At 27.0% G+C, this 115,343-nt stretch carries 102 protein-coding genes, 1 pseudogene, 1 riboswitch and 1 other annotated feature (2 of these 105 running past the window's edge); of the genes and pseudogenes, 13 read left to right on the top strand and 90 right to left on the bottom strand.

Features of this window, described 5'->3' with window-relative positions; translation table 11 throughout:
• Positions 1-591 carry the 3' portion of a sporulation protein gene (locus NWE74_RS01395; RefSeq protein WP_258241457.1) on the top strand. It extends 183 nt beyond the left edge of the window, so only the last 591 of its 774 coding nucleotides appear in the window; its start codon lies off the left edge, out of view; its stop codon occupies positions 589-591.
• Between the two features lie 48 nt (positions 592-639).
• Here NWE74_RS01395 and NWE74_RS01390 read toward each other — a convergent pair whose 3' ends face one another.
• From NWE74_RS01390 to NWE74_RS01260, 27 genes are all read right to left on the bottom strand, one after another.
• A complete protein-coding gene (locus tag NWE74_RS01390; RefSeq protein ID WP_258241456.1) occupies positions 640-834 on the bottom strand; it encodes a (2Fe-2S)-binding protein in 195 nt (64 codons plus the stop codon).
• A gap of 172 nt (positions 835-1,006) precedes the next feature.
• Positions 1,007-1,573: a hypothetical protein gene (locus tag NWE74_RS01385; RefSeq protein WP_258241455.1), complete on the bottom strand. Its 567-nt coding sequence runs from the start codon at positions 1,571-1,573 to the stop codon at positions 1,007-1,009.
• Between the two features lie 86 nt (positions 1,574-1,659).
• The gene (locus NWE74_RS19240) at positions 1,660-2,325 is read right to left on the bottom strand and encodes a protein kinase domain-containing protein (protein ID WP_258244402.1); all 666 of its coding nucleotides are present in this window, start codon (positions 2,323-2,325) and stop codon (positions 1,660-1,662) included.
• 59 nt (positions 2,326-2,384) lie between these two features.
• Positions 2,385-2,534 carry a hypothetical protein gene (locus tag NWE74_RS01375; protein WP_258241454.1) on the bottom strand — a complete coding sequence of 50 codons (150 nt, stop codon included), beginning with the start codon at positions 2,532-2,534 and terminating at the stop codon, positions 2,385-2,387.
• A gap of 147 nt (positions 2,535-2,681) precedes the next feature.
• Positions 2,682-3,281, bottom strand: a complete 600-nt coding sequence (locus NWE74_RS01370; protein ID WP_258241453.1) for a hypothetical protein — start codon at positions 3,279-3,281, stop codon at positions 2,682-2,684.
• Between the two features lie 98 nt (positions 3,282-3,379).
• On the bottom strand, positions 3,380-4,312 hold the full coding sequence (locus NWE74_RS01365; RefSeq protein WP_258241452.1) for a hypothetical protein: 933 nt from the start codon (positions 4,310-4,312) through the stop codon (positions 3,380-3,382).
• Between the two features lie 382 nt (positions 4,313-4,694).
• Positions 4,695-6,179: a Na+/H+ antiporter NhaC family protein gene (locus NWE74_RS01360; RefSeq protein ID WP_258241451.1), complete on the bottom strand. Its 1,485-nt coding sequence runs from the start codon at positions 6,177-6,179 to the stop codon at positions 4,695-4,697.
• Between the two features lie 230 nt (positions 6,180-6,409).
• Positions 6,410-7,195 carry an OAM dimerization domain-containing protein gene (locus NWE74_RS01355; protein ID WP_258241450.1) on the bottom strand — a complete coding sequence of 262 codons (786 nt, stop codon included), beginning with the start codon at positions 7,193-7,195 and terminating at the stop codon, positions 6,410-6,412.
• Positions 7,195-8,772 carry a lysine 5,6-aminomutase subunit alpha gene (locus tag NWE74_RS01350; RefSeq protein ID WP_258241449.1) on the bottom strand — a complete coding sequence of 526 codons (1,578 nt, stop codon included), beginning with the start codon at positions 8,770-8,772 and terminating at the stop codon, positions 7,195-7,197. The genes NWE74_RS01355 and NWE74_RS01350 overlap by 1 nt, the downstream gene beginning before the upstream one ends.
• Positions 8,773-8,790: 18 nt before the next feature.
• Positions 8,791-10,131 carry a MutS-related protein gene (locus NWE74_RS01345; RefSeq protein ID WP_258241448.1) on the bottom strand — a complete coding sequence of 447 codons (1,341 nt, stop codon included), beginning with the start codon at positions 10,129-10,131 and terminating at the stop codon, positions 8,791-8,793.
• A gap of 132 nt (positions 10,132-10,263) precedes the next feature.
• A complete protein-coding gene (locus NWE74_RS01340; RefSeq protein WP_258241447.1) occupies positions 10,264-11,283 on the bottom strand; it encodes a hypothetical protein in 1,020 nt (339 codons plus the stop codon).
• A 110-nt stretch (positions 11,284-11,393) separates the two neighbouring features.
• Complete coding sequence (gene ablA / locus NWE74_RS01335) at positions 11,394-12,644, bottom strand: lysine 2,3-aminomutase (protein WP_258241446.1); 1,251 nt, start codon at positions 12,642-12,644, stop codon at positions 11,394-11,396.
• Between the two features lie 17 nt (positions 12,645-12,661).
• Positions 12,662-13,693, bottom strand: a complete 1,032-nt coding sequence (locus tag NWE74_RS01330) for an L-erythro-3,5-diaminohexanoate dehydrogenase (protein ID WP_258241445.1) — start codon at positions 13,691-13,693, stop codon at positions 12,662-12,664.
• A 16-nt stretch (positions 13,694-13,709) separates the two neighbouring features.
• Complete coding sequence (locus NWE74_RS01325) at positions 13,710-14,369, bottom strand: 3-oxoacid CoA-transferase subunit B (protein ID WP_258241444.1); 660 nt, start codon at positions 14,367-14,369, stop codon at positions 13,710-13,712.
• Positions 14,370-15,023: a 3-oxoacid CoA-transferase subunit A gene (locus tag NWE74_RS01320; protein WP_258241443.1), complete on the bottom strand. Its 654-nt coding sequence runs from the start codon at positions 15,021-15,023 to the stop codon at positions 14,370-14,372.
• A 21-nt stretch (positions 15,024-15,044) separates the two neighbouring features.
• The gene (locus tag NWE74_RS01315) at positions 15,045-15,890 is read right to left on the bottom strand and encodes a 3-keto-5-aminohexanoate cleavage protein (protein ID WP_258241442.1); all 846 of its coding nucleotides are present in this window, start codon (positions 15,888-15,890) and stop codon (positions 15,045-15,047) included.
• 24 nt (positions 15,891-15,914) lie between these two features.
• On the bottom strand, positions 15,915-16,295 hold the full coding sequence (locus tag NWE74_RS01310; protein ID WP_258241441.1) for a hotdog domain-containing protein: 381 nt from the start codon (positions 16,293-16,295) through the stop codon (positions 15,915-15,917).
• An 80-nt stretch (positions 16,296-16,375) separates the two neighbouring features.
• On the bottom strand, positions 16,376-17,350 hold the full coding sequence (locus NWE74_RS01305; RefSeq protein ID WP_258241440.1) for an electron transfer flavoprotein subunit alpha/FixB family protein: 975 nt from the start codon (positions 17,348-17,350) through the stop codon (positions 16,376-16,378).
• 57 nt (positions 17,351-17,407) lie between these two features.
• The gene (locus tag NWE74_RS01300) at positions 17,408-18,205 is read right to left on the bottom strand and encodes an electron transfer flavoprotein subunit beta/FixA family protein (protein WP_258241439.1); all 798 of its coding nucleotides are present in this window, start codon (positions 18,203-18,205) and stop codon (positions 17,408-17,410) included.
• Positions 18,206-18,233: 28 nt separating this feature from the next.
• Positions 18,234-19,358, bottom strand: coding sequence for an acyl-CoA dehydrogenase (locus tag NWE74_RS01295; protein WP_258241438.1), 1,125 nt, complete (start codon positions 19,356-19,358; stop codon positions 18,234-18,236).
• A 114-nt stretch (positions 19,359-19,472) separates the two neighbouring features.
• A complete protein-coding gene (locus NWE74_RS01290) occupies positions 19,473-20,315 on the bottom strand; it encodes a 3-hydroxybutyryl-CoA dehydrogenase (protein ID WP_330666262.1) in 843 nt (280 codons plus the stop codon).
• Between the two features lie 50 nt (positions 20,316-20,365).
• A complete protein-coding gene (locus tag NWE74_RS01285; RefSeq protein ID WP_258241437.1) occupies positions 20,366-21,178 on the bottom strand; it encodes an enoyl-CoA hydratase-related protein in 813 nt (270 codons plus the stop codon).
• A 192-nt stretch (positions 21,179-21,370) separates the two neighbouring features.
• The gene (locus NWE74_RS01280) at positions 21,371-22,576 is read right to left on the bottom strand and encodes an acetyl-CoA C-acetyltransferase (protein WP_258241436.1); all 1,206 of its coding nucleotides are present in this window, start codon (positions 22,574-22,576) and stop codon (positions 21,371-21,373) included.
• 217 nt (positions 22,577-22,793) lie between these two features.
• Complete coding sequence (locus tag NWE74_RS01275; protein WP_258241435.1) at positions 22,794-23,720, bottom strand: LysR family transcriptional regulator; 927 nt, start codon at positions 23,718-23,720, stop codon at positions 22,794-22,796.
• A 543-nt stretch (positions 23,721-24,263) separates the two neighbouring features.
• Entirely contained in the window at positions 24,264-25,817 is a 1,554-nt protein-coding gene (locus tag NWE74_RS01270) for a hypothetical protein (protein ID WP_258241434.1), read from the bottom strand.
• A 113-nt stretch (positions 25,818-25,930) separates the two neighbouring features.
• The gene (locus NWE74_RS01265; RefSeq protein WP_330666261.1) at positions 25,931-26,293 is read right to left on the bottom strand and encodes an HIT family protein; all 363 of its coding nucleotides are present in this window, start codon (positions 26,291-26,293) and stop codon (positions 25,931-25,933) included.
• Between the two features lie 81 nt (positions 26,294-26,374).
• On the bottom strand, positions 26,375-28,903 hold the full coding sequence (locus tag NWE74_RS01260; protein WP_258241433.1) for a DEAD/DEAH box helicase family protein: 2,529 nt from the start codon (positions 28,901-28,903) through the stop codon (positions 26,375-26,377).
• 132 nt (positions 28,904-29,035) lie between these two features.
• Here NWE74_RS01260 and NWE74_RS01255 point away from each other — a divergent pair, with 132 nt between their 5' ends.
• Entirely contained in the window at positions 29,036-29,344 is a 309-nt protein-coding gene (locus tag NWE74_RS01255) for a nucleoside triphosphate pyrophosphohydrolase (protein WP_258241432.1), read from the top strand.
• Between the two features lie 51 nt (positions 29,345-29,395).
• On the opposite strand, the gene NWE74_RS01250 is transcribed toward NWE74_RS01255, so the two are convergent.
• Positions 29,396-30,397, bottom strand: a complete 1,002-nt coding sequence (locus NWE74_RS01250) for a hypothetical protein (protein WP_258241431.1) — start codon at positions 30,395-30,397, stop codon at positions 29,396-29,398.
• A 133-nt stretch (positions 30,398-30,530) separates the two neighbouring features.
• Between NWE74_RS01250 and NWE74_RS01245 the strand changes: the two genes are divergently transcribed.
• Positions 30,531-30,683, top strand: coding sequence for a ribbon-helix-helix domain-containing protein (locus tag NWE74_RS01245; protein WP_258241430.1), 153 nt, complete (start codon positions 30,531-30,533; stop codon positions 30,681-30,683).
• Between the two features lie 244 nt (positions 30,684-30,927).
• On the opposite strand, the gene NWE74_RS01240 is transcribed toward NWE74_RS01245, so the two are convergent.
• From NWE74_RS01240 to NWE74_RS01175, 14 genes are all read right to left on the bottom strand, one after another.
• On the bottom strand, positions 30,928-33,741 hold the full coding sequence (locus NWE74_RS01240; RefSeq protein WP_258241429.1) for a hypothetical protein: 2,814 nt from the start codon (positions 33,739-33,741) through the stop codon (positions 30,928-30,930).
• A gap of 18 nt (positions 33,742-33,759) precedes the next feature.
• The gene (locus tag NWE74_RS01235) at positions 33,760-35,391 is read right to left on the bottom strand and encodes a 3'-5' exonuclease (RefSeq protein ID WP_258241428.1); all 1,632 of its coding nucleotides are present in this window, start codon (positions 35,389-35,391) and stop codon (positions 33,760-33,762) included.
• On the bottom strand, positions 35,375-37,927 hold the full coding sequence (locus NWE74_RS01230) for a hypothetical protein (RefSeq protein WP_258241427.1): 2,553 nt from the start codon (positions 37,925-37,927) through the stop codon (positions 35,375-35,377). The genes NWE74_RS01235 and NWE74_RS01230 overlap by 17 nt, the downstream gene beginning before the upstream one ends.
• On the bottom strand, positions 37,920-40,340 hold the full coding sequence (locus NWE74_RS01225) for a UvrD-helicase domain-containing protein (RefSeq protein ID WP_258241426.1): 2,421 nt from the start codon (positions 40,338-40,340) through the stop codon (positions 37,920-37,922). The genes NWE74_RS01230 and NWE74_RS01225 overlap by 8 nt, the downstream gene beginning before the upstream one ends.
• Positions 40,341-40,739: 399 nt before the next feature.
• Positions 40,740-41,762, bottom strand: a complete 1,023-nt coding sequence (mcrC, locus tag NWE74_RS01220; RefSeq protein ID WP_258241425.1) for a 5-methylcytosine-specific restriction endonuclease system specificity protein McrC — start codon at positions 41,760-41,762, stop codon at positions 40,740-40,742.
• Entirely contained in the window at positions 41,752-43,782 is a 2,031-nt protein-coding gene (locus tag NWE74_RS01215) for an AAA family ATPase (RefSeq protein WP_258241424.1), read from the bottom strand. The genes mcrC and NWE74_RS01215 overlap by 11 nt, the downstream gene beginning before the upstream one ends.
• Positions 43,783-43,850: 68 nt before the next feature.
• Entirely contained in the window at positions 43,851-44,012 is a 162-nt protein-coding gene (locus tag NWE74_RS01210) for a hypothetical protein (protein WP_258241423.1), read from the bottom strand.
• 106 nt (positions 44,013-44,118) lie between these two features.
• On the bottom strand, positions 44,119-44,259 hold the full coding sequence (locus NWE74_RS01205; protein ID WP_258241422.1) for a hypothetical protein: 141 nt from the start codon (positions 44,257-44,259) through the stop codon (positions 44,119-44,121).
• A gap of 99 nt (positions 44,260-44,358) precedes the next feature.
• Positions 44,359-45,681, bottom strand: coding sequence for a Sau3AI family type II restriction endonuclease (locus tag NWE74_RS01200; protein ID WP_258241421.1), 1,323 nt, complete (start codon positions 45,679-45,681; stop codon positions 44,359-44,361).
• Positions 45,682-45,811: 130 nt separating this feature from the next.
• Complete coding sequence (locus NWE74_RS01195) at positions 45,812-48,874, bottom strand: hypothetical protein (RefSeq protein WP_258241420.1); 3,063 nt, start codon at positions 48,872-48,874, stop codon at positions 45,812-45,814.
• Complete coding sequence (locus NWE74_RS01190) at positions 48,858-51,569, bottom strand: UvrD-helicase domain-containing protein (RefSeq protein WP_258241419.1); 2,712 nt, start codon at positions 51,567-51,569, stop codon at positions 48,858-48,860. The genes NWE74_RS01195 and NWE74_RS01190 overlap by 17 nt, the downstream gene beginning before the upstream one ends.
• A complete protein-coding gene (locus NWE74_RS01185; RefSeq protein ID WP_258241418.1) occupies positions 51,562-52,452 on the bottom strand; it encodes a phospholipase D-like domain-containing protein in 891 nt (296 codons plus the stop codon). Before NWE74_RS01185 ends, NWE74_RS01190 begins: the two co-directional genes overlap by 8 nt.
• Positions 52,453-52,638: 186 nt before the next feature.
• Complete coding sequence (gene dcm, locus NWE74_RS01180) at positions 52,639-53,925, bottom strand: DNA (cytosine-5-)-methyltransferase (RefSeq protein WP_258241417.1); 1,287 nt, start codon at positions 53,923-53,925, stop codon at positions 52,639-52,641.
• 788 nt (positions 53,926-54,713) lie between these two features.
• Positions 54,714-55,523 (bottom strand): hypothetical protein, encoded by an 810-nt coding sequence (locus tag NWE74_RS01175; protein WP_258241416.1) that lies wholly within the window; start codon positions 55,521-55,523, stop codon positions 54,714-54,716.
• A gap of 198 nt (positions 55,524-55,721) precedes the next feature.
• On the opposite strand from NWE74_RS01175, the gene NWE74_RS01170 reads away from it, so the two are divergent.
• Positions 55,722-56,090, top strand: coding sequence for a helix-turn-helix domain-containing protein (locus NWE74_RS01170; RefSeq protein ID WP_258241415.1), 369 nt, complete (start codon positions 55,722-55,724; stop codon positions 56,088-56,090).
• Between the two features lie 66 nt (positions 56,091-56,156).
• On the opposite strand, the gene NWE74_RS01165 is transcribed toward NWE74_RS01170, so the two are convergent.
• From NWE74_RS01165 to NWE74_RS01150, 4 genes are all read right to left on the bottom strand, one after another.
• On the bottom strand, positions 56,157-57,101 hold the full coding sequence (locus NWE74_RS01165) for a DMT family transporter (protein ID WP_258241414.1): 945 nt from the start codon (positions 57,099-57,101) through the stop codon (positions 56,157-56,159).
• 285 nt (positions 57,102-57,386) lie between these two features.
• Positions 57,387-57,773, bottom strand: a complete 387-nt coding sequence (locus NWE74_RS01160; protein ID WP_258241413.1) for a hypothetical protein — start codon at positions 57,771-57,773, stop codon at positions 57,387-57,389.
• Between the two features lie 341 nt (positions 57,774-58,114).
• On the bottom strand, positions 58,115-59,635 hold the full coding sequence (gene yjeM, locus NWE74_RS01155) for a glutamate/gamma-aminobutyrate family transporter YjeM (RefSeq protein WP_258241412.1): 1,521 nt from the start codon (positions 59,633-59,635) through the stop codon (positions 58,115-58,117).
• Positions 59,636-60,005: 370 nt separating this feature from the next.
• Positions 60,006-60,608, bottom strand: a complete 603-nt coding sequence (locus NWE74_RS01150) for a hypothetical protein (protein ID WP_258241411.1) — start codon at positions 60,606-60,608, stop codon at positions 60,006-60,008.
• A gap of 332 nt (positions 60,609-60,940) precedes the next feature.
• On the opposite strand from NWE74_RS01150, the gene NWE74_RS01145 reads away from it, so the two are divergent.
• Positions 60,941-61,303, top strand: a complete 363-nt coding sequence (locus NWE74_RS01145; RefSeq protein ID WP_258241410.1) for a DUF3796 domain-containing protein — start codon at positions 60,941-60,943, stop codon at positions 61,301-61,303.
• Between the two features lie 5 nt (positions 61,304-61,308).
• Entirely contained in the window at positions 61,309-61,512 is a 204-nt protein-coding gene (locus NWE74_RS01140; protein WP_258241409.1) for a helix-turn-helix transcriptional regulator, read from the top strand.
• A gap of 39 nt (positions 61,513-61,551) precedes the next feature.
• On the opposite strand, the gene NWE74_RS01135 is transcribed toward NWE74_RS01140, so the two are convergent.
• From NWE74_RS01135 to NWE74_RS01105, 7 genes are all read right to left on the bottom strand, one after another.
• The gene (locus tag NWE74_RS01135) at positions 61,552-61,719 is read right to left on the bottom strand and encodes a hypothetical protein (protein WP_258241408.1); all 168 of its coding nucleotides are present in this window, start codon (positions 61,717-61,719) and stop codon (positions 61,552-61,554) included.
• Positions 61,707-61,907 carry an IS200/IS605 family accessory protein TnpB-related protein gene (locus NWE74_RS01130; protein WP_258241407.1) on the bottom strand — a complete coding sequence of 67 codons (201 nt, stop codon included), beginning with the start codon at positions 61,905-61,907 and terminating at the stop codon, positions 61,707-61,709. Before NWE74_RS01130 ends, NWE74_RS01135 begins: the two co-directional genes overlap by 13 nt.
• Before the next feature lie 161 nt (positions 61,908-62,068).
• The gene (locus NWE74_RS01125) at positions 62,069-62,350 is read right to left on the bottom strand and encodes a hypothetical protein (protein WP_258241406.1); all 282 of its coding nucleotides are present in this window, start codon (positions 62,348-62,350) and stop codon (positions 62,069-62,071) included.
• Between the two features lie 152 nt (positions 62,351-62,502).
• A complete protein-coding gene (locus NWE74_RS01120; RefSeq protein WP_258241405.1) occupies positions 62,503-63,564 on the bottom strand; it encodes a helix-turn-helix domain-containing protein in 1,062 nt (353 codons plus the stop codon).
• Between the two features lie 257 nt (positions 63,565-63,821).
• On the bottom strand, positions 63,822-64,682 hold the full coding sequence (locus tag NWE74_RS01115) for an SDR family oxidoreductase (RefSeq protein ID WP_258241404.1): 861 nt from the start codon (positions 64,680-64,682) through the stop codon (positions 63,822-63,824).
• A gap of 82 nt (positions 64,683-64,764) precedes the next feature.
• On the bottom strand, positions 64,765-65,085 hold the full coding sequence (locus tag NWE74_RS01110) for a hypothetical protein (protein WP_258241403.1): 321 nt from the start codon (positions 65,083-65,085) through the stop codon (positions 64,765-64,767).
• A gap of 14 nt (positions 65,086-65,099) precedes the next feature.
• Entirely contained in the window at positions 65,100-65,507 is a 408-nt protein-coding gene (locus NWE74_RS01105) for a helix-turn-helix domain-containing protein (protein WP_258241402.1), read from the bottom strand.
• A gap of 270 nt (positions 65,508-65,777) precedes the next feature.
• Between NWE74_RS01105 and NWE74_RS01100 the strand changes: the two genes are divergently transcribed.
• Positions 65,778-67,184 carry a metallophosphoesterase gene (locus NWE74_RS01100; RefSeq protein ID WP_258241401.1) on the top strand — a complete coding sequence of 469 codons (1,407 nt, stop codon included), beginning with the start codon at positions 65,778-65,780 and terminating at the stop codon, positions 67,182-67,184.
• A 184-nt stretch (positions 67,185-67,368) separates the two neighbouring features.
• On the opposite strand, the gene NWE74_RS01095 is transcribed toward NWE74_RS01100, so the two are convergent.
• From NWE74_RS01095 to NWE74_RS01070, 6 genes are all read right to left on the bottom strand, one after another.
• Positions 67,369-68,019: a YidC/Oxa1 family membrane protein insertase gene (locus tag NWE74_RS01095; RefSeq protein ID WP_258241400.1), complete on the bottom strand. Its 651-nt coding sequence runs from the start codon at positions 68,017-68,019 to the stop codon at positions 67,369-67,371.
• Between the two features lie 761 nt (positions 68,020-68,780).
• Positions 68,781-69,383, bottom strand: coding sequence for a hypothetical protein (locus tag NWE74_RS01090; RefSeq protein WP_258241399.1), 603 nt, complete (start codon positions 69,381-69,383; stop codon positions 68,781-68,783).
• A gap of 127 nt (positions 69,384-69,510) precedes the next feature.
• Positions 69,511-70,116, bottom strand: a complete 606-nt coding sequence (gene lexA, locus NWE74_RS01085) for a transcriptional repressor LexA (protein ID WP_258241398.1) — start codon at positions 70,114-70,116, stop codon at positions 69,511-69,513.
• A 327-nt stretch (positions 70,117-70,443) separates the two neighbouring features.
• Positions 70,444-71,790: an MATE family efflux transporter gene (locus NWE74_RS01080; protein WP_258241397.1), complete on the bottom strand. Its 1,347-nt coding sequence runs from the start codon at positions 71,788-71,790 to the stop codon at positions 70,444-70,446.
• A gap of 171 nt (positions 71,791-71,961) precedes the next feature.
• A complete protein-coding gene (locus tag NWE74_RS01075) occupies positions 71,962-72,510 on the bottom strand; it encodes a DUF4878 domain-containing protein (protein WP_258241396.1) in 549 nt (182 codons plus the stop codon).
• A gap of 311 nt (positions 72,511-72,821) precedes the next feature.
• Positions 72,822-73,202, bottom strand: coding sequence for a CGGC domain-containing protein (locus NWE74_RS01070; RefSeq protein WP_258241395.1), 381 nt, complete (start codon positions 73,200-73,202; stop codon positions 72,822-72,824).
• 182 nt (positions 73,203-73,384) lie between these two features.
• Between NWE74_RS01070 and NWE74_RS01065 the strand changes: the two genes are divergently transcribed.
• Positions 73,385-73,954: a hypothetical protein gene (locus NWE74_RS01065; protein ID WP_258241394.1), complete on the top strand. Its 570-nt coding sequence runs from the start codon at positions 73,385-73,387 to the stop codon at positions 73,952-73,954.
• A 53-nt stretch (positions 73,955-74,007) separates the two neighbouring features.
• Here the strand turns inward: NWE74_RS01065 and NWE74_RS01060 are convergent, their stop codons facing one another.
• From NWE74_RS01060 to tpx, 5 genes are all read right to left on the bottom strand, one after another.
• Positions 74,008-74,844 (bottom strand): class I SAM-dependent methyltransferase, encoded by an 837-nt coding sequence (locus NWE74_RS01060; protein WP_258241393.1) that lies wholly within the window; start codon positions 74,842-74,844, stop codon positions 74,008-74,010.
• 252 nt (positions 74,845-75,096) lie between these two features.
• Complete coding sequence (locus tag NWE74_RS01055; RefSeq protein ID WP_258241392.1) at positions 75,097-75,870, bottom strand: EFR1 family ferrodoxin; 774 nt, start codon at positions 75,868-75,870, stop codon at positions 75,097-75,099.
• Between the two features lie 78 nt (positions 75,871-75,948).
• Complete coding sequence (locus NWE74_RS01050) at positions 75,949-77,199, bottom strand: ABC transporter permease (protein ID WP_258241391.1); 1,251 nt, start codon at positions 77,197-77,199, stop codon at positions 75,949-75,951.
• Positions 77,199-78,113 (bottom strand): ABC transporter ATP-binding protein, encoded by a 915-nt coding sequence (locus tag NWE74_RS01045; protein WP_258241390.1) that lies wholly within the window; start codon positions 78,111-78,113, stop codon positions 77,199-77,201. Before NWE74_RS01045 ends, NWE74_RS01050 begins: the two co-directional genes overlap by 1 nt.
• 278 nt (positions 78,114-78,391) lie before the next feature.
• Positions 78,392-78,877, bottom strand: coding sequence for a thiol peroxidase (tpx, locus tag NWE74_RS01040; protein WP_258241389.1), 486 nt, complete (start codon positions 78,875-78,877; stop codon positions 78,392-78,394).
• 251 nt (positions 78,878-79,128) lie between these two features.
• On the opposite strand from tpx, the gene NWE74_RS01035 reads away from it, so the two are divergent.
• A complete protein-coding gene (locus NWE74_RS01035) occupies positions 79,129-80,505 on the top strand; it encodes a GntP family permease (RefSeq protein ID WP_258241388.1) in 1,377 nt (458 codons plus the stop codon).
• A 65-nt stretch (positions 80,506-80,570) separates the two neighbouring features.
• Here the strand turns inward: NWE74_RS01035 and NWE74_RS01030 are convergent, their stop codons facing one another.
• Positions 80,571-81,248 (bottom strand): YczE/YyaS/YitT family protein, encoded by a 678-nt coding sequence (locus NWE74_RS01030; RefSeq protein ID WP_258241387.1) that lies wholly within the window; start codon positions 81,246-81,248, stop codon positions 80,571-80,573.
• 679 nt (positions 81,249-81,927) lie between these two features.
• Between NWE74_RS01030 and NWE74_RS01025 the strand changes: the two genes are divergently transcribed.
• Together NWE74_RS01025 and brnQ are read left to right on the top strand one after the other, a co-directional pair.
• On the top strand, positions 81,928-82,461 hold the full coding sequence (locus NWE74_RS01025) for an ECF transporter S component (protein ID WP_258241386.1): 534 nt from the start codon (positions 81,928-81,930) through the stop codon (positions 82,459-82,461).
• 103 nt (positions 82,462-82,564) lie between these two features.
• Positions 82,565-82,823: a binding site (T-box leader), on the top strand.
• Positions 82,824-82,931: 108 nt separating this feature from the next.
• A complete protein-coding gene (gene brnQ / locus NWE74_RS01020) occupies positions 82,932-84,278 on the top strand; it encodes a branched-chain amino acid transport system II carrier protein (RefSeq protein WP_258241385.1) in 1,347 nt (448 codons plus the stop codon).
• 73 nt (positions 84,279-84,351) lie between these two features.
• Here the strand turns inward: brnQ and NWE74_RS01015 are convergent, their stop codons facing one another.
• The 11 genes and pseudogenes from NWE74_RS01015 to NWE74_RS00965 all read right to left on the bottom strand — a co-directional run bounded on the left by NWE74_RS01015 (position 84,352) and on the right by NWE74_RS00965 (position 94,669).
• Entirely contained in the window at positions 84,352-85,713 is a 1,362-nt protein-coding gene (locus NWE74_RS01015; protein WP_258241384.1) for a short-chain fatty acid transporter, read from the bottom strand.
• A 99-nt stretch (positions 85,714-85,812) separates the two neighbouring features.
• Positions 85,813-86,286: pseudogene (locus NWE74_RS01010) on the bottom strand (CoA-transferase); the annotation flags it as partial.
• A 52-nt stretch (positions 86,287-86,338) separates the two neighbouring features.
• Positions 86,339-87,532, bottom strand: a complete 1,194-nt coding sequence (locus NWE74_RS01005) for an acetyl-CoA C-acetyltransferase (RefSeq protein ID WP_258241383.1) — start codon at positions 87,530-87,532, stop codon at positions 86,339-86,341.
• A gap of 251 nt (positions 87,533-87,783) precedes the next feature.
• Entirely contained in the window at positions 87,784-88,347 is a 564-nt protein-coding gene (locus NWE74_RS01000) for a carbonic anhydrase (RefSeq protein ID WP_334304163.1), read from the bottom strand.
• A 319-nt stretch (positions 88,348-88,666) separates the two neighbouring features.
• Complete coding sequence (locus tag NWE74_RS00995; protein WP_258241381.1) at positions 88,667-89,644, bottom strand: SPFH domain-containing protein; 978 nt, start codon at positions 89,642-89,644, stop codon at positions 88,667-88,669.
• 203 nt (positions 89,645-89,847) lie between these two features.
• Positions 89,848-90,330: a deoxycytidylate deaminase gene (locus NWE74_RS00990; protein ID WP_258241380.1), complete on the bottom strand. Its 483-nt coding sequence runs from the start codon at positions 90,328-90,330 to the stop codon at positions 89,848-89,850.
• A gap of 175 nt (positions 90,331-90,505) precedes the next feature.
• Positions 90,506-91,264 carry a 5'/3'-nucleotidase SurE gene (surE, locus tag NWE74_RS00985; RefSeq protein ID WP_258241379.1) on the bottom strand — a complete coding sequence of 253 codons (759 nt, stop codon included), beginning with the start codon at positions 91,262-91,264 and terminating at the stop codon, positions 90,506-90,508.
• A gap of 165 nt (positions 91,265-91,429) precedes the next feature.
• Positions 91,430-92,038: a DedA family protein gene (locus NWE74_RS00980; RefSeq protein WP_258241378.1), complete on the bottom strand. Its 609-nt coding sequence runs from the start codon at positions 92,036-92,038 to the stop codon at positions 91,430-91,432.
• A 125-nt stretch (positions 92,039-92,163) separates the two neighbouring features.
• Positions 92,164-93,525 carry a sensor histidine kinase gene (locus tag NWE74_RS00975; RefSeq protein WP_258241377.1) on the bottom strand — a complete coding sequence of 454 codons (1,362 nt, stop codon included), beginning with the start codon at positions 93,523-93,525 and terminating at the stop codon, positions 92,164-92,166.
• A 2-nt stretch (positions 93,526-93,527) separates the two neighbouring features.
• A complete protein-coding gene (locus NWE74_RS00970) occupies positions 93,528-94,199 on the bottom strand; it encodes a response regulator transcription factor (protein WP_258241376.1) in 672 nt (223 codons plus the stop codon).
• Between the two features lie 83 nt (positions 94,200-94,282).
• Positions 94,283-94,669 (bottom strand): PepSY domain-containing protein, encoded by a 387-nt coding sequence (locus NWE74_RS00965; protein WP_258241375.1) that lies wholly within the window; start codon positions 94,667-94,669, stop codon positions 94,283-94,285.
• 346 nt (positions 94,670-95,015) lie between these two features.
• Between NWE74_RS00965 and NWE74_RS00960 the strand changes: the two genes are divergently transcribed.
• Positions 95,016-96,176 carry a site-2 protease family protein gene (locus NWE74_RS00960; protein ID WP_258241374.1) on the top strand — a complete coding sequence of 387 codons (1,161 nt, stop codon included), beginning with the start codon at positions 95,016-95,018 and terminating at the stop codon, positions 96,174-96,176.
• A gap of 77 nt (positions 96,177-96,253) precedes the next feature.
• Here NWE74_RS00960 and iadA read toward each other — a convergent pair whose 3' ends face one another.
• From iadA to NWE74_RS00920, 8 genes are all read right to left on the bottom strand, one after another.
• Positions 96,254-97,396 carry a beta-aspartyl-peptidase gene (gene iadA, locus NWE74_RS00955; protein ID WP_258241373.1) on the bottom strand — a complete coding sequence of 381 codons (1,143 nt, stop codon included), beginning with the start codon at positions 97,394-97,396 and terminating at the stop codon, positions 96,254-96,256.
• A gap of 22 nt (positions 97,397-97,418) precedes the next feature.
• A complete protein-coding gene (gene nhaC, locus NWE74_RS00950) occupies positions 97,419-98,861 on the bottom strand; it encodes a Na+/H+ antiporter NhaC (protein ID WP_258241372.1) in 1,443 nt (480 codons plus the stop codon).
• A 311-nt stretch (positions 98,862-99,172) separates the two neighbouring features.
• Complete coding sequence (locus NWE74_RS00945; RefSeq protein WP_258241371.1) at positions 99,173-101,257, bottom strand: sigma-54 interaction domain-containing protein; 2,085 nt, start codon at positions 101,255-101,257, stop codon at positions 99,173-99,175.
• 94 nt (positions 101,258-101,351) lie between these two features.
• A complete protein-coding gene (locus NWE74_RS00940; RefSeq protein ID WP_258241370.1) occupies positions 101,352-101,939 on the bottom strand; it encodes a TerD family protein in 588 nt (195 codons plus the stop codon).
• Positions 101,940-101,951: 12 nt separating this feature from the next.
• Complete coding sequence (locus NWE74_RS00935) at positions 101,952-102,533, bottom strand: TerD family protein (protein WP_258241369.1); 582 nt, start codon at positions 102,531-102,533, stop codon at positions 101,952-101,954.
• Between the two features lie 28 nt (positions 102,534-102,561).
• On the bottom strand, positions 102,562-103,161 hold the full coding sequence (locus NWE74_RS00930; RefSeq protein WP_258241368.1) for a TerD family protein: 600 nt from the start codon (positions 103,159-103,161) through the stop codon (positions 102,562-102,564).
• 29 nt (positions 103,162-103,190) lie between these two features.
• Entirely contained in the window at positions 103,191-104,273 is a 1,083-nt protein-coding gene (locus tag NWE74_RS00925; RefSeq protein WP_258241367.1) for a toxic anion resistance protein, read from the bottom strand.
• Between the two features lie 23 nt (positions 104,274-104,296).
• Positions 104,297-105,820 carry a YceG family protein gene (locus tag NWE74_RS00920; RefSeq protein WP_258241366.1) on the bottom strand — a complete coding sequence of 508 codons (1,524 nt, stop codon included), beginning with the start codon at positions 105,818-105,820 and terminating at the stop codon, positions 104,297-104,299.
• 271 nt (positions 105,821-106,091) lie between these two features.
• On the opposite strand from NWE74_RS00920, the gene NWE74_RS00915 reads away from it, so the two are divergent.
• Positions 106,092-107,048, top strand: coding sequence for a calcium/sodium antiporter (locus tag NWE74_RS00915; RefSeq protein WP_258241365.1), 957 nt, complete (start codon positions 106,092-106,094; stop codon positions 107,046-107,048).
• Between the two features lie 48 nt (positions 107,049-107,096).
• On the opposite strand, the gene NWE74_RS00910 is transcribed toward NWE74_RS00915, so the two are convergent.
• The 6 genes from NWE74_RS00910 to NWE74_RS00880 form a co-directional block, all read right to left on the bottom strand.
• Positions 107,097-108,077 carry a TDT family transporter gene (locus NWE74_RS00910; RefSeq protein ID WP_258241364.1) on the bottom strand — a complete coding sequence of 327 codons (981 nt, stop codon included), beginning with the start codon at positions 108,075-108,077 and terminating at the stop codon, positions 107,097-107,099.
• A gap of 22 nt (positions 108,078-108,099) precedes the next feature.
• Entirely contained in the window at positions 108,100-108,576 is a 477-nt protein-coding gene (locus NWE74_RS00905) for a C-GCAxxG-C-C family protein (protein ID WP_258241363.1), read from the bottom strand.
• A 184-nt stretch (positions 108,577-108,760) separates the two neighbouring features.
• Positions 108,761-110,218, bottom strand: a complete 1,458-nt coding sequence (gene gcvPB / locus NWE74_RS00900) for an aminomethyl-transferring glycine dehydrogenase subunit GcvPB (protein WP_258241362.1) — start codon at positions 110,216-110,218, stop codon at positions 108,761-108,763.
• Position 110,219: 1 nt separating this feature from the next.
• Positions 110,220-112,745 carry an aminomethyl-transferring glycine dehydrogenase subunit GcvPA gene (gcvPA, locus tag NWE74_RS19180; RefSeq protein WP_330666260.1) on the bottom strand — a complete coding sequence of 842 codons (2,526 nt, stop codon included), beginning with the start codon at positions 112,743-112,745 and terminating at the stop codon, positions 110,220-110,222.
• Positions 112,746-112,926: 181 nt separating this feature from the next.
• Positions 112,927-113,031, bottom strand: a riboswitch (glycine riboswitch).
• Between the two features lie 302 nt (positions 113,032-113,333).
• Entirely contained in the window at positions 113,334-113,594 is a 261-nt protein-coding gene (locus NWE74_RS00885; protein ID WP_258241361.1) for a hypothetical protein, read from the bottom strand.
• A gap of 91 nt (positions 113,595-113,685) precedes the next feature.
• Positions 113,686-115,343 carry the 3' portion of a sensor histidine kinase gene (locus NWE74_RS00880; protein ID WP_258241360.1) on the bottom strand. Its footprint extends 316 nt past the window's final position, so the window shows 1,658 of its 1,974 coding nt (coding positions 317-1,974); its start codon lies beyond the right edge, outside the window — the gene reads right to left on this strand; its stop codon occupies positions 113,686-113,688.

Raw genomic sequence — 115,343 nt, 5'->3', positions numbered from 1 at the left:
AAAGAATCTGACGATAAAGAGTTTAACGTAGATTATACTATCCAAAAATTTAATATTAATGTAAATAAAGAATTTCAACCTGGCGAAGAAGCTAAGATACCATTTAGCTTTAACTTAGATTTAAATTGCCCTATTACTAAAGGCCACTCTACTATATGGCTATCTACTAGATTAGATATTGAAAATGCAGTTGATAATTTAGATGGTGACAAATTATTAGTTTTACCTAATGCAAGTATAAAAAATATTCTTGAAGCAGTTGATAAATTAGGTTTTAGAATGAGAGAAGTTGAAAATGTTTATGATAAATATGGATTTAGTAATCACAAATTTGTACAGGAATTTGAGTATTATCCAAGCCCAAGTTTTAGATCAAAACTTGATGAACTAGAAGTTGTCCTTGTTTCTGATTTAAATGGTATAAATGTATTTTTACAAATTGATAGAAGAGCTAGAAACTTAGGAAGTAGCATATTAGAAAAGTTAAGCTTAGATGAATCTAATGTAAGAATTCATTTTAACCATAATGAGTTAAATAATGTTGATTATATCTATGATGAAATTTTAAATACTTTAAAAAAGTATTCTTAATATAGATCACCCCCTACCTAACATTTTAATAGGCATTGGGGGTGTTTGTTATTTTATATAAAGTCTATTTAATATTACCTTTAATGCAGTTAGCTCAGCTTTATCTTTACATCTTTTACAAGATGTTGCCATCTTAGTTTCTTTTATCATATCTTCAACACTATTACATCCATTTTCTTTAGCTTTTATTAAATCTTTAACTGTTACGTTAAAGCAACCACATACTCTTTCATTAACGTCCATAAGATACCTCCAAATTTAAGATATATATTATTTATACCCAAAAGGTTCTTATATACACTTTTATCTTAGAATATTGGAATTGTGTAATTCTCCTAAAAAAATACAAAACATCAAATTTGTATTATAGATTATACAGATTTAATATTTTGTATTTTTTTAATTTAATATTTCACTATTTAAATTGATTATATATGTCTTGAACGAATTTCTCAAAATTTTCTCTTTGTGTGTGTTTATTACCTTCATAAATTTCTAAGGAAGATATTGATTCATTTAGCTTATTGCTATCTAAATTTTTCATCTTGTTGTATTTTCCATTTTCATATAAATATTTTAAAGTTTCACCTATATCCAAAAGAAAATCATAATGCTTTGTATTAGAAAATCCAGGATTTTTAGATTTATCACCTAATTCTCCAAAAAATACTGATTTACAAAGCCAACCTTTTATGGCAGTTCCATCTAATGTAGTATTAGATAAAATATAGTTTATATAATCTGTAAACTCATTAAACTCTCCTTCTTTTAACTTTATACCTACAATAGGATACCAAAGCCCCTTAACTTTACCATCATTAGTTCCTGATGATCTATAATAAGCTAGAGTTACATTTTCTATACCATAATTAAATTTCATTTTAACATTTATTAATCCTATCGCTCTAAAAGGCCTTTTAGAATATTGATTTACTCTAAAGCTATCTTTATCCATTTCTAATATTTGGTTTACATTTGCCACAATACACATCTCCAGTTAAAATTTAATTAAATTTCAAAAATAAAACATATAGCCTTAACTTTATCGTATAGCCATATGCTTTATTTTTAATTTATAACATCTTTAAAGTTTTTCTTTATTTCATCTATACTTTTATAGAACCCTTCAATACCCATTAATTTTTTTAAAAATAAACACTCTTTTTCATTTAAATCAAGTTCTTCAAACCAAGGTCTTTCACCTAAATTACTTTCTTTATAGCATGATGAATAATATAGATGTACTAAAAAATCTGCAATATACCAATAATCTATTTCTTTTACATATTTTTTATCATCTATATACCTTGCTAGTCCAAAATCAATTAATTTTAATTTATTATTTTTATCTAAGATTATATTTGGAGTTCTTAAATCTCTGTGAATTATGTTATTCTTTTGAAGTATTTCAACTATATCTATTAATTGAATAGCTATATTATATATTTCTTCTTTGCTAAATTCATACTCATCTTCATTTAATATATCTTCAAAATCTTTTCCTTCTATATACTCTAATACATATATTAAATTACTTTCGTGATCAAACTTTTCAATAAATTTTGGAAATCTATTATCCTTTAATTTTTTTAATATTTCTTCTTCATAAAATAGCTTTTTTCTTGTAGCTTCTAGTATTTCATTTTTTAGTTGTTTTAGTACATATTTTTTTAAGTCTATACCTTGAGCTAAATATGCTATTCCATATTTACCTTCCCCTATTATTTTTAGTATATTGTATTTATCAATATTGTCGTTAGGATTATAACGCTTATCTATGACTTCACCTCCAATTATGCACTATATGGCTTGCTATTTGATACATTTGACTTAGATCCATTTTTAGATGCACTTGATTGAGAACCACTTTTAGATGCTTTTGATTTTCCTAGTCTTTTATAATGGCTAGATCCTTGATATGATTGTTCTTTTAAAGACTGCACAGACTTCACCTCTTATATTATTTTTATATCTTATTAGATTATATGAGGTGTTGTTATTGTGTGTTACATTTTAATTTATATTGTATGATTTTGTTTTTGTTTATGTGCAAAAATCCCCTAAAGTTTTTACACTTTAGGGGATTAGATTTATACTACTTGTTTTAAGTATGTTATACCTACAACATTATTTTTATCGTATGTTATACCATCTTCTCCAAATCCATATGCAAGATTTACAATAAAATCACCCTGACTTGAAGTATAACGTATGATTCCTGTACCAACATCTTCTTTGCCTATATAATCAGTTTCACTTTCTTTTTTTATATCATCAGGTAATACTTTTTTTACAAGTTCTATTGCCTCATCATAAGTTACCCTTATGGGATTTACTTCAGATGCAAATGAAAAAGCTTGTAATACTTCCTTATATTTTTTATCATTTAGTGGTTCTTCAGTTTGCATAGGATTCATTTGAGCTATGCCTTTTTTAAACTCAAATAAGTATGTTGACATATTTTCATCATACTTATAGTTTAAATCTTTTTTATTTATAGTTTCATAACTTTTTAATACTTCATCATTTGATTTTACTTCTTCTCCGTATTCATCATATGGTCTTTTATTTTCATCAAATACCATTTCTTCTTTTACTTGTTTCGGCTGTTTTTGTTGTATTTCCTCTTTTTTTGTACATCCTACCATTAAAATGATTGTTGTTAATAATATTGCCAATTTTAATTTCATCTATCTTACTCTCCTATATATGTTTATATATAACTTACCCTGTAGTTAATTATTTATCCATTAGCATTGTATACAAAGTAAAATCTTAAGTAAGTTGTTTATATATTTTTTACAAACTCATCATATTCATTCTTTTTAGATTCAATTATATCATTTAAATCATTTCTATTATTTTTTAATCTTTTTAAAATGTTCTCAACCTTCACCTCTAAAATACATATATTGTCATAAGAATCCGTTATATGCTTATCTACTGATAAGTCAGTAAATATATTATCAAAGAAAATATCAAAAGTCTTTGTTGAGCTAGAAAAATTAATTCCACTAATATTTACATCTTTTAATTCCTTATTAAAAGATTTTATTAAATTTGAAATTTTAGATAAGTGCCATTGCACATCATCAATTTTACTATGTTTAGCCATATAACTTAGTAAATCACCACCAAATATATCAAAAGTACTCCAAGCCTTTGCTGATGCTAATAACTTTTTGGCAACTCTCACTTCATCTAATAATTCATTTCCAACATAAATAGATTCATCAACTTCTTTCATCTCTTTTATATACATATCAATATTTTTTTCAATATATATAATTTTATTTTTTGTACTCTCATCGCCATAAACATTTATTAACTCAATTTTTTTCTTTAATAAATTAGCATATATAGCCTCATACTTTGATAAATCGTTTAATCTACTTGTTATATTACTAATATTAGATTTTATTAAATTTACATTAGATTGACACTTATCATATTGAAGCTTTGCCATTACATATTCCTTTTCTTCTTTTTCCATCTTATCTGCTTTGTTTCCTGCTACTGTATATATTAAATTTGATAAAGATAGTTTTTTTAAATTATCTACGTCCTTTTTTTCTTTCCTAAGATTGTTTTCTAAATTAGTTAGCTCTTCTTCAGCTGTTTTAAGTTCTAATTTTAAGCCATTTAATTTATTTTCTAATACGTACTTTTTCGCTACTTCATTTTTTGCATTATTTATTTGTATATTTATTTGGTCTAACATATTTTCCCCCTATTAAATCCTATTTTTATTATAATTATATAAAATTTACATTATATGTAATTATTAAATTTGATTATATTCTAACATGATATACTCTTATATTCCAATTACAAAGTGGTTTCATTTAATTACATCCTTAGAACAAGCTCTGCTAAAAATAAAAAAGCCTTGGAATACTCCACGGCTTTTTTATTTGCTATTCATTAATTTAATTGACTTAGCATTTAAAATTTTCAGATTATTTAATCTAATTTTTTATAACTATTTAATATACCTATATTATATATTATATAGAAATATTAAATAATAGTTGAATTTAATTTTATAATAAATTATTAAACTAATTAGGTATATTAGCTATTTTCTATAATTATAATATTGACTACACTGCATTATTTCTTTCTTGATGTTTTTCTTTTTTCTTTAGCTTAACTTGTGGTTCACTTGGTAATCCAAACTTTGGTATAAATCTATCAAGCCCTGTTAATGTTAATAGAAGTATTGATCCAACTGTAACAAATGCCATAATATTATACTTTATAATATCAGTTGCTACGAATTGATGAAGTGGATATACTGCACTTAATATACCTACATAGAATCCTATATAAACATGCCATGGTATTAATTGAGAACCAAATACTCCTAGAGAACTTGAAAATGTTGCATTTCTTAATCGTAATTGGTATAAATCTTCTTCACTACCATCTACATTCTTTTCAACTAACTCTTTAATTATAGGCCCTACTGTAACAATTTGAGCCATTTCATCAGCAAGTGCAGCATTTCCTGCTAAGCATAATAAACCATTCATAGCCATTAATTGTTTTACACTTCTAGCAAGATACATAACTAAATTTGATAATGGTTCGAAAGCTTTCATTTTAGACATTATTCCACCAAATGCTCCTACCCACATCATCATAACTATGACCCAAGAACCTGCTTCTTTAAATCCTCCCATCATTAATTTTAAAAATTCATTTAAAGACCCTACAGTTCCTGCAAAACTACCAAGCAAGAATGATGATGCTATACCAACAGACAGACAAACTAATGTAGGTAATCCCTTAATTGCTACCACTAATACTAGTATAAGTGGTATCGCCATATAATACGGTACCCCTTCTTTTACTTGATTTAATAATTCTACTGCCGATGGTCTTGCAGCTTCTAAATCAATCATTACTTGAGGTGGTATCTGATTTATAGCAGCTGAAGCATTTGTAGCTTCAGTAGGCAATCCCATAGTTACACTTAGTACAAATATAGCAACAACTGTTATTGCTAAACAGATTAGAGACCAAGGTCCTTGAGATTTAATTCTATCTATTACCTCAACATCCTGTATCCCAGAACTTACAACTGTTGTATCTGAAATAAGTCCAATATTATCTCCAAAACAAGCACCTCCAGCAATTGATGCAGTTGTTAATAATATATTCCCACCAACCATATGGTTTAGCCATAAAAATATTGGAGCACATGCTGCAAAAGTCCCCCATGATGTTCCAGTAGCTACTGAAAGTACAGCAGTAACTAAAAATGAAACAACTGCAACAGTTCTTCCTGTTACACCTAAAGAAAGCGCTATATTTACTAAAGAAGCGCCTACTCCTGTAGACATAAATGCTTCAGCCATTGCATATGCAAGCATTAGTATGAAGAAAACTAAATTTAACTCTTTTACATTATCAACTGCACAATCAACTAAATCATTAAACTTAAACTTATCTGTTATTGATGCTACAATAAATGCATATATTGTAGCTATTGGTGCTGCTATTAAGCAGTCTACTTTAAACATCATTAAACCTGCCAGTACAAATACTGGTGAAAACTTAAATAGTCCAACCCAAAACCCCATAAGGTGAGCCTCCTTGATATTTTTGTATAATTTTGATAGTTTTTTTATTTACACTATTCCTTATACTATCAATTATTTTATAGACTTATGTACTAATGTATTCTACATAGTACATAAGTCTTTTAATTATAACTTTAAGATACCATTTTATTGATATTTAAAGAATAATTTAACATATTGTTAGTAAATATTATAGTTTTGGTAATTGCTAATATACTAGTTTAAATTTATTATATTAAATCTCTATTAACTAATTCTTCTACAAAGAAACTTCCAACATCTTGTGCAAACTTACCTGGTCCAAATCCTGCATCATATCCTAGTTCTTTTGCAAGTTCATGATTTATTCTAGGTCCTCCACAAAGAAGTACAACTTTATCACGAAGACCTTCTGCTTCTAATAATTCTACTAAGTTAGTTAAGTTTTCTATATGGATATTCTTTTGAGTTACAGTCTGAGAAACTAATAGTACATCTGCTTTAAGCTCTACTGCTTTTTTTATAAATTCTTCATTTGGAACTTGGCTGCCTAAGTTGTATGCTTCTATTCCTTCATATCTTTCTAATCCATAGTTTCCTGCATAACCCTTCATGTTCATTATTGCATCTATACCAACAGTATGTGCATCTGTACCAGTACTAGCTCCAACTACTACTACATCTCTTTTTATATTTTCTTTTATATAATTTTCTATTTCATATTTATCCATTGTATTTTCTTGTGCTACTTCTACATGTATATCTTCATAGTTTACACCTTTTTCTAAACTTCCATATGCTACATAGAATGTAAATTCACTATCTAGTGCTTTATGATGAGCAACATTTATCTCAGAAAGCCCCATATTTTTAGCTGTAAGTTTTGCAGCTTCTATACCTTTTTCATCATCCTTTACAGGCAATGTAAAACTCACTTGCACCTTAGCATCATTTAAAGTATCTCCATATGGTTTTACATTTTTTAAATCAAGGTTCTTATCGTATTCCTTATTTTCCATTGAATATAATCCGCTCATTAACAGCTACCCCCTAACACTAAATCTTTTTCTAACATTAACTCTACGAATGGATTGAAGTATACATTTTCTTTTATAACAACTCCATCTAGTCCTTTTCCACCATCAACTGGTCTCTTTATTCCAGCAAACTTTCCTTGTTCTAATGTTTTAAATAATCCTTCTTTTTCTATTTCAGCTATTAAATCATATGCATTATGTAAAACTTCATTAACTCTAGTGCACATAATACCATCTTTCTTAAACTCTATTTCACTACCTAAGTCTTTCATAGTATTAAATATATATTGAGCATTGTCTATAGATAGAGCTCTATCTGATATAAATGGTGTATGTATAGCCTCTGTAAGCATTCCTAATAAATGAAGCTTTTGACCTGTCATTATTGTTACCATATTAAATAAGGCATCTTGAACTTGACCTTTAAATATATCTCCAGTCATAAATTTAGTAGGCGGCATATATTTAAGTGGAGCTTTAGGGAATATTTCTCTAGCCATTTGAGCTTGAGCTAATTCATATAAGAATCCATTTTCAACATCTGGACTTATTTCAAATGCATGGCCTAGACCCATTTGCTCCTCTGGAAGTCCTGCTATTAAAGCAAACTGCTCATTTATAAATTGTGATGCAAGTACAGTATGTGCTTCTTCTACTGCATCTGCTGTTGTTAAGTAGTTATCCTCTCCAGTATTGATTATAACTCCAGCATATCCATTTATTATTCTTGAGAAGTATTGATCTATCATAGTTCTCTTCATATTTATATCTCTAAATAATATTCCATATAATGCATCATTAAGCATAACATCTAATCTATTTTGAGCTCCTAATGCTGCTATTTCTGGCATACATAATCCTGAACAGTAGTTACAAAGTCTTATATACCTTCCTAATTCTTTTCCAACATTGTCTAGCGCTTCTCTCATTAATCTAAAGTTTTCACCTGTTGCAAAAGTTCCTCCAAATCCTTCAGTAGTAGCACCATATGGTACAAAGTCAAGTAAACTTTGTCCTGTTGTTCTGATAACTGCTATTATATCTGCTCCTTGCTTAGCAGCAGCTACTGCTTGAGTAATGTCTTCGTATATATTACCTGTTGCAACTATTAGATATAAATATGGACCAGTTTTATCTCCATACTCATTTAAAAACGCTTCTCTCTTATTTCTATTTTCTTTTATTTGATTTACACTTTTTTTAGCTATTTCATTTATTTTAAGCTTAACTTCAAATACATCATTTTCCTTAAGTGAAGTTAAGTCTAATTCCCCTTTAGATACTTTTTCTGCTATTTCTTGTGGATTAAGCCCTGTGTTTATCATAGCATTACCTATGTAATAAGCAACACCCATTCCTAAAGATCCATTATTAGAATTTTTTATACTATCTACAACTATATTTGGAAGCGGTACACCAAATTCATCTACACCGTCTATTCCAAGTAATCTTAGTATACTTCTTTCAACAGTTACTGTAGTGTGCTTGTTTATAAATTCTTGTGTATCTAATGCTATGTTTTGTGCTGATTTACGAGCTTTCTCAACTATACTGAAATCTAAATTTAACTTACTCATATTATCCCCCTTGGCTTCCTATTTACTTAATTTATTTGCTATATTAATTATTTCATTATCAAGACCCAATAATTTACATATATTTATAGCATCTTTTGGAACTTTAGTTTCTTTGCTTACTTTTTCCATTCTATAGTCCATATACTCTTGAAGTATTTTTACTCCATTTGAACTTTTATCTCTACCTATCTTTAAATCTATTTGACGTTTTAATCCTTCAAAGTTTACATTTTTTAATCCTATTACCTGGTAATAGTCAACATCACTAATATCTATATCATCCAAGTGAGTAGATATTAAGCTTATGGAATTATACTTTTTAAAGTATTCACATATTGATTTTAAAAGTAATCTACCTTCTACTGGATTAGTTCCTCTCGCAAATTCATCTAATGCTATGAACCCATCTCTTATTTTAATAAGCTTTGTTATTTCTTTTAATTTTATTATCTCTGCTCCAAAGGTACTTAAACCTTTGTTTATATCTTGCATATCGTCACTTACTAAATATATAAAGTCTAATATGCATAAATCAGCTTCCTTAGCAAATACAAAAAATCCACATTGGAATAAGTATAAATTAAGCGCTATGGTTTTCATACTTACACTTTTTCCACCCATATTAGCTCCACTTATTATAGTTATTTTCTTGTCAATTTCTATACTTATTGGTATGTATTGCTTTCCTTGTGAATCTAAAAGTTTTTGAAGATTTGGATTTACTAGATCTTTAAAATAAATTTTATTTTCTTCATTTATATTTGGCTTTATAGCATTGTACTTTATTGCTAAATCAGCTTTTGCAATAAGTAGATCTAATTTCCCTATATTTTTTATATTTCCTTTTATATCTATTAAATAATTGTATAGTTCTTCAGTTAAAGCTTTCCTTATTTTTAGGACTTCTTGATCTTCTTGAATAACTATCTCAAGTCTTTTCTTTTTTAATATTTCTATAGTTTCTATATCTGTTGAGCTAAATATTTCTTTTTCTACGTTAAGCTTATTTTGCCTTATACGCAATAATCGTTTACTATAAGCACCATATATTTGAAAAGTTGTTAGCTTCAAATCATCTGGATCTAATAGCTTTGCAATCTTATCTAAGCTCTTAAAGTTTATATAATCTACATTTATATTCAACTGTAAATAATATTGCATTATTTTATTAACATTTATAGCAAAGTTTTTAATTTCAAATAACTCTAATTCATCCAATACATTTTTATTTTCTAATCTTATAATTGTATTTTTAATATTTTTGACTTTGCAAAATTCATATTGTATATTATCATACACCACTTTGTTTTTATTTAAGCTACTAATCATACTTTCAACATAGCTCAGTTCTTTTATCAATTTAAACTTATTTTCTTTTTTATATATCTTAATATTACCTTTTTCTATTTCTCCATATGGTGTAATCGTATTTACTTCGTGTGTTATAAATGACTTAATATGATCACCTTCTTGTTCCTAAAAGCTTATTTTCTAAAAATTCATTACATTAAATACTTTTATATCAGTCTTACTTTGTATAGTATCTATAAAATATTTTTCATCAAAGCTATAACCTTCTATTGAAGTTGGATTTATACTTATGCCTATTAGATTTACTTTGTTTATTGCTCTAATTTTACCTTTAAGCTTTATAAATTTTTCAAATACGTCTTTTTCTAAAAATATCTTTGTACTATCCTCAACTAATATAGTGATATTTTTGTAATCTTTCCCACTTTTTAGCATTGTATTTATAAAGTCATCAGTAACTATTCCATTAAAAACTATATATTTAGTATTATCATCTATACTATCTATAATTTCTTTTGAAGAGCTTAAAGTTGTATTAATATCTAAGCTTTTATACGTATAATCATTATTTACTACGCTAACCTTTTTAGAATTTATATTTTCATAAACTTCATAAAATTTATTATCATTAACTTTATCAAGGTTTAAAATATTAGCTTCATATACAATTTTTTCTATAGCCTTATTAATATCTTTATTTATTACAGCTCCACTACAAAATATAGTTGATTCTGTTATTGATGGTGATCCTAATGTTTTTCTAGATAAAGCTCCATCCACTATACTCAAATCTGCTCCATAATACTTTAGTCTATCACATATATATTTTATCTGAGTATTTATAGATGGACCTGCAAGTTCTATATATCCATCGCTTAATGATTTAAATATAACTATATTTCCCAGGGGCGTTGTTATGTTTGTTAGTTCTAGAATTTCTTTTGTTATATCACTTCCTAAAACTAAACTACTGGCTGTGGCTATTATTGTATTTTTGTTTACATATATTCTAGGTTTATAAGTATTAGTAACTGCATCTACACCTTCTCCATCTACTCCAATTGAAGTAAGGCCTAGTATTATGTTTTTACTTATACACTCTTTAAGTATGTAATTTAAGGTAGTAGTTTTTCCAACATTCTTATAATTGCCTATAATCGACATACTTTTATATTTTAGTATTTCTCTTAATTTATTCATATCTTATTCCTTATAAATTTAATATCATTTCAATAAGCGATGTATACTTTTATTAGTAAAAGATACTATAGAGTTAATTCTATAATATCTTTTACTTTTTAGTTTTTATATTAACCTAATTGAGCAGATAACTCTCTTTTCTTTCTATCTAATTCAGTTGGTTCAAGTGTCATTCTTTCATTATTTAAAAGTCCAGCTACACCTACCTTATGAACTTCTTTTTCTCCTCTACAAACTTCACATTGACATGTGTGGCTGTAATTGTGTGGCTCTGTATATGTTGTTATAACACCTTCAAAGTTTCTAAGTATTACTTTATCATGACTTTGAGATATTACATAGTTTGGCATAACTGGTGTTTTACCACCACCACCTGGTGCATCTACAACAAATGTTGGTACACAGTATCCTGATGTATGACCTCTTAATCCTTCTATTATTTCTATACCTTTAGAAACAGGAGTTCTAAAGTGCTCTATACCGTTAGATAAGTCACATTGATAAATGTAGTATGGTCTAACTCTTATTTTTACTAAATCGTTAACTAATTTTTTCATAACGTGCATACAGTCATTTACTCCACGTAATAAAACACTTTGGTTTCCTAGAGGTATACCTGCGTTTGCCATTTTTTCACAAGCTTCTCTAGATTCTTTTGTTATTTCATTTGGATGGTTGAAGTGAGTATTTAACCATATTGGATGGTATTTCTTAAGCATATTCACTAAACCATCAGTTATTCTTTGAGGCATAACTACTGGAGCTCTACTTCCTATTCTTATTATTTCAACGTGTGGTATTTCTCTTAATTTACTTATTATGTATTCTAATCTTTCATCACTCATTAAAAGTGCATCTCCACCTGATAATAATACGTCTCTTATAACTGGTGTATTTCTTATATATTCTATAGCTTTATCTATTCTATCTACTGGTTGAGCTCCATCATTTTGCCCAGCAAATCTTCTTCTTGTACAGTGTCTACAATACATTGCACATTGGTCAGTTATTAATAATAATGCTCTATCTGGGTATCTATGAGTAAGTCCTGGTACTGGTGAATCTCCATCTTCATGAAGTGGATCATCTAAGTCAGCTTGAGAAACTTTAAGTTCTGATGATACTGGTATTGCTTGCTTTCTTATTGGATCATTTGGGTTTGAAGGATCAATTAATGATAAGTAGTATGGAGTTATACTCATTCTTAAAGTTTTAAGACATTCGTGAACTCCTTGTTCTTCACTTTCTGTAAGTGGTATATACTTTTTAAGTTCTTCAACAGTTGTTATTCTGTTTTTAACTTGCCAATTCCAGTCATTCCATAATTCATTGCTAACATCTGTAAATATTTTTCTTTCCATGATTATTTCCCCCCTAATTATACGTATAATTTTTTAAATATATTTCTTAAAGTTTCACTTTCTCTTAATGCTGTTAATGTAACATCTGCATGCCCTTTAGTGTATCCATTCCCTATTATCATATCTACATCTTTACCAACACCTTCAGCTCCAAGTGCTGCTTTTGTAAATGCAGTTGCCATTGAGAAGAAGTATACTATTCCTCCATCTCTAACTGGTAATATTGTACTCATTTCTGTGTTAGAAACGTTTACACAGTTTATAGATAAATCTACTTCTTTACCCTCGTTTACTTCTAATACTTTATTTAAAACTGCATTAGGATTTTGAGCATCTACTATTATTGCTTCATCAACAAGATCATTTTCTTTTATAAAATCTGCTTGTTCCTTATTTATTACAAGCCCTATTACCTTACCTGTTTTACCTGCTTTTTTTCTAGCTTCATAACAGCAAAGCATTCCTGACTTACCTGCAGCCCCTAGTATTAAAACACTTTGACCTTCTTTAACTAACTTTTGAGTTTGAGCAGGTGCTCCTGCTACATCTAAAGCAGCTAGTGCTAATGTTTCTTCCATATCTGTTGGTAATTTTGCGTATATCCCACTTTCAAATAAAACCGCTTTCCCTTTGATTTCAACTCTATCTATATCTGATTTTATATCTATTATTTCTTCTATCTTTAATGGTGTTAATGATAAAGAAACAAGTGTAGCTATCTTATCCCCTACTTTTAGATCTATCTTTCCTTCTAAATCAGAACCTATTTTTTCTATAGTTCCTATTAACATTCCTCCAGAACCCGTTACTGGATTTTGCATTTTACCTTTTTCTTCTACTATTTCTAATATTTTTGCTTTTATTTTTTCTACATCATGATTACACTCTTCTTCTATTTGAGTGAAACTTGCTGAATCTATGTTTAAAGCTTGAACATCTATTAATATTTCATTATCATATATATTCATATCATTGCTTATTTTTTTAGCCGGTTGAGGTAAAACGTTCTCCTTTATTACTCTATGTGTCCCATACTTGCATCCTCTCATCTTTATATCCCCCTTGTTATATTGTTTGTACTTCTCTACATACTAAATCTTCTGATATGATTAAGTCTGCCTCAGTCATTTCTATTAACTCTTTAACAGTTACCCCTTCACTAATTTCTGTTACAAGTAATCCCTTTTCAGTTACTTTCATAACAGCAAGTTCAGTTACTATCATATCAACTACATTCTTTGCAGTCAATGGAAGGGTACAGTTTTTAAGTATTTTAGATTTTCCTTTAGCAGTATGTAACATTGCAACTATTACTTTCTTAGCTCCAACTACTAAATCCATAGCTCCTCCCATACCAGGAACCATTTTCCCAGGAACTATCCAGTTAGCTAAGTTTCCATTTTGATCTACTTCTAAAGCTCCTAATACTGTTACATCAACGTGTCCTCCTCTGATTAATCCAAAAGACGTTGCTGTATCAAAGAAAGCTCCATCATCATTTATAGTTACACATTGTCCACCTGCATTTGTTATATCTAAATCTATTTCATCTGTATCTGCAACTTTTCCCATTCCAACCATTCCATTTTCTGATTGGAAAGTTACATTTATTCCATCTTCAATATAATTTGTAGTTAAAGTTGGAAGTCCTATTCCTAGGTTTATTAATTGACCATCTTTAAATTCTTGGGCAACCCTTCTTGCTATAGTTTCTTTAGGATTCATTTAATTAGCCTCCTTTACAATGTAATCTACTACTACACCTGGAGTCATAATCATTTCTTTATTAATTTCACCAGTATTTACAAATTCTTCTGCTTCAACAATTACAATATCACTTGCCATTGCTATCATTGGATTAAAGTTTTTAGTAGTTCCTTTGTACACTGTGTTACCAAATTCATCTACTATACTACCCTTAACAAGTGCTATATCTGCTCTTAATGGCTCTTCTAATAAATACTCTTTATTATTAACACTTACTTTTTGTTTATTTTCTTCTACTAATGTTCCTACCCCAGTTGGAGTTAATATTCCACCTAAGCCAAATCCTCCTGCTCTTACTCTTTCTATAAGAGTTCCTTGTGGAGATAATTCTACTTCAAGCTTCCCTTCATTCATTAACTGACCAGTCTGTGCATTAGTTCCAATGTGTGACGCTATAACTTTCTTTACTTGATTATTTACTATTAATCTTCCTATACCTCTATCCACAAAAGAAGTATCATTTCCTATTATAGTTAAATTCTTAGCATCTGATTGTATAAGTGCATCTATAAGTTTCTCACCAGTACCACATCCTAAAAATCCACCTATCATAATAGTCATATCGTCTTTAAAAATATCTTTTAATTTTTCTAAAGATATAACCTTATTCATGTTTTTTCCCCCTAATATATTTTAAGCTTCTTGTGCTGTTAATTCCTTAACTTCTAAACCTAATATCTCACGAGCTTCTTTTGGTGTAGCTACTTGTCTTCCTAATGCTTTAACAATATTTGCAGCTTTTTGAACTAATTCTCCATTAGATTTAGCTTTTACACCTTTTTCCATATAAACATTATCCTCAAATCCTACTCGGACATGCCCTCCCATTAACACACTTAGTGCTATCATGTCAAACTGACATCTTCCTACACCACTTACAGTGAAAGTAGCATTACTTGGTATGCTTTGTCTCATAAACATTAAATCTCTATATGTTCCACTTATACCACCATTAACTCCCATTACAAAGTTAAAGTGCATATTATCATTTATAAATCCTTTTTTGTTAAGTCTTAAGGCCATGTCTACCATACCTTTATCAAATACTTCTATTTCTGGCTTAACATTTAATTCTATCATCTTTTTACCAAATTCTTTTATAGTATTTTCAGTGTTAACAAATATATCATCTCCACCAAAGTTACAAGTACCACAATCTAATGTTGCCATTTCTGGATGTAAGTTTACAGGCTGTACTCTTTCTTCATTGCTCATTCCAACTGCCCCTCCAGTTGAAGGTTGAACTATCGCATCTTTACAAACCTCTTTTATTGCATCTATACATTCTTTAAATCTATTTATATCTTGAGTTGGAGTACCATCATCATGTCTTACATGAAGATGTATTATACTAGCTCCAGCATCATAAGCAGATTTTGCTTCTCTTACTACTTCTTCTACAGTATATGGTACATTTTCATTATGTTCTTTTGTTACTTCTGCACCACTTATAGCTGCTGTAATTATTACTTTTTCCATATTAAGCGGCTCCCCCTTTTTTAACTAATATCTTTGCTTGTCTTTAGGTACTACACAAGTTCCACTTGCCTTACAAACTACTATTGGTTCTTCTAAAACATCTGCTGCTGAATCACTTATATCAAATCTTGGTACTATAACTTTTCTAGCTTCAAATACCATTTTTCTTGAACTATTTCCTACCTTAACTATTTCTCCAACAGCTTCTATATAATCTCCAGCATATACTGGTGCTAAAAATTCAACACTATCGTATGCTTTGAATAATCCTTCATCCCCATCATTTTGAATAAGTAACTCAGTAGCTACATCTCCAAATAATTGAAGCATTTTAGCTCCATCTACTAAATTTCCGCCATAATGTGCATCATGACTTCCCATTCTAAGTCTTATCATTGCTTTCATATTAAGTTCCCCCTAATGAATATATATATTAGCTAATTGGTATAGATTTTTACCTATACCAATTAGTTAAAATCTTTTTTCTATGCTAACTCTTGTATTAAGTTTTTAATTACTTTGTTAACATCTCCTACTAAAGAAAGGTCTGCTACTTCAAATATTGCTGCATCGCTATTGTTATTTATAGCAATTATATATTCAGACTCTTCCATACCAGCTAAATGTTGTATTGCTCCTGATATACCACAAGCAATATATACATCTGGTCTTACGGTCTTACCTGTTTGACCTACTTGACGAGATTTATCAACCCATCCTGCATCAACTACAGCACGAGAAGCACTTACTTCAGCTCCTAATATATCTGCTAATTCATATACAGCATCCATATTTTCTTTAGAACCAATTCCTCTACCTGCTGATATAAGAACCTTTGCATCTTCTATGTTAACCTTTTTTACATTTTCCTTAACATATTTTAATACTTCTACATTCTTATCACATTCTGAGAAATCAACGTCTATCTTTTCTATATTACCTGTTCTAGCTATATCTCTTTCTAGCTTTTTCATAACTCCAGGTCTTACAGTACTCATTTGTGGTCTATGATTTGGACATATTATTGTAGCCATTATATTCCCACCAAATGCTGGTCTAGTCATTAATAATCCTTGGTTTTCTTCATCTATTTCAAGTGATGTACAGTCTGCTGTAAGCCCTGTCCCTATAGTAGCACTTACTCTTGGAGCTAAGTCTCTACCTATTGTAGTTGCTCCTACTAAAACTATATCTGGATCTTTTTTGTTAATTACTTCTGTAAGGGCTTTAGTATATGTACTAGTTAAGTATACATCTAAATTTTCATCTTCAACACAAACTACTTCATCTGCTCCATATTGTATAAGCTCTTCACTTAAATTTTCTATATTATGGCCTAATAGTACAGCACTTAATTTATTATTTATTTTATCAGCTAACTCTCTACCTTTTCCTAATAATTCCAAAGAAACATTTTGTAGTTCTCCGCTTCTTTGTTCAACAAAAACCATTACACTCATCGTTTTTCCTCCTATTAATTACTATCTTTTTTAGTAATTTTTTTGTCAAATCATTTTTTAAGCTTTTGCTTCAGTTAGTATAAACTTTTCTTTTAAAGAATTTATAATTAATGATGCTGCTTCTTGTTCTCCTACATCATGAAGTGTACCTTTAGCCTTAACTCCTTTAGTAAAAGACTTTTTAACTTTAGTTGGCGAACCTTTTAATCCTATTTCTTCTAAGTTAACTTCTATATCCTTTAATCCCCAAATTTCTATCTTATCTTCTGACATACAATCGTATATTCTAGATATTTTCATGTATCTTGGACTATTCATTTCTTTTAAAGTAGTTACAAGTACTGGCATCTTAGCCTTTATAACTTGATATCCATCTTCAAACGCTCTGTTTACTGTTATAGTGTCTCCTTCAACTTCCATTTTTTCAACATATGTTATTGATGGTATACCAAGATGATTTGCAATTTGAGGACCAACTTGTGCAGTATCTCCATCTATCGCTTGTCTTCCTGCTATTATTAAATCATGCTCTATATTTTTTATAGCACCTGCTATTGTTTTTGAAGTTGCAAGTGTATCAGCTCCAGCAAATGCTCTGTCTGTAAGAAGTATAGCTCTATCAGCACCCATTGCTAAAGCTTCTTTTAGTGCATTTTTAGCTTGAGGAGGTCCCATTGTTAATACAGTTATAGTAGCTCCCGTTTGCTCTTTTATGCTTATTGCTTCTTCTATCCCTGCTTTATCATCAGGATTTATTATACTTGGAATTCCATCTCTTATTAATGTACCAGTTTTAGGATCTAACTTTACTTCTGTTGTATCTGGCACTTGTTTTATACAAACTAATATATTCATGTTTTTCCCTCCCAAATTTCTCTCAAGACTATTTAAGTAAGTTTGCACTTATTACCATTTTTTGAACTTCACTTGTTCCTTCATATATCTCAGTTATTTTTGCATCTCTCATCATTCTTTCAACTTCATATTCACGTGTATATCCATATCCACCATGAAGTTGAACTGCTTTAGTAGTAACTTCCATTGCAACTTCTGCAGCGTAAAGTTTTGCCATTGCTGCTTCTACACCGTATGATTTACCTGAATCTTTTTTAGTTGCAGCATCATATACTAAATGTCTTGCAGCTTCAACCTTAGTTTTCATATCAGCTAATTCAAATTGAGTATTTTGGAATGCAGCTATACTTCTACCAAATTGCTTTCTTTCTTTAACATAGTTAACAGTAACATCTAATGCTCCTTGAGCTATCCCAAGAGCTTGTGCTGCTATTCCTATACGACCACCGTCTAGTGTCTTCATAGCTATCTTAAAGCCTTGACCTTCTTTTCCTAACATATTTTCTTTAGGTATTCTACAATTTTCAAATATCAACTCACAAGTTGCAGACCCTCTTATTCCTAATTTCTTTTCTTTTTTACCTACAGAGAAACCTTCAGTTCCTTTTTCAACTATGAAAGCTGATATTCCACGAGTTCCTTTAGATTTATCAGTCATAGCCATTACTACGTATGTATCGGCTGGTCCTGCATTAGTTATAAATACCTTTGAACCATTTAATACATATTCATCTCCATCTAATACAGCTATAGTTTGTTGACCTGATGCATCTGTACCTGCATTAGGCTCAGTTAAACCAAATGCACCTAGCTTTTCACCTTTAGCTAGAGGAACTAAGAATTTTTCTTTTTGTTCTTTTGTACCAAACTCAAATATAGGACTTCCACATAATGAAGTATGAGCTGAAACTATTACCCCTGTAGTTGCACATGCTTTAGATAATTCTTCAACAGCCATTGAGTAACCTAAATAGTCTCCACCTTCTCCACCATACTCTTTAGGGAAAGGTATTCCTAAAAATCCATATTTGCTCAATTTTTCAACAGTTTCATATGGAAACTTTTCTTCCTCATCTATTTCATGAGCTATAGGAGCTACCTCATTTTGTGTAAACTCACTATACATTTGTTTTAATAATTCATATTTTTCCATTAAAAATTTCCCCTCTTTTCTGAAAATGATTAGCTTTTTTATGATTAAACTAGTTCCTCAACATCCATCTATATATAGTGTAGGAGCTCTAGATTAACTTCTTTTTTAAATAAATTAGTTATAATCGTAAAATCCTTTTTTAGTTTTTCTTCCTAGTATTCCACCTCTAACCATCTTTTTAAGAAGTGGATGTGGTCTATATTTTGAATCTCCAAATTCAGTATAAAGTACTTCCATTATATTTAGACATACATCTAAACCTATAAGGTCTCCTAATGCTAAAGGCCCTATTGGATGATTAGCTCCTAACTTCATAGCATCATCTATATCTTTTGCACTAGCAATATTTTCTGCAAATATTCCTATTGCCTCATTTATCATAGGTACTAATATTCTATTAACTACAAATCCTGGTGATTCTTTTACGCTTACTGGTGTTTTTTCTAATTGTGTGGATAATTCTAATATTGTCTGATGTGTTTGCTCTGATGTTAGCATGCCGTCTATTACTTCAATCAATTTCATAACTGGTGCTGGATTGAAGAAGTGCATTCCTATAACTTTATCTGGTCTGTTTGTGCTTACTGATAAATCTGTTATTGATAAAGATGATGTATTTGTTGCTAATATAGTTTCTTTCTTACATATAGCATCTAAATCTTTAAACAATTGCTTTTTAATTTGTATATTTTCAACTATAGCTTCTATTACTAAATCACAGTCTTTTGCTTTTTCAAGGTCTATAGTTTTTTCAAGTCTACTTAATATTTGAATTTTATCTTCTTCTTTTATTTTTTCTTTTAATACTTTTCTATCTAAATTTTTTGTTATTAATTTAACACCTTTATCTACAATATCTTCACTTATATCTCTAAGAATTACTTCATGCCCATTTGATATAAATACTTCAGCAATACCACTTCCCATAGTACCGCTTCCTATTACCATTACTTTCATGATGTGTTCCCCCTAAATATAAAATGTATATATTTCAATGTATAAAATATTTACACATTACCTTCTAATGAACTATTTACTTTTTTAATAGTGTTTATGAATTTTGCTTCTCTCTTTTCTAAGAAAGCACTCATACCTTCTTCTTGATCTTCACTTGCAAAGCATAATCCAAATAAATTACTTTCTAAGTTTATGCCTTTATCTATATCCATTTCATAACCATTATTTATAGCGTTTTTAGCATATCTAAGTGCTATTTGCCCTTTAGTTGCTATTAAATTGGCCATTTCTAAACATTCATCTAATAATGCTTCTTTTGTTGTTACTTTATTTACTAAACCTATATTTTCAGCTTCTTCTGCTTTTATTATTTGTGCTGTATATACAAGTTCTTTAGCTTTTGCTATACCAACTATCCTAGGTAGTCTTTGAGTTCCACCAAAACCTGGAATTATTCCAAGATTCGCTTCTACTTGTCCAAACTTAGCATTTTGGCTTGCTATTCTAATATCACAACTCATAGCAAGTTCTAAGCCCCCACCTAAGCAAAATCCATTTATAGCTGCAATTATTGGTTTCTCACAGTTTTCTATTTTTTTAAATATGGAATTTCCATACTCAGAAAATTTTACCCCTTCGTTGAAACTCATTTCCTTCATTGCTCCTATATCAGCTCCCGCAACAAATGTTTTCCCAATACCTGTTATTATTCCTACATAAATATCTTCATCATTAGAAATAATATCAATAGCTCTATCTAAGTCCTGTAAAACCTCTTCATTCAATGAATTTAAATATTTTTCTCTAGTAATCTTAATTGTATAAACATTCCCTGATTTAGTACAATTTAAATTTTTAAACACTTTCCCACCCTCTTATACTATTAACTTAAGTACATTTTTTCAAAATTCGTTTTTGTTTGTGGTTATATATTATATTTCTACATGTTCGTTGTAGAACCCTTTTATATATATATGTATATTTTTTAATATTCACATACTAATATTTTCATAATAGATGTTTCATTTAATCAATTTGATTTTAAGGTTAAGTATTTATATTGATTTAACTATTACACAAGTTCCCATTCCTCCACCTATGCAAAGAGATGCTAACCCATGTTTTAATTCTCTCTTTTTCATTTCATATAAAAGTGTTGTTATTATTCTAGCTCCAGATGCACCTAACGGATGTCCTATTGCTATTGCTCCACCATTTACATTAGTTCTTTCTTCAAACCAAGCATCATCAACACCATAATAATCTTTCAACTCTTTTATTACACCTAATGATTGAGATGCAAAAGCTTCATTTAACTCTATCAACTCCATATCAGCTAAGTTCATGCTAGCTTTGTTTAATGCATCTTTTATAGCAGGTACAGGTCCAAGTCCCATTACTGAAGGATCTACTCCTCCTTGCCCTACTGATACTAACTCAGCTATTGGCTTTAATCCATGTTCCTTAACTGCCTTTTCAGATGCTACAAGCACTATACTAGCTCCATCATTTATACCAGATGCATTTCCTGCTGTTACAGTTCCGTCTTTTTTAAATGCTGGTCTTAATTTTGAAAGTTTTTCTAAATCTGTATTTCTATTTGGATATTCGTCAGTATCTACTATTACTGAACCTTTTCTTGTTTTCACCTCTATTGGAACTATTTCATCTACAAATCTTTTGCTATCTATTGCATTGATTGCTTTTTGTTGAGATTTGAAAGCAAATTCATCTTGCATAGCTCTTGTTATATTATATTTTTCAGATACGTTTTCAGCAGTTATTCCCATGTGGTAATTATTAAATGCATCAGTTAAACCATCTAATACTAAACTATCTTTAAGATTCATACCACCCATTTTACTACCAGTTCTTATTGAAGTTTCTGTTACATATGGAACTTGAGACATTACTTCTACCCCACCTGCTACTATTAAATCTCCCATTCCTGCTTTTATTTGTGAATATGCAGTCATAACTGTTTTCATACCACTTCCACATATTATATTTACTCCATAAGCTGGAACTTCATATGGTATGTCGGCATTTAATGCTGCTTGCCTTGCTATACCTTGACCTTGACCTGCTGGTAATACATTCCCTAATATTACTTCATCTATTTTACTTACATCTACCTTATTAGTTTCTATTACTGATTTAATTACTTGACCAGCAAGTTCTGCTGGTTCTACTGTAGATAATCCCCCTAAAAACTTACCGATTGGACTTCTTTTTGCATCTACTATATATACTTTAGACATTCTCTTTTCCCCCTACTTCTTAAATCTTCGAAATTTGTCTCTATTCCAAATTTTATATCTTTTTTTGAAGTTTCTCTCTTTAACATAAGTATATATAGGTAGAGCTTCTTTGTAAAATTCCAAAAAACTATACGCTCATAACTTTTAGTTATAAGTTTAACAAATTGTATTTATACAAAAAATACTTTTAATTATTTCATAAAAAGTATTAACTACTTTATTTTATTTTTGATTGATTATCTTCTTTCTTACTTTCATGTTCTTTTCTGATATGATTTGTTGCATACTCTACAAATAGCTTTAGTGTTTTAGACATATATTTATCCTTTTTAACTATAAAACCAATATTCCAATTTATTCCAGGATTAGAGATAGATATCATACTTACTCCATTCATTTTGTATCTCTGAACTATTGGTTTTGGCATTATTGCTATTCCGTAATTTAGGGCTACCATCTCTAAGATAAAATCCCATTGTGAAATCTTCATTACTATATTCGGCTCAAATCCCGATTTTTTGCAAGCATTTATTGTTTTATCGTACATCATAAAATTTTCATTAAATACAATAAATCTTTCATCTTTTAGTTCTTTCATATCAACACTTTTTCTATTAGCCAAAGGATGATCTTTACTTATAGCTAGCATTACATCTCCACTTACTATCTGTGATGCTATTATACTGTCTTCTTCTACCGGAAATATTACTGCTCCAAGTTCTATACTTTCATCTACTACTTTATATTTTATATTATTTGCTCCTTCTTCTATTATCTTGATATCTATGTCTGGGTATTCTTGTTTAAATTTAGCTACAGCAGATGTGAAATACACACTACCTATAACTGGCGGTATCCCCAATGTTAATTTTTTCCTGCAATTTGTTATGCTATCTTGAAGTTTAAATATCTCTGTGTTTATAATATCAATAGATTTTTTTGCATTTTCATAAAATATTTCACCTTCATATGTTAAGTTAAATTTTTTTGTATTTCTTTCGATTAATTGCGTTTGTACTTCTTGTTCTAAATTTTTTATTGCTTTGCTAAGAGCTGGTTGGGATATATATAAATTATTCGCAGCTTTAGTAAAACTAGTTTCTTTTACTACTTCCAAGAAGTATATTATCTCTTTTATATTCATATTCTTATTCCCTCTATCCTTTTATTTTGTATATACCTGTCAGTATATAGTTTTATATGTATTTAGTTTAAATTCTTACTTCCCTTAACTCCATATTAACATTCTTAACTTCATATTAACATTCTTATAAAATACTAGCAACATAGGTAATTTATATATAAAAAATAGCATGAGTCTGATTCTATATCGAACTCATGCCATTTTTTATGATTTGTATGAACTTTTAAAATATATATAAATACTTTTTTTAAGCCCCTATTACTAATGTTGATGCATATTTTTTAAAATCCATATCTAACTCTTTCTTTCTTATAATTTAACTTATTTTAAATACAGCTCTTATAGTCAGTAATTTTCATTTGTCTTTTTTCTTACATGCATATAGACGTTTAATCTGTGCTTAAAAGTTTTATTATTTTATGTTAATTATTATTAACATGTTTTATGGTGTTGAGTATATATTCAAAAAGCCTTGGAATAATCCAAGGCTTTAATACTTTTTAATTTATTTTAATTTTTTATTCCAATACAGTCCTATTTATATCATTGAAATTTAACTATATCTTCTTGTTTTTTATAAAATTGATCATAACCGCTGAAATTTATTTTAGAATCCTCTTTAACTAAATTTACAACTACCTCGCAATTACTATCTACTACATTTAAAGGATAAAAATTATTATTAGTATAATCTAAATACTCAAAAAGAATTGTCTCCGATAAAGTATACTCCAAAGTAACAACTAGCTCCTTAACAGACTTTTTATTATGTTTTTGTAAAATATCCATCTCTAAATTGTACTTCACACCAGGAAGCAATATATTTGAATTTTGTCCTTTATCACTTCTAATAAAAGTATTATAATCTAAGTTTAAAACCATTCCTTTGTCAGTATTATTTGTAACACTAAAAAGTAACTTCGATCTTTTATTACCTAAATACAATTTATCTAATTCAATATCAACACCTTCATAATTTTTTTCACTAGAAATATCTATAGCTTTATACTTTCCTAATTTATCTAAAGGTATAGGATCTCCCTTATGTTCTATAATTGTAGCATCCTGATATTGCTCATGTTGTATCGGTTCAACAGGTTCATTTTTTATATTAAATCCCCCAAATAATAATAATGGTATCAAGAAAATAGCGAAACTCCCTGCATTGCCTTCCTTTTGTTTAATATTGTTAATAGAAATACATTGTTTAGAAAAAACTCCATGAACTACACTTATATTGTCCATTGAATCTATACAATAAGTTTCATTTAACTTTAAACAGATTTCTTTTTTGTTTTTGTAATCTGTAACAACAACCATATAAAAAACAGAATTTTTTTTACGCTCTTCATATACTCCAGTACAAACACCATCTATAGTCGTAAATAATGAAAATACATTTTCTAATAACTTTATTATGTTTTTTATAAAAAAATACCCTACTACAAACGTAGTTAATATAAGACCAAAATTTATAAAAAATAATACACACATCAATATTGCTACAATATTCATCGTTATATTTGATGCTCTATCTTCAATATTTATCTTAACTTTGTTGTCAAACCAAAATTTACGTCTCCAATTCTTAGTATCTATATCTTTTTCATCATACTTTTCATTTGTTATTTTTTCTAGCCAAATTCTTTTTCTATCAAATAAACATGCTTTTAAATACATTTCCTTAGCAAAGTGTAGGAGCATACTCGCAGCTATTAATAAGATACTTGGTAAAAACAACTCTTTATCTTTAGTTAATACTAAAAGTATTATAGCTCCAGTAATATTAAGGGCTATAAATATTTTATATGAATATAGCTCTTTGTTTAATATTTTTATCTTTCCTTTGTCTTCACATTCTGATATATTTTTTGATTCTGTGCTTATTGCTATAAATATAAAAAATAAAAACATGATTTGAAAAATAAAGTACCATATTTTATCTCCAATATCTATATTGTATATTATTTGAAATAGTTTTATATCAGTACTTATGATACCACTGTTTATTAAGCTTTGAATTGGCTGTATTAGAAATATTATGTATAGTATATATACCATATTGCATAAGCCCCCAACTTTATGCTTAGCCTCCATATTTGCTCCCCCTGTTATATTGTGTAGTTGTATCCATTATAACATATATTGATATTTGAAAAGCCTTGGAATAATCCAAGGCTTTATCATAAATAATATATTTACTAACTGATTTAATATTTCATTTTGTCAGGTATTACCCCTCTAACTCCACCTTTAGGACATGATGTATCTCCAATATACCTTGGTATTAGATGCACATGAACATGCATAACAGTTTGTCCTGATACTTCTCCGCAATTTACACCTACATTATATCCATCTGGAGAGTATTTTTCATCAAGTAGTTTTTTTCCTTCATCTACTAATTCAAATATAGATTCTCTCTCATTTCTTGTTAAATCAAAAAAATCTTTTACATGTCTCTTAGGTATAAAAAGCATGTGTCCTTCATTTACTGGAAATTTATCAAATATAGCATATGCTACTTCATTTTCTAATATGTAATTATTCATTTCACAAAATATACAACTCATAATTATTCTCCTATCTTTAATACTATTATCCTGAATTTAATCCTACGTCAGAAATCCCTACATGGATTAAATACATTTGGATTACTTATTTTCAAATCTATTTTTATAGTATTCCTTAGTTCTAAACTCTATAGCATCAAATACATGTTTTACAAACTCTTTGTTATCAAAGTAATTTTTTAATTCTTCATTTAAACAAACATCTTCTCCATCTAAATAGAAAAATTCACTACTAGTTTTACATAAAAAATGTACTGGATTTTTTCTAGCCAAACTTATATATTGTTTTCTACCCCAAGTTGTGAAGTTAGATGTTGCTTTGTCCTTATACATATCCACAGCATTTGATCCTTTACTATAAAATTCTGTAAAAGATTTATATAAATCATCATCATTTATTTTTAATTTAATATTACCATTATTGTAAAATGATAACAATACAGGTAACTTATATGTTTTACTCATACTTGTAGTTTCTATAAATTTTATAAAATCATGTCCAAGTGTATTTATAAATAATTTTTCACCTTCATTAAGTTCATTTATATCATCTAAAAATTTTATGTAATCTCTAAATGCATTTAACTTTGACTTTTTCTTAATGTTATTATATAAATTATCATCCATATACGTAAATAAATCTACCCTAGATGGTATTTTATTTAAGTCTATCTTTATATTAAAATATTCTTCTTTTATCATATCCTCTATCTTTTGATTTGCTTTTCTCATTTTTTCAAATATATCTACAAGTCTAAAATCAAAGTCTACAAAACAGTCCTCTGGATAATCTTCTTCTTTAGGTATTATATCTGTACATCGTTCTCTTATTTTGCTATCTCCTGTAAGTAAATATGGAACTAAGTTTGCCTTATTATAATTACCTATAAAATCTAATACATTTAGATATTTTTTATCTTTATCCAATCTTAAGCCTCTACCTAATTGTTGTAAAAATACAGTTGGTGATTCAGTAGGCCTTAAAAACATTACCATATCAACTGATTTTACATCCAACCCTTCATTAAACATATCAACAGAAAATATTACTTTTACATCTTCATCTATAAGTTTTTTTAAAGCGACACTTCTTTCTTCATTGTACTGACCATAATTGCCACTATACACAGCGCATGAAGGTACACCACTTTCATTAAAATATTTAGCCATAAACTCTGCATGAGCTTTACTTGTACAAAATCCTAGCGCTCTTTTAGATTTGTATTTTTTATAATGTTTTAAAATTACATTAGCTCTATTATTTATACTTAATGCTTTTTCTAATTCTTTTTCGTTGTATTTACCATTTTTAAATTCTACATCGTCATAATCTATACTATCATCATAAATTCCATAATACCTAAATGGCACTAACCATCCTTTATCTATTGCAGTTTTTAAACTAGCTTCATAGACTGTATTATAATTACAAACACTAAATACATCTTTATTATCTAGTCTATCTGGTGTAGCTGTTATACCTAACATAAACTTTGGCTCAAAGTAGTTTATAATATTTTGATAGTTATTTGAAACAGCATGGTGAAATTCATCTACCACTATGTAGTCAAAATAGTCTTTAGGAAAGTAATTTTCATTTAAATACTCTTCTTTTCCTAAACTTTGAACAGATGCAAATATAATATCTCTATTAGTATCTTTTATAGAATTCATAAAAAATCCCATATTATATCCTTCTTCATTATAATTATCACTATTGTATAAATTATTTTCTAAATTACTTTCTGCTACTTTGTCATAAGCTTCTGTACTATAATTTTTATATTTATCATTTCTTATATTTTTAAAGCTTTCATAAGCCTGTTTTAATATTTCTTCTCTATGAGCTACAAACAAAACCCTTTTAAACTCCTTGCTATCAAATGCAGCTAGGTATGTTTTACCTATACCAGTAGCAGCTACTACTAACCCCTTGTCAAATCCATCTAATCTAGTCTTTTTAAGTTCATATAGTGCTTCTATTTGAGCCCCCCTAGGTTCAAACATACTACTTACATTTTGTGATGTGTTATCATCATAAACATAATTTATATCTTCTTTTTGATGATTTACATTTGCATAGATTTTGGGTCTTTTCCATGTTTTTGAGTATTGTTCTAATTCATAATCATTCACTATTATAGATTCATTATTAAATAAATCTTCAAATACATCTTTGAAAAACTTAAAATCATCATAGTTTGCTTTTTTATCTATTCTATAATTCCATTCTATACCACTGGTCCATGCACTTCTTGAAAGGTTAGAAGATCCTATAAATATTTCGCCTTCTTCATTTTTTTCAAATATATATGCCTTTGCGTGAAAACTCCTTTTCGTGTCATTATAAAATCTTAAATCAACCTTATCTCCTAGTATATCTTTTATAAGATATAGTGCTGATGGTTGCGTTATATTTAAATAATTTCCTGTAAGTATTCTTATTGGAATATTTTTGTCTTTTATCGCTTCTAAGTCTTGTTGAATTAATTTTACTCCACTTTCCATTAAGAATGATACTATTATATCTATTGATGTTGCCGTATGTATGCTTTGTTGAATCCTTTTATATAAATGATCATCATGACCGGTTATACAATTTAAGTTCATATTTTCTACCTTTCTGGTCTTATTTTATTTAGTTATTATTTCCAATTTATACTTATTATATTTTATCATCTTTTGACAAAGGTTTATGTTAGTTTTATAATTTTTATATTATTATTTTTTGGAGGTGCTTTTATGAAAGTTTATGATAAGTTAGTTAGGGATAATATTCCTGAAATCATAGAGTCTAGTGGTAATAAGTGTGATATTGTTAAGGTTTCTGATGATGTAGCTCTAGAGTATCTTTACAAAAAGCTTAATGAGGAAGTTGGTGAGCTTTTAGAAGATAAAAATCTTGATGAGATTGCTGATGTTATGGAGGTTCTTTTTGCTATTGGTAAAAAGTATGGTTATAGTGAGAATGAGATCCTTGATAGAAGAAATCAGAAAAAGAATTCTAGAGGTGGCTTTGAAAAAAATATTATTTTAAAGAAAACATATTAAAAAATTACTGGGTTTATTAATCCAGTAATTTTTTTATAGTATTATATGAAATTAATATGTTAGATACAGAATTTTTCCTAAATAATCTTCTACCCTAATGCCTAATCTATTGGCTCTAATTCTGTAATTAGTATATGCTTTATAAGGCAAGTCACACATTTCCCATAGATCATCCCAGTAATAGATTTCTAATGTATGATTTTTTCTAAAAAGCTCAACACTGTGTTTTTGATTATTAATATCTATTACTTCATATGGTATTCCCTTAATTTCAATATATTTATCTTCCTTAACTAAGTAAAAATCAGGTGTATATCGTTTTGCATTTTTTAGTTTAAAAATTTCTGGCTCATACTCAAATTCAATATTATTCATTATCAAATGATTTGCATATATAACCTCATAGCCAGATCTACAATAAATAATTTCCCCATGTTTTTTGAAGTACCAACTTTTATTTCTACTACTTTTAAAATGACTTAAAATATTTTCACTCATCCTTATACTACTCATTTCTCTTGCATGACACCCACAAGATGGTGTATTATACTGATGTAAACTTCCATAGGATCTTTTTGTTATATTACCACATTCACATTTGCATACCATCTTGTAATATTTTTTAGTATTTGCTATTTCTACATCTATAATAGTTAGCATACCATGTTTTTCTCCAACCCTTTTTAAAGCTTCTTTATAGTTTTTTTCTTGATATTTACTAAAATTTTTTTCAAAACACCCACAACTTCTGGTGTCTCCATTGTTTAGATATTTTGCTTTAGTTTGTATAATATTTCCACAGTCACATTTACATTTATATACTTTACGACCTTCTTTAGTGTTTTCTACTCTTTTTATAGCTATTAGTTTTCCAAACCTTTTTCCAATTATTTGATCTGGCTTTGGCTTTGTGGATAAATCATATTCTCTCATTAATCTTGTCATTGTAGTTCCAGATATATTTAGTATTTCTGACATTTCTCTTTGATTGTATCTTTTCTCTATTAGATTCATTATTTTTTCTTTTGGGATCATTTTTCGTGGTGCTGGCATAAATACTACCTCCGTATCATAGTGATGCATATTTAGTGCTACTATTAGGTTTTACTAAAATCACTGTGTTATGAACGGAATTTTTTGGATATAATACGGATGAGGTGATGTTATGATTAATAAAGATGTTAATATGAGGACTTCTTTGACTATTCCTAAAGAACTTAAATGTAAGTTGGAGATTCTTGCTAAGCATGAAAAGAGAAGTGTTAATAATTTGATTGTTTATGCTTTGGATAAATATGTTGAAGGTGAGTTGAATTGTACATACAGCAATAAAAAGTAAAATACTACCACTTTTTATTATATGTTTCAGATATTTTTATTTAACTCTATATCATTAGCTTTTTTGTATACTCACTTATTATAATTTCTAGTAAACTTAAATGTCTAGTACAATTGTCTATGATAACTTAGTCACTACTAACTATCCTAAATAGTTTACTTAGGTTAATTACCAATTTATACTTACATATTAAAGGAATCAATACAAATAGGGCTATGATTTTAATCATAGCCAGAGTAAAAATTTATATTTCAATTTTGTAGTTTACAATCTTTAAAACTTCATCACGGATAAAATTATACTTACCCATCTTGCTTTCATCTAAGTTATTTATATAAAACTTCCCTGGAACTTGTTGAATATCTCTTACCTCTACATCAAACAAATCACTTAAAAAGCTACTTGCATCATATTTAAATTCAACAATTTTAACTATATCCTGTTTACATTCTTTATTCATTAAACTTTCTATAAACGTTATCTCTTCATGTGTACTTGATTTAGACTTATTTTCTATAACAAGTAACGCACCATAAACATCACTGTATGAGCACTTTTTTATGTTATAATACTTAATATTTAGTTCATTTTTTATTCTTGTAAACACATTGCTAAAGTAACTTTCACTATAATTTGAACTACCAATTATACTTATAGTTCTACTGGTTGCTGAATCTTTTACTTTTGGCTCAATTATATTTAAAGTTTTATATGCTGTTAATGCTTCAATTACTTCTTTCTTAGACTTTACTAATTCGTACTCTTCTTTTTCACAATTAATATTACATACGCTTATTTTCCTATTTATGTTTATTTCCTTCAATTTAATTTTTGTTATATTTCTTATTTGCTGTACTACGTCTTTACTGTATTGATAAATATTTACTATTTCATTGTGTAGTTTGTCTTCTACTTTTATTTTTATATCTAATAATTGCTTTTCTATATCTACTATATTGATATCTCCAATATTAGCTGATGCAACATATTCTTTTTCATTAGGTAGTTTCTTAGCTGTTTTAAATGTAATGTGCTTATATCCCAAATTATTTCTAACTTCTTTTAGACATGCTTTCACAAAGTCAACATCATCTCTAGAAAGTATAACTCTAACACTACCATCTTCCTTCTTACTTAGATTATTAATACGTGCTTCTATATAGTCGCCTACTTTATAAGTATGTAATATATCCTTGTTAAAATATTTAATTATTGATTCTGCATCATATCCAATATCCACTTGAATTTTTTTAGATGAAATACTAGTTATCTTGCCACTTATTATATTTCCTTTTTCCTTCAAAATATTCGTATAGATTTCACTATTTGTATATTCAGGTGTAACTATATCTGTAGTTTTTACATCTATATTTACTTCATTGTTTATTTTAATATTTTGAGTGCTTATTGATGGTTTATTCTTAATTTCTATTTCGTACTCATATATATTTTTCATGTTAGATTCTTGCTTTTCTAATAAATCTCTAATTCTAAATTCATCTGCTTTGTCTACTACGGCAATACATTTTCTACTTACCTTGTCTATCTTTATATCAAGTTCATCGATACCTAATATGTTTGATGCAAATTTTTCTACACTTTTATCGTATATAAATATACCTACATGTTCACCATTTAAATATTTTTTCATTTCTCTAGAAATATTGTCTATCTCTTCCTCATAATCTTTACCATCAAATACAACTATTACTATACACGTACTCTTTCCTTTTATTCTTTTGTATTTTTGTATTGTACATTTGTTAAGTCCATATTTTTCTCTTAACTTATTAAACAATAACCTGGGCATATTTTCTGATTCATTTGAAATGGTTACTTCTATACAATTGTCTTTCATTTCTACTTCCGAAATATGACCATATAGTATATCATCTGGTTTATATCTATTTATAAAGTGTTTCTTCATCTTTATAGAAACATGTTTATTTCTTTCTTCATTATTTGGTGTCATATAAATATGTTCATTATCGACATCTATAACTTTGCCTTCTATGAGTAATCCCTTATCCCATATATATTTATCATATAATTCTTCTAAATTAGTTTTATCATCTAACTCTTTTGCAGCTTCTTTGATAATATTTGCAATATCATCCTTTGATTTTTTTTCTAGTTCTATTTCAAGATTTAAACCTTCTTTTATAATTTTGTAATATTTAGTTATTACATGATAAGATACATACTCATAAGCTTCTGCTAATAAATCTTTGCAGTTGTTGATATGGCCTACTAAATCAACAAATTCATTTTGAGTATCAATGTTAATATCCATTTCTAATAATTCATCTTCATCAACTATTTTATGTTTGTTAATAATCTCTTGTACAATATCTATTTCTTCTAGCCATGTTGGAATATATTTGATTATATTTAAAAATTCTATATAATCATTTAAAGTCTTTATTTGTATTGTTTCTGAATATTCTAAAATTTTTGATAATAATTCACTATACTTTTTAAACTCAATAAATGTAAGGCCAATTTGTTCTAAATCCTCTACTAATATGTTTTCATCTAAAAATACTAACTCACTATCTATATAATTCATTATCTTTTCTTTAAAATCATCTATTAATGTAAGTTGATCTGGTAATGTATCATTATCAATTCTAATATCTTCTAGAGGATTAACTTCAATTTCTACTTCTTTAATTTTCTCAATTTCTTTGACAACTTCTACCTCTTTTATTACTTCTATTTCCTTTATATCCTCTTGTGTACTTTTCTTATTTATATTACCTCCAAGCAAACTATTATAAGCTATATCTTTAAAACACTCTATATCTTTATTAGTATATATTGTGTTAGCTTTAATGTTTCCATAGCATATTACCTCTCCTAATGCATTTAAAAAGTTACACTCTATATCACCAAGTATTATAGTCTTTCTTGTAATTACAATATCTTGAGTTGTTTTTATATTTTCTATAAATATATATTCTTCGTCTAACATTAAGGTTTCATTTGTATCTATATTATCAATGCATATCAAAGTACTATTCTCTTTTCGTATGCATCTAGTTTTATCAAGTTTCAACGTTCCTCCCCCTTGCTACTAATATGTTATTATATTGTAATCTTGCTTATCAAAATCATTTGCAAACTCTGATATATTGTCACTGTATGTTATATACAGATTCTTTTTAGCTCTAGTCATTGCAACATATAGTAGTTTTTTCTCTATATTTTTTATTTCATCTATATCATCCTTTATCATAGACTCATCAATATCTTCATTTTTTAATAGTTCTTGAATCCTTGATTTTTTAGGATAGTTTTCATCATCAAACTGTATTAAGAAAGTATGGTCAAATTCCAAACCTTTTATGTCATATGCTGAAGCATAAAAAATTTGCTTTTTACTATTAGGGTCAAACTTAGCTCCATAGTTTTTAGTATCTGCAACATACATAAAATGCCTTTTTAGTTTATTTAAGTTTTCTGAACACTTAATAGAAAGCCCACTTTCTTCTCTATGAATTATAGCTACCGTTTCATTAGGATTATTTAAATGAATTTCCTTTATTTTTTGTATTACATATTCTATTTCGGATTCTGAATTTTTGCAACTCACTATAATTGGTTTGTCTCCATCTCTTACAAAGTTTCTCTTGTCTAGCTTGTGATCTCCATTATCAAAGTTTAAAGAATTGGCAAGCCTCATTATTTGTGCGCTACATCTATAGTTTTTATTTAATGTTCTACTTCTACCTTTTTCATTTATGTTTATTCCTAACTTTTCATATGAATATGGACTTCTTCTATGAATTGTTTGCCTCGGATCCCCAGATATTATTAAAGATTTTTTAGTTAACATTACCAATGACTTAATTTGCATAGGTTGTAAATCTTGCACCTCATCTACAAAAACATAATCATATTTATAATTATTATCTATCCATCTATTATTATTTAATAGCTCAAGCGCATAATCTTCTAAGTCCATATGATTATAGAACTGTTCTTTAAGCATTCTAGTGTATTCTACAAATATCTTGAATATAGTATTTCTTTGTTTCTTAGTAAGACGAATACTTCTTGAGCGCCCCTTTCTTTCTACTTCTAAATACTCCTCTTTAGTAATAAATCCATTTTCTTTCATCCACTTTATTTCGTCCCTTACAAAATACTCATTGTGAGTAGAATATAATTTTTCGTCTTTAGGTACACTATCAAATTCTTTATTTCCTTCAGTTTTATATTTATTCAATACCGAACCTATTCTAACTAAGGCTAAAGATTCATTTCTTATTATTTCATCTTGGGTTAATTTAGAGTTCTTCTTTTTATCTATTACACCTAAATCTTTTAATAGTTTATATGCCATTTCATGATAAGTAGTAACATCTACATAGTGCCTTTGTTTATTTACTCTATACGCTTCACTTCCCTGTAATTTTTTTCTAGTATCAGCTATAAGGGTATGATTATATGAAATATATAAAACCCTCTTAGGCTCTCCTTCTCTTATTATTGTATTTATAAACTTATACAATAGCGTAATACTTTTTCCTGTTCCTGCATATCCATTGATTAACATTTGGTCTTCATCATGGTCTATTATTTTAATTTGGTCAGGAGAAAGTTCTATATCTTCGAAGAAATTATAATCAATATAATGCTGCCAACTTTTAGCTACATTAGAAAAAAAATTTATAAAATCATTTCTATTAATTAGTTCGCTCAACTACATACTCCCCCTTCTGGCAAATTAAAATATGTGGACACATAGTACAGTGTCTACCTTGATGAGATAATTCTTCGTTACTTAAATATTTTATAACAAATTCATCAAATAATTTTTCTGTATCCAGTTTATTATCTTCATATCTATTTTTCACTTTATATTTTTCTGTAACTAAATACTTACTTCTAAGGATTTGTAATCTATCAATATTTTTAGGATAGTTTATATTTTCATATAAATAATAATCCTTTAAAGAGAAATTCATAGTATTTGTTATTATCATATTTTCCTTAGTAGTATCATTCCACTGAGGGAAAATAGGAAATATAAAGTTCTTTAGGTTTTCTTCATAGTTAGGAATATCCCTTTTTAGCAGTGATATCAAGGTTGAAAACACTAGTCTATGATGAAAATCTGTTTCATATACTACATTTGATTCTAATATATTGGAATAAATAAACTTCATATAACAAAAGTCTAAATCTCTAAATCCTACAGGAGATATAAGTTTGTTTTTGTTACTTATATCATTAGTAATTATATAAGGCTCCTTTTTTATATCTTCAATTTCTACATCATCTAGATAATCTAATAAATTATTTTCACTAGTCTCTTCTTTTTTATATAAGTTTTTTAATATTCTAAGCAAAATACTTTCACTATCACCATCTCTTAGATTTTTTATAAAACTAAGTACAATAGTACCTTTATAATTTACTATTAAGTTTGCTATATCAAAGCTAAAAAACTGTTCTATATTATTTACTGATAATTTTGATATTTGTAAACTTCTTCTTAGTTCATAATGTTCTTTATAAAAATCTGTATCTAAGATTTTTTCTATAAACTTGTGATTTATATACTTACCTATTATTTTCTTGGATTCTAAGTATTTTTGATAAGCTTTAAAAGATAAATCAGTTATATGAATTTGATCATATACATTTCTTTGCCAATCTCCATCTAAAGTATCAATAGGTAGTATTTGATTATTTTTATTTTTATTGCCATTATGCATAAGTATATATATTAGCTCTTTTATATCTTCCTTATATATAAATTCAATATCATGAGAGTAATTTAATACGGTGTATATTTTCTTTATAGTATCTTTATAATTATCATCCTCTTTTAGATTGTTAATAAACTCATTTCTCTTCATTATTCCTTTTATGAATTCACAGTTTTTATTATAATCTTGAAATTCATCTTCTCTTTTTAAAGTATTTTTTAGTATATACCTTAATCTTTCTACTAATGTTTTGAACTGAATTAATGTAATATCATAATTTTCAATATTTACATATGAAATACATCTAAAAGGATTTGATAAAAACATTTTTACCCTATCTTTACCAATTTTTTGTTTAACTTCATTTTCTATAGTATCACTAGCAAGTTTTAGGTATCTAAGCTCTTCAATTCTATTAATTATATCATCTATAGTATTTACACCTTCAAAGTAGCTTTCTAGATTTTTCATAAAATCTAAATAATCAATGCCATTTATAATCCTATTACCTTCTTTTATCTCTATCCACCCTGAAGTAATAAGCTCTGTTAGCAATCCATAGTTAATGTATATATCTCCATTTTTATTTTTACAGTTATACATATTTACCATAAACCTAACTAATGGCATATTATACTCTTTATCTTCATCTATATCAAACACTTGATTTATTAATATTGTATCTAGTGCATAGTATGATACATCCTTATTTTTATCATTATGTAATTCATTTTTAAATTCAAAGCTACCTAAAAACTCTTTGAATATAATTTTTCTCTCATCATTTTTTATTTCTTTTCCTTCAATATAATTAATATAAGAACTTTCTTTTATATGATTATGTCTTTTATAGGTACTATCATCCCATTTGAATAACTTTTTTGTATATAAGTTCTTCCATGGTTCATCAATTGCACCAATATTAAACTGTGGTATTCTAAAAACTACCTCATAACCTAAATACTTTAATCTATTAAAAAATACCATTCTTGATAAATGTAAATTGTTAAAGTTATATAAATATATTTTTTGTATATTAGCATTGTTATTATTTATATACTTATCCTTTAAATTAGTAGCTGAAGATAGCTCCTTTATTATACTTTGTGCACTTTTATTTTGTACAAATCGATTAAATACTTTTATGATAGTTTCTTGTTCATCATTAATACCATTTATACTTGGTATAACTCTTATACCACTTTCAATTAAGAACTTAAAATCACTAAATAATATACTTAAATTCTCTTCTTGCATTAAGTTTTGGTCTACATCATTATTTATTAAAATATTTCTTAATTCAATTTTTAGTCTATTAACATTTATAGAATCATATAGCTTAGGATAAATATCACCTAATAAATGTTCTATACTTTTTATTTTCCATTTATTTATATCATCATTTTTTAACTCTAAAAATAACTTTTCTAATGATAAATTTGATGTTATATGCATGGCATTTTCATTTAAATCTATACTCGAAAAATATTCATAAGAGTTGTCATGTTTCTCCACCCTAAACATTATATTCTTCCTCCGGAATTAGTGTCATCCATGAGTTAACATAGGATGACGTTATACTCTTTTTATGAACATAAAGTTCTTTTTTAGCCCTAGTCAAAGCAACATAAAATAATCTAGTTTCTTCCCCTATTATTTCTTGCTTCTCATCATAATTTAAGTCTTTAAATAAGTTGTTGCTTACTGTTTTTATATCATTTCCTAATACTAATTTATACGCAATATTTATATTTTCAAATTCATCTCTATTTACTATTACCTCTATATCCCTTTTATTAGATATAAATTCGTGTGTTGTTTCTGGTACTATAACATAGTCAAACTCTAGACCTTTCGCCTTGTGTATAGTCATACACTTTACGAAGCTTTTCTTAAATGAGTCACTTATCTTTTTCATACTTTCTACATCATTAGTTTGTATATTTATTCTTAAATAGTTTTCTATACTGTTTAATGTGGCTATATTTCCACTAAAGTTTTTTCTTATTAAAAATATACAATGATCTAAGTTCATTTTATATTCAGTTGCCATTACCTTTGCATCTTCTTTAGTAAACTTACCTAGTTGCTTTTTAAAGTACTGAACTTCTGGTTTTACTTCTTTTATAATTTCTTCTATTAAACTAATAGGTGATTCTACTATTGATTTATCAATGTATTTATTCCATCCAATTTTCTGCATATATTCTTTTAGATAATTACTCATAGTATAGTCATCAAAAGATATATTTTTCAGTAAATTGATTTTATCAATACTCTCCTTACAATAAGAAGTATTAAGTAATGAATATATAACTCTATTGTCATTTTTATTTATCAAAGATTTTATCATTATATACAGATTTCTTACAGGCTCGCTTCTAAAGAAATCTCCTGTAGATGTTACTTCGCAAGGTACTCTATTTTCATCACACAGTTGCTTTATTTCATCTACATCACTATTACGTCTGACTAGTATACATAACTCTTCATCTTGTTTTTTATTTAACAAAACCTCTTTTATTAAATCAATTCTACTTTGTGATATCTCCAAGTTCTTAATTTCAATTTCATTCTCTAGGTCATTGTTTTTTAAAGAGTATATTCTATCAATTTCATTATAATTAAATCTATCTACCTTATTACCTATATTTACAAACCATTCATCAATGTTGCTTAATAAACTCCTATTTGTTCTATAGTTTCTTACTAGACTAAATTCATTTAGTTCTTCTACTGATATTTCTTTAAATTTTTCCTTTAGTTGTTCAAATGCAGTATAATCAGCTCCCCTAAATCTATATATACTTTGCTTTTCATCGCCAACTACAAATATTCTAGAGTTTGAATGTTCGATTATCCAAGATATAAAATCTACTTGAGTCTTATCTGTATCTTGGAACTCATCTACCATTAGAATTTTAAAATCTAGATTATGCCCGCTCTTAAATTCTAAGTTTGGTAATTTTTTTATTAAATCATTAATTTCCCATGAGTTAGTTTCTTTTTTTATTTCTTCTAGTTCATTTGTCACATTTTTAATTATATATTCAAGCATTTTGCTAAATCCTAAATCATCTAGCCCAAAGTTTACGTTATAGTTTATAGAGTTTGTATCAACTGCAAAGTTATCAAGTTTCTCTATTACTGCTACTATCTTTTTTATAAGTTCATACTGAGGTATTGTTTCAAATGTACAGTATATCTTGCCATCTTGAGAGTTCTTAAATTCTTCTATATATTTTTCTATTAGTCTATATCTTTTGTACTTAAATGTTGTTATTTTAAAGTTATCATAAAATCCTAGATGCTCTCCATGCCTTTCTAGCACGTCTCTAGCAAATGAGTGTATCGTTTGTATTCTCATGTTTGCTACTTCATCTAACCATTTTAGGTACATGTTATTTTTAGTAAGATTATAATAATCTTCTATTCTTTTTATTAGCCTTTCACGCATTTGTATAGTTGCTTCATTTGTAAATGTTATTAGTACTACTTCGTTTAGTTTGAAGTATTTGTTTATATGTTTTAGAAATAGTATACGGTTTATCATTGCTGTAGTTTTACCTGTCCCTGCTCCAGCTCTGATAAGTATATTTGCATCTACTTTTGAATGAACTATGCCAAATTGCTGGTTGTTGAATTCATTTTCTTTATCTTGACATATCTTGTTATAGAATTCGGTGTCAATTATTTTGTAGTCTAGTGTTTTTATTCCTTCTTCAAATAAAGTGTTGTTTATTTGGATAATTACTAGGAAATAATTATTTATGGCACTTTGTAGTTCTTGTATTAGGTTTTGCTTGTTTATTGTTTCTTTTATGAATAAAAATACTGTGATTCCATTTTTTAGGTATTGTAATATTTTTTGTGTTGTTTCTATATCTAGTTTGTTTTTGTATATTGATATAGAGTATTTTGCTGTATTTCCCCCCAATTGAAACACCTCCTACTTTAGTATTTATACTTTTATTTTAACAGTTTTATATATATATATAAATATTTTTATAAACTTACATAAATTTCCTAATTATAAACATTAGTTAACTCTATAATTACCGTATAGTCTTACATTTCAGTATCACGCACTAAAACATTTTAGTATAATTAAATCCCCCAAAGATTGAGTGTATAAAAAAATCTGTATTTTTATAATTTTTCTATACTGTAAAGTTTTTTATAAAAACAGTTTTCTGTAATAATTTGATTCTTTATACGCTAGATGAGTATGTTGATAACAATTTAAATTCTATAAATAATAAAATGGAGTCGGTTTTATTTTCTCCTCCATTTTTTATATTAACTTACGGTTGCTCTTATACAATATTCTTAGCATTTAATTTACTATTTCTAGCAATCTATTATGTATATTTATCCATTCATCATTTAAATTAATTGTGCATATTTTTAATATATGTCCTTGTATTTCATAGATATTGTTTAAATCTTTATCTACTTTAGGATATAAAAGTATCCCTGTTGAATTTAAGTATTTTTCACCTTTAGCTTCAGCATTTTTCAAATATGAAAATATTTGATACATATTGCTGCTATGATATTTCTCTGATTTCATGTTACTAGCTAAAGTATTTTTGTAGTATTTAGTATCCATAATAATTACTTTACTTGGAGTTTTTATAGTAATATCAGTTTGCATTTTGGGTAAAAATGAATCATCAATTTTTACATCCCATTTTATATCCTCCCTATATACTTTACTGTCACTTAAGTGAATATTATAAAAACTTCTTACAAAATCTTCAAATATATAAGATATCTTTTCTTCTTCTTTATAATTAAATGAAATACTACCATCATTTTCATCTGCAATAATATCATTGTATATTAGTTTACAAATGTCTAATGGTAACTTGTAATATCTGTTGTTTCTATGTATTTTCGCCTTTTCAAAATGGTGTCTACTAATATTAATATTAGTAATATTAGAAAAATAATGATAAATCCTCATTACATCCTCTTTTAGGTTTTTATCTATATTTTTTGATTTAAGAATTATATATAGAGTTGCTTTAATTATTTGATTATGTTCTATATCATCACTGAAATCATCAAATTCACAAATGGCTCTACCATTGTTGAAACTATTTCTTTTTAAGCTATCACTAAAGTTTATTTTTCCTTTTAACGAATATGTTTCTTCATTGTGATTTGTATACTCTTTATAAATACCTTTTTTTATTATCTTTGAAATAGACTTACATAAAACTAAGGTAAGTAAATCATATATATTATTACCTTTTACTCCGTTTAAATCTATGTTATCTTTTTCTATACCTCTATTCCATGCATAACAAAGCATATAATAAATATTCTGTATTGGTATATTTCTAGTCTTCAAGTAGATCATCTACTTTCTGTTTTAGTTCGTATTCACTTTTATCAAACCAATACTCCCTTATTAATGGTTCTATCTCCATTTTTATTATTCTTTTATACCAACTTTCAACATCTTTTATTTCTTCTGTAGGTGTAAAATAACTATGCCCTATCCTATAACCCTTTCCTAAGTCTAGATTATCTTTTTCTATTACTTTATTTAATGATGTTATTTTGTTTATTATTTTACTAGACATATCATTTCCTAAATATTGAACAAAGTAATCTTTTAATACAGGGTTATTAAATGCTGGTTCTATATCAATAAATGCAAATCTTCTTCTAAGTGCATAGTCTACCATAGCAATGGATCTATCTGCTGTATTCATGGTACCTATAATATATAGATTTTCTGGTATATAAAACTTTTCATCTTCTTCTTGATATGTAAGTGATACTTGATAATCTTGTCCTCGTTTATCTTTTTCTATTAGCATCATTAGTTCTCCAAATATTTTACTTAAGTTACCTCTATTTATTTCATCTATTATAAAGTAATAGTTATTATCTGGATCATTAATTGCTTTTTGAGTAAATTTATAAAATACTCCGTCTTTAAGCACAAATCCATCTACTTTATTTGGTCTGTATCCTCTTATAAAATCTTCATAAGAATAAGATTGATGGAATTGTACCATTTCAATTTGATCATTACATTTTCTACCTTGATGCAAGTAACATAGTTTTTTTGCTACAAAGGTTTTTCCTACGCCTGGTGGTCCTTGTAGTATTATGTTTTTCTTGTAGTCTAGATTAAATAGTATTAAGTCTAGTTTTTCTTCGCTAATAAATACCTCTTTTAAAATATGATTTTTAGAAATTCCATGTTCTTTATATTCTACTTGATTTGCTACATTATCATTTTTATCATCGTTATATTCAAATTCATATAAATCCATATCTAATAAATCACCTATCGTCATTTCAAAATAGGGTTTCAATATTTCTTCTTCAAATAGTTTCAGTTCTGTACTAGATACATCTCCTAAAGTCGAATTATAACTAGGTGACCATTTCCTCTTTATTCCTTTATATTTTCTAGTTGAAGTACTTTCTTTTATTACTTTATATTTTCTAGTTATCCATCCATCTTTATTTGGAGTTGAAGCTTCTGAGATTACCTCCCCTAGTAACTTAATTCCTCCACCATAGCAAAGATAAAATAGGTGACCTACTTTTACTTTATCTATAAAGTTCTTAGCCTGATTCTTAGCAGTATCTTTATGTATTACTATTTCATTCTTAGATAAATACATAGCTTTTTCTTCATCTGTAAATGGATCCTTTGAACCATGTGATACTTTCCATATTATTTTATCTATTTTCCATAGTTTGTTTACTTCGTTTGAGTAAAGTATACGCCCTAATAAATATCCTCTATTCAATTCATTTTTAACATTAATTGATAGATATTTAAACTCATTGTATATCTTTTCATTAAAATCACATTCTACATCGTCAAACAATCTCATCATAATTTGATTTTTCATATTTTCTGATACTATAGCTATTTTTTTACTCGGGTCAAGTAAGAATTCTATAGCATTTGATATTGATGGACTTAGATTGTTTAGATCATTTGTATTTTTATACCTTAAAAGATTTGTCACCCATGCGTCTTGATATACACCTGACTTAGCTAATACCCTTTTATCTTTATATTCATTAAATTCATTCTTATTTGTAGCATTCATATCTAAATATGATACTAGTTGTCCAATTGTCATTAACGTATGGTATTCATCGGATTTACTATCATATTGATCTATTAACCTAATAAAATCAAATGTATTTGATTTTCTCAGTTCTTTTACTTCTTCTATAATTCTATTTGTTATTTCTTCATCTAATTTATTTATTTTCATGAATTCATAATATTTATCTACTGCTTTTTGCAAATAAAATTCTTCACTATTTATTAGTTTTTTTATATTCTCATTTTCTAGTGATTTATTTATAGCTTCTATCAATTCTATTTTCATATTTTACTCCCTCTAAGTTATACTATAAACAAGTTTTCAATACTGTTCTAGTTATCTTGCTTAAATCATCAAATGAATAACTCCATTACTTGACATTCATCTTTTATTATAATCTTATCAGATACAATTATCTCCTTGTTTCCAATCTTAAAACCTTCAAAAGATGTTACACCTTTACCTATACTATTATTGCTAATTTTTTCATTCTTGCTTACTATCCTTCTTAGCACTTTCCAAACTCTAAGCTATTTCCATTGTTGCCTTTGCACTTTAAAAATGGTATATTTTTGCTTGGTAAAAAACTATTTTGTCTAGTTCTAGAATTTCCAAATTCATCTATATCAGCTCTATTTCTTTCATTTGATATATTTTCTCTTTTTTTGCTAACTCTTTGGTTCCAATATTTACACTACAATTGTTAAATATCTCTTCTAACTTTTCATATGTACAATTGTGCCCTTCTACTAAATACTTCATTCTATAATAAGTCACCGCATTTTCAGATAAATTATTTATTATACTTACATTATAGTAAATAATTTATTTATCTGCTCTTGCCATTTTTCTCTCTCCATTTTAATTAATTTTAGAACTAACAAAATCTTTATCCATCATAAAACAAGTCTTATTTCCCTTAAAAAAATTGTTATATGCATCGTCTCCTTTTACACCTTTAGGTGCAATTTCTAATATTTGATTTTCATAGGATTTAGGATATGGTAATTTAGATATATCCTTAGATTTTATAGCTTCTCTAACCATATTATATGACTTTCCAAATAGATCTATATCTTCCTGGGTAAATGATATATTCTTTACATCCTTTAAAACACGTTCTCCATTTTTACTTTTCTTACTACCTTCATAAGTTATAACTATAAAACTTATTTCTTCAAAATAATCTTTCCATTCAGAATCATTCCATTCATATTCAAATGCTTCTAAGTGTAAATTTTTAAAAGATAGTCTCTCAAGTGGATAGTTATCTTTATCTACCGGTAAGTTTTTAATTTCATATATTACCTTATTAAATACATCATCTATTTTTCCTAATTCTTTATCTTTACCTATAATTCTATCTGATATCATCTTGTTTAAATTCTTAGGTATAGCATCTCCTTCTTTAAATACAATTCCTGATACTTGTTCCCAGATTTCTTTTTGTGTCATTCCTATATATGGCTTAAGTTTTTCATATATATACTCTTGAGCTGTTTTATATTTTGCTAAAACCTGAGACGATATATCTATACTTCTTAGTATACCTGTTATATATCCATTTTTTAAAGAAAATGCTCTTGGTTTTGCTAGTATATTTGACTTAGGCTGAGTTTTAGTATCAGTTCCTTTTGCTCCTTTTGTGCATGCACCTAAGTATGATGTATCCCCTTCTGATAAAAGGTGAGCTTCTCCTTTTAATACTTTTGACTTTATTATGTTAAAGTCATTTTTTAATACCTCTTCATCTACCCCCATATTGTATAGTTGGTAATGTTTTATTACAAACTCTCCATAATTATCTTTATTTTCATAATCATACTCATACCATATTATCAATATTTTTTTGTTTTTAAATATTAGTTTACTAAATTCAAATTCTTCATCTATTATTTCTGAGTAGTCTATCATACTTAGTACTAGTCTTTCTTTAGCTGAAATAGTACTATTTTTATTAGTTTTAAATCCAGATACTTTAAGCTCTATACCTAGTTCTCCAAAGTCTGCTTCTGGATTGGAGTTTAGTTCATATCCATAAAAACCAGTTTCTACTACTTTTCCTAATATTCCTTTGTCTTTTTTATTTGTTGCTAGTAATTTTTGTGTATCTATATCTATAAATTTTTTACCAATTATGTTTTTAGTAAAATTCAAAAGTTCTTCTTCTGTTTTAAATTTCATAGTTCAAAACCTCCTAAAGTCTGTAACTGTATTATATGTATTTTTTCCTATTATTTCAATATATTGGAATTTTTAATCTACTCAAAACAAAAGCAGACTTTGATTAAGCCTGCTTAATTAACCTAATTATTTATGATTTTTTTAAATCAACTGAATAAACACTCTCTTTACACAAATCTATACAATTGCACCATTTGCAGTTATTCTTCTCTACCTCAATGGCCTGTGCTATACCTTTTATTGCACCCTTATATGAAATATATCTCACTTGCACACTATAATTTATATTATCATCATAATTATCACTTGTATTATCACAATTAATTGATTTTGGACTTGGTATTATAATTGGAATCTGCACCTTATTTGATGTCCCCTTATCGTATATATATCCAACAATATCATCATTGTATTCAAAGTTTGCTATTTTATATTTTATGGAATCATTTATCAAACTATTTTTCCCTATATCAGTCCACTGAGGAAAATATCTACCAACTAATTCTAATAAAACATGAAAGTTTTCATCCATCTTATCTTGATTATTTATTATGTCATCAATACTATTAAGCCTGATCCTATCTCTTATACTATGATCCCTTACACAATGATCATGGATGATTTGCATTAGCCTTGAAAATAGTATTCTTTGATGAAAATCATCAACATAACTCAAGTTATTTATCTTACAAGTATTCTTTTCTTTTATTATGTAATAACTATGTCTTTTAGGGCAATGCCTTAACATTCTATGCAACTGAATATTTATATTTTTTTTATTAAATTGACTTCGCCTTTCTTTACGATTACCATTTACTTTTTCATTAAAATAATCCTTATTCTCACTATATGAATAATAGTCATCCACAAGCTCTACCTTGTTTTTTGAAAATCCAAATTCTGTGTCATTATCATTTTCTACTTCTAAATTTGCCTTGCTTTTTAGTAATGTCATGTACACACATTCCCTATACTCTTCATTGTTTATATTTTTTATTAAAGATACACTTATATTATTACTAGCTTCTAATGCATTGAATAATAAATACTTATTTCTTGATGTATTTTCTTCTATTATCAGCTTTAATCTATTAATTCTTAGTTCTAATAGCTCATCATCATTGCCTATGGTGTCTATCAAATTTTGTATAAAGCTTTTACTTAAAGGCCATGTGTATCTATTTTTTATTCCTGGTATAAAATCACTAGTTATTTGACACAAGTTAACAGTTTTGTATTTATTAAGTATAGATGATGCATCGATATCCTTGATGTTTAATATTTTTTCATCTAATCCTTCATATTCTGTATTTTCAGTGTTTAGATACTCTGAAAGTGCATCTATTACATCATCTGATAAACAAGTGATGTTGTTTGGTCCTTCTTTTAGTACTTTTACTAATGAATCTATAACTTTTTGATCTTCTTCATCTTCTATTTCTTTTTTTGTAATTTCTAAAACCTTGTCTATTAAGCTTTGTATATTTTCAAAATGTGAACTAATTAATGCTTCTTTTTGATATTTACTTTCTTCATCATTATTTAATAACTTTACAAGGTTATTAATTTGCTTTACAAATAAGTTTATCAGTATCATGTCTTCATCTTTAACATCAAAGAATGAAAAATTCCACAATATATGTTTTATACCTATATTATTTTCTATGAATTCCTTTCCTTCTTTCCATAGTTTATATCTTTCTTCCCATTGGCTTAGTGTTTTGCAGTCATTGAAATAGTTTTTTATTTTTCTTAGGTTATGTACTTGACTAGTTGCATTATGTTCTTTTCCATTGTGCACTATTGTAAGCCATCCTGTTACAAAACAACTTTCTAATATATCTACGTCTATATTTAAATCTATAGATTCACTATCGTTCCATATCTTGTGAAGTATCCTTATTAATTGACCTATTGGTCTTGATAGTATATGTTTTTTGGTTTTTCTAGGATAAACATCATCTAGTATACTATTTAATTGTTCTGAGTCTGGAGAATAGTATACGTTATTTGTATTTTCATCTATATTTTCAAAATCATTATCATCTTGGAACGTGATCATATTTGTGTATTCTTTTATAATAGGTCTTTGGATATTGCTGTCTATATATTTAATTGTTTCGTCTAAGTTTTCACTGTTTCCATTGTATATCTCTGCAAAAACATCACTCCATTTAAATGATGTTTTTTTGCTACCTATATATTTATTACTTTTTATAGGATAATATTTATTGGCAAAAGTTTTGTCCCATATATCAAATATTTCTTTGTTGTTTTTATCATAGTTGTTTAAAAATATTATTTCTACATCATTTAGTTTTTCAATTATTAAGTTAATAATTGATTCCTGAATAGGTGTAATGAAGTAGAATCCTTGAAGTACAATTTTTTTAAATTTCTTTTCTACTTTTTTGACTTCATATTTGTCATTTACTACTTCTTCTATGTGTTTTATACTTTCTGCTAATTTTGTTATTTCATCTTCTTTTGCCTTAATGTTTGTATCAATTTGATTGTATATTTCATTTTCTAATTCAGACTTTTTATGTATAAAATAATCTAAGTTTGATTTTTCTATGAAGTATTTTTTTAATCCTTTTATTTGTTTTGTTTTTGATTTATTTGCTGCCTTTATTAATTCACTTTCTAGTTTTTTTTCATCTTCTAGTTCATCATATATTTTCTTTCTAAATTTTAAAATTTCTTCGTCTACTAGTTCTAGTCTTTTCCATATGTCTAAAAATACTTTTATTTCATCGGTTATGTTATCTATATTTTTTTCTATATCTTCAGGATATATATTACATTCTACTAATAATCTTAGGCTAGATAACATGTCTTCTCGGTTACCTTTTATTGTGGATATTAGCTCTTTATATTCTTCGTCTTTATTTACTAGTGCTTCTTCTTCTAACAGTTTTATTTCATTATGTAATTTTAGTCGTTGTATTAGTTTTGTTTCTCTTTGATCCCAACTACCAGCTATATCACCTATAAAGTTACCTGAGTTAATAACTATTTTACTTTCTAGTTCTTTTCCATATTCAAAGTTCATAGCTATAGAGGTTATTAGTGATGCACAAATATGAAGATCTGCATCTTTTATTTTTGAAAATAGTTCTTTATTATCTCTTAATTTTGCAATATTACTGTAGTTAATTATAGTGATATTGCATTTATTGATATTTTCCATATTGTTTTATACCTCTCTTACTTAGTAGCTCTGCCCATGTATTTTGTTGATTATTTTCTAATATTATTACTATTAGGTTTTCTTCAACTCTAGTTAATGCTACATAAAGCAATCTCATTTCATCTTCTCTTAGTTCATTTTTTTCTTGGTTTATTAATTTACCATAATTGTTGTTATAATATTTTTTTGTATCTATTTTATTTTTTTGTACAATTTGATATCCTACTTCTTTGTTTTGTGCTATTATTTCTGTTCTGTCTTCTTTTATAAATATATTATTTGTAAAAGGTATAAATAGGTTTTTGTATTCTTGTCCTTTTGATTTATGTACTGTTATACATTTTATTACTGCATCTCTATTTATCTTTTCTTCATTTTCCGTTCTGTTAGTTTTTATTTGTACATCTAAAAAGTCATATACTGACTTTAATCCCGTGTCCTTACTTTTGTTGCTTTTTAGTATATTTATTAGTTTATTTAAATTCATTTGATATTCTTTTGCTCTATTTTTAGCTTCGTTTTCTCTTTCAATAGCTGTCATACCTTTGTATTCTTTTAATATGGTTAGTTGTTCATTGTAATAGTTATTGATTACTTTACTTTCGTTTATTATTTTGTTTATTACTACATAAAATCTTTCATTTCTAAATTCATTTTTGTAGTTACTGTATATTGATGATACACCTATATATGGAGTATCTTTTAGACTAATTTTATATTTTTCTTCGTCAAATAAAAAAGCTCCTACTAAATACTTAAAGTCTCTTACAGCTCTACAGTTATAGAAGTTTCCTTCAACATCCAAATCACAAATTACACCATCTTCGTCACACCACTGTTTTATTTTTCTAGCTTCCCAATTGTACCTAACTAATACTGTTAGATTGCTTTTGTATTTTTTTAGAACTTCTTTTACATGTTGTTTAGTAACAAGCTTTACTTTTTCTCTTTCTAGCATATATTCTATTTGTTTTATTACACTTTGATCTAATTCTTCTATATTTTCATCGTAATTATTTTTATCTAATACTGCTTGTTTATAGGCTTTTATTGTTTTTGCATCATATATTTCAATGTTTTCAGTTATAATGTTTTCGATTTGTTTCATTATATTTGTACTGTTTATTATGTTTTTAGTGCTTTGAATTACATCTGATGGTTTTTCTATTATTATTTTTTCATATGTTCCAATATTATTTGATCCTGCCTTTAGCTCATAATCTAAGAATTTGTTATTACCGTTTACTATCCACTTAGACATTTCCTGTTTTTGCATAAAATCTAATACGTTACCTGCTGTTCTATAGTTAATTTTTAGCTGTATATCTTCTCTATCTTTGCCTATAAGGCTTCTTACTTCATCAAAGGCTGTGTGTTTAGCACCTCTAAACCTATATATACCTTGCTTTTTGTCACCTACTATAAATATTTGATTAGCTAGTATTTTGTTTATTGCTACCATTATTTTTATTTGATCTGAGTTGGTATCTTGAAATTCGTCTATTAGTATATATCTAGGATTGAAGTTCTTATTTTTCATTACATTTCTTATTTTATCTATTTTATCTTCACCATCATGATTTCCTATATCTAAATACTCTTGTAGTTTAATTGTAAAATCCACCAGTTCTATTTCATTATTTTCTTTTTTTATTTTTTCAATCTTTTTGGGTAGTATCTTCATAGCTTCTTCAAGTAATTTATTTATTAAACTATTAATTCTTGGGCTACTGGTTTTATCTACACCGCCCCAGTTTAAATTAACAATTTCCTCATCATGTATTCCTTGTGCTTGCAACTTATTCCAAAAGTTTAATATGTTTTTTTCTAAATCATACAATGGGATTTCTTTGATTACTTGAGTTAATAATTTATATAAATTTTCTTTATCTTTATCAGATTCATAAAATTCACCATCTAAGAATGATTTTATTAAATTTTGCTTTATGTGTTTATAGCTTTTGATTGATGTATTTTGATTGCATCCTAGCTCAACTCCAATGGTGCTTACTAAGTCTTTAAAATAAGCATCTATAGTTCTGATTACCATATTTCCTTGTTTTTCAATTTTATCTCTGTATTTTGACTTTTCTTTGCTTGTATTAAATTTTTCTGTAAAATATTTTTCTATTTTTTCTTTCATAGTTTTAGTAGATTCTCTTGTGAATGTGATCATATGTATAGACTCTAAATCTACATTATGTTTTTCTGTTAAAAAAGAAACTCTATCTATCATAGTTGTAGTTTTACCGGCTCCGGCACCTGCTTCAACTATAATAAATTTTGCACTTTCACTAGCATGCTCTGCTTCATATTGACCTATATTAAATTCATTTTTTAAGTTATGTATTTTACAGTACTCTTCATTTTTTTTATGTAATTCAACTATTTTACTTCTATTATCTCCATCTATAGATACAATTTTTTCTACTTTATAAGATTCATCATTATCAGTAATTTCTATATTGTCTGTTTCTAAATTTATATTATCAGTATCTACATAATAAATGCTTAAGTATCTCTTTTTCTTATACTGATTCATTAATGGACTTTCTAATTTTTTTGATATGTCTTCTGTTGTAAATATTATTATTTTTATACCGCTTTCTAGCAATGAGTTTATAGCTGCTAAATCTTTTCTTTTTATATCTTTATCTATATATAAAACCACCGAGTATTTTATTTTATTATTCATTTTTATCTCCAGCATCAAAATACAGTTTTCTTTTGATATTTACTATTTCACTTGATATTATCAAATCTGCACCCTCTATTGAGTTTGTATTTTCTGGATTACAGGATAGATAGTTTAGACTTCCACACATTGATATATCATCATCGCAAAGTATAGCTTTATAATGAGAATCTTTTTTGGTAATACTCAAATTACCTTTATAGTTTTTACTTTTTAATTTATGTTGCATTTGATTTGCTACTTCATCTGATTTTTTGTTTCTTTTATCGTCTCCATTACCAATTCCATATACAATATTTATGTCTACACCTTTTTCTAGTGCTGATTTGATTAATTCTAGTACATCATAATCACAGGCTATATCATTTATCCAAGGACTCATAATATCTAGTCTTTGTTTTGTATTTTTTATAATATTTAAAAATGTATTTCTAAGTTTAAAGTGGTCTATATGAGTAACTCTTATATTTTCTATTTCTTGATGATTTTTAGTGCTGTTTTCACTATAGCAGTATTTTATAACATCAAGTTCATCATGAGATAATTTATCTATCTTGATTTTAGTGTTTTTGTATGAATCCAGTACAACTATATTCTCTTTAGTGTTTTCTTCACTATATACTTTTCCTACTATATCTAACCCATTTGTTATATAAAAATTTATTAAGTCTTTATCTATTTTTCCAATTTTAATTTCTATGTAATTAGAAATCGGTTTAAGCTCTATAATTTTAAAGAATTGCTTTATTGAACTTACTATTTCTAGTTCCATATATAATGGAGCATAAACTTGTACGTTTTTATACTTATTTCTAATGATTTCTCTTATAACAAAGTTTATTCTTCTTTTATTTGTATCTATATTGTATACCTTATTTTCCATTATTTGTCTCCATGTCTAATAATTTAAAGCTTATTTAATTCTCTCCAATTTTTCTAAAATTTATTATTATACTCTAGTATATAGTCTATTAATCTATCATCATAATTCAATTTAAAATTCCCCCCATTATATTTTACAAAATAAAAGTGCATAATATTAACATTATACACTTCTAATTTACACTATCTATTTAGTTATTGCAACTTCATCATATGCACTTGCTTGCTCTTCATCATCAACTATAGTTTTTATTGCATTTCCCATTTTTTTAACTAAGCTTACTACTAATGCATTTCCCATACAGAAGTATCTAAACTTCTCTGGCATACCACTGTTGGTCCAGTTATCCTTAAATCCATTAAGTCTTTCTGCTTCCATTGGTGTTATTAACCTTAGTCTATCTGTTTGAGGATCTCTCACTACATGAGTACTTCTATTTATTGATGATTCACTAGTAAGCATTGTTCTAGCTGGTCTGTCTATTGGATCTGGAAATGCTAATGGTCCTTCACTGAATATATAGCTATGGCCTGTTTTACTAGTTCTCTCTATTTTTTTAGCTCCTTTTAGGTATTCCCATTTAGCTAACTTTGCTTCGTCTCCGTCTAAATAATATTTTTCATCTACATCTGTTTCTAATATATCTTTTAGTAATGTAAATGGTCCATTATATTTAGGGAATGTTTTTTCTGTGTATATTTTTCCATTGCTCATTATGCCTGCATTTTCAAATTCTAATTTAAAATCATCAGATATATCTACTATGTCATTATATTCCATAACTTCTTGCTTGTATTCAATTACTTTATCTTCAAATGATGATATTAGTTTATTTCCATTTGCATCTTTTATTTCGTGTATCGGGAATTCTTTTTGGAAAAATCCTGTGTCATGTATCCATTCTCTAAGTTTTTCTTTATTTATATCCTTTGCATAATCCGTATCATTCTTAAATGCAAATATAAATATTCTTCTTCTTCTTTGGCTAAATCCATACTCCGCTGCATTTATGACTCTCCACTCTACTGAGTATCCTAAGTCATTAAAGCATGCTAACATTACTCCAAAATCACGACCTCTTTGTTTTGCTGGTGATTTTAATAGTCTATCAACATTTTCTAGTAGTACAAATCTAGGTTTCTTAGCTTCCAGTATGTCTCTAATTTGCCACCATAAAACTCCTTTTACTCCTTGTATTCCCTTTGCTCCCGTTCTAGCTACTGAGTAGTCTTGGCAAGGAAATCCTCCTACTAATAGGTCGTGGTTTGGTATTTGGTTTTTATCTACCAGTGATATATCTGTGTTAACATGATTTTCAACTCCAAAGTGGCTAACATAGCAGTCAAAAGCATGTTGTACTTTTTTACTTGGTTCCCATTGGTTCGCCCATACAAATTTAAATTCATCTGAAGCACTTTCTAGACCTAGTCTAAATCCACCAACTCCAGCGAATAATTCGCATACTTTTATCATCCGTAATTTCCTCCTTTGTATAAGCATTATGTCTAATTATACTATATTTTTTAGTGTTTGAAAAGATCAATTAATCTATATAAAGTATTATTATCTTTATTAATTTTAAATATTATTATAGTAATTTTTATATTTTCTTTTAATATTATAGAACGTATTTTTCACTAAGTCAAACTTATGTTGTTTATTTTTTATAATTAATCATCATTTTTTTATACTATGATAGAATTTACTGTATTTTCTAAGTCTAAAAAATATCTGATATTCATACCCTCAACTACAATCTTTAATTTAAGAGTTATCACTGATATTAAAAAGAATGTAAATAAATTTATTTTACATAAATCTCTTTACATTCCTATAGTTATAAAATAAACAACATCTTTATTAACTTTAAACTTAATATAGCAAATTATTTTTAATTTTCTTGAATATATACATTACTATTTACTTTTCTTATATTATATACTATTAATTCTAAATCTTAGGCTATCATTTAATAAGATACCTATTATCTATTTTTTTATATTTCTGTTTATGTTTATGTTTGTTCTTATTTTTATTCTTATGTTTATTCTTATGTTTATTCTTATTCTTATTCTTCTCCAAGATTTTTTTCAAGTTGATTTCAGACTCAAAAATTTTAAAAATACAGTATGCATACCCTATTTCTACTGTATCCATTAATAAAAATAAACTCAAGTCTATTTTATAATATTTTTGATTCTTTAAATGTTAAATCTTAAAATATTTCTTATAATATACACTAAAATTTATACCATTAAAAATCACTTAAATCTATAAAATAAGAATGAAATCCCTAAACTAATTAAACCAAATATAAGCCCTAATGCTAAAAAACAAGTTAAATACAAGTTGTATTTTAAAAATACTGACTGTAGTACTGATAAATCAATTTTTAACACTGTACATATGACAGAAACAAACATAGTAGTTACAAATATACATATTAGCCCAGAACCAGAGTTTTTTAAGTCTGCTTTACTTAAGGACATATGTGTACTTATTGAATACATTATAAATAAAAAAATCCAAAATCTAAAATTTATTAAATTAGATATACTAAATACCATCTCAAACAATAGCTTAAAGTTATTTGCTAAAAGTAGATATACATCTTGAAGATTATTTGTATTAATTAAATCTATATACTCTGAAATATTTAACTTTAAAAACATCTCTGGAAGTAATAGTCTAAAGCTAATACTTATAGCTATCGTTCCAAATATCATAGGCGCTATTCCAATAAAAAAGTTACCTATTCTTTGATATAAGCTTCTCTTGTTATATCTATGCTCTACAAAGCCTAGCACACCGTCAATTTTAGCTGCCCTTGGTCTAAACAATTCAATTTCCACTATTTTGTGACCAAATATTAAGGCCATTAAATAATGACTTAATTCATGTATAGTAGTTCCTATAACACCTGTTATCAAAATACCGTTAAACCCAAATGTTAGTTGAATGTAAGCTGAGTTTTTTTTCTCTATAAAATTATAAATCATACCAAATAGTACAAATACTCCTATCATAGATATGGTTAATATAAAAGTTATTTTTATAGTTTCTAATATCATCTTTTTATCCTTTCTCTATCTATTTGCTATATTTATTATACACTATTAATGCAAAGGCTTAACTTATATAGGCATCATCAAATTGTAAAAACACCAAAAATCCTCTCATCTTTTGACAAAATTTTATATTAGCTTTATAATTTCTATATAAATGATTTTAAAAGGTATCTCTCGTCTGAGATAAGGTAGGTGTTTGGTTTGAGTTTTGGGGAACGATTTAAAGCATTAAGAAAAGAAAAAGGGCTGAAACAGCAAGAGTTGTGTGATGATTTTTATAGAGTATCTGGACGCAAGTTATCAAAATCATCAATATCTCAATATGAAAAAAACAAAAGAAAACCTGAAATTAATACACTAATTGATTTAGCTGACTATTTTGATGTAACAGTAGATTTTTTGCTATTAGGTACCTATAAAGATAGATTTTTTGCTCACAATAATTCAACTCGTGATTATATATTATATTTATCTAATCTATTTTTTAAGAATCCTGATATTCCACAAAGAGAAAAAGATATAGTTTTTAAAGAAATCTGTATGCTTTATTTTGACTTTTTAGGTATATAGAGTAACTTTTAAAAGGCTTTGTTAATTAACAAAGCCTTTTTTAGTATCTAATTTAAATGAGTCTATTTATTCAGATATCTCATGTTCTAAAACTTCTTTACTAAATAATGTTTTGAACTTTTCTATATTTAGTATGGAAAAAACAACAGAAACTACCATTAATAATATACCTATCAGCTTAATAAACAAGAACTCTTCTTTTAATACTATCCATCCTAAAATAACAGATCCTATAAGTTCTCCAGATGCTAGTATACCAGCTATGGATAAATCGATATCCTTGCATATACCTTCTATATAGCAAATATAAGCCCCTGCTGCTGATATAGTGCCTAGTCCTATCATATATGGTAGTATGGTCATATCATTCATATGTGTAATTATTTCTAATGGCTTAGAAATTGGTACCATAAATAATACTCCCATGAAAAAACTATACAATAATATTGTTATACTATTAGCTTCCTCTAGTACTTTCTTACTTATTATAGACATACAAGCATAGGATATAGCTGCTAAAATTCCTAGAATTATTCCTACTCCACTTATATTTAAACTCTTAAATCCTCCACCTGTAACTGCTAATACTGATCCTACAAAACAAATTACAACAGTTATTACCTTTTGAACATTAATAATCTCTTTATATACTAATTTAGATAATATTGTTAAAAATATAGGTGAAGTGTATAAAAGTATTGCTCCAGTAGATACTCCAACTTTGTCTACTGCCGTAAAATAAAAGGTATTAAATCCAGCTTGACATATAAGTCCCATAACTAAGCAGTATATAAATGTATTTTTATTAATTTTTAATAAACTTTTATCTTTTATAATACAATAAAAAAATAATAATACCGCCCCTAGAAACAATCTAATAAAAGCAACTTGTAAAGTACTTATTCCTCTTGACATTAAATTTTTAGCAAATAACCCAGTTGTCGACCAAAGTATACCTGCAATAATTACTAATATATATCCTTGATGCTTTGTACTAATTTTATTATCCACAGTATTCCTCAAAGTTAATATTTGTATTTAATTTTAAAATACATTTATAAGTATTAATTCTATTTATATACATTATCATCCCCCCTTTAACTTAACATTTTTATTATTGCAAGTATGGTTATATATCTATAATTAGTACTACTTATAGTATAGCTCATTATGTTCTTAATTGTTGCGATAGTCGGTTTTTGTAATAATAAAACTCCAACAAATACAATTATCATAAATTTATATTTATTGGAGTTTATTTCAATATATGTAAGCTTTTTAATATTTAGTTTTATATTAACCTTCAGTACTTGATTTCTCATCTACTACTTTGTCATTTTCCAATTTATCATTTCCTACATTTTCATTTTCATTTGATTCAGATTGTTGTACATATTCTTTTATTTTTTGTTTCATACTATCATCTAGTTCAAACCATATTTTCGCACTTTTTTCTTTTTGTCTTAATTGAGATATTTCATCATTTAGATTATCTATATCTCTATTTAAGTCAATTATTTTACTTTTAGAGTAATCCAACTCTTGGCTTACTTTAAAAAAGTCTTTTTTGCTTACGCCTTTTGGAGATATAACTATCCCTAAGACTAATCCTACTATTAATCCAAATATGTAGATTACTTCTCTTTTATATCTTTTCTTCGTTTTACTTTTTCTTCTCTTCATTAAGTCAGTTTCCTCCTAGATGATTATTTCTATGTTTTATTTCTATAATTTACATAAAATAGTATTTAAATTTATTTATATAATAATATAAAACACTTGTCGAAATTTATCATTATTTGTTTTTTACATAATTTTCATAATTTTTATAGAAATATTATATATTAATATATCGGCAAGTTTTTTTATATCCTAAACATTTATTTATTGATTATATAAAAAATTTATTCATCTATGTGAGAATACACATATATATCATATCTATAGTTATAATATAATCATAATTTCCTTATACGTAAAAATACCCCTACGTCGAATTTATCGACATAGAGGTATCTTATTAATTATACATTTTTTATATTATTATTTTTAATATGTTTTCTTTCATAATTAGAGTATAATAAAAGTGCTATTATACCAAATAACGCTGGTCCAAATACCATCATTATTGAATCAAATATTTGACCATCTATTGCTGGCTGAACTATAGCAAATATATTAGCAAACCCAACTAATAATCCTACTACTAATGCTGATATTAAAGCAATTGAATGAGTTTTATAAACTACATATGCTTTTTCAACTTCACCATCTAATTGCTTTTTCTTAAATTTAGGGAATGCTGCTAATAAGAATAAATATGGTATTGTCATTGCAACATTAGTCATTAATGTTAATATTCTAAAGAACTGAGAAGCTCCTTTTCCACCAAATGAAACTACTAATATTAATATTACAACTATTACAGCTTGTGCCTTCATAGCATTTATTGGCATACCATTTTTTATTTCTCCAAGTTTTCCTGGCCATACTTCTTTTGGTGCACCAGAAATTAAAGTTTTTAATGGAGAATAAGTTAATGTAAAGAATGCTCCTGTTAATGCTAAGAACATAGAGAATCCAACAAATCTAGCTGTCCAATTACCCATTTGTATAGCTACTGTTTCAGTTACTCCCATAGCACTTCCTAATTGATATCCTAAGTTGTTCATTAAAACATAAGCAACGTTACCTAAATGAACATTCTCACCAGATAAAACTTCTGACCAATTAGTAAACATACCGCATGCAAATATACCTACTGCATATCCTATTGATATAACTATTGCAGAAATAACAAGACCTTTAGGGAAGTTTTTCTCTGCATTTTCAGTTTGGTCAACCAATCCACCTAAAACTTCAAGTCCTCCAAATGCAAATATTGCAAATGTAACAAATGATAATACCATTAGCGGTGTTTGATATTGAGGATTAGGAGATACTACGAAAGCTTGAGAAAAACTTTCAATTGGTTGAGATAATTCCCCACCATTTAATGTTACTACTGCTATAGCTCCTACTAATAAAACTATATTTAATAAAGCAACAAATGTTCCACCTATAGAAGTTATCTTTGTGATTTTTTCAATACCTTTACTACCTACAAATGTAACAAATATTATCCACATACATCCTAATAAACCTAAGATCTTAGTTGAGTCTAATCCAAATATTGCCCATGTAGATGTAACATCTGATCCACATATAGCATTTGAAAGCGGTACCCATATACTTGAAGATACACTAACCATCCATACTATGTAAGATGCATACCACATAAACGTACCCATAAAAGCAAACTTTGGACCTACTGATTTTTCCATCCAAGAATACATACCACCACTTTCATTTTTGAATGATGAACCATATTCAGCCATCATAAATGCGTATGGTATAAAGAATAATAATGCACTTAATACATACCATGGAATAGCCCCATATCCCATTAAGTAATATGATCTTGGCATATTAGTAAAACCAAATACTGATGTGAATATCATTAATATTAATGATATTAGTGTAAGTTTCTTCGTGTTATTCCCCATATTTATACACCCCTATATTAATTTTTTACCAAATATTATATGTATTCTAACTTTATATCTACATTACGATAACTAAATATATAAGTTCTCAGTATTTCAATGCTTAAACAGCGTAGATTGTTCATTAGAATATATATATATTCTAGCTTAAAAGAATTATACATGCTTCGATGATTTTTAACAACATACTTAGTTTTAGTTGTAATTTTTCCAATTTTTTCTTTTTTTAAAATTTTGAAATTTTAAAATTGTAATTATTCTAATTAAATAACTTAGTGTAAAATCGATATTATATTTATATTGCTTATACACACTAAAGAAGAGTAATCTTTTTCTAGTTTTCTTTAGTGTGTATCATACATTATTTATTCTATAACTCTTTATTAATAAATGAACCTTTTTTTATATTTTTAATTTTTAATTCTTTATTTATCAAGTCTTTATTACCTTCATCTTCCTCTACTGCTTTTTCTATTGCAGATAACTTTATTTTTGCTTGAACTGGGGATATTGAATTTTTACTAAGTAAAGTTCCAACATTGCCAACAGCCATTGATATAATTTGTTGTTTTTCTTTTTTTGTTTTAGCATGTTTAAGGTTTTTCTTTAACTCATCAGATTCCTTTTTAGTTTGTTCAGCATCTCTTTTTAAATCAGGATATTTTTCACTTATAAAACGTATTTCTTCTTCTGTAAGTTTTTCTCCTTTTGCGATCTTCATAGCTAGTTTTTCTGCTTTAGACATTTCCCTATTCACTTGTGAATAAAATTCTGCTGTTTCAGCCTTCTCAAAGGCATTTAGTTTTTGATATTCTTCTTTTGATAAATCATCTACAGACATACCACCTGATAACTTTTTTTCTATTTCTTTTATTTCTTCATTTGGTTTTAAATATCTCTTTGATTCATCCATTTTAAATCCAAGATTATTGTTATTACTATAAATATTTTTAAACATTGATCCTACGTTCATATATCATTTCTCCTATATCAATATTGTATTTACTTTATATTATCGGTTAATATACACAGTATTTAACAATATTTTCTATTTTTATCCAAACATACAATTCTATATCAAGCAAATCCTTTATCTAGTTTTAAATGTTTTACTCATCTAAAATAGAAAAAGTCCTTTCTACATTCTTTTATTTAATGTTAGAAAATATCTATAAAATAATATTTCTTTATAAAATTATGCTTAAATATATACTTTTCAAGTTTAAGTCATAATATAAAAATTAATGTGATATATATGTAATATAGAGATATAAATATATCACATTGATTAAGGAGGATTTAATTATGAGAGGGGTAAATAAATATACAATTTTCTTTGCACTATTTGGTTTTTTAGGATTTAAGGAATTAAATGGTGATCCACTAGGACTTTTATATTTTGGATTCTTTGGCAATTTATCTGTCTATTGGTGGTGTAAGCTAGGCAGTTGTGAAGATGAGAGATTAATTTCTAATAAACATAGAGCGGGTTCTATAGCATTTTACATAGGATTTTTATTAGCAGTTGTGGCAAGTGTATTAATTAGACTATATACAGTAGATTTATTAATGCTTTATAGACTACAAGTATTAATAGTCGCACTTACTTTTGCAATATCAATTAATTTATGGGCATTTTTAACTTATAAATTTGATACAGGAAACTAAAAATTATGGCAAAGTTTATTAGCAATCTAAAAAAGTATCGTCTATTTAATGAATTGACTCAAGAAGAATTAGCTAATAAGGTTAATGTTCGGAGAGAAACTATAGCTCGCTTAGAAAATGCTAAATATAATCCTTCTCTTGAATTAGCTGTTAGAATTTCAAAGGAGTTAAATACACCTCTTGAAAAATTATTTATATTTGAATTTTGATTTGTTAATAGAGTTAAATTTAATAAAAAGTTGTATACATTAATAGTTATCTATAATAACTCCTTCTCCACCAACTAAGCACTCAACAATTCCATCAAGTTCTACATTTAATTTACATACGATCTCACAAGCCTTGTTCATAGCTTCACCTTGAACAAATACAAGTTTGTTTAAATCTCTGCCTTCTAATTTTTTCATCTTATACAAATAGCTTTATATTCTATATACATAGACAATCTGTAGAATGACCAATTATATAAATTTTTTTTATTTTTACGACTTGTTCTTGTCGTGTTTATGATTCCTTCTAAACATTCTAATCTTATTACAGAAACATTATTATTCTTAGCAAAATTTACTATCTCTCTGCTTATTTTGTGGTCTTTATCTTTCATATATCTTTACTCTTTATTATCCATTTTTCTAATAGCATTTAGTTTTTTAGCATTACCTAATTTAACTCTTTTAGTTTTATGATCCCTATCTTTTTAAACTTACCACCTATTATAAAAGGCATAGATATACTATCGGCATTAATTGAATAGTTTTGATTATTCTATAATATAACAGTTTTTTTAAGTATAGGTATTATCTTATACTTAGTCTTTTTTACTTTTTTAAATACACTCTTAGCCTCTTTTATAGCTTGATTTTTAACAGCACTATTCAAGGCTACTATCACATTAGCAGAAGTTTTCTTAGTTGCTTTTTTATCTGTCACCATTTCTGATACTAAGTCATTAATAGTATTTATATAGTCTAAACTTCCATTATCTATTAGTTTAATTTGTTCTTTAGTTGGATTAAGTTTTGCTTGTAGAGTTATTACTTGTTCCATATTTTTCACCTCACTTTCATTATACAATCTTATTATGCAACATTTGAGGTTTAATATAACTCATAATATGTTGTATACAATATTAAGGCCTTGCCTTTCATCCCCACATCTTTAGAAGAGTGCTTTTTGGCAATTTTAGTGTAAAATATTTTTTATATCATATTATCTAATCTATCTAATATTTCAATGTACCTTTTATCTTCTTTTACAAAGTCATAAGTATCTTCAGTTATTATTTTTTTAATATTAGATAACATATATTCTTTTGAGTGAATGCCTTTAAACAACTCTAATTCATCAAATAATAAGTGATTTTTTAAGTCATACTCCTTATTAAAACTCTCAACTATTTTTGCTACGTATTCTATAGTTTTTTCAACATCCTTTTCTTTTGTATATATTCCTAGCCTCATTATACAACTACTTGTCCCATATATATCTTCTAAATCAAATGTTTTTATTATGTTGTCTTTTATATCTAATACTTCTTTTGCTTTTATATTATTTTTTTCTTTATTAGATATAACTACATAATTATCTAAGCAGTTTATAATATTGCTTACTCTTTTATAAGTTAATGTTTTTAGAATTTCTTTAGCTTTTTCTAGCTTATCTTGATTAATATATAAGCCTATCAACATATCATCTCTATCAGTATTTACCTTTGGTAATGTTAATAAAATCTTTTCAGCTTTATCAAATTGATTATCCATTGTGTATAACGAGCTTAATATAAATTTTGATGTTTCGCTAATTTCTAGTTCTTCACTAGTTGCTGATATTTCTAAAAGATTTATTGCCTTTTTTAAAATTTGGTTAGCTTCATTCTCACTGTTAGCACTAGCCATGGACATCATATATAACGAACCCATTCTAAACTTCAAAAATAAATTATTTGAATATTCTCTTAAATGTTTTTCACATCTACTTATTGCATTTTCAATAGTATCCTTTTCAAATAAATTAGCACATTCTTTAATCAATTCCATCACTTTTTCATTTGAAATTTCTATTTCATAATTTAAAAGTTTATCTATAGTAGTATTGAAAAATCTAGCTATTAGGGGTAGCATCGTAATATCTGGATAAGTACTTTTATTTTCCCATTTAGAAACTGCCGCTACTGAAACTCCTAATGCATTCGCTAGTTTTTCTTGTGTAATACCTTTTTCTTTTCTTAACTTATTTATAACATCACCAATATATAATTCCATTAATATCTCCCTGAATTCTCTTAATTTATAAGATCTTATATTCTAATTATACATTTATGCTAATCAAGTAACAATGGAGATGTAGTTAAGTATTTTCTTAAATTTATCAACCACTAGTTAATAAATTTAATTCTTAGTTAATATTAATTGTATTATTCTAATTATCTATGTCTCTCCTGTATTTATAAAAGTAAAACACTCCCTATATAACAAATTGTTACTTAGAGAGTGTTTATATTTTTAATAAATTTAATTAGTTAACCATTTACAATCTCCCCACCATTTATATGTATAGTTTGCCCTGTAATATATGACGCTTCATTACTAGCTAAAAATACATATGCACCTGCGCATTCTACAGGCTGACCCGCTCTTTTCATAGGAGTATTATTTCCAAACTTAGAAACCTTTTGTTCATCAAAACTAGAAGGTATAAGTGGTGTCCATATAGGTCCAGGTGCTACAGCATTAACTCTTATACCCTTAGTTGCAAGTTGCATTGATAAAGATCTTGTAAATGCTGTCATCGCTCCTTTAGTCATAGAATAATCTATTAAAGTTTCATGTCCATGATAAGCAACAACAGATGTAGTGTTTATTATGCAGTCTCCACATTTTAAATGATCAATTGCTGCCTTTGTTAAATAAAATGCTCCATAAACATTAGTTTTAAAAGTTTTATCAAATTGTTCATCAGTTATGTCTATTAAATTTTGTTGTTCATATTGTACTGCTGAGTTATTAACTACTATGTTTATTTGTTTATATTCATCTAATGTATTTTGAACAGCTTTTTTACAAAATTCACTTTCTCTTATATCTCCTTTAATTAAAAGACATTTTCTGCCTTCATCTTCTACTTTATGCTTTGTAATCTTAGCATCTTCATCCTCATTGTAATAAATTATACTTACATCACAACCAGATTTAGCAAAAGCAAGAGCAACTGCTCTTCCAATTCCGCTATCTCCTCCAGATATTATAGCTACTTTATCTTTTAATTTATCATTTGGTTTATTATATAGAGGATTATCATATATTGGATTTGGAGTCATTTCATATTCAAATCCAGGCTGGTGATTTTGATGTTGTTTTGGAAATTCTGTTGGAAAAACCATAATTTAATTACTCCTTTTTCTAAGTTTTAGTTTCTTAATTATGATTTCCACCCTATGTTAAATTATCCACTCATGAATATATTTAAAGTTTAAAAATGCAAACTGCAAATAAAGCAATTGACGATAATGCCATAAAAATTAAAGATACCCCTGCTCTCTTTTTTCTTGATTCCATTACTAATTTATCTGCTTCACTCATAGAAGATGGATACTTTCTTCTTCCTATCAAGTATATCAATAGACCACCACTTCCATTTCCACTTAATGAAAAAACTCCCCAAAACTTTGGATGTTTAAATCCTCTACTAATAGCATCTAATTCTGTCATTTTATAAACCTGATACGCAAGAGTTGTCGCTCCTAATATCATAATAAAAGCTAATACAATTAAATACCAACTCATATAAATCCCCTCCCTTAAAATTTCTTTATTATTTGGTAAAATAATGCTGTTGTGCTCAACACACCAATAGATGCAGTTCCAATAATCAAATAATTATTTTTCGATATAACGCTATTGAATAATATAAATAAAATCATTAATAATACATTTGCTCCAATAGCCATTAATAATTTTTTATTGCTACTTACCACATTTGTACTTTCCTCCAAATGCTTTATCATATTGGAATCTCCTTTCAGTAATTCATCCAAACTAATATTATATAAGTCACTCAATTTTATTACGCTTATAATATCTGGATAAGATTTTTCATTTTCCCAATTTGATATAGTCTGTCTAGAAACTTGTATTTCCTCCGCTACTTTTTCTTGTGTTAACTTAGAATCTATCCTTGCTTTTTTTAATTTACTTCCAACCTCCATAACACTTCTCCTTTGTATATCATCTTGTCATATTTAACTTAGTTAGTCTATCAAACCTCTTTTACATGGCATTTTTTTCTATGTCAAAATAATTTGACATGGCTATTTTTCAACGTTTCATTTATCCTTTAATTATATCAGAATAAACTTTTCCTAAAATCTGTTTTTGTAAAATTAAATAACTATTTTTCCCTAATTTGTAAATTTATATTTTATATGTAATAATGTAAATAGCATTTAATGTAATATGATTCAAAAGGTGGGGGATTTATGAAAAAGAAAATAATGATAGGGATGATACTAGGGGCAAGCATATTCTCACTATCGGGATGTAGCTCAACTAAAAACACAGAGGTAAGCATATTAGCTACTACTGATTTGCATGGATATTTACCATATGAGTTAACTTCATATATAAAAAATGAAAAAGCTAAAGATAAAAATACTATTTTAGTAGATGCAGGAGATTTTTTTGATTATGGCAAAAGTGGTTCTCCTATTGAAAAATATTTTTATACAAAAGGGAGCGATGATGCGTACAATAAAAAATATTTAGAGGTTCCTATTTCCAAGGAAATGAAAGAAATAGGATATGATACTGTGGTTCTTGGAAATCATGAATTTATAAAAAATAACAAACTTGAGCTAGACAATATGGTAAAAGATTTTAAGAAACAAGATATTGATGTTCTATCAGCAAATACATATAAAAAAGACGGAAAAAACTACGTAGACCCTTATGTAATAAAAGATATTTCTACGCCAGATGGAAATGTTAAAGTGGGAATACTAGGTCTAACTATCCAAGAAGTTGGTCAAACTTATGATGAATCTTCAAGTGGACAAGCAAAAGCAACATCTGAAGGATTAAGAGACTTTCAAGGATACAATGGTGAGTTATATATGACAGACTTAATTAAAGAAGCTAATAAATGGGTCAATGTTATGCAAAAGGAAAATCCAGATATTATTTTAGCTGTTGTACATTCAGGTGAAGAAAGTGATATAAATAAATATCCTGGAAATAGAATAAAAGAACTGGCAAAAGAAATAAATGGAATAGATGCTATTGTAGCAGGACACACTCACAAAGAAATATCTCAGCATACTTACAAAAATAAATCAGGTGAAAAAGTTATAGTTACTCAACCAGGAAAATACGGAGAATGTATATCTAAAATTAATTTCGAGCTAGAAAAGAATAATAACAAATGGAATATTGTTGACAAATCTAGTGATTTAACTAAGTTTGAAAAAAGTAAAGAAGATAAAAATTTTGATGCATTTCATAAGAGTATTTGTGCTTTTGTAGAAAAAGAATTAAAATCAGATAAGATGAAAGAAACTATTCATTTAAGTGATATAACTCCTTTTGATTGGGACAAAGTTTATGTTTTTGAACCCAAAACTTCATCTAAAACGATATATAAAACTATTGGATATAAGTGGCAAGATATAAAGCCAGCTAATGATAAAGATATGGTTCAAATGGTATTTATGAAAAATGACAAAGTTGTATGCCATTTTTATGGATATAGCAAATATTTATATCTTTATTTAAATTTTGATAAATCAGAGTATAAAAATAGTGTAGTAACTATGTATCCAAAAGATAATGATAAATTTAAAATTAAAATTGATGGATTATGGCTCACTGCTAATTTAACTCATATATAAACGTATTTAATTAATAGATACCATTGATGTTAGAAATTTGACCATTCAATCCCAATCCATTGAAATCTTATTTGTAGCTAACTAACTTTTTTGATTTATTATAAAAAAACTAAAAATCAGAATTTATTATAAGTTAATAAAAAAAATCAGCTATCTATTTTGTAAGATAGCTGATTACTATATATTAATTAACAATTAGTCTGTTTTTTTGTTTAACATATATCCTAAAGCAAATATCTTCAATTAATGAATATATACTACTTGTTATAAAATATAACCCTATAGCTACAGGAGTTCTAAGTGTTAACATAAAACTCATTATAACTGTAGATACAACCATTTGTTTACTAAAAGCTACTTGAGTACTTGCCTTAAAGTATGGTATAAAACTTATTAAACTTGGAGCTAACATAGTTAATGTATATATACAAGGTATTATAAATAAATTATCAGATACATTTAAGCTACTTATCCATGGAATTAATACACTTGTTGAGCCTTGTGGCATATTTAAAAATGTATGATACAAAGCATAAACTACAGGCATTTGTAGTAAAAGCGTTGAACATCCTAACATACTCTTCATGCTTTCTACGGAATGTTTTTGTAGTTGCTTTTCCATCTCTTTGGCATTATTTTTATATTTTTCTTTTATATGGTTCATCTTTTCTGCCAAATCTTGTTGTTTTCTCATAGCAAATTTTTGTCTTAAAGATAACGGCATTAATAGCAACTTTACTATTAAAGTTATAATCACTATAGCAACACCTAAATCTCCTGTAAAACTGAATAATGTATTTAATAAATCTTGTAATATATTTGAAATGAAATTCATTTTATTTTCTCCTTTAATTTTTAAATTTTAGTTATAAAATGTTCATTTCAATTAAAATAAGCTACAGTATCTCCAAACATCATATTTCTGAAAACTAAAGTACTGTCGTGGCTCTAATATTTCAGAATACTTAAATCTATTTAGAAATATATTTTTTATTAAAATATATTCAATTTGACGAGATATATTTTTTCTACAAAAATAAGCTAGACATCCAATTATGGATATTAAAAACGTCATATAGATTAATATGTACCATATACTATCTACGTCTAACTTCATTCGTTCACCTCATTAGAATTTTTATAAGTATTAATATAAGTATAGTATATCGAGCTTGTACTGTAAATATTTATAAACCTTATTTTTGTCTATTATTGCACTCTTTCCTTATCTATAATTATATTAATCATCTCTCCAGTACTTAAGTCAAATTCAACTTCATATCCACCTCTAACATCTGCACCATATTGATTTTTACCAGTATAAAATCCTCTTACTATAAACTTAGTCTTATCCTCACTATATCCAGAGTTTATAGTTCTGATCTTTTTTACTGTATAACTAATACTTTCTCTAGCATATGTTTTTGCTAAACTTTCATATTTCTTTCCTAGTTCTTTTTCCTCATACCTTTTAATAGCTTCCTCTTAAGATAATTAATTGTAAGTACTATATTAAAATAACTAAAAATAACTCTATCTTATATAATGCATCACACTATATAAAATAGAGTTATCTTTGTTTTATCGCTAGTACTTTTAACTATTATATGAATAATAATCTGTATGTTCTTCTCCATATCTTTTGTTATACAATTCTTCAATAAATTTTAATTCATCGTCTGTTATTGAGCTCTTTAAATATCTATGTTCTTTTCCTTTTGATGTAAATAAATATAAAGTTTTATTCTTCCAGATTATTACTTCAAATGGATAATAATTTTTCAATACATCATTTGTGTCCGCACTTGATGCGAGCCAAAAATGAACGTCTTTATTTGGATTAGCATCCCTTCTTTCATATTCGTTATGTGTAATTGACTTAAAATCTTTGTTATTTAGTATATCGGTTATCTGTTTAACTAATTTAGAATCTCTTTCTATTATAGTAATTTCCTCACAAAGTGTGAAAATTGGAGATTTTATAGTTTCTTCTCTTTTCCACTTTGTGGCATCTAAAACATAAAAAGAATCTGGTGCTTTAAATACACTATCAAATGGTTCTAATGATGTTTCAATAAGTTTTCCATTATGTAAGATCATACCATAATATATGATAAATATAATTACTAATAATGCTATCGGTATTGCTAATAGTACCAATATTGATTTTAATGTGAACTTTCCAATTTTTTTATTCATGTCTTATAACCTTTCTAAAACAGTCTATATTAATATATTGTCAAACTTATATATAAAATATTAGGATAATTTTCAAATTTAAATAAGAGTGTACTTAGATTTGTTCAAAACAAATCTATATACACTCCTATTTCACATTACACTTTACAACACCAATTGCACGCCCTATAATCCTAGCTTCATCAACACTTACTACTATTGGTTCATAATTTATATTTTCAGGCAATAATATTAATTTATTCCCCTGTACTTCAAATTTTTTAAGGGTAGCATGTCCATCTACTTCTACAGCTACGATGCTTCTTTTATTAAGATTGTTATCCTTTTTTATAACAACATAATCTCCATCATCAATATCTGCATTAATCATACTGTCTCCCTTAACTTTAAGCATAAATAAATCTTTATTTGACCTTATAACCTCATTAGGAATATAAAAATATTCTTCATATTCTTCATTCATATATATTGGCGCTCCTGCTGATATCTCACTCAATAATGGTAACTTTAAAGAATCTACTTCCTCACCTGTAATAGATGATATAACACACTTATTTAGCGATGTATCTTTTTCAAATAAATACTCTTTATAATTCTCTATTCCTACATACTTATATTTTTCTATACAATCATATATATTATAACTTTGTATATTTTTTTTATTTTTTTGTTTTTTATTAATTACTTCAAATGTAAGTTGCTCTTGTGTAGTTTTTGACCCTTTTTTATTCATATTATATCCACCTTTTCCTTTTCAGTTGAAAGTTTAGATAAATTCTTTTTATTTTATATTATACAATATATTTTTACTCAAATCTATTAGTTATGTAAAGCTATTTTTTATATTTTAAATTTACCTTTTTTTATTATATTTTAAACACTTTTTTCTACTGATATCTTTATTTTATAAAATTTCTAACTTAATAAATAGCAAATTATAATTTAGAAACTGGGAAAGTAATGTTATTAGACAAATAAAAATAACTGTATCATTGTATTTTTAATATACTTTGATACAGTTATAAATTGATTTTTTTCTAGTATTTTAATAAAATATTTATTATACTTCTAATCTATTTTCATTAACAATTTTCCCTAATTTTAATTTTATACATATAGCTCCTATAATATCTGCTAAAGCCCAACCAATTGGAATAGACCACCATATACCGCTAGCTCCTAGCTTTGTTGCCGATAATACATATGCTAAAACAACTCTAGTTCCAAGTGATACGATAGTTAATACTATAGATATACTTAATAATCCTATCCCTCTAAATAACCCATAAAACATAAATAAAAATCCAATTAGTACATAAAAAATTGCTACCACTGAAATATACTCTACTCCTAAAGCTATTACTTCAGTTTCATTTTTATTTATAAATAAAAGCATTATATCTTTTGAAAATATAATTATTAAGGATGATGTAATTACGCAAAATATAATTATCACTTTAATGGAACTTCTTACTCCATCTTTTATTCTATCTATTTTTCCTGCGCCTTTGTTTTGAGCAACAAATGTAGAAAATGCATTGCCAAAATCCTGTACAGGCATATATGCAATAGAGTCAACTTTAACCCCTGCAGCAAATGCCGCCATAACAGTTGCTCCAAATGTATTTACTAATCCTTGCACTATGAGTATTCCAAAGTTCATAATCGACTGTTGTATTGATGTTAATACAGAGTATCTAATAACTTCTTTAAATATATTTTTGCTTATTTTTATATCACACTTGGATATTTTTATAAAATCAATTTTTCTATACACATATATACTACTCAATATAGCAGAAACTGATTGTGCTATTACTGTAGCTATAGCAACACCTTCTACCCCTAAATTAAGTTTCAAGACAAATACTAAATCTAATATTATATTTATTAGAGATGCTATTATTAAAAAGTATAATGGTCTTTTTGAATCTCCGATAGATCTTAATAATGCAGTTGATAAGTTATATATAAACGTAAATATTAATCCTAATATAATTATTATTAAGTACTTCTTTGAGTCACTAGCTAATTCAGCAGGCATATTAAATAACTCTAGTATTTTATTTATTCCAAAAAGGGAAATACTAATTATAAATATCGTAGCTCCACCTATAAATATTAGTGAGGTAATTATAGTTTCTTTAAACTTATCCATTTCCTTTGACCCATAATACTGAGCAAGCATAATCCCTACACCCATGGCTAATCCAATTATTATAGAATTTAAAAATACTACAATAGCAAATGATGACCCTACAGCTGCCAAGGCATTTGCTCCTATAAATTTCCCAACTATTATACTGTCTACTAAGTTATAAATTTGTTGAAATACATTACCTATAATCATAGGTAATGCAAACTTTAAAATAGACTTATTACAATCTCCATTAGTCATATCTATCATATATAAATCGCCCCTATACATATGTAGTTTCTTGAATCTATAATAAACTATATTCTTTATACTTTTTAACATTAAAGTATATTAATTTTTATAAAAAAAGCATCTCAATTAATCAAAATTTAATTTTGAGATACTCTTTTTTATTGTTTTACTGATTAAGTATGTAATTTTTTAATTAGATGTATTTTTTAATGTATCTGATTTTCCAAGAATTAGTGACATTGAGTCTTCATCATTTTTTATCTTCCATTCTTTATCAACCTTAGTTAAATTAATCTTACCTTTTCTAGTCTCTATCTTACCACTTTTAACTTTCTCTAAAATAGTATTACTCATATCATCTGACTTTACCTCAACTCCATTAAAAGCATTAGCTAAGCTTTCTTGTAAAAGCTCCATTGTTATATTTGCGAAATTAGGTCCAGTTAATTCTACATCTACTAAAGCCTTATCATCTTTTATTTCTTCTTTTAGTACTTTTATATCTATCTTAGACATATATTCATTTAATGCCTCTTCCATTTTAGGATTTTTATTTTCTTCACTTTTTTTATTTTTCCCCATATTTTCAAAGACATATTTTTCTAAATCAGAATTCTCCCCTTTTTTAACTTCCTTAAAGTATATATCTACAACCTCACTAGGACTTTTACTCCCACATCCTGTTAGTACAACCATAGATATTAATATCATTACCATTAATTTTAGTTTATTTTTCATATGATTTCCCCTCATTATAAGTTATTTTTATTGGCTTGTCGTACATATCTATTGTACTAGCTTAAATCTATGATTTATCATATTTTTACGCACATTAAAAATAATACAACATATTTCATGTCGAAGTTTATCAAAATCCCTGATTTTATATTTTTTATAATTTACAATTCACTTTAAAGTATGAGAAAAACAAAGGAATTAACAATAACTTTTTAAAATTATTTTTATTTATAAACATAAAAAAAGAAGTACAACCTTACTTCTAGTTAACTCCTTTTTATACTTATACAATTAATTTAATTCTATAAAGTCTATTTATTTTTAGAATTTATACAGCTTTTATTTATATTGTTATTCTTTTTACCTTCTTTTGAACCATGTGTATATCCAATAACATCAAAATACTTTGCAAATTCATTAACATATTCTTCATAGTGTTTACACCTTGATCTTAAACAACTTGATAAATGTATTGTATCTACATCTGCTTTTTGAAGCTTCTCTATTTTTACACTTAAAGTTTCTAATGGTTTTTCATCACATCCATTACAAGTATTTACTGCTACTAACTTACAACCTTCATCTTCATATATACTAAAAGAATCTTCTACTTCATTAAAAGCTCTTAAGCATCCATTTGCTGTACATCTTTTAGAAACTTCACCACATATATATATTGCAACTTTTTTCATAAAACCTACCTCCTATTTATATTGTCTAAATCTTAATATTGTCTTTTATATAATACACTATTTTTACTAATTTTAACCAGATTAAATAATGTTAGAAATCTAAAAGTTTTATTTTTTACTATTAATGTGTTCATTGATTTATCAGAATATGTTAATATATTATAGTTAGGAGGAGTTGGATTTTGAAAAAATTATATTTACTATTATCGATGCTTATTTTCACAACACTATTAATAGGATGTAGTAATGCAAATTTGAATACTAAAGTTACAATAAATAAAGAAAGTAAAAATGAAAGTGTACTTGATGTAGGAGTTGATTATCATATAGATTCTTTAGAAAAAGCAAAATATGATATTCAAATTTATGCCAAACAATATAATTATGGTAAACTTAAAGAAAGTCACGATTTACTACAGATACAAAGTATGATTAAAAATAAAACCAGAGATTTATCTATTGGTTTACATGAAAGTGATGGGAATTTGCAAGTTAATATAACACAAGTTGGAGTAGAGGATTCATCTTTAGGCTTTTTATTAGATTTCTTCAATAAATCTGAAAATGGACTTGCCCTTTCTATATTAGATAATAAAAAAGATCTAGAATTAAATAAAGAATTACCTATAGCCGTATATAGTATAAATAAAAAAGGGGCAACTACAGAGGGTGTAAATCTAGATAAAGATTTTAAAATAGGTAAAAATGAAAACGTTTTAGTTATATACTTAAAAATGAATAAATTAAAATAAATTAAAAATAATGATAGTTCGCAATAATTGTGTTCTATCATTATTTTTATAAATTAATAGCTTACTTCCCAAGTTACTATTCCTAATGTATTTTCACTTTCTTCTATAAATAAATCATTTCTCATATTCACTTTTACAAAGTTTTTTATTTTATTTTTAATATTATTATCTAAATATTTTTTGTATCTATTTTCAAGTTTTTTTACTGCTTCTTTTTCATACATTTTATATATCCAACTACTAGACGAATAAAAAATCTTCGGCTCATACCCACTAAAATATAATATATTAAAAGGATAAATTATATTGCTGATATCACTTCGTTTTATTTTATGTCCTATTATTTGTTCATCTGCTTTTTTTATTATTTCATTCTTATGCTTACCATTTGTTGATATGTAGCAACAATATGATTTTGATGCTTCATTCATCTTTAATAAACTTTTATAATTATAGCATCCAGGATTTAAGCTAGAAATTACAAAATCATATTTTTTATTCATCTTTTCATATACTAAATCTATATTATTCCAATCTTTATTTAATATATCTATATTTTTTATCTCTTGTTCATTTATTTTATTTTTCAATATATTAATCATTCCATCTGAGTAATCAAGGGCATCTACTTTTTTACAAATCCCACTTAAAGGTATAGTGTATGCCCCTGTTCCACATCCAATATCTAGAACTGTACTTTCTTCATTTATATATCCTAATCTTTCAAGGCTACTTATTACCTCTTCTATTCTTTCATACCCAACGGTTTCATCATAAGTCTTTGATGACTTATTCCATATTTCTATATTTTTATCTTTAGTATTTTTATTTAATACGTAGTCTTTACCTTCTTTATCCCATTTTTCTTTCCAATAAACTAAATTTTCCATGGTATTTTCCCCCTTATAAATACTTTATACAAAAACTATATATAAGTATTGAAATACAAAAAAGGTCAGAGACTTAAGTCTTCTGACCTGTTAAAATATTTTCAAATATCTTAATTTCAATAAAAGTGTATCATATTAAATTTCATCTTTCAACAATATTTTTTATTATTTTTATTAATCACCTAAAATTCAATAAAACTATATTCTTTGGTTAAATTTTATATACTTAGATATACAATTGTATATTTAATATTATTTCAAGTACTCTTCTATTTTATATGATTCAAAGGGTTTGCCTTTATATAAAATAGCATTTGTCGGACATCTATGTATACACTTTTCACAACCTATACATTTATTATAAAAAGTAATATATCTATCATTCATTGCTATATTTTTTGTTGGACATTCATTCTCACAGATTTTACAGTTTATACATTTATTTTTATCAACTGAAAATTTCTTTTTAGCATATTTTCTAGCATAAATTAAAAACATATCATATATTATTTTCATACTTTTACTTTGTTTGTTATAAGCTATCTCACTTCTGTTATCTTCTAAAAAATCTTTAACTATTTTATCAACTTTACTTGGAGCATCTTCTAAAGTTTCTTTTATAAACTCATCGCTATCTCTTTTAAAAATAACATGATAATAGTTATTAGGCATTTTTATAGACGTATTTATAATTACATCATATCCTTTGTCTTTCATAACCTTAGCTAAATCAACTCTATATTCCTTATGCCCGTCATCTGCTAGTGTATAGTATGTAATGCATCTTTTATTTGAAGGGGGCATATTTTTGCCAATCCAATCCATTAAAATCTTTGGAGATTTTTCAACATGTATAGGCGAACCTATTATATAAAAATCGTAATCTTTTTTTATACTATCCTCTTTTTGTATGTCAATTAACTCTATATTTACATTTTCTTCTTTAAATCTTTCTTTAAATAGTTTAGCTATGTACTGTGTGTTTCCTGTACCAGAAAAAAATACTACAGCCCCTGTATTTAACATATTATCTAACACATCCTTATGAAAATTTTATCTATAATTATTATATATTATATTTATCACTAAGGTTGTTATTTTATATTATTTTTCTATATTAATCCATTTTAATGCATTTTTAAGTTTTACCGGATTACCATACATCAATGTAGCCATTCTATATATCTTAGCGCTACCCATTCCGACTAGTACCGTTGATACAATTAATATTAATGAAGATATTATAAACTCTATAGATGTAACTGACCCTGATCCAACCCTCGCTATCATAGTCATTGGAGATGCAAATGGTATATATGAACAAACTTTCATTAAAGTGCTATCTCCATTTGATAAACCAAATATGCTAATAATAAATACCACTATAAATATCATCATTACAGGACCAACACTTGTCCCTATCTCCTCTGTCTTTGATACTAAAGCTCCTAATGTTGCAAATATAAATGAATAGAATATATATCCTAATATTCCAAATATGGCAAAGGTTAATATTAATTCTGATGGAATCTTAAATATATTATCCAATACTCCATTCCACACCTTACCATTTAACTTGTATGATATAAGGCCTGAGGACATTATTACTGCAACTTGGGCTATACTTGCTATTGCTCCAGCAATAACTTTACCAAAAATCAAATTATTAGTGTTTGTACTTGTAACTAATACTTCAATTGCTCTATTACTTTTTTCAGAGGTTACACTCATAGCAATCAATTGACCATACATTATAATCATCATATAAAGTGCAAAAATTAATATGTACGCATACATATAGTTATTTGCACTATCTTTTCCTAATATTTCAATATTAGAAACTATAGATGTATTGTATATTGAGTTCACTTTATCAAAATCTATTCCTTCTTTAGAAGTTTTATATTTTACATATTCATTTTTTAAAAATTCATTAAATTGTTCTTCATTTACATCATTAAGGTTAGTATTTTGAACTACATAGTTATACTCAGTTAATTTTTTAACATAAAACCCTGCCTCTACATTTTCATCTTCAACTAGCTTTTTTAACTCATCTTGGCTTTTTACTACTTTCCAATTTGAATTTGGAAAATAAGTATTTAATGCATCCTTATTTGATATAGCATTATTTTCATCATATATTGCTAGGTTAGATTTTTCTTCATCTACAATATCTTCAGCTCCAGTATTGTTTTGATCTTCGTCAAATAATATTGATGACAGATCTACAAAGTTCGGTATAGACAGACCTATTATAATTAATAGTGAAATTATCACAGTGCTTATTATAAATGACTTCTTTTTAAAATAGTTTCCTAGTTCAAATTTTAATACAGTAAAAAATTGTCTCATTACTTTTCACCAACTTTCTTTACAAATATATCTGCTAAATCCGGCTCATATATGGCGAATTTTTCTATATCGATATTTTCATTTATTAAAGTTTGTAAAAGTTCATTTTTTGTTTTATTATCAATTAACTCTACAACTAAATAATTCTTTTTAACTTCATTTACTATTACTAAATCACTAAACTTAGTATCAATTATATTCTTTAATTCGTCTATTGTTATGTAATTAGCACTTAAGATAAGTCTATCTTTTCCAAATTCTTTTTTGATATTTTTAAGGCTCCCACTTAATACTATTTCACCTTTATTTATTATAGCTATCTCTTCGCAAAATTCTTCAACATAGCTCATTTGATGGCTAGAAAATATAACCAATTTATTTTGTGTTATTAATTCTTTTACAGTATCTTTAAGTATTTGTGCATTAATTGGGTCTAATCCACTAAATGGTTCATCTAATATAACTATATCAGGATTACATACTAAAGTTTGAGCTAACTGAACTTTTTGTTGATTTCCTTTTGACAAACTGTCTAATGTTTTGTTCGAATATTCATCTACCCCTAATTTTTCAAGCCACAGCTTTGTATTTTGCTTTGCTTTTTTTGACGATAATCCTCTTAACTCTGCTAGATAAACTATTTGCTCTGCAACTTTCTTTTTAGGATATAATCCTCTCTCTTCAGGTAAATATCCGATTTGATAATTTTTTGGTTTAAACTGCTTTCCATCAAGTAATATTTCACCTGAATTAGCTTTAAATACATCCATTAATATACGAATTGTTGTTGTTTTACCGGCTCCATTTTTCCCTAATAGTCCAAGGGCCTTCCCACTTTCAACTGAAAAAGATATTCCATGTAATACTTCATTTTCTGAAAAACTTTTTCTTAAATTTTTCACTTCTAGTTTCATATTAATTCCCCCTTTCGACTTAAAGTTTATACATATTCATGAAAACTATAAAAGTCTAACTTAACTAAAACTACTTGAAACTTAAATAAATCTATATCAAGTTTTTGATTTATTATATAGTTATTTACAAAGTAATTAAGCCATATATTAAGTTAGCATAGGTTTCTTAAAATTAAAATATAATGAGCATGAATAGTTGTTTTTAGGGTATGAATAGTAAACGGCAAAAAAATAACTGGAAGTAGATATACCTCCAGTTACTCATTTTAATTAATATGTTATTTTAAAGCATTTAATGCAGCTTCATAATTAGGTTCTTCAGTTATTTCTTGTAAATACTCTACATATACAACTTTATTATTTTCATCAATAACAAATACTGCTCTTGATAATAATCCTAATTCATTTATATAAACTCCATAGTTTTTACTAAACTCTCTGTCCTTGTAGTCTGATACAGTTTTTACATTTTCTATACCAGCTGCTCCACACCATCTAGCTTGTGCGAATGGTAAATCCATTGATATTGTATAAACTTCTACATTATTTAATTTTGATGCTTCTGTATTAAACCTTCTAACTTCCATATCACATACTGCTGTATCTATTGACGGTACAGATAAAAATACTCTTTTTCCTTTTGTATCATCTAAAGATACAGGATTTAAATCATTACCTACTACTGTAAAGTTTGGTGCAGTATCTCCTACTTTTATTTGAGTTCCTTCTAAAGTTAATGGTGATCCTTGGAATGTTACTTTCATATCTATATACCTCCTATGTAATCTATATCGATCACTAATTATTCTTAACGTTTGTAGTATATTGATACCCACTGTTTAAAAGTTTAATCTTTAATCATTTCAAAAAATTCTAATTTTTTTCAGTTTAATTTCTAACAGTAAAAAAATAAATAAATGTTTTAATTCTTACTATCTCGGGGTAATTTATTAATCTAAATAATATTTAATAAATTAGAAAGGAGATTGCTATTAAAATTAGCAAAGACGTTTATATGATTAGCATCTTAGGATTGATTTTATCGTTAGCACTTATAATGTACTTAGCTTATAAGGGCTTTTCAACTATTATAACAGCACCAATCGTTGCAATTATTACACTAATACTTACATCAGGATTTAATAGTCACTTGATGGCCAACTATACAGAGGTTTATATGGTTGGTTTTTCAAGTTTTATAAAAAATTACTTCCCGTTATTTATGACAGGATCTATTTTTGCAAAACTTATGGAAGAAGCTGGTTATGCTCAATCTATAGCTTATTTTGTTACTAATAAATTAGGTAAAGATAAAGCTATTCTAGCAGTTGTTTTATCAGGTGCTTTACTTACTTATGGAGGAGTCTCTTTATTCGTAGTAGCATTTATATTATACCCAATAGCGTCTATGCTATTTAAACAAGCAGATATTCCAAAGAGACTTATACCAGGTACTATTGCTCTGGGTTCTTTCACTTTTACAATGACTGCTCTACCTGGTTCCCCTGAAATTCAAAACGTAATACCTATGAAATATTTTGGTACAGATACATTTGCAGCTCCTATAATAGGATTATTTGCAAGTATTTTAATGTTAACTTTAGGTATGTTATGGTTAAATAAAAGAGCAAAGTCTGCAAAACTTAACAATGAAGGATATGGAAATCACAATGATGTCGTTTCACATGCTAATGAAACTAGCTTCCCAAATATTTTCATATCTATTTTTCCAATAATAATTATATTTTTAAGTAATTTATTTTTATCTAAAATATATTTTGCTAATGTAGATGGACGTTATTTAAAAGAATTTAATACTACTTTAAGTAGTGTATCTGGAACTTGGAGCGTTATTATTTCTATGATATTAGCTGATGTTTTTATAGTTTTAATTAATTTCAAAAAAATATCTAACTTAAAAACTGCACTTGATAAAGGTGTTAGTAATTCTTTTAAACCTCTACTTAATTCTAGTGCCATTGTTGGATATGGAAGCGTTATAAAGTCTTTAGCTGTATTTACGCTAGTTCAAAACTTTATATTTTCAATCTCTTCAAATCCAATTATTTCAGAAGCTTTATCTGTCAACTTAATTTGTGGACTTACAGCTTCGGCTTCTGGTGGTCTTGGTATTTCACTTGACGCTTTAGCTAACTCCTATATCCAAATGAGTCATACTTTAAATATTTCCCCAGAAATATTACACAGAATAGCATCTTTATCCTCTGGTGGACTAGATACATTGCCTCATAATGGGGCAGTTATTACAACTTTGGCGATTTGTGGTCTAACACATAAAGAATCTTATAAAGACATCTTTGTAACATCTGTCGTTATACCAATTTTTACAACTATATTTGTAGTACTGCTTCTATCACTAAAATTCATATAAATAAAAAAACTCTTTCCTAGCAATTATAAATCACTATGAAAGAGTTTTCATCCCTGTCAAAAAAATTATATATTAAGATCCTCTACTCCACTATTTACCATCTCTTCATTTAAAATAAAGTTAACAAATTTTTCCCCATGTGGTAAACATGTTTGTATAAAAGGACCTGTTATAAGCATTGCTATAACTGTTCCAATTCCTACAGTACCTCCTAAGAAATAACCACCAATTAAAAATGTAGCATCCAGTCCCATCCTTATCCAACGATATTCTACTTTCAGATTATCTTGTATTATAAATGGTATTATATCATTCGGTGCCACCCCTACATTAGTTGATGAAAGTATAGAAAATCCTATAGCTATTATAAAACAGCCTAATACTACTAAACCTACCTTTAAAGCATATCCATATGTATGTATTGGAAAATGCGAAACAACGTTTACACCCATATCAATAATTGGACCAACACCAATAACACATATTAAAGTACCTATTTTTATATGATTTTTTTGAACTAAAAATATTATTGCAAATAATACTACTAATATTATTCTGTTTGCAGTACCCGTCGTAGCGTTTAACCCCATATTATTTAACGCACATGCTAAGCCTTGTGTGAAAATTGTAAATGGATCTGAGCCTATATTTGTTCTTAAATATAATGCAACCCCAAATTGGATTATACTCATTCCTATAAAAAATAATGTTAACCTTTTCACACTGCTTAAAAGTTTGTTCATATATATTCCCCCTAAGTATGTCTAACATTTCGATTGATTTTAAGCTAAACACTTGATTTATTGACTTTTAAAGAATAATATAATTTCAAAAATCTGTCAATAAAGTTTGTTATTTTTTTAGCCATTTTTATTTTGTTTTAATATTTTAATTTTTCTTATTATTAGTTTTAAAACTTTTGAAACACTTAGTTTTTAGCCATTTTGATAAAAATTCTATTTCATATTTTTATTTTCTAATTATTTATATTTATCTAAAATTTTATTTTATTATAACAATAAGAAAAATTAAATTTTATTTTGTATCACAATAAAAAAATATATAAAATTATATTTGAATAAAGTTAGTAAAGTTCACATACCCTTTTATTATGTAAACTTTATTATTTTCTATATTAATATTAAATTTTATGTATTCTAATTAGACAATAGCATTTTATAATATGTATATGAGTTATAAATATCTAATTTATTGTTAAAAGCTCGTAAAATTTTTATACTAGTAACAATTTATATATATATTACTTTAGCTAATAATTTTTGTACCAATACAATTACTATTATTATATTTATTATCTTATATTTATTGTTTTTACCAACAATTGTATGATAAGCTTTGCTCATAATCATACTATTTTGTTTACATTTTAGTATATAAAACTAATTGTATGGAGGTATTTATATGAATAAAAATACAAAATATATAATTTATGTGGGTATGTTTTCAGCATTATGCACAATAGCAACTTTTATAAAAATTCCTTTTGGAAATGGAGCTATGGTTCATTTAGGTAGTGCGATGATTTTTACTTTAGCTATATTATTTGGAGGAAAATATGCAGGTCCAGCTGGGGCTATAGGTTCTGCTTTCTTTGATTTATTATTAGGTTTCTCTCCTTACACATTATGGTCTTTTGTTATAAAAGGTATAGCAGGATTTATTGCTGGAAGTATAGCTCATATAGGAAATAACAACGGAAACAACTTTTTTATAAATCTTCTAGGACTATTTGCAGCTTCTTTATGGACTTTAGTTGGATATATTATTGCTTGGACTTTCGTCATAGGAAGTTTTGAAGCAGCTTTACTAAATATACCAAGCTCTTTGATGAGTTCTTCTATGGGTATTATAGTTTCAATACCACTTTCTTTAACCCTTAGAAAAACTTTACGTAAATCTGGATACTTAAATTTAGATACAAACACATGTAGATAATTAATTATCAAAAAATAAAAATAATTCAAAAAAGTTTTTTTATATTATTGACATCATCTAAAATCATATATATTATTAAATTAATAAATTTCAAATAAAATAAAAAAATTCTACGAAGAGAAAAAGTAAGTATTATTTTGTTCTACAGAGAGTTGGTGTTTGCTGAAAACCAATGTTCAAGTTTTACTGAAAATCATCTCTGAGAAGCAACACCGAACAATATTTAGTAAGTGTTGCCGGTATCTGTCACCGTTAAAAGATAAGCGTATTGTTAGATACGTAACTGAGTGCTACAAATAGGTTTATTTATTATACCTTTATTTGTAGAATTAGGGTGGTAACGCGGATAATCCGTCCCTTGTATTTTACAAGGGGCGGTTTTTTATTTTTCGAAAGGGGGAATATTTATGGACATTGAAGGTGATATAATGTACGGATAAAAAATATTAATTTAATTAGGAGGTTTTAAAATGAACACTTTATCAAAAAAAGATTTATTACTTATCGGTTTAATGCTTTTTTCTTTATTCTTTGGAGCAGGAAACTTAATATTTCCACCATTTCTTGGTCAATCAGCAGGAGATAAAACATGGCTAGCAATGGTATCATTTTTTATAACAGCTGTAGGATTTCCTGTATTAGGGGTAGTTGCCGTTGCTAAGTCAGGTGGACTTACTAATCTAGCAAAAAGAGTTAATAATGTTTTTGCAGTAGTCTTTACAGTTTTAGTATATTTATCAATAGGTCCTGGTCTAGGAATACCAAGAGCTGGAAGCTTACCTTTTGAAATGGTTGTTTCACCTTATTTACCTCAAACTATTTCAAAGTCATTTGCATTATTCTTGTTTACATTTATATTCTTTTCAGTAGCATATTGGCTTTCATTATCTCCAACGAAATTAGTAAATCGTATGGGTAAAGTACTAACTCCTTTGCTTCTATTTTTAATCGCTGTAATATTTTTAGGATCATTATTTAAACCACTAGGTAATTATAGTGTAGCTAGTGGAGATTATTTAACTAGTCCCTTAGTTAAAGGATTCTTAGATGGATATCTTACTATGGATACAATAGCCGCTCTAAATTTTGGTATAGTTATAGCTTTAGCAATAAAATCTAAAGGTATCGAAGATGAAAAAACTGTTGTTTCTATATCTATAAAAGCAGGACTTATAGCTGGTGGATTATTAGTTTTAATTTACTCATTACTTGCTCACTTAGGAGCTACAAGTGGATTTAGATTTGGTGTTACTGAAAATGGTGCACAAACATTAACAAATGTTACTACTTATGTTTTTGGTAAACCAGGCGCAATTTTACTAGCTGCCACATTTACGTTAGCTTGCCTAACTACTAGTGTTGGTCTTATAACTTCTTGTAGCCAATATTTTACTACACTTACAAACAAAATTTCTTACAAATCTTTTGTTAGAATACTGTCTCTTTCAAGTATGATGCTTGCTAATTTAGGCTTAACTAAAATACTTGCTATATCTGTACCTGTGCTAAATGCAATATACCCCATAGCAATAATGCTTATAGTTTTATCCATGCTTGATAATTTATTAAAAGAAAGTTCTTTAGTTTATAAGTTTACTATATTATTTACTGGTGTTATTAGCGTAGTTGATGCTTTAGGACAAGTAGGTTTTAAATTAGACCTTATTTCTAACCTATTTAGTAAATTGCCTTTATATTCTCAAGGATTAGGATGGGTAGTTCCTGCTTTACTTGGTGTGCTTTTAGGATTATTGTCTACTTCTATAAAAAACAACTTAAATAACAAAATGGTTGCACAAAGTGAAAATTTAAAGTAACTATCGAGTAACAAACTATAAAAAGCAGAGTAGTATCTCTGCTTTTTATATGTTATATTAATATACTTTTCAATTACATTCCTATAAACATAAGACCCATGGATATAATAACTCCTGAGTATAATAAGTCTACTATACAAAATCCCATTATATCTTTTGCACCAAGTCCTGCTATACCTAATGCTGGCAATGCCCAAAATGGCTGTATCATATTTGTCCAAGCATCACCCCATGCTATTGCCATGGCAGTTTTAGCTGGATTAACACCAAGTGCTTCCCCTGCTGGCATCATTATAGGCGCTTGAACGGCCCACTGTCCTCCTCCTGATGGTATAAAAAAGTTTACTATTCCTGCACTTAGGAAAGATAGCATTGGAAATGTTACATTCGTTGAAATTGATACAAAGAAATTAGATATTAAAATTGCTAAAGAGAATCCATCAGCATTAGTACCTGTCATCATTCCTATTATACCTGCATAAAATGGAAATTGAAGCATTATTGGACCAGCACTTTTAGCAGCTAGACCTAATGCATGTAAAAATCTCTTTGGTGTTTTATGAAGAGCTATTGCTAAAAATAAGAATATAAAATTGACTATATCAAGATTCAAATTAAATCCATTATTTATAAAATAATATATGATATATATAAATCCCATTAAAGATATCAATAAACTTACTATTTTACTATTTTCTAGTTTGTCTGCTGGAGTCATTTCTCCTCTATTCATTTCCACAAATGCGTCTTCATCCTTTAATAAACTTCTATCTATTGTAACTACTTTATCTTCTGTCGGATGCATAGCTTTATTTAATAATGGCAATGTTAGAACTAAAACACCTACTATTATCATATTTGATATTGAAAATATGGTTTCACTAGTTGGAACCCCTTGTGCTCCAATTACTCCTGCTGTGGCACTAACAACAGTTTCTCCTCCACTTGCTAACGTTAAAGGAATTGATCCTGATAATCCTGCATGCCATAATAAAAATCCAGAATAGGCTGATGCTATTAAGACTCTATAATCAACACCATCAACTTCTTTAGCTAGTTCTTTAGCAAATATAGCACCTATAACTAATCCAAACCCCCAGTTAATTAAACAAGCTATTGATGAAATAAAAGTTACCATCAATATTGCTTGCCCAGGTTTCTTAGGTATTTTTGCCATTCTACCTAAAAGCTTTTTAAATGACGGTGCACTTGCAAATGTATGTCCTAGTACTAATACAAGAGCCATCTGCATAGCAAATGCTAATAAACTCCAAAATCCTCCAGACCAATGGACTACCATATCTATAGGCCCTTGACCTGTAAATACAATTCCTGACAAAAATATAACAAACGTAATCATGATACAGAATAAGAAAGGATCTGGCAAATAGTTTTGAACTAAATTGACACATCCATTTGTGAATTTTTTAAACATATCTCCCTCCCAATTTTATAAGTCACTCAAGACCTTAAGTCTTAAGTACCTTAAATTTTTTAAATTTATCATATTAATATTCATTAATATCTATTTCATTTATTGTAAATTTTTACTAATTTTCAAATCTGCTTCTATGTCATTTTTTATTTCATCTATAGTAAATTCTTTATTTATTTCAACCAATATAAGTCCTTCATCGGTAATTTCCATTACTCCCATTTCAGTTACAATTAAGTCTACTTGACCCTTTGCTGTTAATGGTAAACTGCATTCTTTCAAAATCTTAGCTTTTCCTTTTGCTGTATGTTCCATCGCTACTATTACTTTTTTAGAACCAACAACTAAATCCATTGCTCCACCCATTTCTGGTACTAATTTTCCCTTTTCATCAACCTGAAGGGCACTTAAGACCGTTATATCTACATGTACTCCTCTTATTATTGAAAATGAACTGGCACTATCAAAAAATGCTCCTCCAGTATTTATGGTAACAGGAGATCCGCCTGCATTTACTATATATTTATTTTCCTCACCTGACTTTGGACTTGAACCTATTTCTATAAATCCATTTTCAGATTGAAGTGATTTATCATAAAATCACTCCCCCTTTATATTAAAGTGACTAAATAGACTTAACTATTACACAAGTACCCATTCCTCCACCTATGCAAAGTGAAGCTAATCCATGTTTTAATTTTCTTTTTCTCATTTCATGCAAAAGAGTTGTTAAAATTCTAGCTCCTGAAGCCCCTAAAGGATGTCCTAGAGCAATTGCTCCCCCATTTACATTAGTTCTTTCTTCAAACCACTCATCATCAACACCATGTTCTTTTTTTAACGCTTCCATTACACCTAATGATTGCGCTGCAAAAGCTTCATTCAATTCTATCAGTTCCATATCTTTTAAACTCATGTTAGCTTTATTTAATGCATCTTTTATGGCCGGTACAGGCCCAAGCCCCATTACTGAAGGATCTACTCCTCCTTGGCCAACTGATATTAATTCAGCAATTGGATTTAGTCCATATTCTTTAACTACTTTTTCTGATGCTACAATTACGATACTTGCTCCATCATTTATGCCAGATGCATTACCTGCTGTTACAGTACCATCCTTTTTAAAGGCGGGTCTAAGATTTGCAAGTTTTTCTAGACTTGTACCTCTATTTGGATATTCATCTGTATCAAAAACCTCTATCCCTTTTTTATTTTTAACTTCTATTGGAACTATTTCATCAACGAATTTTTTACTATCAATAGCTTTTATCGATTTCTCTTGAGATTTAATAGAAAATTCATCTTGTTTTTGTCTAGTTATACCATATTTTTGTGCTACATTTTCAGCAGTTATACCCATATGGTAGTTGTTAAATACATCAGTAAGCCCATCCATTACTAAACTATCTCTAAGATTCATTCCTCCCATTTTGCTACCAGTTCTTACAGTATAATCTGTTACATACGGAACTTGAGACATTGACTCAACGCCTCCTGCAACTATTAAATCTGCTATCTGTGCTTTTATTTGTGAATATGCACTCATAACGCTTTTCATACCGCTTCCGCATATTATATTTATTCCATATGCTGGTACTTCATAAGGAATAGCTGCTTGTCTTGCTATGCCTTGACCTTGTCCTGCCGGTAATACATTGCCTAAGATTACTTCATCTATGTACTTAGGGTCTATATTGTTATTTTCTATAACTGACTTTATTACTTGCCCTGCTAATTGTGATGGCGAAACTGTAGCTATCTTTCCTAAAAATTTGCCAATTGGACTTCTCTTTGCATCAATTATATATACCTTAGACATTTGACTCTCCCCCAATATATCAATATATTTTTTTATTTATATGTATGCTTATTTTTATTGGCTTATGCCCCATTGTAAAATTTATCGCCCTTAATTAGAATGTCTATACTTAAATATCCTTTGTGAAATTCAATAAAACTATATTGCTATACATCACAACTTATCCACAGTTTTTGATGTATTATAATATCCTTAATCGTAAAAAAAGGGCCTAAAAATAAATTTTAGGCCCTTTCGTTTTTTTATAAGTTTTAATTTTTATATCCATCAACTACAACATCTATTTTTCCAGTTTCAGGAGATATAACAAGTCCATGTACTATAATATCTTTAGGTATTAACGGATGATTCTTAACTACATTTACACTGTCTTCAATAGACTCTTCTACTGATTCAAATCCATGTAAAAACTTTGAAACATTAATTCCTGAGTTCGAAAGTGTGTTTATAGTATCTTCAGATATATCTCTATCTAAAATTTTATCTAGTAAAACTTCTGTGTCTAAGTTACACATACCACAACCATGGTGTCCTACTATAAGTACTTCATCTACTTCAAATTCATAAATTGCTACAATAATACTCCTCATAATACTACCAAAAGGATGCATTATAGTTGCCCCTGCATTTTTTATTATTTTAGCATCTCCATTTTTTAGATTCATAGACTTAGGTAACAAATCTGTAAGTCTTGTATCCATACATGATAAAATAACTATTTTCTTATCAGGTTCTTTAGATGTTTCATATTTTTCATACTCTTTATTTTCTACAAATGCTTTATTATATTCTAATAGTTTATCTAATTTCCTAATTTTATTATTCATTACCTTTTCCTTCCTATGTCTAAATATTTTTATCTATCAAATTTTAATTTATTTTTTTACACTGAATCTACATTGTTATACACTTTTACTAAATTTAATATATTATATTATAAATTTTAAAAATAGTCTAACTATTTTTTCTTTATATGCTCTTTATTTATTATCTGTAATAACTTTGAATTTATTTTATAATGATATTATTCATAAATATATAATACATAGTTTTTAGCATTATAAATATCCCCTATATAAAGAAGTACTTTTTAACGCTTCAATATATAGGGGATTTCTTATTACTATTTAATTATTAATATTGATTATTTAATCCGCTATTTACAATTGGTTGCGTTTCTTTATTTGCACAAAGTACAACTAATAAATTGCTGACCATAGCAGCTTTTTTCTCATCATCTAAATTAACAATATTACTATCATTTAAGTTATTAAGAGCCATTTCAACCATTCCAACAGCTCCCTCTACTATCTTTTTACGAGCTGCTATTATTGCTTCTGCTTGTTGACGTTGTAACATAGCAGCTGCTATTTCTGGTGCATAAGAAAGATGAGTAATACGAACTTCTGTTACTTCAATTCCAGCTTCATCAACTCTACTTTGAAGCTCAGTTTTTAGTTTATCTGCGATTTCTTGACTACTACCACGAAGAGATTTTTCATCTCCATCTTCAGAAACATCATAAGGGTAAAGTCTTGCAATATTTCTAATAGTTGTGTCACATTGTATCGATATAAATGTCTTATAATTCTCTACATTGAATACAGCTTTTGTAGGTTCAACTATCCTCCAGATAGCTACTACACCTATTATTATAGGATTTCCTAATAAGTCATTTACTTTTTGCTGTTCATTATTTAATGTCATAGTTTTTAAAGATATTTTTTTGGTATTACTATGAATAGACACTTCTAAATCTTCTTGATTTTTTATTTTTGTTTGCATCATTTGAGGTGAATAAGTTGGATTTACAGATGAACAGAATGGATTTACCCAGAAAAATCCTTCCTTTTTTATTGTTCCATAATATTTACCAAATAAAACTAATACTAAAGCTTCTTTTGGATTTAATATTTTCAATCCACCTAAGCATATAAAACTTATAACTAAAACTACTATACTTAGCACTATAAAAAATGCATTTTCATTTATTGCTCCAAGTACTATTGTACCTATAGAGATAACGATACATAATAGTATTAATAGCAAAGCCATTATACCATTATAATATTTTGCTTCTTTTTCTTTGTAGTCAAATTGACTATTCCCCATATCTATTCCCTCCTTTAATAAATTTATATACTATAATATTTCTACTTAAGAGTATTGGTTCTCCTTTTTATTATGACAATCTTTTCCTTTTAGTACAATAGATTTAACAAAAATAAAAACAAACTGCTTACTATTTTATGAAAGTGTAAATTTTATATAAATTAAAAGTGCCTAAAATCAAAAATTCTAGACACTTTTATATATTACTTAAATGTTATTTCTATTTTATCCATATTAGGCTTTAATTGAATTAATTCTACATTGGCTTTATTAAACATATATTTTGATGCTTTTATAGAATCTGTATCTGCATATTTATCTACAAGATAATATACTTTCTTTATTCCTGACTGAATAATATTTCTTGCACAATCGTGACAAGGGAATAAATTTACATATATACTACATCCTTCTAATGACTTTCCTCTTGCATTTAATATTGCATTTTGCTCTGCATGAACTACATATGGATATTTTGTTTCTAAAAATTCTCCATCTCTAGTCCATGGAAAATCTTCATCACTGCATCCATTTATAAATCCATTGTATCCAATTGATACTATCCTATTATTTTTATCTACTATACATGCTCCTACTTGAGTAGATGGATCTTTACTTCTCATCCCAGATAATAAAGATATTCCCATAAAGTAATCATCCCAAGATATATAATCTTTTCTCTTCATATTAGCCTCCTACGTATAAACATTAGTTGTATCACAATAATATTTTGTTATGTTTCTTATATTGTATATTATTTTTACAAATTTATACAGTATTATATAAAAATTAGACTAATATTATTGTATTCTAAATACTTATAAGTATTAATTTTAAAATGTATATCGCTTATTATTTTTATTAAAAAATATTTAAATCTTTTATATAATTAACCTTATTTTTATTTGTCATATCAATGTTTACAGGTGTTATAGATATATATCCTTCTTCTACACAATCTATATCATTATTTTCTACCTGATCTATATTTTTTATTTTCCCACCTATCCAAAAATATCTTTTACCATATGGACTATATCTTTCTTCCATTACATTCTCATATTTTCTTTCTCCTAAAACAGTTACTTTGGTTCCTTTTATTTCTTTATTTGGTATATTTACATTTAATATGCAGTCATCTAACATATCTAATTTATCTTTTACACTCTCAACTATTTTTACAACATGCATAGATGCTTTTTTATACGTTTCTTTGCTAACATTAAATTCATTATATGATATAGCTATTGATGGCTTATTTTGCACAAGGCCTTCTATTGCTGCTGATGCCGTTCCAGAATATATAACATCAGTACCTAAATTAGGTCCATTATTTATACCACTTAATACTAAATCTATGTGAATATCTTTAAGAATACCTTCTATTCCAAGCTTTACACAATCTGCAGGTGTACCACTTATAGAGTATGCTTTTATATTCTCAGCTATAAATTCCTCATTTACCATTATCGGACTATGTATAGTTATTGCATGACCTGTTGCACTTCTTTGACTTTCTGGAGCTACAACATATACATTAGCTATATTTGACATTGCCTTAGCTAATTCTATTATACCATTTGCTCTTATTCCATCGTCGTTAGTTATTAATATATTCATTACTTCCCCTCCTATTTTTTGCTTAATATAATTATAACTTAATATTAGTTTAATAAATGATCATTAACAATATTTTAAAATATAAATAAAATCTATAAATTAAAATAGACTATTATAGATTTTATTTATCTACATAGCCTATCTTACCTCATTTTAAAATAAATATTATTTTTCTTTTTTAAATTTAGTATATTTCTTTTTTATATAATAAATTCCTATAAAAATAAATATTATTGAAACAATTGCAATTGAATAGTTTTTCATTATTAATGTTATATGACTTAAATTGTCTCCTAAAATATATCCTAAATATATTAAAATACTATTCCAAATAGCTATTCCTATAAATGAATAAAATGTAAACCATGTAATATTCATTTTAGTTACTCCAGCTGGTATAGATATAAATGTTCTTGCAATAGGCACTATTCTTGCAATCATCACTGATATCTTGCCGTATTTTTCCAAATAATTCACTGATGAATGAACTGACTTTTTAACTCTTGGGAATTTTGTAAGTATATATTTAATAAATGGCTTACCAAAGTATAACCCTATTAAATAGTTTGTAATACTTCCTATAATTCCCCCTAATACACTTATTCCTAATACAGTGATAAAGCTTATATTTAAATTAGATGCCATTATTCCAGCTAAAGGTAGTACAACTTCACTTGGTAAAGGAAAATTTGCATACTCTAGCATTACAATAACAAATATACTTATTAATCCGTATTGTTCCATAAAATGTTTTAATAAAGTATTTATGTCCATAAGTTATTTAAATCCCCCCTTATTTTTTCTATGTATTTTGCTAAGTTTATTTTACACAACTAAAATTAAAATAAACTTAACAAAACATTAAATTTTTATTAAAATTTGTCATTAATTTCTAGTTTTTATTTATTAAACTCAATCGTTATCTTTGTATAATTTTCTGTCTCGCTTGCTATATTTAAATTATAATTATACAAGGATAGTATTTTATTTGCTATTGATAGACCTAGGCCAAAGGAATTATTTTTTTGTCTAGATTCATCTACTTTATAAAATCTATCAGTTAATTTTGATATGTGAGTTTTATCTATACCAATACCATTATCTTTTATTGATAAAAATTTTCCTTTTTCATTTAAATCAAGTTTTATATTTATATTTACTTTTTCTTTGTCATTATATTTTATGGCATTATCAATTATTATCATTAACAATTGTTTTAAATGCTCTTCTTTTATTTTTAAGTTAATATCTTCATTTATTTCTTTTGTAAATACTATTTTTTCATTTATTAATTCATAATTTTTAATAGTATCTAAAATTATTTCTTTTGGATATATATATTGTAAATTAATTAAATTTAAAGCTTCTTTATCTGACCTTGATAACTCTAATAATTCATTTACCATTTTTATCATTCTATTTACTTCTTCTAAGCATACATTTATTGAATTATCTAAAACATATTTATCATTTTTACCCCATCTATTTAACATCTTAAGGTGGCCTTGTAATACAGTAAGTGGCGTTCTCAATTCATGTGATGCATCTGATACAAATTGACTTTGCTTATCAAATGATTCTTCAATATCATCCATCATAGAATTAAATAACATATTTATTTTATCAAATTCATCATTCGTATAAGACAATGGTACTCTTGTTTTTATGTTATTTTGTTTAACGTCTTCCATAGTATTAGCTAATACTCTTAATCTATTTAAAAATTTCCTTGATAAATATATTGCTCCTATTATACTAAGTATTATTCCAAGTATTATTGCACCTATAAATAAGAATACATATTTTTCTGCAATATCTGTTAAGATATCTATTTCTTGTAATATTTGAATTTTGCATCCACTTTTATTTAGAGGTTTGTCTAATATTAAATACGGTCTAAACTTTATAAACTTTAAGGTATTTCTTTTACCTTCATTTTCATTCAGACCAATTTTTCTCCATTTATCTGTATCTGATTGAAAAATTATATTATTCTTCTTATATATTCTAAGATTTTCATCAGATACTTCGCTGACTTGATTAAGTACAATCTCTATATTATTTTCCTTGATATTTTGATTTTCAATAATTAAATTTATTTGATTGTAAGTTTTATCGATTAATTCATTTTGGTACTCTATGCTGAATATGCTAAAACTTATTAGTTGTATTATCGTATAAACAGCAAGTATAGTTGTTATTATGCCTAATGATACAATACTAAACTGAAATGATACTGGTAATTTTTTTTTATTTTCCACAATCATGACCTAATAACATATCCAACAGATCTAACTGTTTGAATATATTCCTCTTTATTTTCACTATTTAATTTATTTCTTAAATATCTTATATATACATCTACTACATTAGTTTCAGCTTCGTAATCATATCCCCATATATTTTCAATCAAATTATCCCTTGATATAACCTTATTTTTATTTTTTATAAGATATACTAATACTTCATATTCTTTATTTGTAAAGTTTAATTCTTCATCACCTTTTTTAACAGTGCGTGCATCTAAATCAATCATTAAATCTTTAACCTCTATAACATGTGAATTTTTTGTATTATTATCTCTTCTAAAAACTACTTGAATTCGAGCAAGTAATTCTTCTATTGCAAATGGTTTTGCTATATAGTCATCTGCGCCGATTTGAAGCCCTGTTACTTTATCCATAACACTATCTCTTGCGCTTAGCATTATTATTGGTGTATTTTTTTCACGTTTTAATCTTCTGCATACTTCTAATCCATTTAAACCTGGTAACATTAAATCTAATAATATTAAATCAAAATCTTCTTCTAATGCTTTTATTAATCCATCTTTGCCATCTGCTTCTACAAATGCTTTATATCCCTCAAATTCTAATTCCATCTTTATAAAAGATGATATATTATTTTCATCTTCTATTATAAGTATTTTTTTCATATACATATCCTCCCTAAGGTATTACTCTTTTACTTTATAATAAAATACACAAAATGGGAATATATAATATATCCCCTTATAATTTAATCCTCATGCATATCTTTATGGTTATCTAAATCAACTATTGCGCCACTACTTGTATTAACTGTTATTTCTCTCAATATATTTTCCTTATCTTTTATTTTAAATTCATATTCGAATGAAAAGTCCTCTTCGTTGAATTCCTTCTTGACTTTTATAACTTCTCCAGGAACTTTCTTTAATGCAATTTCTTTCATTTGTTTTTCTGTGTAATTTATATTTGATTTTGCATAAGCAAATACTGCTGTACCTGTGGCTCCTATTCCTAATACTCCTATTATTGATAATATAGCTACTGTTCTTATTATTTTTTTCTTATTTTCATTTAACTTTTGTAATACTTTTTCTGTATTTAAATTTTCTTTGCTATTTTTTATTTTATCTTTCATGATTGTTCCCTCCAATTTATTAATCTAAATACATTTTACAATCTATAAATTAAATTACTATTAATAAAGTATTAAAATTTGATGAAAATTTTAATTATTATATATAATATTTCTTAAGATAGCTCTTCTACACAAGCCATATGAAAAGTCGGTGAAGATGATGGTTCTATAAAGGATTGGGATTATATAAATTAACTAAAAGCCTTCTATTATAGAAGTAGGCATTTAAATTATGTTTACTTAGAGTATAGGAAGCTTTTATATGTTACAATTATGGTATAATATGGTATTTGAAATTTATTAAATATAATTTTAAAATATATATACAAAGAAAGTGAGGGATTTCATGCCCAAAAACAAAAAAAATATTAAAGAAATCTTATCTTCTACAATTCCATTTTTATTGATGCTTGGTTGTGGATTTATAGCTGGTTTCTTAGGAACAAAAAATTTAGATCAAAATGAGTTAGCTGAAATAAGCTTTTTAGGGTCGCTTTTTGGTTTTATATTTTTTATAAGTTCAGTTTTAGTTCAAACAATTTTACATGAAGCAGGACATTTAGTATTTGGATTAATGTCTGGTTATGAGTTCGTGTCGTTTAGAGTTGGTAGTTTTACTCTTATAAAAGAAAATAATAAATTTTTTATAAAAAAATTCAATTTAAAAGGAACTGCAGGTCAATGCCTTATGATGCCTAAATCTGATAATTGCGAAAGTTGCTCATATGTTTTATACAACTTAGGTGGTATTTTAATGAATGCTTTAGTTTCTATATTATGCTTTATAATATATTCATCAGTTACCACAAGTATATATTTATCTGAATTTTTGTATGGAATGATTATCTTTGGTGTAATAGCTATTTTAACTAATGGTATTCCAATGAAAATAAGTGGAATTTCTAACGATGGATATAATACCTTCTCCATCCTAAAAAATAATACTATGAAATACTGCTTTTATATTCAATTAAAGGTACATGGACTTTTAAGTAAAGGTATGAGAATTAAGGATATGCCCATTGAATGGTTTGAAATTGATGAAAAATCTGATTTTAGTAATCCTTTAATTTGTAGTATTAAATGTATTGAGGCTAGTTATTATCATGATAGGCTAGAGTTTGATAAAGCAAAAAGCTGTTATGAATTTTTAATTAATTATTCACCTAATATACTTAAATTGTTTGAAAATGAAATAAAATGTGAGTTGCTTTTTTATGAAATAATAGTAACTCAAAATCAAAATAACATAAATGAATTATATACAAAAAAATTAAAATCATATATAAAGGCAACTAATTGCTACATCAGTAGAGCTCGTTTAATGTATGCTTATCACTTGATAATAGAAAAAGATATTAAAAAAGCCAATACATTTTTAGACAAATTTGATAAATTAAAAAATACATATCCTGTAAAAGGTGAAATTTCTGGAGAAGTTGAAGTAATTAATTTTATTAAAAATAAATTTTTAATATCTGATAATATAAATAATTCATCTTTATAACAATTAAATAAAAGGCTGTTGCAAACCAATTAAAATTAATAATTTTGCAACAGCCTACTTTACTATGTAATTATCTCTTATTCATATGTCCCAAATACTAATACTTCTTTATTTTCAACCATTACTTTACCTTTTGCTATAACTGTATCTATATCTAAATTTTCATCCAATAATATAACATCTCCATCAGAGTTTTCACATATAGCACCCTTTTTAGGGTAAATATCTAAGGCCTTAGCAACATTTGAAGTTACATACTTAAGTGCATCTTCTATATTCATATTCTCATTTGAAATCATAGCTTTAAATTCTTTGTAAAGTGCCTCAACACTAGATACGCCTATTTTAACTAAATTTCCATACTCATCATAATTAGACCAACTTCCATATCCATCAGAACTTATCGTTATATTTTCTGGATTTACACCATTTTCTAAAGCCAATTTTATAACTCTTTTAGGACTTAATTTATCATAAATTCCGCATGTTAAATCTATGATACCACCTCTTTTTGCAAAATCAAAACTTTGTAATAATAACTTTTCATTTCTATTTACATGAGTAGGTCTTATAGTTCTAGCAGGTATTTCACTATTATCTAAACTTTCAATTATAGGACCTAGCCCTTTTTCTCCATCGCCCATATGTACTACAAGTATACCAGCTTTTCCACTAATCATTCCAGCTGACCTAACATCGGATGCTACTCTTTGTAATTCTTCATTTGTAATAGTTGATGATCTATGATCAGATAATGCTATCTTGCATCCTATCACTTCATCTATAAATACAATATCTCTTCTTACTGAATTAGTTAATGTAACAGTAGGATATTCATAAGATCCAGTGTGTACATAAACACTAACACCTTCTTCTTTTAATGCTTTTGCTTTTGCAACTAAGTTTTCAACACTTCTAGTTGTTCCATCTGTTCCTAGAAGTCCAATTACAGTCGTAATTCCAGACTTTGTTAATTTACTAAGCATGATTTCAGGCACTCTTGTTCTAAAACTGCCTTCTCCCCCTCCACCTGTTATATGGACATGCTGGTCTATAAATCCTGGTACTAATTTTTTTAGGCTTCCATCAATTATTTTTATTTTTTCATTTTTAAATTCTATATTTTCTTCTATTAAAGATATTTTCTCTCCACATATAAGTACATCTTTCCTTCCTAAATAAGTAGGCGAATAAACTTCTACATTTTTTATTAGTATCATAACTGTTACTCCTTTTAAGTATTTACTGATTTACTACATTTTCATCAATTTCTTCTTTTATATCCGTTTTGGCTATTCCAAAACCTGTTGCAGCTAAAATTATTGCAAATATTATACCAGTATAATTAAGAATCGCCCATGGTAAATATTCAATTGTACTTACACCAAGAGTTGATGCCATATAAGCACCTGCAGCTGACCATGGTATAAGAGGTACAATTACCGTTCCTGAGTCTTCTAATGTTCTAGAAAGATTCTTTGGATGTAATCCTTTCTTAGGATAAACATCTTTAAACAATTCACCTGGTATAAGTATTGATAAGTATGAACTCCCTGTAACAAATGCTACTGTAAAGCAGGAAACTATAGTTGAAAGTATTATTCCAAAAGTTGACTTTACTTTTGACATTAATAATTCTAATACTACGTCCAACATTCCTGATACACTTACTATTCCTGCAAATCCCATAGCACAGAATATTAATACAGTAGTACTCGTAACTGAAACTACTCCTCCTCTTTCAACAAGTTTTAATACTTCTGGATATACGTCTCCTCCAAATCCCGTCATTGATATAGTAAATCCACTTACTAAAGATGTAAATCCATCTACTGGGTTAAATCCTTGTACAACAACTCCTAATACAACAGTTACTATACTTGTTCCTAACATAGTTGGAATAGTTGGCCACTTTTTAACAGATCCTAAAATTACAAGTACTATTGGTAATATTAATATTATATTAAAATTAAACATTGAGTCTAATTGATCCATCATAACCATTACTAATTCTGGAGTTACCATATCTCCACTTGCTTTAAATCCTACAAATAAATAAACTAATAATGAAACGATTGCTGCTGGTACAGTTGTGTATAACATATGTTTTATATGATCATATAAGTCACTTCCTGCTGCCATGGGTGCTAAGTTTGTGGTATCTGATAAAGGTGATAATTTATCTCCAAAGAATGCACCAGCCACTACTGCTCCTGCTGTTGCTGGAAGTGATACCCCAAGACCTCCTGCGATACCCATCATAGCAACACCTATCGTTCCAGCTGCTCCCCATGAAGTCCCTGTAACTACTGATAAAATCGCTGATGCTAAAAACGCTGTAACTAATATAAACTTCGGGCTTATTAACTGTATTCCATAATAAATTATCATTGGAACTGTTCCTGCGAACATTAATGAACCTATTAAAAAACCTACACTCCAAAGAATTAATGTTGCTGGAAGTGCACTAGTAATTTTATCAATAATTGATCTTTGCATTTCATCCCATGTATATCCAAGTCTTAATGCTATCATAGCTGCAAAAAATGCTGATATAATCATAATTGGTTCTATTTTCATCTTTAAGTAACCATACCCTACAGCGAGTGATACTATCATAAAAACTATTGGTATTATTGCTTGCAATACTGTTGGCTTTTTTCTTTCTAATATTTTTTTGCTCATATTTTCTCCTCCATATTTAATAGAATTTTTACATTTTAAAATTTAATCTTTAAAGTTTTTTCATATTTTAGTTTTTATTTTATATATAATATTTTTATATTAGCTAAAATACTTAATATTTTTATGTATTAATATATAAGCAATATACATGCCAACTTTTATTTTTTATACTTATACTTTCTTTTATTTAATCAATATATCGTTTATATTTATTTTATTAAGTGTTTTTTCAGAATTTTTAATATTTTTATACGTTTTTTGATTATCTCTTTGTACAACAAAAGGGTTAATATTTTACAATATCAACCCTTTTATATCCCGTTCTCAATATTTCTTATCCCTTTATCTAAAATTTTTGTCCCTTTTAACCCCTTGTTAATTTCTATATATCCTTTATCCCTTAATTTATTTAAAATCCCTCTAATTTTACCTTCACCTAAATTTAAATTTTCTTCTAATGATATTTTACATAAAGACCTTCGTCCAATACCTTCATTTAAATACATTTTTTTTAACACCCATATTTCATCTTCACTTAAATCGCTTATTTTATCTAAACTATAATTATTTTCTAATAAAGTATTTATTTTAGCTTGATTAATACTATTTTCACTTATTAAAGTATAATCTTTATTATCTAAAAATTTTATCTTATTATTATTTTCAAAGTCATTTTCAAAATTTCTAATCATATATTTAGGCAAATCTTCTAATGTAATTTTAGCATTATCTTCTTTTATATTTACTAAGTACTCCACTACATTTACAAGTTCTCTTATATTACCTGGCCAGTTGTATTTTCCAAAAAAGTCTAATACTTTTTTTTGAGCAAAATCTTCTATAGTTGTAAATACCTTTAATTTTCTTAAATAGTATTTTATAAGAATTTCAATATCATCTTTTCTATCTCTTAGACTTATAGTATACAATGGCATTACATTAATTCTATAAAATAAATCTTCTCTGAAATTTTTATTTCTGACTTCTTCAACTAAATCCTTATTGGTAGCAGCTATAATTCTTACATCTATAGGAATAGATTCACTACTCCCTACTGGAGTTATTTCCCTTTCTTGTAAAACTCTTAAAAGCCTTGTTTGAAAATGATATGGAGCATCTCCAATTTCATCTAAAAATATAGTTCCTTTATGTGCTTTTTTAAAAAGTCCAACTTTTCCGCCTTTTTTAGCACCTGTAAATGCACCTTCTTCATACCCAAATAACTCACTTTCTAGCAAACTATCTGATAAAGCTGAGAAATTTATAGCAACAAAAGGATGATTACATCTATCGGATTCATTATGGATGGACTGAGCTAAGATTTCTTTACCTGTACCACTTTCTCCTTGAATAAGAATAGTTGAATTAGTTTTGGATATTTTTTTAGATAAGTTTATTATTTTTAGTACTTTTTCATTATTTCCAATCATGTCATTAAATGTATATTTAACATTATTTTTATTTTGTTTTCTTTTTCTTCTTCGTTCTTCATCTAGCTTCTCTATGACAGAATCTGTTTCTAATATTATCATATATCCCATTAATTCATTATTTGAATATATCTTTTTAGTTGATACAAATACTTCATTATCATTTATAGTTATTAGATCATTTTTTACATATGGGCATACTAAATAAATATTTTTACCAGTAATATTTTCACTTAGCCCAAGAATTTCTCTTGCTACTTTATTATGCACTAGTACTTCATCATTTCTATTTGTGTATATTATCCCTTCTATACTATTATCTAATATATCACTTAATATAGAAGTTAGTTTACTACTTTTATTAGCTAAATTTATATATTTTTTGTACTGGGTTACTATTTTTCTAAAAAAGTATGAAGACAATAAATCAGCATAAACTTCTAAATCTCCTAAATTTATAATAATCTCCATTATGCTTACAATATCAAGTTCTCTAGTTCCTATGTTTATTACTTTTTTTATACCTTTAGGCATTAAAGCTTCTTCTCCTGGTGTTACTGCAATCTCCACATTTTTATAACTTTCTATTCCTGGGTAATAAGAATGGTAAATTAAGTGTTCTACTCCATGACCTATTAGTTGCTTTATAGCTATTTCACAGGTTTCCTTTGTATCATTTACTAAAAGTACATTTGTATTATTATCTAATTCAAATAACTTATCTATAAGTTCATATTGTATAACACGCCTTACTATTACATATTTTTGTTCAATGGTTCTTTTGCATAAAACTATATTTGCAACTTCTTTACTAGAAAAAACTATTAAATCACATTCTATAGTATAAGGCAAACTATGTATTGAATAACAATTGATACTTATATTTTCTTTTAATATATTTTCTAGCTGAAATTTCAAAGAATTGCCAGTTTCATTACCTAGACTTATAATGGTGGTCTTTTTCATATTGTCACTCCTATTATTAATATTTTAACTAGATATTTAATACTAAAAAATAGGAGTTAGATTATAAAATTCTAACTCCTATTTTTATATTTAATTAACTAAATAAAGCAAGTACTCCATTTAAGTCAGCTATTTTTCCTTCTCCAACAGCTTTAAATTGCCATTCACCCATATCTCTATAAAGCTCTGCAAATAGTACTGATGTAGCTGTAGAACCATCATCTTTTAAATTGAATCTACATAACTCTCTATTATTATTTGCTGTATCTAATAATCTTACATAAGAATTGTTTACCATTCCAAATGTTTGTCTCCTAGCTTGAGCTTCATGTATAGTAACAACAAACACTATCTTTTGTATTACAGGGCTTATTGCATCTAAATCTATGTTTATAGTTTCATCATCGCCTTCACCAGCACCAGTTCTATTATCACCTGATAAAGATACACCTTGACCTTGTTTATTATTAAAGAATATTATATTTGATACAGTGTTAAATTTATTATTAGCATCTAGCATAAATGCAGCTATATCTATATCAAAATCAACACCACCATTTGATATATCCCATCCTGCACCTAATGTAACCTTTTTAAGTCCTGGATTTCTTTTTGTTAAATCTAATATATCATTTTTTTGTAAGTTTAATATTGGAGCTTGTCCACCTAAATTTATACCCATTTTATCCACCTCTTATTTATATTTATTTATTAATGTAGTTAAATTGCCTTGTAAAAGTTCTCCAACAGCTCTAAAGTTCCAGTCAGATCCTGTTTTATAAAGTTCTGCAAATATTAAAGATGTAGCACTTTGCCCGTCTTCACTTAAGTTGTATCTACAGATTTCTATATTCCCTTTATCGCTATTTAAAATTCTTACATAAGCATTTTTAACTTTTGAAAAATCTTGTCTTCTTTCTTTTGCTTGATATATGTTTACACTAAACATAACCTTTTTACAGTTTTCTGGTAAATTACTTAATGTGATTGATATTTTTTCATCATCCCCATCACCTTCGCCAGTTCTATTATCTCCATGTAAAAATATACCTCTACCTCTTTGGTTATTAAAGTATATTATACCTTCTTCTCCTATTAATTTTCCATCTTCATTTAATAAAAGTGCTGATAAATCTAAATCCATATCTGCTGATCCAAAACTAAAGAAACCTTTTTTAACAACATCCCATCCTGCTGATAATACTATATTATTTAAAGAAGGATCTTTTTTTGTTAAATCTAGTATGTCATTTTTTTGTAAATTTAATAAACTCATTATATTTCCCCTTTACGTCTAAATTTTATTACATATATAGTCCTAGCATCCCATTTAAGTCTGCTATTTTGCCATCTCCAATTGCTTTAAAGTACCAGTCATATCCATCTTTATAAAGTTCTGCAAATACTACAGATGTTACTGTAGAACCATTTTCTTTTAAATTAAATCTACAAATTTCTTTTTCATTATTTTTAACATCTAATAGTCTTACATAAGAATTATTTACCATACCAAATGTTTGTCTTCTTGATTGAGCTTCATGTATAGTAACCATGAATACTATTTTTTGTACATCACTTCTTATTTGGCTTAAATCTATTTGAATTCTTTCATCATCGCCATCTCCTGCACCAGTTCTATTGTCACCCTCTAAGCATATTCCATCACTAAGTTTATTATTAAAAAATATTACATCATTAGGAACTTGTGCCACTTTTCCATTTGAGTTTAATAAAAACGCAGCAATATCTAAATCAAAATCTTGACCAATAGTTGCTACATCCCATCCTGCTCCTAACACTACTTTCTCAAGACCTGGGTTTTTCTTTGTTAAATCAAGTATATCATTTTTTTGTAAATTTAGTGCATTTACAGTATTGTTACTTCTCCCTAAATTTATTGCCATAACTAATCTCTCCTATTCATATAATTATTTTATATTCCACTTATATTTCTTTTCATAGTCGATTTTATTTGTTCTAGTTTCATAGTATTTTCAACACGTTTTGATTTATTTTGTTCTTGTATAGCTTTAGTGTCTTCTATACCTTTCATAATTGTTTGATATGATTTTTCTAATGTCTCTATAGCTACAACGCTTCCTGAAGCCATTTTAGCAATATCTACTGATTGTCTTGCAGTAGATTGTGCATTTCTCATTATAAGCTCATTAGTTTTGTCATCTAATTGCTTTAATGACTTAGCTTGTATTTCTTGTCTTTTTAATATTATTGCCTGTGCTAAGCACTGCTTAAATATTGGTAGCGTTATTATAAATGATGTATTTATCTTTCTAAGCAAGTTAAAGTTTGACATTTGTATAGTTTGTATCATTGGAGCTGCTTGAATAGCAATATTTTCAGCCACCTTCAAATCATATAAACGCTGTTGTAACATTTCTTTACAAACCTCAAGTTTTTGAACCATCATTTGCTTTTCATCTATATTCATAGTCATATCATTTGAAAATTGACTTATATACATATCAACTTCTTCAGCAGCTAATTCACCAGCAACAATATATTTTTCTAGTTGTTTGTAATACTCTAAATTTCCATCATATAACTTTTTAAGCTTTACATTTGCCTCTTTTATTTCGCTTTCATATTTCTTCAATAAAATATATACTTTTTCTATTTCATATCCCATAGTATCATATTTTTGGAATAGTTTAGCTATTGTATCTCCTGCCGTTTTGAATAGTTTTGTTAATAATCCTGGCTGTTTTTGATTATCAAATTCTTTTATATCAAATTTATCCATTATCTTAGTAAGGCTAAGTAACATTTCACTAGCCTCTTCAGCTTTTACTTCTTTAATAGATGCTAGTAACTCATCTGATATTTTTGATATATTTTCACTAGCTTTTTGTCCAAATTGAATTATTGAGTTTATATTTTGTACTTCAATCTCGTTAGTTAAATCTTGAACTTCTCTCATTTGTCTTAAATTTTGCTTGTACAAATCACTTTGTTCAATAATTTCTAATTCATTACCAAATTCATTAAATTCATTCATTATATTTCTTCTCCTACATGACTTTATTTAAATAATTTTGAAAAAACACTTTGTTTAGTGTTTGCTCTTATTAATGACTTATAATTTGATTTATAATTTATATTTTGAAGCCTTGTTGAATTAAATCTTTCACTATTTATAACATTTGATATATTACAAAGTCCTGATGGATTAAATATTATAATATCTATTCCTATATTATGAAGATATCCTATTAATAACTTCATATTATCATTTATAGTATCTTCATTATTTAAATATATAACAATTTTTGGAACTCTATCTACAAAGTCAAAATTATCAACAAGCCTTACTATTTCCTCCTTTAAAGATAATACTAATACTAATAGTTTAAGTACATCGTCTTTACTCAATTTATTTATATATAAATCTTTTCTTTTTATGACTTCATTAAACTTATTTAGTAAAAAGTTTTGTGTTTCATAACTATACTTTTTAAATTTGTAAATATCTAATTTCTTAACTTCTTCTATATCAAATGTTCCATCACTTAGTTGGCAAAACATTAATTCAAACATTTCTCCACTTACATCTATATCATTTGAAATGTTTCCATTATTGAAAAACAGAGTATTTGATGATGATTCAATACAGTATCTAACTAATTTTTGGTATTCAAATTTCTCTAAGTGTTCTCCATCAATTTTTTTAAAGAAGCATGGAATTTTAACATTTTTACCTTCTACTTCAAAGCCTTCTCTTAGCTTTGCTGGTTCATTGTAATATATATATATATCTTCTAAGATAGTATCAAGGAGTACACTTTTAGTAAACCCGCTTCTAAATTGCCATGGTTTAAATATTCCCGTATTTACAAAAAGCTCTTCATGAATTTCACTTTGAATTTGCTTAGTTATTGTTTCTACATTTTCTGTTAATTTTCCTCTTTTACATCTTTCTTCAAAAGTTTCTAGTACATCAATTTGTATTTCTTTTATACATGTACTCACATTATATATATCAATTTCATCAAAATATTCTTCTTTTAATGGATTTATATATACAACATCTATCTCCATTTTATTAAGAAGCATTAAAAAATATATTTCATGTCTACTTATACTTCCATAATATACACATTTTGGGTTAATATCTCCATCAAATGAAATATCTTTTAGATACATATATGTCCACACTATAATCTTAGTTATAAAATTATTTCTTACATTATCATTGAAGAAATTTTCAATTCTTATAGATAAATCAACTACATATTGTAATGCTAGCAAAAACTTATTGTTTATTTCATAATTATCAAATATTGTTATATCTTGATTCACTATATCATTTAAATTCATAGTTTGAAGTTCATTATATATATATTGTATAAGTTCCATCTCTCCACTTAAAGGAATCTCATTATCAAATATAATTACTTTATTTTCTATTTCACTACATTTTAATTGTAGAGTTTTTAACTCATTATCATACTCTTGTTTGTCTTTTATACCTATAAATCTATAAAAATAAGAACTATTTTTATTTTTAAACATGGTACTAATGACATATTTAAAACTTACCTCCACTAGAAATCCCCTTTCTGCATAATTGTATTTTTAAACTACAAGTTTTGCTATTTTAATTATATCATAAAATTTATAACTTTAAGTTTAATCATTGTAACCTTTTCTTTTTAATCTTAAAATGTACTATTTTAGCAATAATTACATTTTTACAAATTAAATCATTCTCAAAATACAACTATTATTTATTTTAATGATTTGCAAATAAACATTTATGATGGTATACTCAAACTTATATAATATACACAATTTGATATTTATTAGGAGGAATATTATGGCATTTGTTTTATTAATAATTGGTTTTATTTTTCTTATAAAGGGTGCAGATATATTTGTTGAGGGTGCTGCATCTATTGCAAGAAAATTTAACGTTCCAGCTATGGTTATAGGTCTTACAATAGTAGCTATGGGGACTAGTGCTCCTGAAGCTGCAGTAAGTATTACATCTTCTTTAGCTGGACAAAATGATATGAGCGTTGCTAATGTTGTTGGCTCTAACTTTTTCAATATACTTATGGTTTTAGGAGTTTCATCTGTAATAGCTAAACTACCAGTTGAAAAAAATACTATTAAAAAAGATGCTCCTTTTTTAATACTTGTAAGTGCGATGTTACTATTATTTGGAGTTAATTTAAATATAAGTAGAATAGAAGGTATTTTATTCTTAGCTGTATTTGCTTACTTCTTAATATATACAGTTAAATCAGCTAAAACAGCAAGTTCTAAGGAATATATAGTTGAAGGTGAGACAGCTGTTGCAGTTGAGACTTCTGTTGCTGAAGAAATATCAATGCCTAAGACTATTATAATTAGTTTAATAGGTATAGTAGGTATAGTTGTAGGTGGAGATATGGTTGTTAACTCTGCAACTACTATTGCTACATCATTCGGTATGAGCGCTAACTTAGTTGGTTTAACGATAGTAGCTATAGGTACTTCTTTACCAGAATTCGTTACTTCTATTGTTGCAATTAAAAAAGGGGAAACCGAAATAGCTATAGGAAATGTTATCGGATCTAACCTTTTCAACATATTACTAGTCCTAGGTTTAGCCACTACTATAAATCCTATAACTATAAGTGCATTAGCTCTTATTGATATAATCTTTATGGTATTTATAACTATTCTTTTATATCTATTTATGAAAAAGGACAATTCTTTAGTAAAAAAACATGGATTTGTATTAATCGCATTGTACTTTGCATATATGACATACACTATAATGAGATAATAAAAAAGAGACTATAAATATAGTCTCTTTTTTATTATCTCATTATAGTTAATTAACTTGAGTAATTAATTCTTTTTTAGATTTGAAAGTATTTATTAAAAATTGTATTGTTCTAAACACTACATATCCAATAACTGCTATAGCAATAATTAATTGAACATATAAAATAATTCTAGCCAAACCTTGCATTGAAGATTCTACTTTTCCTAGATATTTTAAATATCTTTGGCTAGCTATAACACCTATAGCTAAAGGGAATGTTAGTGGTGCTAGTGCAGGTAGTTGTTTTACTTTTATTAATTTAGGAATTAATATATATCCTACGAATGTTGTTATATATGCTAACATGGCTAAAACATTTAGAAACATTTTATTTGGTGTACCAGATATTGCTATATATCCTGCTAAACATATGCTAGCTGGTGCTGCAATTATCATTAAGGTTGGTCTTTTAGGGCCTTCTAATTTTCCCATAAAAGTTAATCTATAAAGCATTAATATGCCAACAACTATAAACATAAACAATGAATAATAAAATACTAATTTAGAGATTATAAGCAATTGCATCGGTTTGCTAGTGACAGCTGCAATTCCTATTCCAACGGTTGGGATAAACCAACTTGGAATTAAATCTATTATTTTAAAACCTTTAAATCTTTCTATAAAAAATAACATAGAAATTAAAATATGTAATATAAGTCCAAATATCCATAACCCTTGACCTAACAATTTATTAAATTGAATCATATAAACGGATATAACCATTAATGTCATAGAAATAGTTGGATAAATACTTCCTAAGATAGGATGCTTGATTTCTTCTAAAACTTTTTTAGGATATACTATATATTTTAACATTATAAGTACTATACATATAATTGCAAATAATACTGCAAAATGTCTAACCCATGAAATATTAAAATCGACAAGTGCAGTTGATATACTCATAAATCCAAGTGATATAGCTACTATAGCTATTGGTATATTTTCTAATTTTTGTTTCAGGTTTTCTTTATTTGATATAGTCATAATATAATTCCTTTAATAATATTTATAATTCTATTTTATTGTTATCTATTAGCTTTTCTGCTATAAATGCAGCAACTTCACCAGTTATTTTTACACAGTGTGCTTTTCTTTCAGGAGATTGGAATTCATAGTCTTTAACCATAACTCTGCAACAAGTACTTTTATATATCCCTTTTATATGATTGTGTAAATCAGCAGAATGTGTAAACATTTCTTCATGCATAGCTTCACCATGGCATCTACCATATGACATTCCTAAAGCCATAACTCCTCCACTTACTGCTCCACATACACAACCTGATTTTCCTATTCCTATTGGGAATCCAGATGCTAATTTTGTTACGTCATCATCAAATGGTTTACCTAATAAATCATTAATAGTTTTTACAACAGCTTCTGAACAAAAAAATTCTCCTCTTATAAAGTACCCTTCTGCTATACTTCTTACCTCTTCTATTTTTTTAATTTTAGCCTCTTCTTTGTTTGCTTCTTTTATCATATTACTTCTCCCATCTACTCATATAATTTACTGAACTATTTTATCGTAAAAAATATGCCCATGTAAAATAGATATTTCAAATGTATATAAGTTATGTTATAGATTTTATTTATATGTTAATAAAAAAATACCCAAGATTTCTCTTGGGCTCTAGGAATTTATCTTAATTTTGTATATTTATAGCTTATTTATTATGCCAAGTAAGTATTGGCGATTTTACTGCCATAGCTTCATCTACTCTTTTTACAACAGTATTATGTGGGGCAGTTTTAACTATTTCAGGATTTGACTTAGCCTCTTTTGATATTTGTGCCATTGTATCTATAAATCCATTTAAAGTTTCTAAATTTTCTGTTTCTGTTGGTTCTATCATAATTGCTTCATTTATTATTAAAGGGAAATATACTGTAGGTGGATGGTATCCATAATCTAATAATCTTTTTGCTATATCCATAGTTTTAACTTCACTATGGCCTTTGCATATTCCCCCTAGGACAAACTCGTGTTTACATACTGTATCTATTGGCAAGTAATAATATTCTTTTAACTTTTCTTTTAAATAATTAGCATTTAAAACTGCAACTTGACTAGCTTCTTTTAATCCTTCTTTTCCCATAGTTAATATATAAGTGTATGCTTTTACTAATACACCAAAATTTCCATAGAAGTTTTTAACTTTTCCTATTGATTTAGGTTTATTATAATTTAATACATATTCATCTTCATTTCTTTCAACTATAGGCACTGGTAAAAATGGTATTAATTCTTTTTTTACTCCTACTGGTCCACTCCCAGGTCCTCCACCTCCATGAGGAGTTGAAAATGTTTTATGGAGATTTAAATGAACCACATCAAACCCCATATCGCCAGGTCGTGTTATACCCATAATTGCATTCATATTTGCTCCATCATAATATAAAAGCCCTCCTATATTATGGACTAAGCCTGCAATCTCTTTAATATTTTTTTCAAATAATCCAAGAGTACTTGGGTTTGTAAGCATTAATGCAGCTACTTCTTCATCTAAAGCTTCTTTTAATTTTTCTATATCAACTGCTCCATTTTTATCTGATTCTATTTGGACTATTTTAAATCCTGCCATAGAAGCACTTGCCGGATTTGTTCCATGAGATGAGTCTGGAACTATAACTTTGGTTCTTTTAAAATCTCCTCTATTTTCATGATAAGCCTTTATCATCATAAGGCCTGTAAATTCTCCATGAGATCCCGCTGCTGGTTGTAGGGTTACTTCATCCATTCCTGTTATTTCACCTAAAGATTTTGATAAATTGTACATTAATTCTAAGGATCCTTGTACTGTGTTAGTTGATTGATATGGATGAATATTTGTAAATGATGTATTATTAGCCATATCTTCATTTATTTTAGGGTTATATTTCATAGTGCATGATCCTAATGGATAAAATCCCGTATCTACTCCAAAGTTTTTATTTGAAAGTAGAGTATAATGTCTTGCTATATCTAACTCACTAGCCTCAGGTAAATTTAGTTTTTCTTTTCTTAAATTTTTTTCTTCTATTAAATCACTTATATTAATATCTTCTATATCAAGCTTAGGAAGTGAGTATGCTTTTCTACTAATTTTAGATATCTCTATTAATGTTTTATTGTACTCTATCATTTTACATTCCCTCCATAACTTCAACTAACTTATCAATTTCTTGCTTAGTTCTTTTTTCTGTAACACAAAGTAATGTTGTATTTTTTAAATCTGAATATTCATTTTCTACGTTATATCCACCTAATATATTATTTTCTAATAACTTATCATTAACTTCATCTATATTGTCTACTGACTTTAACAAAAATTCTTTAAAGAATTTTCCTTTAAATACAGGTTTAAATTTTTCACTTGATATCAATTGATTGTATGCATAATGTGATTTTTTAATACATTGACTTGATACTTCTTTAAATCCCTCTTTTCCCATTACAGCCATATAAATTGATGCTGTTAATGCATTTAAAGCTTGGTTTGAGCAAATATTAGATGTTGCTTTTTCTCTTCTTACATGTTGCTCTCTAGTTTGTAAAGTTAATACATAGGCTCTATTTCCATCACTATCTATAGTTTCTCCTACTATTCTCCCTGGCATTTTTCTTGTGTATTTAGATTTCGTTGCCATAAATCCAACATATGGTCCACCAAAGTTTAGAGGATTACCTAATGACTGAGCTTCACCAACTACGATGTCCGCACCTATTTCACCTGGAGATTTTAGTATTCCTAAAGATATAGGATCAACACTCATAATAAGGAGAGCTTTATTTTTATGAACTATTTCTTCTATTTGTTCCATTTCTTCTATTATCCCAAAGAAGTTAGGATTTTGTATTAAAACACAAGCTGTGTCTTTATTTACGTTTTCTCTTAATTTATTAATATCTGTAATCCCATATTCATTACAAAAATCCACTTCAACTATTTCACATTTATTAAATTGCATATAAGTTTGTAATACTTTTCTACATTCTGGGTTAACAGTCTTAGGTACAATAATTTTTTTACGTTTAGTTTGACCTACAGCCATTAAACAAGCTTCTACCGCTGCTGTTGCTCCATCATACATAGATGCATTAGCTATTTCCATTTTTGTAAGTTCTGCTATCATTGATTGAAATTCAAATATTACTTGTAATGTACCTTGACTTATTTCCGCTTGATATGGTGTATAGGCTGTATAAAATTCACTTCTTGAAGTTATATGATTTATAATTGATGGAATATAATGATCGTACGCTCCGGCTCCAAGGAAACACGTTAAATTATTTAAGTTTTTATTTTTATTTGCTAATTTATTTATACATTTACTTACTTCTATTTCACTTTTAGCACTTTCTAAGTTTAGGCTTCTATTTAATCTTAGTTCACTCGGTATATCTAGAAATAATTCATCTACTGAACTTAATCCTATACTAGCTAACATTATTTTTTTATCTTCGCTTGTAGTTGGTATATATGAGAATTGATTTATCTGATTGTCATTTTGAATTTTATTATCATCTTTATTTAAATTATATTTTTCTATATTTTTATATTGCTTTTTATAAAATGGTGTTTTTATAATAGTAGCTTTCACTCTTTTCTTTCTTATTGCTATTTCTATTTCATTATCTAATTGTGAATATTTTGAGTCTATAAGTGCAAGACCTATAACTTTATTTAAAGTAGGTGAAGAATATCCTGTTGTTACATATCCTATTACCTCATTATTTGCTAGTACATCATATCCATGTCTAGCTATTCCTTTTCCTAAAACTTCAAATCCTATTAATTTTCTTTTAACTGAACTTTCTTTTTGTGACTCTAAGCTTTTTTTACCTATGAATTTATTTTTATTTAATTTTACAAAGAATGAAAGTCCCGCTTCTAAAGGAGATATATTTTCATTTATTTCATTTCCATATAGAGGTAGACATGCTTCAAATCTTAGAGTATCTCTAGCTCCAAGGCCTATTGGTTTTAAGTTCCCTTTACCTATATTTAATAATTCACTCCATATTTTATTTACATCTTCATTTTTACAATAAATTTCAAATCCATCTTCGCCTGTATATCCAGTTCTAGATACAATGCATTTCATGCCTAAAATATTTATCTCTGATTTAAAATTAAAAAACTTAATTTTATCTAAATTTATATCTGCAATATTTTGAAGTATTTCTTGAGCTTTTGGTCCTTGTATTGCTAATTGAGATATTTCTTTTGATATATTTTTTATATCTATATCATAATTTTCTTTATTTTTTATCATCCAATCAAAGTCTTTTTCTATATTTCCTGCATTTATAACTAATAAAAACTTCTCATTATTAAATTTATATACTAATAAGTCATCTACAACTCCACCATTTTCATAACACATTAGTGTATAAATAATTTCTTCGTCTTTCATATTTTCTATATTATTTGTTACTAAGTTTTGTATAAACTTTTCACTTTCATTTCCTTCTATAATTACTTCTCCCATATGAGAAACATCAAATATTCCAGCACTCTTTCTTACAGCTTCATGTTCCTTAATCATACCTTCATATTCAAGAGGCATATCCCAGCCTCCAAATTCTAAAAACTTAGCACCCATTTCTTTATGTTTTTCATATAAACTAGTTCTTTTTAATTCTACCATACATACTGACTCACTCATCGAAATACCCCCACTTACTTATATAATCTTTTATTTTCCCATTAAAAAAAAGGACATACAAACACAACAAATAAAGTTGCCTGTATATCCTCTGTTTATATACCTGAAAGTTTCAATAATTTTAAAATTATTTTGCTCCTTCGGTGACTTATATTTTAGTTTATAAGTCTTTCCAGATTTCCATCAATTAACGATATGTTTGCCTGAAAGTTTCTTTAAAAATTTGGCTATTTTTAAATTGCTTCTTCGGCTCCTAAAATATTTAGGTCTCTCTCGCTAATCTCATTTGGTAAATATTTAATTTTGATATAATTGTATGAATTAACTTCAATAAAGTCAACTTTTTTTTTGATTTTTTTTGATTATTTTTTTAACAATAATATATTATTCTATTAATTTTTTTAACTAAAATCATTTATTGTTGTAAGTATTTTTAATTTTAAATTTTGATATATATAATTTTCATATTACAAAATTTTTTTTATATTTATAATTTAATTAATAAAGCTATTTATAAATATCCTATAATCTAATTTAAAATTCTCACAAAAAAAGAGTTATTTTAAAATAACTCTTTTTTACTATATACTAATTAGCATCAAAGTCCACATGTATTTTTCCTTGTGGAGTGTTTATATCTATGTATGATAAATTAAAGTTTTCATCCATTATATCTATTTGATATTCGAAGAAAACATCATCTTCTTTTTTAGACATAAATATATAACTTCCATTTTCTTTTTCTTCTATTTCATCACAGATTTCATCGTATATTTCTTCACCATTTACATTACCGTTATAACCAGCATTTTTTATTTTTTCTTCTATTAGTCTGTATATTTCTTCCATGTTGTACCTTCTTTCTTAATAATCCTTAAAATTAGTTTATTATTAATTTATTTATATTGTCAACTATTTTTTAAGTTAAAATACTAGTTTTTTAAATATCTGACATTTCTAAGTTCACAACATTTTCAATATCTAATATATGTAAATTTTCATCACACTTTTCATTTTCTACAACTCTTATCGGAAGATGTATTCTAAAAATAGTTCCTAAGTTTACTTTACTTTCTACTTCAATTTTACCGCCATGGATTTCGACAATATCTTTAACTATGCAAAGCCCGATTCCACTTCCTTCGCTTTTTCTTGTCATTAAGCTGTCTATCTGATAAAACATATAAAAAATCTTATTTATCTTATCTTCGGGTATTCCAACACCACTATCTTTTACTTCTATAACTACATTTTTATATTCTTTTTTTATATAAACATTTATATATCCCTTTAAATTTGTAAACTTTATAGCATTAGACAATAGATTTAAAATCACTCTTTGCATCTGAAGTTTGTCTATAGCTGTAATTATTTCTTCTTCATCTGTATCAAATATCATTTTTAAGCTTTTTTTATTTGCAAATTCTACTGATGATGTAAATATTTCTTCAACTACATCTACTATATTACAGTTTTGTAGTTTTAAATTAAACATACCTGACTCAACCTTGGTAATATCTATTATATTATTAGATATTTTTAGCAATCTGTATGAGTTTTGATTAATATTGTTTAATTTATTTATTGTATCTAACTTATTTATATTTTCATTCAATATATTTCTTTCTAATACTTTAGTTGTTCCTAGTATTATATTTATAGGTGTTCTTAACTCATGACTTAAATTTACTATAAAGTCAGTTTTCAATTTATCTCTTTCTTTTGCTTTATTATATTCTTCTTCTCTTTTCTTTCTATTTTTTTTACAGTTAGCTACATGGTTAAAGCATAAAACAATTGATATTATAATTAAAAATATAGCTATAATAATTAAATGTTTCATCCATATTGGAAGAAGCAATTGATAGTTTTTTTTATTAATTATTTTTGAATTTTCACTTATATTAAATGGATTTATATTGTATTCATAAACACTATTATAGTCAATATATTCCTTAGCTACTGGCTCTATTTCATATGGTATAGAATATATTGATTGACCATTTTTTATTTTTAAAATCATCTCTCCAATTATAGATGCATGTTCTTGACCTATATCTATGAATCCACCTAAAATACTTGAATTTATATATGTTTGGTCATTTGAATAAATTGGATTTTTACTATATTGTTTTATTATTTTTATAGTCTCATTTGGATTTAAATATTTTAAAGAAGACTTACATTGAAATTCACCAGCAATTATGTTTATAGAGTTAGCAAAAGTATCTATTTTTTTTAGATTTTCTATTACATCTTGTATATAATCACTTTGTATATGTCTTATATTAATTGTATTATTTGAGTATATTTTTATAGCATCATCAATTTCAGATCTTACTGACTTACAATATAAGGATTCCTCTGTTATAACATTTATATTTTTCACATCAGGATTTAATCTTTTTATCATTACTATTAAATTTTTGCTATCATCTGTGTGGTAAATTCCTGACATATACTGTTTTTCTTTTTTACAACATCGTTGCTTATTGTCTACTCCACTAAAAACTAAAGGTATTTTATAAAAGCTACTTTCTTTATTAAATATTTCTCCTTTGAAAGATTCGTATGCCTCATCATCTACAGTGTATATTG

The sequence above is a fragment of the Romboutsia lituseburensis genome, from assembly GCF_024723825.1.
Lineage (GTDB): Bacteria > Bacillota > Clostridia > Peptostreptococcales > Peptostreptococcaceae > Romboutsia_F > Romboutsia_F lituseburensis_A.
The sequence above is the reverse complement of the archived record's forward strand: the minus strand, read 5'-3'. Positions and strand labels throughout refer to the sequence as shown.

Excerpts from the sequence above, each read along its gene's own strand:
- NWE74_RS01390 (WP_258241456.1), bottom strand. The coding sequence starts at position 834 with ATGGACGTTAATGAAAGAGTATGTGGTTGCTTTAACGTAACAGTTAAA.
- NWE74_RS01370 (WP_258241453.1), bottom strand. The coding sequence starts at position 3,281 with ATGAAATTAAAATTGGCAATATTATTAACAACAATCATTTTAATGGTA.
- NWE74_RS01365 (WP_258241452.1), bottom strand. The coding sequence starts at position 4,312 with ATGTTAGACCAAATAAATATACAAATAAATAATGCAAAAAATGAAGTA.
- NWE74_RS01360 (WP_258241451.1), bottom strand. The coding sequence starts at position 6,179 with ATGGGGTTTTGGGTTGGACTATTTAAGTTTTCACCAGTATTTGTACTG.
- NWE74_RS01355 (WP_258241450.1), bottom strand. The coding sequence starts at position 7,195 with ATGAGCGGATTATATTCAATGGAAAATAAGGAATACGATAAGAACCTT.
- NWE74_RS01350 (WP_258241449.1), bottom strand. The coding sequence starts at position 8,772 with ATGAGTAAGTTAAATTTAGATTTCAGTATAGTTGAGAAAGCTCGTAAA.
- NWE74_RS01340 (WP_258241447.1), bottom strand. The coding sequence starts at position 11,283 with ATGAATAAATTAAGAGAAATACTAAAATATAAAAGTATGTCGATTATA.
- ablA (WP_258241446.1), bottom strand. The coding sequence starts at position 12,644 with ATGGAAAGAAAAATATTTACAGATGTTAGCAATGAATTATGGAATGAC.
- NWE74_RS01330 (WP_258241445.1), bottom strand. The coding sequence starts at position 13,693 with ATGAGAGGATGCAAGTATGGGACACATAGAGTAATAAAGGAGAACGTT.
- NWE74_RS01325 (WP_258241444.1), bottom strand. The coding sequence starts at position 14,369 with ATGAATCCTAAAGAAACTATAGCAAGAAGGGTTGCCCAAGAATTTAAA.
- NWE74_RS01320 (WP_258241443.1), bottom strand. The coding sequence starts at position 15,023 with ATGAATAAGGTTATATCTTTAGAAAAATTAAAAGATATTTTTAAAGAC.
- NWE74_RS01315 (WP_258241442.1), bottom strand. The coding sequence starts at position 15,890 with ATGGAAAAAGTAATAATTACAGCAGCTATAAGTGGTGCAGAAGTAACA.
- NWE74_RS01310 (WP_258241441.1), bottom strand. The coding sequence starts at position 16,295 with ATGAAAGCAATGATAAGACTTAGAATGGGAAGTCATGATGCACATTAT.
- NWE74_RS01305 (WP_258241440.1), bottom strand. The coding sequence starts at position 17,350 with ATGAGTGTAATGGTTTTTGTTGAACAAAGAAGCGGAGAACTACAAAAT.
- NWE74_RS01300 (WP_258241439.1), bottom strand. The coding sequence starts at position 18,205 with ATGAATATATTAGTTTGTATAAAACAAGTGCCAGATACAACAGAAGTA.
- NWE74_RS01295 (WP_258241438.1), bottom strand. The coding sequence starts at position 19,358 with ATGGAAAAATATGAATTATTAAAACAAATGTATAGTGAGTTTACACAA.
- NWE74_RS01290 (WP_330666262.1), bottom strand. The coding sequence starts at position 20,315 with ATGAAAGTAATGGTAATAGGAAGCGGTACTATGGGAAGTGGTATTGCT.
- NWE74_RS01280 (WP_258241436.1), bottom strand. The coding sequence starts at position 22,576 with ATGTCTAAAGTATATATAGTAGATGCAAAAAGAAGTCCAATCGGTAAG.
- NWE74_RS01275 (WP_258241435.1), bottom strand. The coding sequence starts at position 23,720 with ATGAATATAAAAGAGATAATATACTTCTTGGAAGTAGTAAAAGAAACT.
- NWE74_RS01270 (WP_258241434.1), bottom strand. The coding sequence starts at position 25,817 with ATGGAGGCTAAGCATAAAGTTGGGGGCTTATGCAATATGGTATATATA.
- NWE74_RS01265 (WP_330666261.1), bottom strand. The coding sequence starts at position 26,293 with ATGAGTTGTATATTTTGTGAAATGAATAATTACATATTAGAAAATGAA.
- NWE74_RS01260 (WP_258241433.1), bottom strand. The coding sequence starts at position 28,903 with ATGAACTTAAATTGTATAACCGGTCATGATGATCATTTATATAAAAGG.
- NWE74_RS01255 (WP_258241432.1), top strand. The coding sequence starts at position 29,036 with ATGAAAGTTTATGATAAGTTAGTTAGGGATAATATTCCTGAAATCATA.
- NWE74_RS01250 (WP_258241431.1), bottom strand. The coding sequence starts at position 30,397 with ATGCCAGCACCACGAAAAATGATCCCAAAAGAAAAAATAATGAATCTA.
- NWE74_RS01245 (WP_258241430.1), top strand. The coding sequence starts at position 30,531 with ATGAGGACTTCTTTGACTATTCCTAAAGAACTTAAATGTAAGTTGGAG.
- NWE74_RS01230 (WP_258241427.1), bottom strand. The coding sequence starts at position 37,927 with ATGTTTAGGGTGGAGAAACATGACAACTCTTATGAATATTTTTCGAGT.
- NWE74_RS01215 (WP_258241424.1), bottom strand. The coding sequence starts at position 43,782 with ATGAAAATAGAATTGATAGAAGCTATAAATAAATCACTAGAAAATGAG.
- NWE74_RS01205 (WP_258241422.1), bottom strand. The coding sequence starts at position 44,259 with ATGAAGTATTTAGTAGAAGGGCACAATTGTACATATGAAAAGTTAGAA.
- NWE74_RS01200 (WP_258241421.1), bottom strand. The coding sequence starts at position 45,681 with ATGAAATTTAAAACAGAAGAAGAACTTTTGAATTTTACTAAAAACATA.
- NWE74_RS01195 (WP_258241420.1), bottom strand. The coding sequence starts at position 48,874 with ATGGAAAATATCAATAAATGCAATATCACTATAATTAACTACAGTAAT.
- NWE74_RS01190 (WP_258241419.1), bottom strand. The coding sequence starts at position 51,569 with ATGAATAATAAAATAAAATACTCGGTGGTTTTATATATAGATAAAGAT.
- NWE74_RS01185 (WP_258241418.1), bottom strand. The coding sequence starts at position 52,452 with ATGGAAAATAAGGTATACAATATAGATACAAATAAAAGAAGAATAAAC.
- dcm (WP_258241417.1), bottom strand. The coding sequence starts at position 53,925 with ATGATAAAAGTATGCGAATTATTCGCTGGAGTTGGTGGATTTAGACTA.
- NWE74_RS01175 (WP_258241416.1), bottom strand. The coding sequence starts at position 55,523 with ATGATATTAGAAACTATAAAAATAACTTTTATATTAACCATATCTATG.
- NWE74_RS01160 (WP_258241413.1), bottom strand. The coding sequence starts at position 57,773 with ATGAAGAGAAGAAAAAGTAAAACGAAGAAAAGATATAAAAGAGAAGTA.
- yjeM (WP_258241412.1), bottom strand. The coding sequence starts at position 59,635 with ATGGGGAATAACACGAAGAAACTTACACTAATATCATTAATATTAATG.
- NWE74_RS01150 (WP_258241411.1), bottom strand. The coding sequence starts at position 60,608 with ATGAACGTAGGATCAATGTTTAAAAATATTTATAGTAATAACAATAAT.
- NWE74_RS01145 (WP_258241410.1), top strand. The coding sequence starts at position 60,941 with ATGAGAGGGGTAAATAAATATACAATTTTCTTTGCACTATTTGGTTTT.
- NWE74_RS01140 (WP_258241409.1), top strand. The coding sequence starts at position 61,309 with ATGGCAAAGTTTATTAGCAATCTAAAAAAGTATCGTCTATTTAATGAA.
- NWE74_RS01130 (WP_258241407.1), bottom strand. The coding sequence starts at position 61,907 with ATGAAAGATAAAGACCACAAAATAAGCAGAGAGATAGTAAATTTTGCT.
- NWE74_RS01125 (WP_258241406.1), bottom strand. The coding sequence starts at position 62,350 with ATGGAACAAGTAATAACTCTACAAGCAAAACTTAATCCAACTAAAGAA.
- NWE74_RS01120 (WP_258241405.1), bottom strand. The coding sequence starts at position 63,564 with ATGGAATTATATATTGGTGATGTTATAAATAAGTTAAGAAAAGAAAAA.
- NWE74_RS01115 (WP_258241404.1), bottom strand. The coding sequence starts at position 64,682 with ATGGTTTTTCCAACAGAATTTCCAAAACAACATCAAAATCACCAGCCT.
- NWE74_RS01110 (WP_258241403.1), bottom strand. The coding sequence starts at position 65,085 with ATGAGTTGGTATTTAATTGTATTAGCTTTTATTATGATATTAGGAGCG.
- NWE74_RS01105 (WP_258241402.1), bottom strand. The coding sequence starts at position 65,507 with ATGGAGGTTGGAAGTAAATTAAAAAAAGCAAGGATAGATTCTAAGTTA.
- NWE74_RS01100 (WP_258241401.1), top strand. The coding sequence starts at position 65,778 with ATGAAAAAGAAAATAATGATAGGGATGATACTAGGGGCAAGCATATTC.
- NWE74_RS01095 (WP_258241400.1), bottom strand. The coding sequence starts at position 68,019 with ATGAATTTCATTTCAAATATATTACAAGATTTATTAAATACATTATTC.
- NWE74_RS01090 (WP_258241399.1), bottom strand. The coding sequence starts at position 69,383 with ATGAATAAAAAAATTGGAAAGTTCACATTAAAATCAATATTGGTACTA.
- lexA (WP_258241398.1), bottom strand. The coding sequence starts at position 70,116 with ATGAATAAAAAAGGGTCAAAAACTACACAAGAGCAACTTACATTTGAA.
- NWE74_RS01080 (WP_258241397.1), bottom strand. The coding sequence starts at position 71,790 with ATGATAGATATGACTAATGGAGATTGTAATAAGTCTATTTTAAAGTTT.
- NWE74_RS01075 (WP_258241396.1), bottom strand. The coding sequence starts at position 72,510 with ATGAAAAATAAACTAAAATTAATGGTAATGATATTAATATCTATGGTT.
- NWE74_RS01070 (WP_258241395.1), bottom strand. The coding sequence starts at position 73,202 with ATGAAAAAAGTTGCAATATATATATGTGGTGAAGTTTCTAAAAGATGT.
- NWE74_RS01060 (WP_258241393.1), bottom strand. The coding sequence starts at position 74,844 with ATGGAAAATTTAGTTTATTGGAAAGAAAAATGGGATAAAGAAGGTAAA.
- NWE74_RS01055 (WP_258241392.1), bottom strand. The coding sequence starts at position 75,870 with ATGTTAAATACAGGGGCTGTAGTATTTTTTTCTGGTACAGGAAACACA.
- NWE74_RS01050 (WP_258241391.1), bottom strand. The coding sequence starts at position 77,199 with ATGAGACAATTTTTTACTGTATTAAAATTTGAACTAGGAAACTATTTT.
- NWE74_RS01045 (WP_258241390.1), bottom strand. The coding sequence starts at position 78,113 with ATGAAACTAGAAGTGAAAAATTTAAGAAAAAGTTTTTCAGAAAATGAA.
- tpx (WP_258241389.1), bottom strand. The coding sequence starts at position 78,877 with ATGAAAGTAACATTCCAAGGATCACCATTAACTTTAGAAGGAACTCAA.
- NWE74_RS01035 (WP_258241388.1), top strand. The coding sequence starts at position 79,129 with ATGATTAGCATCTTAGGATTGATTTTATCGTTAGCACTTATAATGTAC.
- NWE74_RS01030 (WP_258241387.1), bottom strand. The coding sequence starts at position 81,248 with ATGAACAAACTTTTAAGCAGTGTGAAAAGGTTAACATTATTTTTTATA.
- NWE74_RS01025 (WP_258241386.1), top strand. The coding sequence starts at position 81,928 with ATGAATAAAAATACAAAATATATAATTTATGTGGGTATGTTTTCAGCA.
- brnQ (WP_258241385.1), top strand. The coding sequence starts at position 82,932 with ATGAACACTTTATCAAAAAAAGATTTATTACTTATCGGTTTAATGCTT.
- NWE74_RS01015 (WP_258241384.1), bottom strand. The coding sequence starts at position 85,713 with ATGTTTAAAAAATTCACAAATGGATGTGTCAATTTAGTTCAAAACTAT.
- NWE74_RS01005 (WP_258241383.1), bottom strand. The coding sequence starts at position 87,532 with ATGTCTAAGGTATATATAATTGATGCAAAGAGAAGTCCAATTGGCAAA.
- NWE74_RS00995 (WP_258241381.1), bottom strand. The coding sequence starts at position 89,644 with ATGGGGAATAGTCAATTTGACTACAAAGAAAAAGAAGCAAAATATTAT.
- NWE74_RS00990 (WP_258241380.1), bottom strand. The coding sequence starts at position 90,330 with ATGAAGAGAAAAGATTATATATCTTGGGATGATTACTTTATGGGAATA.
- surE (WP_258241379.1), bottom strand. The coding sequence starts at position 91,264 with ATGAATATATTAATAACTAACGACGATGGAATAAGAGCAAATGGTATA.
- NWE74_RS00980 (WP_258241378.1), bottom strand. The coding sequence starts at position 92,038 with ATGGACATAAATACTTTATTAAAACATTTTATGGAACAATACGGATTA.
- NWE74_RS00970 (WP_258241376.1), bottom strand. The coding sequence starts at position 94,199 with ATGAAAAAAATACTTATAATAGAAGATGAAAATAATATATCATCTTTT.
- NWE74_RS00965 (WP_258241375.1), bottom strand. The coding sequence starts at position 94,669 with ATGAAAGATAAAATAAAAAATAGCAAAGAAAATTTAAATACAGAAAAA.
- NWE74_RS00960 (WP_258241374.1), top strand. The coding sequence starts at position 95,016 with ATGCCCAAAAACAAAAAAAATATTAAAGAAATCTTATCTTCTACAATT.
- iadA (WP_258241373.1), bottom strand. The coding sequence starts at position 97,396 with ATGATACTAATAAAAAATGTAGAAGTTTATTCGCCTACTTATTTAGGA.
- nhaC (WP_258241372.1), bottom strand. The coding sequence starts at position 98,861 with ATGAGCAAAAAAATATTAGAAAGAAAAAAGCCAACAGTATTGCAAGCA.
- NWE74_RS00945 (WP_258241371.1), bottom strand. The coding sequence starts at position 101,257 with ATGAAAAAGACCACCATTATAAGTCTAGGTAATGAAACTGGCAATTCT.
- NWE74_RS00940 (WP_258241370.1), bottom strand. The coding sequence starts at position 101,939 with ATGGGTATAAATTTAGGTGGACAAGCTCCAATATTAAACTTACAAAAA.
- NWE74_RS00935 (WP_258241369.1), bottom strand. The coding sequence starts at position 102,533 with ATGAGTTTATTAAATTTACAAAAAAATGACATACTAGATTTAACAAAA.
- NWE74_RS00930 (WP_258241368.1), bottom strand. The coding sequence starts at position 103,161 with ATGGCAATAAATTTAGGGAGAAGTAACAATACTGTAAATGCACTAAAT.
- NWE74_RS00925 (WP_258241367.1), bottom strand. The coding sequence starts at position 104,273 with ATGAATGAATTTAATGAATTTGGTAATGAATTAGAAATTATTGAACAA.
- NWE74_RS00915 (WP_258241365.1), top strand. The coding sequence starts at position 106,092 with ATGGCATTTGTTTTATTAATAATTGGTTTTATTTTTCTTATAAAGGGT.
- NWE74_RS00910 (WP_258241364.1), bottom strand. The coding sequence starts at position 108,077 with ATGACTATATCAAATAAAGAAAACCTGAAACAAAAATTAGAAAATATA.
- NWE74_RS00905 (WP_258241363.1), bottom strand. The coding sequence starts at position 108,576 with ATGATAAAAGAAGCAAACAAAGAAGAGGCTAAAATTAAAAAAATAGAA.
- gcvPB (WP_258241362.1), bottom strand. The coding sequence starts at position 110,218 with ATGATAGAGTACAATAAAACATTAATAGAGATATCTAAAATTAGTAGA.
- gcvPA (WP_330666260.1), bottom strand. The coding sequence starts at position 112,745 with ATGAGTGAGTCAGTATGTATGGTAGAATTAAAAAGAACTAGTTTATAT.
- NWE74_RS00885 (WP_258241361.1), bottom strand. The coding sequence starts at position 113,594 with ATGGAAGAAATATACAGACTAATAGAAGAAAAAATAAAAAATGCTGGT.